The organism is Bacillus sp. lyk4-R2A-2 (assembly GCF_030209735.1).
GTDB lineage: Bacteria > Bacillota > Bacilli > Bacillales > Bacillaceae > Bacillus > Bacillus pumilus.
In genome coordinates this window covers 1-115,343 of the sequence record NZ_JARVRK010000004.1, presented here as the reverse complement: position 1 = coordinate 115,343, position 115,343 = coordinate 1, and the positions used below count along the sequence as shown (strand labels likewise).

The window sequence follows — 115,343 nt, the reverse complement described above, 5'->3', positions numbered from 1 at the left end:
AGGAGGTTTTCAAATCAATGACAATATCCACTTTACAAAAAAGCATCAATGAACGTCTTGATGAACATTATGAGGAAATGGTTGAAATTAGACGCCATCTCCACATGAATCCTGAACTTTCTTTCCAGGAAGAAGAAACAGCCGCTTTCATCGCCAGCTACTATGACAGATTACATATACCAACACGTACACAGGTGGGCGGTCATGGTGTACTCGCCTTTATCGAAGGAGCTTCTTCGGGCCCGACGATTGCCCTCAGGGCTGATTTCGATGCGCTTCCTATCCATGATGAAAAGGAAGTGTCTTACAAATCGACAAAGCCCGGTGTGATGCATGCCTGCGGGCACGATGGACACACAGCGACACTACTTGTCTTAGCGAAAATTTTGAATGAGCACCGTGATCAATTAAAAGGGAAAATCGTCCTCATTCATCAGCATGCAGAAGAATATGCGCCAGGCGGTGCAAAACCAATGATCGAAGACGGCTGCTTAGACGGTGTCGATGTCATATTCGGGACGCATCTTTGGTCTCCAGAGCCTTGTGGCACGGTTCTTTATAAAAGCGGAAACTTTATGGCAGCTGCCGACCGCTTCTCTATCCGAGTTCAGGGGAAAGGCGGACACGGCGCCCAGCCTCACTTAACGAAAGATGCTGTACTTATCGGTTCACAAATCGTCACAAACTTGCAGCAAGTCGTTGCCCGTAAAGTCAATCCAGTTGATTCTGCTGTTGTATCTGTTGGAGGTTTTGTAGCAGAGAATGCTTTTAACGTCATTGCAGATTCTGCAGTTTTGACTGGTACTGCACGGTCCTTTGAAGAAAGTGCACGACACACCATCGAACGAGAAATTGAACAGGTCGTAAAAGGGGTGTGCGACATGCATGATGCCGGCTACACATATGAATATGTGAGAGGATATCCTGCTGTTAAAAATCATCCAAAGCCAACTGAATATATTGCTGACATCGCAAAACAAACAGATGGTGTCACAGAAGTAAAAGAAGCGGAAACCCAAATGGGCGGAGAAGATTTTGCTTACTACCTTCAGCATGTCCCTGGTACCTTCTTTTACACAGGCGCCATGCCGGAAAACAGCGAAGACGCGTATCCCCATCACCACCCGAAGTTTGATATCAACGAAAAAGCAATGCCTATCGCAGCAAAGGTACTCGCCCGTGCTGTCCTTTCCTACGATGAATAAAAAAAGCCGCTGGCAAACAGCGGCTCTAGATTAAAGACAAAGGGTTTTAGCCCTTTGTCTTCTTTTCAGTGTGATAGAAAACCTTTGCAGTCTAGGAAGGGCGAGCACTGGCGCGGAGCGAATTTAAAATTCGTGAGCACCAAGCGTGCAGACCTGACAACGAATGCGAGGGTTTGTCTACACGCTGAAGCCGCTGGCAAACAGCGGCTTTTCTATTTCATTTCTTTCAACACCCGTAAGTGAAACACATGACGAGCGACATCTCCGAGCTGTCCTGTCAGATGATGATTTGCCACACCGCCAACAGCGGCTCCGACAATCGGCATTAATTGAAACAGCTTCACTAGGTCAATGTAATCTCGATACTCCTGCTGAAAGCTGTACCAATCCATTTTCTCACGGCTCGTTTCCCAATCATCAATGATGCTCATCATTTTTTGACGATGTGTACTGCCAGAAAAGGCGAGTTGAAATATACAGAGCAAAAAGAGTCTTTCCTCTTTTTGAGACAAATCAAAGCCATAAATACATGCCAGTTCATAAAGACATTTCATCTTGATGCTAAGCAGCAGCGGAAAGTCTGCCATACCGAGCAAAATACCACCTGCACCTGTTCCAATTCCTTCGATCGCAGCTGCCTTTTGATAGTACTTCACTTTCTCCTTTGCCAGTTCATTTCGCTCAATGATGGATAATTGCTCGTCAATGACTGAAAATGAAGTGAAGTGAGATCCTGATACGGTGGATTCAACCATTGTTTTGACCGCACTTGTGATGACTTGATGAAACCTGGCAGGGATTCGGCGGTTCACCTGCTGCTGAACTCCTTTTGAAAACCGTTCGATCTTTGAAGGTTTTCTTAAAAAACGCGTTTGAAAAAGAATGGCTTCTTCATATAACTCCCGTTCAGCTGCATTCATCCGGTCCCCTCCTTGATGTCATCATACGCTCGCTGTCAGAAACATATCTCTGCTTATCGCATCTTTTTTAATCGACTGAGTACGTAAGGCTTGAAGAGGACAAGCACAAATGCCAGTGAAATCAGAAGGGCAAGTCCACTTCCCTGCCATCCTCCTGCCGGTAGTACTGAACAGCTCAGCAATATCGATTGGATGATGAGCACGTTACGGACGAGAACAAAAAAGCTCCGATCCTTTTCTTGCTGAGCAACAGGATAAAGTGCCTGTAATGAAAGATGGGCAAAGTGCTTCGTTAACGGCACAAGCTGGACACCTGTGATGAACACGGTGAACAAGACAAGTAGCGCGCCCACCCAGCCTGCTGCACCTGTATACAAAATAATCAGGACAAACACGGCCGTTAATCTAAAAACGAGACCAAAATAGTCATTTGAGCGTACAAACGCCCTCACATACATATAAGAAAAAGTTTTACGCTGGTCATACGGAACAAACTGTAAAAGCCAGTCCATATAAGCTCTTCTTTTCACCTGTTTCTTTAAATGAGGCACATCTGTAAATAAATTGGCCAAACGATAAAAACGCTGTTTTCGTTTTAATTCGTCAGAAATATGCAATTCCCATTGAAAAGGCTGCTTTTTGACTGCATTGGTTAAGTAAACGAGATAGACACCATAGATGAGATAAAAAACGATTGCGATTGCATAAGATGCCTGTAAAACGGTATAGATTAAAATCATATTCAATAGAAAACGAAGGAATGCATCAAGCCATCTCATCTGTTTTCCTTGAAAATACGTCATTCTCCATTGAATCGCTGTATTCAGACCCTTGATCAAAATCATTTGCGCCAATATAAGCACATACATCTTGATGCCGCCTGAAGACACCGCCGAATAAAGCGGGAGTGCGACAATGGATACGGCAATGAGAGGAAACAGCTGAGAAATGAAGCTAAAGTTAAAAGCTTGTTTTAAATAAGGCTCCATCTTCCCTTCCAAAGGAAGCAAAAACACGAGATCTGCTTCTTTGATCAACGTCCGCACGTAAGAGCTTGTCAGCACCAATGAGAAAACAACTGCCATGACCCAGTAGGAAGGAAAATGAGCTGGAATTTGTTTGAGCCAGTTACTATACCAGCTCGCTCCGCCTGCAAGGAAAAAAATGAGCACAATGACAAGATGATCATTGAACATGTATTTTAAATATTTTCTTGTATCTTGTATGTGTTCCGCTAACCGGGATTTCCAAATGCTTTGCGTCGTTTTACTCATAGCTTTCTTCCTTTGTTAATTCCAAATAAAGATCATCGAGTGTCGCATCTCTCATATTGAACTGTTCTCTCAGCTCTGTCAGTGTTCCTTTCGCTCTAATTTCCCCTTCGTGCAAAATAATAAAGGAATCACAATAGCGTTCAGCTGTCGCCAAGATATGCGTTGACATCAGGACACTAGCGCCGTTTTTCTTTGCAGCATTCATCCGTTCAAGCAGTGCATTAATCGCAAGAGGATCAAGCCCTAAGAACGGTTCATCGATGATATACAGTTCCGGTTCAACAAGAAACGCACACATAATCATGACCTTCTGCTTCATTCCTTTTGAAAAATGAGCAGGGAACCACTTCAAACGTTTCTCCATTCGAAATTCTTTCAGCAATGACGGCAGACGCTCATCTAATTGTTCCTTTGACAGTCCGTAAGCCATCGCTGTCAGCTCTAAATGCTCTTTTAAAGTTAATTCTTCATATAATACAGGTGTTTCTGGAATAAACGTAAATTGCGAACGATACGCCTCTTGATCATCTTGAAGGGTTCGTCCATTCAATTCAATAACACCTTTATGCGGTTTCATGAGTCCGATGATATGGCGAATGGTTGTGCTTTTCCCCGCCCCGTTTAAGCCGATGAGACCGACGATTTGATTTCTTTCTAATTCAAATGAGATATTTTTTAGAACGGGATTCTTCGTATATCCACCCGTTACATCTTTTACAGTGAGAAGGGACATGAATTCGTTCCTTTCTTTCGTTTTTCCTTTATAGTAACAAAAACGAAAGGTAATTTGAAATGTTTACCTATAGACAAGTCAAGAATAAAAAATAGGCATCTTGGTCATCATAATGTATGTAGAAGAAATGAACTTGATGACCAATAAGTAAATGAGGTGTTTGTTAAAGGCAAAGAACCGCATGACAAGTTGGTTTTTCATCTAAAAACCTTAGCTTCTGTTTTGCTTCACTGATTCTTGATTTTTGTGTCCTATACAATATGTATACGACAAACCAAAACGTCAAATGAGGTGTTTACGGCAGAAATAGCAGGCATATGAATTCTTTATTTCAGTAAATAGAGAATTCAAAAGGCATATCGAATGAAAGCATCAGCATTTCTTCTGCAGGAGCAGGATGAGCGACCAAAGGAGTTCGCTTGTCCTGTTTTCTTTTTTGCTCATTTTTGTGATACGATGAAGGAAAATGAATGAGGAGTGACATGACGTGAGCGATTGTATTTTTTGCAAGATCATTGATGGAGACATTCCATGTGCAAAAGTATATGAAGACGAGCATGTATTGGCTTTTCTAGATATTAGCCAAGTAACAAAAGGGCATACCCTTGTAATCCCAAAAATACATAAAGAAAACATCTACGAAATGACACCAGAAGTGTCTAATCACTACTTCCAAGCGATTCCGAAAATTGCAAGAGCCATCAAACAGGAATTTGAACCCATTGGATTAAACCTTTTAAACAACAACGGCGAAAAAGCCGGACAATCTGTGTTCCATTACCATATGCATATCATTCCGCGCTACGGCAAAGGCGATGGCTTTGGTGCCGTATGGAAATCACATCAAGATCAATACACGTCAGAGGATTTAAAAGAGATTTCTTCTGCCATCCACACGCGCCTTACCTCATCTTAATAGATGAGGTAAGATTGTTGACAAAGGGCTAAAATGATCTTTATTTTAGCCCTTTGTCTTCTTTTCAGCGTGATTGAAAACCTTTGAAGTCTAGGAAGGACGAGCACCGAAGCAGAGCGAATTTGACATTCGTGAGCACCAGCGCGCAGAACTGACAACGAATGCGAGGGTTTGTCTACACGCTGACCTCATCTTAATAGATGAGGTTTTTCTTATTTCTGCCCCCCTTTTATCCCCTCCATCTCTTAATAGTAAGATATTTAAAACGATTCAAATTTTTTGTCCAATTGCTTCAAATTTGTGATAGGATGGTTTTATCTTTTGATCCATTAACGCGAGAAATAGGGAGAGATTGTGATGAAGCGAACGACGAATTTTAATGCTGGTCCGGCGGCACTGCCGCTAGAAGTGCTTGAAAAAGCACAGGAAGAACTTGTTGATTTTAAACAAACTGGGATGTCTGTGATGGAGCTGTCTCATCGCAGCGGTGAATATGAAGAAGTCCACAATAAGGCAAAAGCACTGTTGGTGGAACTGATGGACATTCCTGAAGATTACGAAGTCCTCTTTTTACAGGGCGGAGCTAGCCTTCAATTTGCGATGATTCCGATGAACTTCTTACATGAAGGCGAAACGGCTCATTTCATTCAAACTGGCGCTTGGTCAGAAAAAGCATTATCAGAAGCAAAAGGGTTTGGTGAAACATCTGTGTTTGCTTCAAGTGAAGACGACAACTACTCGTATATTCCAGAAGTAGATGCCTCCGGTTTAACAGATGGCGCTTACTTACACATCACATCAAACAATACGATCTTCGGCACTCAGTGGAAAACGTTCCCTGGTACATCATTACCGCTCATTGCGGATATGTCCAGTGATATTCTCAGCAAAAAAATCGATGTTTCTCAATTTGATCTCATTTATGCTGGGGCACAAAAAAACCTAGGGCCTTCTGGTATCACGATTGTGATCGCGCGCAAACGTTTATTAGAAAAAGAGAAAAGCAGCACACCGAAAATATTAAAATATTCAACACACGCAAAAGCTGGCTCTCTTTATCACACACCACCGACTTTTGCGATTTATATGCTGTCTCTTGTCCTTGAGCATGTCAAACAGGCTGGCGGCGTAGAAGCAGCGGAAAAACGCAATGAACAAAAAGCAGGCATTCTCTATGACACAATTGATCAAAGCGGCGGTTTTTACAAAGGACACGCACGCACTGACAGCCGTTCGCATATGAATGTCACATTTACCCTTCGTGATGATGCGCTCACTGCTTCCTTTGTAGAGAAAGCAAAGCAGGAACAAATGGTTGGACTTGCCGGCCACCGTTCTGTCGGTGGATGCAGAGCATCTATTTACAATGCGGTATCGATTGAAGACTGCCAAAAGCTTGCGGACTTTATGAAAAAGTTCCAGCAAGAAAATGAGTAAAAAAGCTTTTCTATAGAGAAATAAATTTGTTATAATAACGAGAAATATAAAGTGATGACTCTTGCAATAAATGATGAGCCATATTATTGGAGAGTTCTAAGAGCTTAGCAGAGGAGAGCATAGAAATGAAAACAAAAGAATTAGTCATTATGTCATTGCTTGCAGCAATGGGAGCTGTTTTGCATACGATTTTCCCGCCCATCTTTTTCGGAATGAAACCTGATATGATGCTGGTTATGATGTTTTTAAGCATCATCCTTTTCCCAAAGGTACAGCATGTAGTGGTTATTGCCCTCGTAACAGGCGCCATTTCTGCATTAACAACAGGTTTCCCAGGCGGACAAATTCCGAATATGATTGATAAACCAGTAACAGCCTTTATCTTCTTAGCCCTTTTCTTATCTTGCATGAAGATAAAGAACAAAGTAGTGCTAACCGCTGTGTTAACTGCGATTGGAACCATCGTATCCGGCGTGATTTTCCTATCTGCCGCATTACTGATCACTGGACTGCCAGCTGCATTACCGGCACTTCTTGTAGGCGTCGTCCTGCCAGCAGCCGTGATTAATACCATTGCCATGGTATTTGTCTTCCCAATTGCTCAGTCCATTCTCAGACGTGCAAGAATGATAGAAGTTGCTTAACGAATAATCGAACCTCTTCATAATAGATGAAGAGGTTTTTTTCATACTTTTATAAAAGAAAAAGGGTCAGCAGCAAAATGAGGAGCGAAATTCCTGCACCTGCCGCACACACAAGTGCTTTTTGCTTTAATACATGTTTTGGCGGATAAGACCCTGCATACCCCAGCTGTCTTGCATAATGAATAGAACCACCTGTAAAAACGACACCGATACACGTAAAAACGAACAGAAAGACAGACAACCTTCTCCCCTCCCTTTTCTTCAAAAGTATGCTAAAATAAAGCAAGCTATGTATGGAAGTTCAATGAAGCTGATCGTCAGCTCAGAGAGAACATGCGAATGTGTAAAATTTGACTAGAGGTGATTTGAATGGCTAGTGGACGTTCTTTATTAACAGGATTATTTGTAGGCGGTCTCCTCGGAGGTGCGGCAGTGCTCCTGACGACTCCCTCTTCTGGCAGAGATGTGCGCGGAAAGATGAAAGATGGCTATGACAAATTCGAAGATACGCTGACAAGATTAAAAAGAGATGGACAGGCTTTAAAAGAGCAAATTGTTGAAACAGCAAAAGAAAGCGCAGAGGTCATTAAAGAAGTCGGAACTGAATTACAAACATCGATTCAGCAATGGCGTGAAGAAATCAAGCCTCACCAGCAGGACTTGCAAAAGGAAATTCAGGAAATTGAGGAAAAGCTCAAGCAACTGGAGAAAACCTTACAAAACTAATATACTCAAGAAAAAATATTCGTTTACAAAAGTGTGCGGGGTGCGTATCCCGCACTTTTTTTGTTGAAAAAAGGTTATTTTGTCAATGTTTTTCATGAGTTTTAAAAATTCTTGAATTTTCAGCTTTATTAATCTTTATTTTATTGGCATAATAGAATTACAAGAAAAAGAGAAGTAGGTGAAATGGATGAATCATTCGGAAAAGCCTTTCGATGTAAAAGAAGCACTTTTATTCAGTCAAAGAATGGCCCAATTGAGCAAAGCTCTTTGGAAATCCATTGAAAAGGACTGGCAGCAGTGGATCAAACCGTATAACCTAAATATCAATGAACATCATATTTTGTGGATTGCGTATCAATTAAAAGGAGCTTCAATATCAGAAATTGCAAAGTTTGGCGTCATGCATGTATCAACGGCGTTTAACTTCTCCAAGAAACTCGAGGAACGAGGATTTTTAAAATTTTCTAAAAAGTTAAACGATAAACGCAATACGTATATTGAGCTAACGCCAAAAGGCGAAGAGACATTCCATAAACTACTCGAAGATTATGACCCTGCACGAACTGGTATTGTCAAAGGTGCACAGCCGCTTCATGACATTTACGGAAAGTTCCCTGAGATTTTAGAAATGATGTGTATTATCCGAAACATCTATGGTGAGGACTTCATGGAGATTTTTGAGAAATCGTTTTCAAACATTGAGAAGGACTTTTTGGATGAGCGAGGAAAAGTCACGAAAAAACCTGAGGAACTTGAAGACTCAGCTGATGCAGCAGAAAAAGCGGCTAATAAAGCAAATCAAATTGTTTAATGATCTTTATAAATTCATTCATTAACGGCTGAAACAGCCCTTGATCACGCAATGCAAATATCGTCTCATGCACATCCAGCTTTTCAATTAACTGTCCTGCAAAAAGCGCAAGCATATCGTCAAACATGACGTAGCCTTGTGCTTTTTGCTTGTCCATTTCCTCTGAAAGCTCAGCACAAATACGCTCAATTTCCTGCGCCTCTTCTTTCGATACCCGCTGCCTGATCAATAATGCATAATATGGATAACGGCTCATATCGGTCGCCGTCAGCAAAAGTTCCATATAATATTCGAGCTGGCTCATTCGTTCCTCAATACTCATGTACGTTCCCTCTTTCTCTTAGTCTTTCTATTCTAGCCGAAATTACTCATTGACGAAAGAGACGAACCTCCCTCTTCTGTCTTTTTTTCTTGAAAAATCCAAAGTTTCCTCTCTTTATTCCATGTGAACACAACATTTTATTTTTTTTCATGAAAACCATTGATTTTTATCCTCAGGAAGAGTAAATTATCTTGAGATATTCAATTAGTTTTTTAAGATTGGAAGGATGAAAAATGAATTGTTGGAAAACCATTAATCTTGAAAAGGATTATGGTTATACAAGACTGCTGATTTCAGCCATAAGTCTTGCTATACTTTTTTTCATTACGGCTTTTTTATGTTTTCAACTGACTCATCCTGAAACGAGACTAAGCAGTCACAACGCACCGCTTTTTGCGATGCTTTTACTTGTGACATTGCTTGTCCACCGCGTGGTTCACTTGATCCCAGTGATGAAAAACAAGAAAAAAATGACGCTATTTAAACGCAATTGCTGGCAGCGTGTACCAAAGAACATCATGCTTTATTCACTTCTCAGTCCATTTTGTGTGATTTCACCGGTTTACTTTGTGTTAGGTGTGGCTTTTCCTATGTATGCACACTATTTTATCATCATCGCAAGTATTCATGCAGGCTATTGTTTGCCTGACTTTTTATTTGCATGGAAACTGCTCAAAGCACCTAAATCCTGCATCATCGATCAAGCCCAAGACGAGTTTGATATTTTAGTTGACCAAACATCCTCATCATGAGGTTTTTAAAGCCAACTTCTATCTTTTTCATAAAAAATTTGGTAATGTAGTATGGGAATAGCATAGAGAGGGGGGATCTCCGATAGTTTTATTTTACTTCATCGTCTTTGCCGCGTTTATTGTGTATTCAATAAACAGGCTTACTAATACATTATGCCTTGTCAGAGAGATTCCTGAAGAACGGCAAGATAAGGTGTTTCGCTTTATCAATGTATCGATACTGATCTTACTGATCTCATCATTTGTTGAAATTACCATATCTATTTAAGATCAAAGCAAAAGCTGCCAGTTTGAGGGCAGCTTTTTGTGTATATTCATTAATTAGCAAATCCAAGATGCACCGATAATGATCAATAAGATGAATAACACGACGACTAGTGCAAAACCGCCAGCGAAGACTTCTCCTCCCATGTAAAAAACACCTCCTGCCAGTTCTTCCTCTGTTCTAAGCTCAGTGTATGCTATAAAATTGAAAACGTTTAGGCACCTGTCATCGTTTGAAAAAAGAACCGCCCGCACGCATGGCAGGACGGCTCCTTTCTGTCACAGCAATTTAATTAATAAAGATATGCTGCACCAACGATGATCAGCAAAATGAATAGCACGACCAATAAAGCAAACCCATTAGAATATCCTGCTCCCATATAATTCAGCCTCCTTTTTGTGATCACTATATGTGTATGTAGCGCGCAAATTTTTGACTAGACGAATGCCCTCCCATTTGCATTTCTTTTTACAGCGTGTCACAATATGTTATGATACAAGCAATGATAAATAAATTGGAAAGATTAGGAGTGTTTTTTGAATGAAAAAAATGGCTTTAGCAGCTGTAACAGCAGTTAGTGTTTTAACTCTTGGCGCATGCAGTAGCGGTGATAAAGATGTCATCGCAACAACAAAATCAGGAGATGTCACAAAAGAAGAGCTTTATACGACTCTTAAGAAACAAGCAGGTGGAGATGCTTTAAATCTACTTGTTCAACAAAAGGTTCTTGCTGACAAATACAAAGTATCTGATAAAGAAATTGATAAGAAAATGGAAGAATATAAAAAGACACTTGGTGAAGATCGTTTAAAACAACTTCAAGATGAATTCGGAAAAGATTACATCAAAGATCAAGTGAAATATGAGCTGCTGACTCAAAAGGCTGCCAAAGCTAACATCAAAATCACTGATAAAGAAGTAAAAGCGTATTACGATGACCTAAAAGGGAAAATCCGCGCAAGCCACATTTTAGTAGCTGATAAGAAAACAGCTGACGAAGTGGAAAAGAAATTAGATAAAGGTGAAAAATGGGATGCTGTTGTGTCTGAATATTCAACTGATACCGCTTCAGCTGCACAAGGCGGCGATGTAGGCTGGTTCGCAAAAGAAGGTCAAATGGACGAGAACTTCAGTAAAGCTGCATTCAAACTAAAAGTGAATGAAATCAGCAAACCAGTGAAATCACAATTCGGCTACCATATCATTAAAAAGACCGAAGAACGCGGTAAATACGATGACATGAAAGCAGACTTGAAAAAAGAACTACTTAATCAAAAACAAGCAGACACAAATGAAATCCAAACGATCTTAAACAAATTGGTGAAAGATGCCGATGTGAAAGTAAAAGATAAAGAACTTGAAAACACATTCAAAGAAAAGTCTCAACAACCCGCACAAAATCAACAACCACAACAAAACCAATAATCACAAAAAATCCCTCTGCCGTGATCGGGCAGAGGGATTTTTATATCACCTGATTAAGCAATCGAGTGATCTTCTTGTGCCGCCGTATCTTGGGATCTTTTCATTTGCTGTCCCTGTCGTCTGCGCTCTCTTTCTTGCTCCATTCGCTCGATAAAAATTTCTCCTTCCTTTTCAATAAAGGATTGATCAATCTCTTGCTCCTCTTTGGCCGTTGTCATTAATTTATACGCACAGAAAATAATGCCAATGATACATGCATACACCCACCATGGAAAAAACAACATTTTTTCATCGCCTCCTTTTTTTCAGAACAGCTCTCTTCCTTTGTGTTACATGCTTATGCGAGAAGAAGACAAGTTATGAAAAAAACGCCCACATAAGCGGACGTTTTGACATGGTTATTCGTGAAAGGTTGGTTTATAAAATGAACGATTCTCTAGCGCAAAAATACGTTCTGTATATTCTCCTGGCTTCACATGCTCAAGCGCACGATCCATCATATTCATCTTCGCATCTAAATTATCAATATAGTGGAGAATTTCGGCTTCCTTCACCATTGGTGGTTTCGGGCTGCCCCACTCTCCTTTGCCGTGATGACTTAGTACTAAGTGCTGTAGAATCAGAATTTCTTCTGAATCAATGCCAAGCTCTTCAGCAGCTTTCGCAATTTCTGTCACCATAATCGAAATATGACCAATTAAATTGCCTTCCACAGTATAGGTGGTTGAGACTGGGCCTGAAAGCTCTTTGACTTTTCCTAAATCATGAAGAATGATGCCTGAATATAAAAGATCTCGATCTAGTGATGGATATAGATCCACAATTGATTTAGCCAAATGCAACATAGACACCACGTGATAAGCAAGACCAGAGACAAATTCGTGATGGTTTTTTGTCGCTGCTGGATAGTCAGCGAATTCCTGTCCATATTTTTTCAGCAAATGTCTTGTGACACGCTGTATATTAGGGTTTTTCATATCAAAGATATATTGCATAATCGTATCCATCATATCATGTTTTGGAATAGGAGCTGTTTCGAGAAAATCATCGATTCGAATTTGCTCATTTTCAGCAACAGGGCGTATATTCCTAAGTTTCAGCTGATTCCTCCCGCGATAATGATGAATATCGCCTACTACCTTCACAATGGTTTGTGCGGCATAGGTTTGTTCATCATTCTGCTTCGCATCCCATAGTTTCGCCTCAATATCTCCACTTTGATCTTGAAGAATTAACGTTAAAAATGGTTTGCCATTACTCGCAATCCCTTTAGTAGATGATTTAATTAATAAATGCAGGTCAACTTGTTCGCCGACATCATAGGTCATGATCCCTTTAGCCATTCAATAAAAGCTCCTTCCATGTTTCTGCTCATATAAGTATAACATAAGTCATTATTTGTCAATCATTCAACAACTAAACTCGTAACCTGTCCATCTTCTGCTGCTTGCTTCATATGCTCATGACAGGTGAAATAAAACAGCTGTGTTTCAAAACGTGTGAGCTCGTCCATCATCTCCAGCACTCTGCCTAGACGAACGTGATCGAAATGAACAAAGCTGTCATCCATCATAAACGGAAGCTGACAATCTTGCTGATGAGACAAAGCAAGCGCAAAACGAATCGCCAGATAGATCTGTTCACACGTTGCCTGTGAAAGCTCCTCAGGACGGAATATTCGTCCATCCATTCTTTTCACCATGAGCAAGTCATCTTCAGGTGAAAATAAAATCGCTTCATAACGATCATTTGTTAACGGTTGAATAAAACTAGAGGCTGTTTGAAGCAATGCAGGCAGCCTTGTTTCTTTATGCTCATTCAATTTTTCTCGTATGACAGAGCGGACAAGCTGAATGGCCGCCCATTTTTTTGCAAGGTGCTTCGCATGCTCCTGCTCTGCGACAAGCTGATGAGTCAAATCAGACACTGTTCCAGAAGCTTCTATTTGCCGGATTTCCACCGCTAGTTCTGCTAAACGCTTTTCCATATTCTCCGCATTCAATTGAACGTCATGAAGGTGCTGCTTTGCTTCTGCACACTCCTCCTCAAGGAGAGATAGTCCTTTATGAACAATCCATTCTTCCTCATCAAAACAACCGCTTCTATGAAGCTCTTGATTCAGCTGCTGCAGCTCAGAAAGCCGTTTCCGGTATTCTTTCGATAGATGAGAAAGCACTTGGTAATCTTCTTTGGACTCTGCTTCTACTTGACGAAAAAGCTCGTCAGTTTGTTTTTCGTAATATTGAATTTCACCTTCTAGTGTCGAGAACTGCTGCATCGCATGTTGAATGGATACATGTAATGACTGGCGTTCTTTTTCTCTTTTCGCCTCATCTTTCAATATCTCTTGAAAGGCTGAAATATTCTCCTGAATAGTTCCTTCCTTATTTTGAAGGAGACTGCTTAACGCTGAAACCTTGCGCTCATAAATCGATTGCTGATCGGAGAGCACATCTATTTCACGCTGAAGCTCCTCATATGCCGCTGTATTCATTTTTAATTGTTTTAGAATATGGAAGGCCTCTACTAGGAAAGAAAGCTCAGACGACAAGCCAAGCTGTCTCTTCTTTTCCTCTACTTGCTGCTGGACAGGCTCTAGCTCTAGCTCCCAGTCTTCATATTGCCGGATGATTCTTTCGTACAGAAGCTCCTTCTGCCTCATAAGTGTTTCAGCTGAAGCTGCCTGCACTTGAAAGGAATCTAAGGCGTCTTCGCCGCTTCTTTGTTTCATAGGGCGCATTTGACTGAATGAGTAAATGACAAAAAAGAGAAAAACAGAAAATCCCGCAAACAAGAGCGTGATCCACCACTCTGTTAAAAAGAATAGAACACACAGAAACACCACATCAAATGCGATCAAGCCTCGGAATAATGACGTCAGGGAATAAACCCGTTTCTTTTTCGTTCTTGTCCCCTTCGCATCATCTTCTGTTCCGTGCAGTCTCACTTGCTGTTCCTTTAATCCCTTTAAAGCGGCTTCTGCTTCGTCCAGCTCATGTCTTGCGTGATCAAATCGTTCATCTAACTGCGCCTTTCTGTCCATGAGACGGACGTATTGAGTGACAGTCTCCTTTAATTCCCACTCAAATTCAAGCGAATCGTCGATTTGTTCGAGCTTTATCGGGCGCTCCCACTTTAGCTTTGCTACCGCTTCGTCGATTTTTTGTTTCAATGAATCACAGTTTGCTCGACACCCTGCTATGCGCTTTTTCACAAGCTCAGCATTAGATGCTTCATCTACAACTCGTTTCATCTCCATTAAGGTATCTTTGTCATAGAGCGGTTGAACTTGTACGAGTGAGGTTTGCAAATGATCTAACTTCTGTTTCAGTGCAGTCAATTGAGCCTTTTTCGGGTGAAGATGTGATTCTAGTTTATCCAGCTCATGCTCTGTTTCTACTCTAAAACGCTTGACCCGGTCTGGATAGCGAGCTAATTCCTTTTTCAAGTCCACTTTTTTCTCAATCATGGGATACACTTGAATGGATTCAGTCAGTTTCTGAAGCTGTTCTTCTGCTTGCTTCATTTCATTTTGAAGCTTTTCGATCGTCTCCGTTAATTCAGATTGCTCCCGTTTCTTTTCGGTGTAGCTACCTTCTATCAATCTCGCTTGTTTCAGTTGACCTGTTAGCTCTTTTAAATGATCAAGCTGCTGGTTTAATTCAGGCTTGCGGCCATTTGGTTTAAACAGCTGCTCCTGCTGCTTTAGCAGCCTGCTATCCATCTTGGTGGCTGCATCTGAGCCAAATAAACTTGAGAAAAGTAGAAATTCGCCTATCTGATCCTGATTTAAGGCTTGGACATTTTGCAGTCCGAACACATCAAATGAATAGATTGATTGATATAATCTGCGATCCGTTCCCTTTAAAAGTGTCTGTAGAAAAGCTTCGTCTTTCACTTCACCATTCGGTAAAAACACCTGTGCTTGACCACCGCGGTCGGATGTTCTCTCAATGTGAATAACGCCTAACTCGTCATCTTGGCAAGTGAGGGAACCGCCATAAAAAGAACCCTGTTTCGTCTTGTACATCTTGTTTTTCGGAAAACCAAATAACATCGATTCAATAAACGTTTTCAATGTCGTTTTCCCCGATTCATTCAGGCCGTAAACTAGCTGAAAACCGTCATCAGAAAAGTGAAAGGTCTGATTTGAAAATTTCCCGAAATGGGCGATATGGAGTGAACGTATTTTCATTGTGCCTCTCCTTTTCTCATAATTGCTTTAGCTGTTCTGTCAGCAGCCTTTGTGCTTCTTCTTTTATATCCACTTCATCCTCTTTTGTGAGAGTTTTGCCTGACTTTCTATAGGTTGGGTGACGCTTGATCGGTGATAGAAGCTCTTCATATGCCTCAAACTGTGAAATTTCAGCAGTGAGTTCCTTTAAAAAAGAATCTTCTGGATGGGCGACATCCTCATTTGTTCGGCAATCAATCGAGATCACCCAAACGAATACATCTTCATCTTCTTCCTGTTCATGAAGAACGGTCATGAGCTCCTCAAGCAACTCAAGCTGCGTATGCTCAAAGTAAGGAGGAGCCTCACCCGTCAATTCAATTTTCACAAAATGAGGGACGCCATCCTTTTTCAGTTCACTGATTTTGTTATCCACAAGTATCACAAGATCCGTCATATGAACCGTCTCTGTGATGTCTATTGCAAGTGTCTCAAACATCACATCTGCACAGCTCATAAATTCCGCTGTCGCAGAATCCTTGGAGAGTTGAACAACGTAACAGCCTTTCTCTCCTGTTTCTTTTATATGTCTGCCCTGCATGTTACCAGGGTAAATAATCAACGGGTCTTCATGCAGAAGGGCTCTCTTATGTATATGTCCAAGCGCCCAATAATCGAAATCTCGGGAAACGAGCTGCTCAAGCTGAAAAGGTGCATACGCGTCATGACCTTCTTGTCCAGCTAATGTACCGTGAAGCATCGCAATGTGAAAGGCAGCATCTGTCGTTTTGACGTAATGTGAGGTCATATTTTCATAGACAGCACGCTCCTTGTAGCTAAATCCATAAATACTTGCTACAAGCTGATCTCCTCTATAGTAGGATTGCTCACTTGGGGTACTGGTTGAAAAAACGTGCACATTCTCAGGCCACTCAATCGGTGTCCATTCACCGCCTAAATGATCATGATTACCATAAATAATAAAGACTTCAATCCCTTGAGTTTGCAGTCTTAGAAACTGATTTCTTAAAAACAGCTGTGCTTTCAGGCTACGGTTGGATTCGTCAAATAAATCTCCACTCAGCAGCACAAAGTCTACTGCTCGAGCAATGGCGAGATCAAACATATTCTTCGCACTTTGAAATGTACTTTCTTTGAGCCGCTTAAAGGGTAAGCTAGGGATATTCGACATTCCTGCAAATGGACTGTCTAAATGTAAATCTGCGGCATGAATAAAGGTGAGCTTAGTCAAACGTCTATCTCCTTGTCCGATACTGTCATTGTCCATATTTTATCATGCCATTTTTGCGAATGCACGTTCTATCACTCTCATTCTAAAAAACACATTTTTAAGGGCTAAAAAAGAGGTTTTATCTTATTCCTTGTTTAATTACATAGACAAGTAGAGGAAAGGAAGATGAGGAATGGAGAAGACATACTTTTTAACTGTATTTGACCCATCGGGTGAGACTTTATTAAATGAAAAAATCACAACGGATAGTGATGAAAAGGCAAAGGAATTAGGTCGCCATCGCTTAATCGAACAGCAATACACGAAGCATTCTCATCGGCTCGTTGATGATGCAGGCAAGCTACTTTTATTTGAACGTTAAAAAAGCCGGCATTCGCCGGCATCACATCCGTTTATACATTCTGGAACACAGGTCGTCTTTTTTCTAAAAAGGCCTGAATGCCTTCCTTATGATCATGGCTTTGCCTCAGCCTTGCCTGTGCTGCCCTCTCCTTTTGAAGAACGGCTAATAGCTGTGATTCTGACTGCTGGAAATAGATTAGCTTTGTCTCGATAAATGCTTGAAGCGGCATGTTCATAAACGGCTTCACACATACCTTTTGATACGCATCGACTTCCTCTTGAAACACGCCGTCTGCAAGGCCCAGCTTTAGCGCTTCTTCAGCAGGAAGCTTTTGTCCGCTCCAAATCAATTGTTTCGCGGTTTGTTCACTGACTCTTTTTGTAAGGAAAAAGTGTCCTCCGCCATCTGGTATTAAGCCTACTCCATTAAAATTCATGGCGAGCTTTGCATCATGATGCATAAACAAGTAGTCACAGCTTAAAGCAAAGCTAAAAGCAAGGCCTGCCGCTGACCCGTGGACAAGAGCAATCGTCACTTTTTTCATACCGGCAAGAGAAAGCGTAATCCCCTCGATCAGATCCATCACACGATGGAAATCTTCTTCACTTTCCTGCTTAAGCATCATGCCAATATCTCCGCCTGCTGAAAATCCTTTTCCCACACCCTTGATCACAACGACTTTTGCACTACTTTCCTCCGCCGCATCACATGCCTCTTTGAATTCAGCAAACATGTCCACATGAAATGAATTGTAAGCATCTGGTCTGTTGAAAACGATTTCAAAAATATCCCCGTCTAGCTGACAATTGATATATGTCATCATGCATCCCCCTTTTCTTTTAAACACACAACTTACTTCCATTTCAACCCGAATAATCCCTTTTCCTCTGCGTAAAAAATTTCAAGATCAGTTGATACCAAAATAAGCATAATTGTTGAAACAAAAAATATATTTTTATATAGTAAATGAGGAAAGAAGTTGGTGATGAAAGGGGGAGGATGGCTGATAAGGCTTTCCCTATTCATATTGGTTAGTTTCATCGTCATGTTTTCTCCTTTTTCAAATGTCGTTTTTGCTACACAAGCAGAAACGAGCACACCTAGTCTTATTTCTCCATCCATCTCCGATGAAGAAATACACGCTGTGAAAACACCTCTATTTTCAAAAAATATGCCTCTTCTATTCTATTAAAGGACAGATTATCACTGGCTGATTCAAAGGTTTTCCCTCTAAAGCCTGCTCCATCAGCTGCGTTATCGATTGATCTACGTTTTTTGAAAATAAAGTGTGCGATCCCCATTATGTGTCAATCAAATGATCCATACTGATTCATTTTATTTCATCCGTATTACGATATGAAAATCACAACCTATCATATTTGGAGGGATAAAATGAATATGAAAGAAAATGATCTTCCTGGGAGTATTGCGGGCGGACTTGCCGCTACCTTAAAGCCATTTGCTGCATTGTACGTCTTAATCCTTGCGATATTAGGTCCACTAGTGACGAAGGAATCTAAGCGAATTTATCAAATTCTGAACAAAGTGTTCAAATGGCAAACAGAAAAGTCAAAAGTGAAAAAAGAAACGAATCTAATGAAAAAGGGCCTTATGCTTGAGGTCCTTTTTATCTCTTATTCAAATTGCTGAAAGGCTGTTTCTTGCTTAACTGGCGCTTCTTTGACCCCGCGAATGGTTTGAATCACTTTCTGGTTGCGGTAGATGGATAGTTTTAAATTGGTCGCCGCTGTTCCATGAGAGTGATCTAGGTGCGTGAATGTAAAGAAATGATGCGGACGCTTGTCTTTGAACACAAGCCTGAAGTCTTCTGTCACTTTAAAATGCTCTTCACTTTCCCATTCAATTAAAGGTTCATACGCACTAAACCATGCCGGGATATTCGGTGTATACCCTGTAGCCAATACGGCACGATCTACTGTTATATTCTTTTTTTTCTTTAACTGCCACTGCTTTAGGTGTAGCTTCAGGGACTGATTCTCCTCCACCTGTATGGCTTCAAGCTCGGTCATTGGCTGAATAATCACAGATGGCTCTTCGCCTGAAACAGACCGATGATACAATTCCTGATAAATGCGTGAGAGTGTCGATGCATCTATCCCATTTCTTAATCCAGTCAGCCTAGGTAATGTGTTCATTCGTTCTTCATAAGGAAGCGAATGGAAATATTCAACGTACTTTGGTGTAAACAGCTCCTGACCAAGCTCAGCCGTCTCCAGCTCTCTAAATTCACTAGATCGCGTAAACCAAGATAGCTGCTGCCCTTTCTTCTGATGCTGAAGCAGGTCTAAGAAGATTTCGGCTGCACTCTGCCCAGAGCCAATGACCGTCACCGCCTCAGCTTCATGAAGTTCTTTCTGTTGTTCTAAATACCGGCTGCTATGGGTCACATATGGCAGTGCAGCAGCAGGCACATCGACAGGAATCATCGGTTTGCTCCCTGTTCCGAGCACGACATGCTTTGCCTGATACTCAGAAAGCGATCCATCCTTCAATCGCCGGATTTTCACAAGATAACCACCTTGGCAGTCCGTCACTTCCTCTACCTTCATGCCAAATTGACAGCTATCTAATTCACCTGCGACCCATGACAAATACTCATTGAATTCTCTTCGCGGAATGTCAAACTGTTCAAATGTATAGAACCGGTGAAGTCTATTTGATTCATGTAAATAATTTAAAAATGTATATCTGCTCCTTGGATTCGCCATCGTCACAAGATCAGCTAAAAAGGAGACTTGTAAATCCGTTCCTTTGATCAGCATACCAGGATGCCAGGCAAATTCAGTCTCCTGTTCAAAAAAACAGCATGAAACATCTTCATACTCCGCTAACAAAGCCGCCAAACCTAAATTGGCAGGCCCAATCCCAATTCCGATCACATCAATCATATGTACACCTGCTTTAACTTTTTATCACTTATATACCCTTTTACAAATGAAAAAAACACTGCGTCACCGCAGTGTTTAAACATGAGGAACAAATAATGACTCAAGAAACTGAATTTTCTCTTCAGTATAGTGTTCATAACGGTCATTATATGATTTTGGATCTTTTGGATTGGCATATTGCGTAATTTTTCCTGAACGTGGATCAATAAACTTACTAGCAGCACCGCATCCAATCCCAATGATTGTCTGCACTTCTTCCATAATAATGATATTATACAAACTTTCCTGTCCATCTAATGAATACCCGACATTTTCAAGGTTTCCTAAGATGTTTTTTTGTCTATATAAATAATAAGGATGATAGTCATGTGCTTTCGTCCAAGCGACCGCTTCATCCATCATACGTGTGATCTCTTCTCGGTCAGCTACTTGATATTTGTCCTTATTGCGCGTCATCTCAGACGCTCTTTTAAAGGAGAGTGTATGCACAGTTAACGATTCAGGCTTAAGTTCTTCAGTCTGTTGCAAGGAATGCTGGAATTCCTTTAGCCCTTCTCCCGGCAAACCAATAATTAAGTCCATATTAATATTATTCATGCCATACTGTCTTGATAAGTGATACTTTTCAATCGTTTCTTCTACACTATGGTGCCGGCCAATGGCTTTCAGTGTTTCATTCTCATACGATTGTGGATTGATACTAATCCGGTCAATATGATATCGGTTTAGCACCTCTAGCTTATCAGGCGAAATCGTATCAGGACGTCCTGCTTCGACAGTCACTTCCCGTATATGTTTCACATCAGGGAACGAGCGATACATTTCTTCATACAGCAAATCCATTTCTTCTGCAGTGATACTCGTCGGCGTACCTCCGCCAAAATAAACAGTCGTCACTTTGATCCCATGTTCTTTTAGCCAAGTACCAATTTTTTGCATCTCATAATGCAGACCAAACAAAAACGTTCCCACTCTTCCAGCTTGTCCTTTAATCGCATAAGCAGGAAACGTGCAATAAGCGCATTTTGTTGGGCAGAAAGGAATACCAATATAAATACTTACTTCCTGCTGAAGGTCATACAGGTCAGGAATCGCTTGAAGCTGACGGTCAACAATCTCCTGCATCAAATTGATTTTTTCATCATGAATCAAATAATCACGCTTTAACGCGGCATGCGCATCTTCCTTTGTCATACCTTCTCTCAGCATCTTATGAAGTAATTTTGTAGGACGTATCCCTGTGAGAATACCCCACTTTTGCGTCATTCCTGTGTGCTCCTGAAGCAGATGTAAATAAACAGACAGCACTGTGTTTTTGATTTGCTTCCAGCGCTCCTTGTCATTCAAGCCCTCTGGGACGTCTCGCGAAAAACGACTAGTGATGTCTAATCCAGCGATGTGACCAGATGCCTCCACCGTTCCATTTTCTTCTTTCCAGCTAAACTCCATGACTAGTCCATCATGCAATTCATCTGGATCAAACAGCACTTCACTATCTTCTTCAAATAAATTGGCTATATTGACAAGCGGGCGATGAAATCGTTCATCTGACAGCCCTTTAATTAAAATTCGCATCATATCACCTTTATCTTCAAACTTGTTTCATTTTACAAAATCTATGTAGGAAAAGCAATGACTGGAACAGTTGAAGACCCTGCCATTTCTTGATTGACAGGGTCTTCGTCTATATTATCGTTTAATATCGAATTGATGTAAGAATCCTTCTCTTTGCTGCATTCTAAAGTATTCTTTGATCATATAAGCGACTCCCTGTTCATCGTGCGAACGTGTCACCCAATCGGCTTTACGCTTAACAGAATGAGGTGCATTTCCCATCGCAACGCCTAAACCAGCCAATTCAAGCATTGCGATGTCATCTGTTCCCTGCCCAATGACCACCGTATCTTCTAAAGTCAAATCTAATGCTGAGGTCAAAAGAGAAAGCCCCGCTTCTTTCGATACGCCTTTGCATACAATATTCATTTTCTCATCACTGATCCGAATAAGATCGACAGATGGAAAAGCTTGTTGAATGGTTCGGTGAATTTCAGGCTGCAGCTCTGCCGTTGAATATACTTCAATCACTGGCGTACTGACCGGTTCATCCATCAGCATATCACTTAGCGATTCAACAAATTGCACGGGATAGAAAATTGGATCAGATGGATGAATCAACGTCTTTCCCATCAGCTGTGACTGCGTTTTTTTCCGGTTGCCAATCGAGAATTTTTCATGCAGCAAGCGAACATTACAATCAAAGCTTTCAAGAATTTGTACAAGATTAAATGTTTTTTCTTCCGTTAGTTTCTTCACATGAAGCGGCTCATCGAGTTTATTCGCGATAAATGCACCACTATGCGTTACAAGGGTTGACGTTGGAATCTTCAACGCCTTGGCAATTTTTTGTGCGGAACGAAAATGCCGGTTGGTGACAAGCGTCACGTAAACCCCTTTTTTCTTCACGTATTCCACAGCTTCTTTTGTAGCGGAATGGATTTTTCCATTGGAACGAAGTAACGTTCCATCTATATTGAGTGCAAGTAATTTTTTTGACACTGAGGCATCCCCCTTCTTGATGACTGTACTTACGATGAGGATATGCCCTAGCTTGGTGCTTTAGAACATGCAGTTGAAAGAGCCCTATGTGTTATGAATCTTTTGCAAATAAAAAAAGCCTACCCCTAGGCTTTTTTTTATGTATGGTTTGGATGCGTCACAATGAGGTGATGAAGCTCCCCATGATCCCCTTATCTTTCACACACCAAAGCATTGCTTATATCAGATCCCCTTATGCTTTGTGTTTCTCCCAGAAGCGCTTCTCTCTCGTTTGGCTAATCGCCATAAATCCCAAGTGAAACGCACCCAATTGTCCCATGAGAGCGCTCATTTGAAAGCACTTTCAATATAAGTATTATCGCAAAATTTATGAGCTTCGACAACCTTTTTTTGAAAAGTTGGACAGGGAACATGTGAAATAAAAAAAGGGCGAATATCATCGCCCTTTTCATTAATTTTCTTCTGGATTCCCATAAAGCTCTTCAAGAGGCTTCATGATCACTTTATTTAATTCTCCGATGAGAACACTCACACGTTGTTCTGCTTCCATCAACTGCGAGATTTTATCGTGCTGTTGAACAAGTGCCACTGTTTTCTGAGCTTGCTCCACTTCTTCTTGTGTGATCTCTTGACCAGTCATTTGTTTTTGTTGAAGGTTTACTTGAATGTCACGGAAGTTATCGAACATTCTTTTAGAGGATTCATCCGCGTTTACCTCATCATAAAGATTTTTTAAAGTTGAATATTCTTCGCTATGACGCAGTGCTTTTTCAAGGTCATATGCAACATCATAAACATTTACAGACATGTTATGTCTCCTTTCTATCCGTTATCACCGATATGATCGGCGGACACCACTCCACTATAACAAACTATGGCTTTCGTTTCACATATATACAATGAATTCATCAAAATTTCTCTAGTCTGTCTTAAAATAGCGTGACAAAGATTGCTTGGATTGCGCCGATCAATCCGCCTAAAAGACCGCCTAAGAATGTAATCATCTTGAGCTCCTTATTGGAAATACTGACGACAAGCTCTTCCATTTTTTCTAGCGGGAAAAGTTCAATTTGTTCACGAATGATGTCTTCAAATTGCAGCTTTGCAAGCAGATCCTCTAAAACATTTGATGCCGCACTGATCCCCTTTTGAATCAGTACTGGTGCAACGTGTGTTTTAAGATCATCCGCTACAGCACTGACATATGCACCAACTGGTTTGTCTAATATCAGCTTTGTTGAGAAATGAGAAAGCAATTGGTTTTTCACGCTAAACATAAGTTCCTTCACATTCCATCTTTCATCAAGCTCATGTAGAGAGAACTGCTTCACCTTGTCCCATTCTTGAACAAGCAAATCTGATAAAAACCTTTTTGTCTCTGCGTTTCTTAAAAATTTGATGATTTCAGGATGTACCCGATCAATTAAGCTTGAATTTCCTAGAAACATTTGGACCATACTGCCGAGCATTCCTCTTTCTTTTAAGAAATCATCAATCATATTACCGAGTCTTGATTTTCCTTCCTCACTTTCAAAATAATGAATCCCTCTCTTTAAAATATAATCTGCTGCATCTGGAATTTTTGAAGATATTTTGTTTTCCACATCTAGCGGAAGCAATTCAGATAAAGTTTGCTCATTATAATTTTCAAGTAGTGAATTGAGCTTATGATCAGACCACTCATGGATCCATTCATCTGCTTTGACGTCAGCCTGTGATACGCCGAAGCTTTCAAGCAAAGATAGCACTGTTATCTCCATTTCAGCGCCTTTGTCAATATATCGATGGACTGTATGTAAGATTTCTTGCTTTGCCTCCGATGATTCAAATCGCTTTTGAATACCTTCTGGCGTGAGCAAATGCTCCATCACCATGACACCAACCTGCTTGGCTACTTCGTCTCTTCTTTTCGGAATGAGCCCTGGTGTAAAAGGAAGCTGTTTCCCGAATAAGTAATACGGCTTATAAGGGCGAAAAAGCATTTTAATCGCAAGATGGTTTGTTGCTGCTCCAATGACTGCGCCTATCACAATCATAAAGATAAACGTTGTGAATATATTCAAAGTCGTCATCAACCTTTCAAATAACACCCGATGTTTATTGTTTTAACCTATACGTATTATAGTTGTTGTCAAGTTCCCAAGCAAATGAAGCATGCTGCTAGACATATGATCAATCGATCTGTCGTAATGATAAAGGAGCGCAATCTTTATGTAAAATCATGAAAAAGTGTTTTTCTGCTGGTAAAAAAAGAAGTTGAAAAGAAGGTGTTTTTTAATGACATCAACATTAGGTATTGTGACCCTTTCACCGAAGTATGAAGAGGCATTCACACGTGGGCTAGCCAAAGCTGCCCCTGCTTATGGTTTAAAGGTTGTCCGTTTTACACCACTTGATTTAAAGCCGGCTTCAAATTTGATACAAGGTCAAACATATACGAATGGTCATGGATTCGTCGCAGCAGAATTTGAGATTCCTGACTTGATTTACGATCGATGCCTTTACAAGCATGACGCACAATCTAAAAAAGCAAAACCAATCATGGATTGGCTGAAAAAGTATCCGAAAACAGATTTTTTGAATACAGGTATTTCAAATAAAATGATGCTATTCGAGCAGCTCCGCCTTCTCCCTGCTTTACAGCCATATTTACCTGTCTGCTCATTATTAAAAAAGACATCAGACCTTCTCAGCATGTTAAGGAAAGACGGTTATTGTAAAATGCAGCCGCTCTCTCAACACCATGCAGCATCTACTTACTTCATTTTCTTAAAAGACAACACTTTCACTGTTCAGCTAAGTCCCGAGCAAGTCATCACATTTTCGCGTCCATCAGATATAGAGCGCTGGTGTAAAAAATATGTAGGCCGATATTTCCTTCAATTTTTTCAGACGAGTGATGAAAAAGACTTTTTATTCAATGAAATAAGGATTTTCCTGATGAAAGATTCACAAAATCAGTGGAATCGCATAGGAATTCACACAAAATCACCTACAGAAAATAGTCATTTAAGCATTACACAAAAATCAGCAGCCATGATAGGCTTTGATCACTATCTAAACACCTTGCAGCCGCACATCAAAGAACTTCTTTTAGATGATATTGCATCCATTCAAGCATCTCTGCCAGCATATATAGATAAAACCCTTTCCCCTTGCTTTGAATTCGCTGTAGACTTACTCCATACAAGTGAAGGCAGGCTTTTCATATCAAATATAAGATCAAAACCAGGGCGATCCGCTTTTTTAAAAGCTTATCCTGACAAGGAAAATCATTTGATTCGTACCATTCTTGCACATGCCCAATCGATGAAGTCACAACCGAAGGAGGTATCTTATGAACAAAAATCGCTGCATCATCGCTCCTCATCCCACAAGTGAAAAAACAATTCATCTTCCCGTCCGTTTTAAACAACAGGAGGCGATCTATTCTCTTGCTTTAGGTTCCCGTTTAATAGATGACTTCACCGTTTCCTATCATCAACATCCGAAGAAAATTTTGTTATCAGAAGATCTATATAGAGATTTACTAATTCCTTATCAATCAAAAGCTGATGTGATCGCCATTGATCATACCCTGTTTTTAGGGCCACTGCTTGGTATTTTCACCGCAGGTTTTGAGCAAAGCACGCAGCCACTCGGAACGAGATCAGACTTTTTTATCAAACTGCTGCGCTCTTTCAAACAACATGCCGGTTTTGCCTATCTTTTTGGTACTCATTCTATTGATTGGGATAAAGGAATGGTAGAAGGATTGTTGTACCAACAGCAAACATGGGTTAAAAAACAGATGCCCCTGCCTTCAGTCATTTACGACCGTCTTCCAAGTAGAAAGGCTGCTCAGTCAGCATTCATTCAAGAAACAAAACGCAAACTCACTCAAGACTATGATATTCCTTGGTTCAACCCTCATTTTTTTAACAAATGGGATATTCATGAACAACTGTTAACAGATGAAAAAACATGTCCTTTTCTTCCACATTCCATACAATTGGACCCGGTGGACGCTCTAAATAAAATAGAAACACTCCTCCATCTACATCAGGTCATTTACTTAAAACCGTCAAACGGCAGTCACGGCGACGATATTTATCAATTAAACAAGAAGGCTCATGGAATCATTGTATGCTCAAATCAAGGAAGAGCTGTTCCATATGACTCATTAGAGGATTTCGTGACCAATCTCCGGAAAGATCACGCAGTTCAAGACTTTATGGCTCAACAAGGCATTGCGCTTCTTCAAATAGACAATCAACCAATGGATTTCAGAGTCCATACCAATAAAAATAAGTACGGTCATTGGACAGTCACAGCAGCAGCAGCAAAAATTTCTGGCAATCACACCGTCACGACTCACCATTCACATGGTGGCTCGGTGAGAACACTTTATGATGTTTTTCCAGAAAAGAAGAAGCGTTTCAAAATCTTAGAGCAGCTTTCTTATACGGCCATCACGCTTAGTCAGGTAATTGATGAAAAAATGTCCGGTCATATTGGTGAAATCGGTTTTGATTTAGGTATTGATCAGACAGGAGCTATCTGGATGTTTGAAGCCAATTCTCGTCCTGGCCGCGAGGTTTTCCAGCACGTCTCATTGCGAAACTCAGAAAGGCTGATCGGCAAAAGAATCATGGATTACGCATCTTACCTTTCACAAACGACCTCAACAACTACAGACCATACAAACGTCTACTGAATGTTTTTCGTTTTAAAGTGAGGGTGCTATGAAATCTATGCTTTTCCTATGCTCTTTTCATCAGATGAGATACAATAAAATCAAGTTCAAGGTTGTTTCCGTATTGTCGTGTTTATTTATTGTTTCATCAATAAAAGCAAGGAGGCAATAATGATATGATTTCTCATTTTCAATGGAAACCTCTCTTTAAAAAAGCACAATTGCCAGGCTGGAAAATATCCTTTTTTCACAATGGTGCGCACTACGAAGGCATCTACCACAAAACAGGTGATATTGAATGGGGCTCTCAGCTTCCGCCCCATGAAGTCGAACCAACATTAAAAGAAGAAATCCACGAATTAATGCTATTCCATGTCTATGATTAAACTGTTTAAGGAGCTTCGCCATGTTAGAAAAATTAAAGCTTGTTTACGGAGAGCATATCATCAGCTCCCCTACAGATGATCATCAAATTCTTTGGTACCAAACAGACGAAGGCGAATTATTTGGAGTAGACAAATCAAAGCTTACAGCTAGAGAAACACTTCTTCTCAATACTTTCCTTACACCAATTGATCTTTCTCACACAAAGCAGACTGAGGATGAACAAAAATGGTACAGCTATCTTTTTGATAACAAACCACTAACTGTTCAGCACCCCGTCCGTGTATATTATTTTAAAATGTCACATCAAGCAGAACAAAGGCAGCAAATAAAAGAGGCTGTGGTCCACAGCCTCGAAAAAACCTATTTCATTTGGACAGGCGCTCATACAGCGATGCTGATTCAAACAAACGCTACATCAGAAAATAGTCAATTAGAGCTGCTATATGATTTGTCTCTAGCCATTACAAGTGACTTTTTAACAGACTCAGTCTTTTTACAAGGACAGCTCCATTTGCCAAATGAACATTTACAGAAGAAATTGTTAAAAGAACAGCAGCTTGTCTTGGGCCATATGCAGCGAGCTAAGCCTAGGTCAGGGATTTGCACAATTTATCAATGCCTACCCTCACTCTTACGTTATGATGAATCCGCCCTCTCTCATGCTATTTCAGATGCTTTTAAAGAGGCGGTCCTTGATCGGGACGTTTACCGTACCCTCATGACTTATATGCAATGTAACTTAAATGCATCTAAGGCAGCAAAAGCTTTATATGTTCACAGAAACAGCCTTCAATATCGAATTGATAAATTTATTGAGCGAACAGGAATTGATATACGACATTTTCCAGAAGCATCTGCCGTCTATTTTATGATGAATCTTCTCGACCTTTCATAACATTCAGTGACATGAGCACCCTGCCCAAAAATGAAAATGAGATGTTGTGCACGTTGTCCATTTACAGACGCTTCCCCATTTTATACACTTTATTTACAAGTAAAGCGCTTTCAATAAGTAAATGGGGAGGTTATCATCTATGGCTGAAATGATGCTCAATCAAATTTATAAAGTGTATGATAACAAGGTAACAGCAGTAGACAACTTTAATCTACATATAGAAGATAAAGAATTTGTTGTGTTTGTTGGTCCATCTGGGTGCGGAAAATCAACAACCCTTCGCATGATTGCAGGACTTGAAGAGATTTCACAAGGGGATTTTCTTTTAGACGGAAAACGGATGAATGATGTAGCACCAAAAGACCGGGATATCGCAATGGTTTTCCAAAACTATGCATTATACCCTCACATGAATGTATACGATAATATGGCTTTTGGATTAAAGCTACGGAAGTTCCCGAAAGCAGAAATTGATGAGCGGGTTCGAAATGCCGCTAAAATATTAGGCCTTGAGCAATATTTAGACAGGAAACCAAAAGCACTGTCTGGAGGTCAAAGACAGCGTGTTGCACTTGGGAGAGCAATTGTGCGTGATGCAAAGGTCTTTCTTTTGGATGAGCCGCTTTCTAATTTAGATGCAAAACTCCGCGTTCAAATGCGTGCTGAAATATCTAAGCTTCATCAGCGTCTGCAAACGACATTTATCTATGTCACACATGACCAGACTGAAGCTATGACAATGGCTACTCGTCTTGTTGTAATGAAAGATGGCTTTATTCAGCAGGTTGGAGCGCCGAAGGATGTATATGAAAATCCAGAGAATGTATTTGTAGGTGGATTCATTGGCTCTCCTGCAATGAATTTTTTTACAGGAAAGCTCTCTGACGGTGCCATTGCAGTTGGAAAAACGCATATACGTGTACCAGAAGGAAAGATGAAGGTATTACGCAGCCAAGGTTATATCGGAAAAGATATCATCCTCGGGATCAGACCAGAAGATTTTCATGATGAACCCGTGTTTATTGAAGCATCTGAGGGCACCAAGATCGATGCCAACGTAGAAGTTGCTGAATTAATGGGAGCAGAAACGATGCTTTACTCTTCTCTCAATGGTCAGTCTTTTATTGCACGTGTTGATTCTCGTACCGATGTTCAGGCTGGACAATCTATACCTCTTGCCATCGATATGAACAAAGCCCACTTCTTTGATTCGGATACGGAGCTCCGCATTCGTTCCGCTGAATAAAGAGATATATGCAGTGCCATCACTCATGATTGAGTGATGGCTTTTTTGCATGTTGAACAACATTTACCATGTACTTTTCTCGTATGTTTTTTTCGAAAATCACCATAATACTTAGTACAAAGAAGTTACTGCATTGGGTTTCGCCAAGTGGCAAATGACTTGATCATTTCGCTGGTGCGATTCCAGCAAACCCAACCATAAAAAATCATATACAAAAAGGAGATTCACATCATGGCTAATTCTAATAGTTCAAATCAATTACTAGTTCCTGGAGCAGAGCAAGCAATCGATCAAATGAAATACGAAATCGCTTCTGAATTTGGCGTTAACCTTGGAGCAGAAACTACAGCTCGTGCTAACGGTTCAGTTGGTGGAGAAATCACAAAACGTCTTGTGTCTTACGCTCAACAACACATGGGTGGAACAAAAGCTTAATTTCATATCTGGATCATAGAAGGCACCTCTTAAGGTGTCTTCTTTTTTTGTTATTCCCCCTCACCAATCTCCTTTCCAGCTCATATCATGGAGTAGAAAGGAGCGGATCTTCATGGACATTATTTCCGGTATGAACTTTGAACTTCTACAATTCGTAGGTATCTCTCTATTATGTGAATATGCTCATAGTATTCGGTCCTTTCATCTTTATAAAAAAAGCATCACATAAAAGTTGTACCATTTTGGGTTCTTTTCACTTATAGTATGTAGTGGAGGGATCGAACAGATGAAAATAGCTCTTTTCGGTGCTCATGGACGTGTAGGACAAGCATTTCTTCGTTTCGTTCAAGTAGATGATCGTTACATCGTTCGTTCATTGATTCGGACAAACCGAGAAGAAATGCTTGCGGGTATGTTTCAAGTCACCGGCAATTCAAGAAATCGAGAAGATGTGCTTGAGACGATCAAAGGAGCAGATATTGTTGTGAGCTGTCTATCGACAGATGGTGATGATACATTATCTGTTTCAATGGAACATATCGTACAAGCCATGAAGCAATCAAATACATCAAGAATTATTACAATAGGTACAGCAGGTATTTTAAAGGCAAGGCAGCAGCCGGAACTTTACCGTTTTGAAACAAATGAATCAAGGCGGACCACTTCCCGAGCAGCTAAGGAACATGCCAAAGCGTTTGAACTCCTTCAATCGACTGATTTAGATTGGACCATTATTTGTCCAACCTATTTACCAGACGGAGAAGTGACACGGTCATATCGCTATGAGAAAGATTTTCTCCCTATAGATGGAAAGAAAATTTCAGTTGAAGATACCGCACACTTTTTATATCAGCAGTTAAATTCGAAGGAATTTGTACATCAACGCGTCGGCATTGCTTACTAATGTCGCATAACGAGTAAAGATCGAGGTCTAAAACGATTTCTCGACTTTTTTATGCAAATAAAAAGAGCCTCATTCATAATGAATAGGCTCTTTTTGTGATTCATCAGCTGTTTGCCACAGCACCTTTTTGCAGTTCGTACATTTGCGCATATAGCCCTTCTTGCTGCATGAGTTGATCATGACTGCCCCGCTCGACAATTTCCCCTTTTTCTAAAACCAAAATCATATCGGCTTTCTTAATGGTGGATAATCGGTGAGCAATGACAAAAGTTGTTCGTCCTTCTTTGACGACATCAAGCGCTCGCTGAATGATCGCTTCTGTTTCTGTATCAATGTTTGCGGTGGCTTCATCTAAAATTAAGATCGCTGGATTGTATGCTAGTGCACGAGCAAATGAAATGAGCTGACGTTCTCCTGAGGAAAGAGTACTTCCCTTTTCAACGACCGGTTCATCAAATCCTTCTGGCAGATGCTTCAATAACTCTACTGCACCTACTTGTTTTAATGATGCTTCAATCGTTTCTCTTTTAATGTCTTCATTTCCTAAGCTGACATTGGATGCAATCGTTCCGGAAAATAAATACGGGTCTTGAAGGACAATGCCCATTTGTTTCCGCAACGTTTGCCGGGACTGGCGATAAATGCTTTCTCCATCAATGAGAATGTCTCCTTGCTGAATGTCATAAAAACGCAGCAGTAAGTTCATGATCGAGCTTTTCCCAGAACCAGTATGCCCCACAAGTGCAACCGTCTGGCCTTTTTTGGCCTCGAACGTAATGTTCTTTAATACATTTTTCCCTTCATTATAAGCAAAGGTGACATCTTGGAACTGAACGTGTCCTTCCATTTCCTTCTGAACGGGTTCTTCCACTGTTGTTCCTGGCTCATCCAATAATCGGAAAACCCTTTCCGAGGAAACCCGTGCTAATTCCAATCTCGAGAATTGGTTCACAATGCCTGTAATCGGCTGAAATAATCGATTTAAATAATCGACAAACGCATAGAGCACACCAATCGACACAATCCCCGTCGCACTTAAGGACGCACCGCCAAAATACCAAATGAGTGACACATAGGCTAAATTCCGAAGCAGGTTAACTAAGTTATGCGAAAGAAGTGAATTTAAATGAAGCATCTTTCGCTGATATTGAAAGTGATTGTTGTTCAGCTCATCGAATTCCTCTTTCGTCGTTTTTTCATGACGAAACGCTTGAATAATGGTCATCCCTTGAATGGCTTCATTTAGCTTGGCATTGATGTCACTAATGATCGAACGAATGCGGTGGTTGTACACCGATGCAAACTTTCTGTAGGTCATTGACCATAGGATAATAATCGGCACCGCCACTAAACAAATGAGTGCCAGCTTCACATTTAATAAAAACATGGCAATATAAATCCCAATCATGTAAATCGCACTCGTCACGAAATTGGCGAGGACTGTCACATATAAATCACGAATGGTTTCTGTGTCATTGGTGATCCTCGCTACGACCTTTCCAGCAGGTAAATTATCAAAATACCTGATAGGCAGTGTTTGAATATGCTCAAATACATCAACCCTCATTTTTTGAATAATTCGGTTGGCTATTCGCTGTAACAGATAATGCTGCGCATATTGAAAGAAAATCGCAATAACGAGAAGCCCTAGATAAAATAGAACAAGCTGCACCAAACCACTGATTTCCGGCTCATAAAAAGAGAAAATTTCCTCTTTCGATAAACGCTGTACTTGATAGGTCTCGCGCTCGTTTCCATTTTCAATGGTAAGCTGATCTCCCGATATTTTTCGGTTTCCGTCAAAGCGAATCGGCTCATTCACAAAATAGTAACCGAATCCGACTTGCACCACATTGATTTGTTTTCCGGATTCCATCTCACTGTCTAATCGATCGCTTCGTATATAGTTATTTCCCTGGTAATAAACGGTTTTGTCTGTTTTTTCATTGACCTCGACATATGGCTTTTCTACACCTAAAATATGATCATCAATCATTTTCTTCCCAATAAATGGTCCTGTCAGTTCAGCACCTACTGCAATGATGAGAAAGATCAAGGCAACAGACAGTACTTTCTTATAAAGGAGTGCGTAGGCGAGGAGTCTTCTTCCCGTTGTCATGCCTCATCCCCTCCTTCCAGCTGGTTTGTCAGCTGTTGACGCAGAAATTGTTCTTTGTACCACCCATCTTGCTGAATGAGCTCTTCGTGAGTTCCCTTTTGGACGATGCGTCCTTCTTCCATGACAAGTATAAGATCTGCATGCTCAACAGCTGATAGACGATGAGTCGTAATAAACGTCGTTTTCCCATGACGATTTTGCCTTAAATTTTCTAAAATAGCGGTTTCTGTTTTTGCATCTACCGCAGAAAGCGAGTCATCCAGTATTAAAATGTCGGGATCTATTAATAAAGCGCGTGCAATGGAAATTCGCTGCTTTTGTCCACCTGACAGCGCCACACCTTTTTCTCCGACCATGGTTTCGAGACCCTCAGGCAAAAGACGTAAATCTTTTTCAAAATAAGCATCTTTGATCGCTTGTGCTAATTCATTTTGTTTTGCGTCTCGATGACCAAAACGCATATTCTCTTCTACACTTTTAGAAAAAAGAATATGATCCTGCGGTACGTATCCGATCCATTGAAATAGCTGATCCAATTCGATCTCTTGGATTGGGACTCCTGATAGCAGGATTTGACCATCACCTGTTGGGTACTGGCGCAGAAGCTGTTTTACGATAGTCGTTTTACCGCTTCCTGTTTTGCCTGTAATTCCGATCGTTTGCCCCTTTCGAATCGTAAAGGACACATCAATTAAATTATCTTTAGGGGAAGTTGGATACCTAAATGTCACGCGGTCAAACTGAATATCGCCAGGCTCTTGTAACGTTTTTGGCTGAGAAGCGTCTGTGACATCCGGCTTGTAGCTGAGTGTATGATTCAACCGGTCTAACGACGCATTTCCTCTTTGCATAATATTAATCAACTCGCCGATCGCAAACATTGGCCAGATCATCATCCCAAGATAGACGTTAAAAGCGACAAGCTCACCAATGGTTAAATCACTTTGGAATACAAGATAGGCTCCGTAGCCAATTCCTATTAAGTAGCTGACACCGACAAGTAATTTCACTGTCGGCTCAAACAATGAATCAATGACCGCCACTCTCATATTTTTTTGAAATACATCATCAGTCATTTGACGAAAGCGTTCGACGTCTTGTTTCTCCTGTACAAAAGACCGGATGACCCGGACGCCTGCGACTGATTCAAGCACGCGGTCGTTCATATCACCAAATGCATCTTGAGCAACTGTAAAGCGATCATGAATCTTGCTACCATAATACGCAATCAAAAGCGCCATCAGCGGCATAGGGATAATCGCCATTAAAGTTAATTTCCAGCTAATCGTCAGACCCATCGTAAAAAAGATCATCAGCATATAAGCAGTGGAATCCACCAATGTCAGAACGCCAAAGCCTGTCGTTAAAGCTACAGCATTCAAATCGTTTGTACCTAATGCCATTAAGTTACCTGTTTTTTTCTTTTCATAAAAGGTGGGTGTCATCTTGAGTAAGTGGCGCATGAGTTTCCCGCGCATTACACGCTCCATGACATTTGCGCCGCCAAATAACTGATACATCCAAAAATATGTCAGTGTATAGACGACGACACCTAGCAAGCAAAAAATGGCTACATAAAACATCATACTAGATGTTGTAAATTGACCAGAACGAATGTCATCCACTGCCTGCCCAAGGTATCTTGGCGGCAGCATTTCAAGCACATTCACAATGAGCAGGAGCGTAATGGCGATCGTATAACGCCTCCACTCTTGTTTGAAGAACCAGCCTAATTTTGTAAATACTGAAAACATGTTTGTCTCTCCTTTTAAAGCTAGCCGCTTTCTAGATTTTCTTGGCTGTCACCTTGAATTATTTTTTTGGTTTTTGTCATTTGTCTTGTTTTTGGCATGTTCACATGCTTTCACTCCTCTTCATTTACTTGTTGATCTCCATCCCTTTATTTCGAAATGCGAAATGAATACAACAAAAAAAGAGGCAACCAGCAATCTGGTACGCCTCTTTTCGTCATGTAAAAAGGCGCATGTTGACAAATACGCAACATACGCCTTGATTCATCCGATCAATTGGAACATACGAGTCCCTTTTCAATGACCAATGAAGGTGTAATTGTCACGTGAATCAACCCATTCATGCAGTTTGATTTCATTCTTCCAATGATATTGCACATGACATTTCCTCCTTTTGGCTCTTGAATCTTTTTTTATCTTATAGTGGCTGTCACCATTTTGTCAATAAATATTTTTCAATAAATGAAATTTTCTAACAAAAAGTTCACCACCTTCATGTGTATCTTTTTCAGATAACGGGTATACCATGAGTGTAAAGACTCCTTTTGAAAGGAATGAGGACATTGTTTCAAGCTGATCGGATGGTCGTTGCGTTTGATGGACATGAAGACAGTAAGAAAGCATTAAAAAAGGCAATCGCTTTAGCCAAAACCTTGAATGCCAAGCTGACCGTTGCCTATGCACATGATGGCAAATCAAGCAGACAGGTGTTTGATGCACCGCGCCCAATGACTGGCGGAGCTTATATCGGCGGCGGCATGGCAGACCTTCAAACACCCCCTGTGTATGTACCTCATGATGAACAGCAAAGTCCCTTGATTTTTGAAGATCATACAGAAGAGGTCGTTGCAGAAGCAAGAATGCTTTTAAATGAGGAGCAGTTTGAAGCTGCGATTGAAATTGTTGAGGGGGAACCAGCGGAAGCGATTATCGAATATGCTGAAGACATATCAGCAGACCTCATCGTCATGGGAGCACGTGACCAAAGCAGATTGAAAAAAATGCTCTTTGGCAGTGTAAGTGAAAAGTTATCATCAAAATCAGATATACCTGTGCTTATTGTAAAATAAAAGAATTACAAAAGGCTGTAAACGAATGTTTACAGCCTCTTTTTATTTATGAAGAAATCGATGCTTCACTTTCCTGTTTAATTTTTTGCTGGAAGCCTTCCTGTACACGCTTTGTTAACTCTCCTGGAACGCCTTCCCCTACTGGCTGACCATCAATTTCAACAATCGGAATGACTTCAGCCGTCGTCGAGCTGATGAAGATTTCCTGCGCGCGCAGCAGCTCTTCTTTACTTATACGCGTTTCTCCAACGCTGCATCCCTCTTCTTCACATACTTCAAGAAGCTTTCTACGGGTAATGCCGTTTAGAATAAAATTGTTTGCGGGATGTGTGCGAATCACGCCATCAATGACGGCATATACATTCGAGGAAGTACCCTCTGTCACAAAACCGTCTCTAATCAGAATGGCTTCAAACGCACCAGCTTCAGATGCTTTCTGTTTTTCCATGACGTTATATAAAAGATTTAAGCTTTTAATATCACATCTTAACCAGCGAAGGTCCTCAGATAATATAGCCTTTGCACCAGCTGTCTGCTCATGAACAGGCTTTTTCACCTGGAACGTATATGCTGTGATTTGAGGAGTGAGAGAATTGCCATATTGATGTTTACGAGGTGCGACGCCCCGTGTGACTTGAATATACACACCGCCATCTGTTAATTGGTTATGGGCGACGAGCTGTTTTAACTTTTCTTCCATATCTGATACTGCACCTTGAAGATGAATGCCGATTTCTTTTGCACTCTTGAACAAACGCTCTGTATGCTCTTTTAATGTAAACAAATTCCCATTGTATACACGGATGACCTCATAGACACCGTCACCAAATTGATAGCCTCTGTCTTCAATATCCACATGAGCATCCTTTTTTTCAATGAAATCGTCATTATACAATACTTTCATACGGAATCTCCCCTTCGCTTCGCATTAATGGTTGAATCTGATGCTATCTTAGCGGATAAATGGGTATGTTTCAATGATTATTCAGAATTATTTCACATCATGATAAATGGTCAACTTTCTATTGTAACAAAGATAGACTCATAACCAAAAAGATTCCAATTTTTTAGCATCTTCTATATTCATAGGCTCTTTTTTCCTGTATACTTACTCCATATAAACACGACAAAAAACAGTGAAAAAAGACAGAATCTACTACATGATTCGACAAAAATTTTTGATTTATTGGAGCGATTGTAATGCAACGGGTTACGAAAAAACAGACACCTTCAAACACGATGCTGCTCTCAAAGGCGATTGGTTTAGTGATTCTGTCACTGATCCTCTTTTTTATTTGGGATATATCTAAAACCAATATGCAGGCAGCAGACCAGCCGGCTAAAATGTCTGCGAGCAGTCAATTCCGAGACACAAGCACAAGTCTGAAAGCAAAAGATGATTCTACGAAAACATTAGATGCACATTTTAAGATCAACCCAAACAAACACGTAACGGATCAAACGATCTTTTTAACCTTTGATGATGGTCCGTCAGCGACATCAAACCAGCTTTTAGATGTGCTCAAGGCGCATCAAGTAAAGGCTACATTCTTCATGCTTGGGCCGCAGATTAAGGAACATCCGGCCGCTGTGAAAAGACTTCATCAAGAAGGTCATCAGTTAGGGCTTCATGGGATCACACACGATGTGAAACGCTTTTATCAAAAAAGTGATTCTCCCGTCAATGAGATGAAGGAAGATCAGCGCATTTTGGCTTCTGTCACAGGAGAGTATACACACCTTGTGAGAACACCTTATGGCAGCGCCCCAAATTTAACCGATCAGCAAAAAGCACGTTTAAAACAAAAAGGCTTTATCTACTGGGATTGGACAATTGACAGTCTTGACTGGAAATATAAAAGCTCAAAATATGTACCAGAAGTATTGAATCAACTGCAAGTGCTAGAGACAAAACATCCAAAGGAACCAAAGATCATCTTAATGCACGATCAGCCAGCGACAGCAAAATACTTAAACAGTTTGCTCACACAGCTAAAAGCAAAGGGCTATACATTTGAAGTACTTGATGAAACGATGAAGCCGCTGCAACAATAAAGAAAGACCCTGCACCTTTTTTGGATGCGGGGTCTTTTATGAATTATAAAGCTTTCACGAGATCGCCAATTCGCTCATGAAAGACAAGATCAAACAATGGATCGTATTCTGTTTCACTCAAATTCATCATCACCTTGAAGATGGAAGGATTTTGAGCGGCATCTTCTGGAATATATCTTGCTGGCACTACTTCTAGGGAGGTTCCCATGACGAGCAGAAGGTCCGCTTGCTGAAGTGATTTCTCTACTTGATCAAAATGTTTAACCCTGTCTCCAAAAAGGACAACATCTGTTTTCAGCACTTGCCCACATGTCCGTCCGTCTGAGGAAACCTTTAGACATACAGGCACTTCTTCTTGTAATAAATAAGGCAATTCATATGTCGCTTGGCATGATGGACAAGTAGCTGTTTGAATGGAGCCGTGAAGTTCATATACATGCTGGCTTCCTGCTTTTTTATGCAGGCCATCAATATTTTGGGTAAAAATCTCTACAAGTTTTCCTTGTTTCTCAAGGCTTGCTAAGAAGGTATGCCCGCTATTCGGCTCGTACTCCCCGCTCATTTTCATCTGAAACAATTCCTTGAATTTCGGCCAGAATTGATAAGGGTTTGATAAAAAGTAGGAGCGGCTCATCGCTTCCATGCGAGCGGTGTCTTCAGTCCATAAGCCGCCCGTTGATCTAAAATCGGGAATACCTGATTCCGTGCTCATCCCCGCACCTGAAAGCACCATTATATGTGAAGCCTGCGTTAATTTCTCTCTTAGCACTGCCACCTTTGTTTGATCCACGCATCCTTCCTCCTTTATTCACTCAGCTGTTTTTCACCTTTTTGTTTCATGTAAATGGTCTGTCCAGGGAAGGCAAATTCTACACCTTCTTCATGGAAGATATCCATAATACGGTAGTTAATGTCCTGTTTGATATTCAGGTTTTCAGCCCAGGCCGTCGTGTTTGTGTAAAAGTTAAAAAATAAATTCAAATAACTGTCTGCCAGTACATCGAGATTCACCATGATTGTCTCCTTGTGCACCCCATCATGCTCATAAAGCGTTTGTTTGAGACGTTTGATACAATGGTCCAGATTTTCCTTTGGTGTATTGTAGGATACACGTACGGAAAACGTAATTTGGCGTTTATTCATTCTCGTCCAGTTCGTGATTGGTTCCTTTGAAAGCGTAGAATTCGGAACTGTCACGACAGCTTCAGCAGGTGTTCTAAATTTTGTACTTCGAAATGTAATGTCCTCGACAGTCCCAAGAACACTTGGCGTCTCCACAAAGTCGCCCATTGTAAAAGGCTTCTCTGTAATGATGACGACCCCTCCAAAAAAGTTCGCCACCGTATCCTGTGCAGCAAGCGCAAAGGCTAGACCCCCTAGACCAAGACCTGCCACAAGTCCATTTACATCATAATTAAATTCCTGTGCAATGACACTAATACTTAGTGCAATAATAATGAAACGAAGCACCTTTGATAAAAACGGCGCTAAAATATCATCCATTTCTAATTCAAATTTCGAATTTACTTTTTGAAATAAGAAAGAAGAAGCTGCTGTTAGATTACAAAGCCCCCATGTCAGCATCAATATAATGGAGGATCTATATAATTTGACGATGACATCCATATGATGCTCAAAGTATGGTGCCTGTCTTAACGCAAAATATAACCCAAGTGCGACAAAAAACAGTCTGGCTGGCTTTTCGAATGCCACAACAATTTGGTTAATGACCTCCGTTTTAGACCGATTGGTCAGCCTAAAGAGAAGATGAAATAAGTACTTCGTAAATACTTTCCGAAGCAATAAAAAAAGCAATAAAATACAAAGGCTAATACCGATTTGGATCGCAACATCTACTGTAAAATATGTATCCATCCATTTTTGTGTAATCATGTTTGTCTCTCTCCTTTAAAACAATCCTCTCTAGTTTATAATATAACCTTCGTTTATGTCCTCTCATAAATGTCTGACCTCTAAATAAAAAGCCTCGGGATCAGTCCCGAGGCATGATGTTCAATTATGAAATTTTGGCTAGAGACATATCGACGGGCAGCAAACTACTTTTTCTTCTGAGCCTGATCAAGGAGAGTCGCTTTAAACATTTCAGCATCCGTTTCGACCTTAATACGTTCTTCCACTCTAATTCTCCCTTTACCCAATCATCTCGCCTCCTTTTCATCATTATAAAACATCAGAATTTTCAGTCAACATGACGAAAGCACTAATATTTTGGCGAACGCTGACGATTTGGACAAAATTGATCGAAGAAAAAATTGATGTACTTCAGATTTACTCAATCATGGCTTGGGATATTCCTGCAACTTTTTACATTTGTATTCTCATACTTTCTTAGCAATCCAATTCACCATTACATACAGCTCTTCTTTCGTCCATATAGTAAAGAAGGAAAAACGGTAAAGCATTTGATATGATAAGACCAGAACTTAAGTCAGGGAGCTGGAGCATGTGTATATTATTGCGCATAGAGGGTCATCAAGCGCTGCCCCAGAAAATACAATTGCTGCATTTGATTTAGCTGTTCAGCAGGGTGCAGATTATATTGAATTAGATGTACAGCTCACATTGGACCAGCACGTCGTCGTGATCCATGATGATACAGTTGACCGAACGACGAACGGGAACGGCTTAGTCAAAAGCTATACACTCGATCAGTTGAAAAAACTGGACGCAGGAAGCTGGTTTGACCAACAGTACACAAATGAACGAATTCCAACATTACACGAAATTCTTGAAAGATACAGCCAGCGGATCGGGATATTGATCGAGATCAAACACCCAAAACGGCAGATAGGAATTGAAAAGGCAGTTGCCCGCATCGTCAATCGGTTTGCCTATTCTCGTCATATCATGATTCAATCTTTTGACGATCATGCACTGCAAAGAATCAAAGCTTTCGCCCCTTCTCTTCGAACAGCTTTGATTATAAAGCCTAATGCATTTAAACTGACGAAAAGAAAGTTAACGGCATACAGCTCGTTTGCAAATTGTCTTAATATGAAAAAAACGATGATCAATAGATGGTGGATAGACCGCATCCACACATTCGGGATGGATGTGTTTATATGGACTGTGAAAGATCAAAAAACAGCCGATCGGATTAAAAAATATCCCGTTGATGGTGTCGTGACGGATCATCCGCTATTTTTTCTAAAGGAGAAATGATGTAAATGAAAGCGTATCTTGCCGTATTTATTGGTGGACTGATTGGGACACTTTGCAGATATGAACTAAGCCAATCGATTGTCAGCCAAACATTCCCCTATGCAACGCTAATCGAAAACGTGACAGGCAGTCTGCTTCTTGGTTTTTCAACAGGATATTTTATGTTCCAAAAGAGAAAAAAATATCTTGCCGCTTTGATCGGAACAGGATTTTGCGGAGGTTTTACGACAATGTCCACTTTTTCTAAAGAAACGATTCTTTTATTACAGACCGGGCAAATCACTTCAAGTGTGATCTACATCCTGCTCTCAGTCATTGCAGGAGTAGCGGCTGCCTTATGTGGACTAATGCTAGCTCAACGACTCTTTCATCAAAATAAGCAGCAGAGAGAAGGCAGATAAATGATCGTTTTATATACAGCTATTGCCGGCGGGATTGGCAGCGTCCTTCGTTTTTTCATTAGCCAAACGATACAGAAATCTAAGTCTCATGCTCGTTTCCCGTACAGTATTATTCTCATCAACTTATTAGGTGCTGCCGGTTTAGGTATACTGACAGGTGCCGTGACTGCTAATCATCCGCTGCTTGTGATCATTGGAACAGGTTTTTTCGGTGGCTTTACAACATTCTCTACGTTTAGTGTAGAGTCTGCGACCATGCTACAGCAGCGGCAAATCGGAAAACTTGCTGTCTACTTATTGACGACAATCATCGGGTCTTTCTGTTTCTTTACTGCGTTCTATCAAATAGGACAACACCTTTTTTAAATATTGGTGATCGCAGCTAAGCTAATGAGCAATTGATCCATAAGCTGGCGCTTCATTAAAAAGAGGGTTTTTTCACTGTAGCCGATTTCCATCGCACACTTGGCCATCCGCCAATCTCGAAAGTATTTGTAATCAATGAGCTGCTTCTCTATCTCATCCAACTCTTTTAGTGCTGTTTCAATACAAGCAACGATGAGTTCATACTGATTTTTTTGCTCTTCTAACTTCTTCCGTGTCATGTGATCCAAATGATGCGGATTTCTTTTTTCAAGCTGTCTTTCGATATTTAAAATCGCTGCCTGGTAATTTTTAAAATTCTTCAAATGAAACTCAATTCGTTTCATTGAGGTTTTTTTCTCCGTGATACTGGCTGTTTCATACCAAAGCATATCCATCCCCCTTTATCGAACGTTTGTTCTCATTATAACCCGAACAAGCATTCGCAAAAAGAGACTAAATACCTAAAAAAAACCTTGAGCTTATTTTTCGCTCAAGGTCATTTCATTTACTAACAGCGGCTCTTTTATATCAAGCCCTGTGCGTGTATTTCCTTTTTCTGATGATGTGACGCCTTTCTTTAGGTCGATCTTTTTCACATAGCGTCCATCCATCTCCAAGACCTTCATCCGAATATCATCAAGATAAATGGATTGTCCTTCTCGGATATCAATGTTCTCATTTAAGATTAACCCGCCTATTGTATCAATTTCTTCATCATGATATGACATTTCGATCAAATCTTGAACTTCATCTAATCTGACTTTGCCATCTAAAACATAATGATGATCGGCTCTTTTTTGAATAACCGGCTGCTCATCTTCATCGAATTCATCTCGAATATCTCCAACAATCTCTTCTAAAATATCTTCTGTTGTGACAAGTCCAGACGTTCCGCCATATTCGTCGGTTAAAATCGCCATATGCATTCGATCGCGCTGCATCTTGACAAGAAGCTCTTGAATAGGAATCGTGTCAATGACTTCAATCACTGGATATATATAATCTTGAATCTTCAGTTGATCTTTTTCTCCTTGATACACAAGATCTGCAAAGAGCTGCTTTTTGTTCAGCATGCCGATGACATGGTCTTTATCTCCTGAAAACACAGGAAAGCGTGTATACTTCTCCTGCGTCATGATGGAGAGGATTTCATCCAGCGGCATATCTTCTGGAATGGCACAAATTTCTCTCCGCGGTACCATGATTTCTCTGGCAATTCGATTATCAAAGTCGAAAATTTTGTTCATATAATTATATTCTGATGGGTTGATTTCCCCATTTTTTAAGCTCTCAGATAATAAAATCTTTAATTCCTCTTCAGAATGGGATTGTTCTTTTTCAGACCCCATATCGATGCCCATCATTTTGGTTAGAACACGGGCTGACCCGTTTAACACATAAATGAAAGGGAACATTAGGATATAAAATGCATGCAGCGGGCCTGACAGCCAGAGCGTCATTTTTTCCGCCTTTTGAATCGCCAGTGTTTTTGGTGCAAGCTCACCGACGACTACATGCAAAAAGGTAATAATAGAGAACGCAAGTGTTGCTGAGATCAGGCTGATTGCTGAATCAGGAATGTTTGTCAAACCGAAACCTCGAACCAAAAGTTCTTTTACAGCTGGCTTACCAATCCACCCTAAACCAAGGGATGTCACTGTAATACCGAGCTGACAGGCTGACAAATATTCATCCAGCCTTGATGTCACCTTTTTCGCCACGATGGCCTTTTTAGACCCTTCGGCAACAAGCTGATCAATTCTTGAGCTTCTTGCCTTTACTATGGCAAATTCAGATGCAACAAAGAAAGCTGTTAAAGCAATCAAAACACCGACTATACTCAGATTAACAATATCGTCCATTTAACCTTGCTCTTTCTTAGAAGAACAAGGAGTCACCTCCTGATTGATGATGTTATGTTTTGCAAAACGGTTAACTGATTAAATAAGACTATATTGAGGGCCCCACTTAACCACCTCCGGTTCACGTATAAATCCGCTTCTCTACATATATATGAAACGGTCTTCATTTTATCTTACCATAAATAATCTGAAAATTCCTGTATCACTATGTTAAATTTGACAGGACAATTTAGACTGAGAAATCCCTTTCTCCTCTTCATATCGGCAGGAAATATGAACAATTAACTTGTATTTCAGGCTAGAATTATATTAAACTATTTTCATAAACTATAACGTGACGGTTAGGAGGAGATGTTCAGATGGGGCTGAGAAAAAGTATCGTATTGGTGAACTAGCACAGATTGCACAGGTGACGAAACGTACTGTAGATTATTATACAAATCTAGGGTTGCTTGCGCCTGTTAGATCTTGCTCAAATTATCGTTATTACGATGAACATGCTTTAAAACGATTACAATTAATCGTTCTTTGCAAACAGCAGAGATTGGCTCTTTCTGACATCAAATCCAGATTAGATGAACAATTCCCTTCTCAAAAGGAAGATCCTGATGAACTTGTCCATTTAACATCTGATATCGATCGGATGAACGAGCACATGGACCGCATTTTGGTACGTTGTAAGCAGCTTCAACCAGAACAACGTGAAAAATTAAAAGAGCAGCTTACACCTGAGAAGATGACGGCTGTCCAATCATTTTTACTGCTGTTAAGTTAAAATTTTTACTAAACAGGAGGTGTTACCTTCGTTCTCAAAGTCAGAACGAAGGCCTTAATTGGACATAGTTAATTTACTTATAGTTGCTTTGCTTATAGCTTTAACCGCATTTTTCGTTGCATCAGAGTTTGCGATCATTCGCTTAAGAAGCTCAAGAATTGATCAGTTAATCGCAGAAGGTAATAAAACAGCAGTTGCTGTCAAGCATGTCACGACTCACCTTGATGAGTATCTGTCGGCCTGTCAGCTCGGTATTACCATTACCGCCCTTGGTATTGGTTGGTTAGGGGAAGAAACAATTGCGCACATGCTTGCTCCACTATTTGTAGAGCTGTCCATTCCTCAATCAGCTAGTTCTATTGTCACTTTTATTATTGCGTTTAGTATTATGACGTTTTTACACGTTGTGGTTGGAGAACTTGCACCAAAAACACTCGCCATTCAAAAGGCGGAGCAAGTATCTCTTCTTTTTGCTAGACCGCTCATGATTTTTTACAAAGTGATGTTCCCGTTTATCTGGGTATTAAATGGATCTGCTCGTTTGTTAACAAAAGCGTTCGGTCTTCAGCAAGTTTCTGAGCATGACATGGCGCACTCTGAAGAAGAATTGCGGATTATTTTATCAGAGAGCTATAAAAGCGGCGAAATTAACCAGTCTGAATTCAAATATGTAAATAAAATTTTTGAATTTGATGACCGTCTGGCGAAAGAAATTATGATTCCTCGTACCGAAGTTGTCAGCTTCCCTCATGATATTACCATTGAGGAAATGCTGAAGGTGACCAAGGTAGAGAAATATACACGTTATCCAATTGAAGATGGCGATAAAGATAATATGATTGGTGTTCTGAACATTAAAGAGGTTCTTACTGCATGCATTAGCGGTGAGTGTTCTACAAGTGATACGATCGAAAAGTTTGTCAATCCAATTATTCATGTGATTGAAACCGTTCCTGTACATGATTTATTGCTCAAAATGCAGCGTGAACGTGTACACATGGCGATTTTATCAGATGAATACGGCGGTACAGCTGGTCTTGTGACTGTAGAAGACATCCTTGAAGAAATCGTCGGTGAAATTCGTGATGAATTCGATATGGATGAAATCAACGAAGTGCGTAAACTTGGAGAAGACCATTACATCTTTGATGGAAAGGTTCTAGTGGACCAAGTCAACCTGCTCTTAGGTACGCAGCTTGATAACGAAGAAGTCGATACGATCGGCGGCTGGTTCCTTACTCAGAAATATGAAGTTGAGAAAAATGACACCATTCGTGAGCAAGGCTATGAATTTATCATTAATGAAGTCGATGGACACCATGTGGTATATATCGAGGTCAAAAAGTTAAATGAACAATTAGCAGAAGCCGCTGAAGAAGGCGCTTCTTAAGAAAAAAACGACCCTTGCCAAAGCAAGCGGTCGTTTTTCTTATGCCTTTTCCATTAATTGAGCTTCAAGTTCTTTAATTCTCGTGTTTAATACTTCCGTCATGGCACCTAATCGTTCTTTTGGCGGCAGATGCTCAAATTCTGACTGCTCAATCGGTTCACCAATAATTAAGCGCATTTTCCCCTTTTTGAAAAGACTTTTCGCATTGGACGGTCCTTTGTACGCTGCTGGAACGATTGGCGCTTTACCGAGCTGTGCAATAGTAACCGCACCTCTTTTTAAAGGTACATCCTCTGTTGTACGTGTTCCGCTTGGAAAAATCCCGACGATCTTTCCCTCTTTTAATAATTTAATGGGCGTTTTAATACTGCTTGGCCCAGGATTCTCTCGATCAACTGGAAAGGCATGAATCTTCTTTAAAAATCCACCGATCCATTTGTTTGCAAACAATTCTTTTTTCGCCATGTAGTGGATCTCAAACGGAAGAATTCCTGCGCCTAATGCAAGAACATCCACAAAACCCTCATGTGTACATGCAATGACAAATCCCCGATCCGTTGGCAGATTCTCTTTTTGATATACTTTGATTCCGCCTCGGAGAGTAAATACTACTTTAATGGTATAGCCTGAAAATTTATACATAGTGCACTTCCTTTGTTTGAAGAATGAAGGATTTGTTTCTATTATAACAAATTTTTTATTACCTGGTACTAAAATTTTCATGAAACAGCCAAACCATCACATCATTTTTCTTTCTAAATCATCGTTCTTTCTGTATTCAGGTCTATGGTTTTAGGAGAGAATAGAAGAGGAATTGTGTCCAATTTTGTCGTTTTTTAAGGTTTTTTCCTGATTTGTTCTATTGAAAATGCTTTATAAATGACGCAAATTTCGCTATGATAAGGAGAAATGATTTTGATTCGGCGAAAGAAATGAGTATTGTACGGTATTGAGAAGTTTCGTGCAACTTTATGCCTTTCTTATGCGTGTATAACATAGAGGGGAGAAAAATCAGTGACGATCGATGAAATTTATCAAATGTATATGAACGATGTTTACAGGTTTCTGCTCTCCATGACAAAAGACAAACATTTGGCAGAAGACTTATTGCAGGAAACCTTTATGCGTGCTTATATACATATTCATTCCTACGACCATAGCAAAGTGAAACCTTGGTTATTTCAGGTGGCACGAAATGCTTTTATTGATTATGTCAGGAAACATAAAAAAGAAGTGACCATATCGGATGATCTTATTGGCGGCCTTTTACAAACGTCTGTACAAAGCCCTGCTGAACAGGTTGAAATAAAAGAAGTCCTCAACATGTATTTGGAACAGCTTCCAGATAACTACAAGGAAGCGTTGACATTGTATTATTTAAAAGAACTGAATTACAAGGAAGCATCCAAGGTCATGAATATTACTGAAGCAAATTTTAAAAGTGTTTTATTTCGTGCAAGGCAGCGCCTAAAAGCACTTTACAACAGAGGTGTTAATGATGAATGAAGAGTTTAACAAGCGATGGGAACAATATAATAATGGTGAGATGAACGAGGAAGAAATGATAGCGTTTGAAGAAGAGCTTGAAGAAAACGAAAAACGCTTAAGTCAGGAACTGAACGACTCGGATTGGACCGATTTTTCCATCAGTCCTGAAAAGCAAAAAGCCATCTTGCAATACGGAAAAAGAAAGTCTTATTTACGTATTTCTGTACTTGCTGTCATCTCTACACTTATTATTTTACCGCTTTGTACATTAGGAAGTTATCTATACTACGGCGTTGGCGGAGCAGAGAGCAAAGGGAATCACTTCATGGAAACAGCCGCTGTAACAGTCGCTTTGACGAAACCAAACGTGGCGATTGATATGAAGGATTTAAAAGGCCAAGTCAAGCTTTTTGGAATGAACACCGAATTGAAGCTGCAAAAACAAATTGGCAATAAAACAGAAGCCATTGGCAGTGAGCAAATCGAGATGTTTTTCGATAAATTAAAGCAGCCTACCATCTCATATTATGGTGACAGCGCACGCGATACGGAGGATTTCTTTACCCATCCTTCTACTCAGGCAGATGCATCAAAAAAACAAACACTCACTACTTTAGACAAGCTTCCTGAAGGAACAGTCAGTGAAGTGTATGTCTCCTATGACAAAGCGTATACACCAAAGGACGTTTATTCCTTTGCTAAAAAATATGATATGAAAGTGCTCTGGAATGCGATTAAAACAGAGGATTCATTAAGCGAGAATCAGCGGCCAATTGGCTTTCCTGGGAGAGACTCTGAATTCTTAAAAGAGCTTCAGCACACATCAAAAACAGAGGTAGATCAATTTAAAGATGCCCTTACTTATGTCAATCAGCACCCAACCTGGGCAAAAACGATCTCTGGCAGATCTGAACTGGATCTGTCAAACCGCATACGCTATATCAATCAAAATGGTGTCACGATTTATGGCTCTGTGATCACAGGTCCTTCGAAAGAAATCGAGAAATTCGTGAAGACAAAACGCATTAAAACGGCAAAAGTGAGCGAGGTGGAATTATGGAATTGGTAAGAATTTTTAAAGAGCATAATGTATTTGGCTGGATTTCTGTCGGTACAGCGATATTATCTCTGCTCATGCTGAACCTCGCCATTATCAGTAATGTGACATTTTATTCTTTTCAGATGCTTCCTTTTGCAATGGCGGCAGTTCCATTTGGCATTATTGAACTGTTCATTAAAAAAGGACGTACGGGTCCTGGGTTCCTTGGTGTCGTACTGAATATCTTTGTCATTCTTTGTGTCTATGCCATCGTATCGATCGATGTCGATCTTCAATTAGGCTTTTAAGCCGTTCTCAAAATGAAAAGCCCGTGTTACTTGACTAATGCCAAGTCGCACGGGCTTTTTTGAATATCGATTTATGTTCTTAAGTCTACAGCGCAAATCAAAAAGACTGCTTCATCAGCAGTCTCTTAAAATAAATTAGTTTACAAATGTTTTCGCTCCAAGGTAAATCGGCTTCCAATAGCTTGAATTCATATCACTGATCGTCACACCATCTGAAGCAGCATGAATAAACTTGTTGTTCCCAATGTAGACACCCATGTGAGACGGACCCGATTTATATGTTGTAAAGAACACAAAATCGCCAACCTTTGGAGAAGATACGCTTTTCATTGATCCCCAAAAACCTTCAGTTGTTTGTCTCGAAATCTTTTTTTGTTTGTTAATGATATACCACATAAACCCGCTGCAATCAAAGCCCTTTGGTGTCGTTCCACCCCATCTATATGGTGTGCCATTGTGCGCTTTAGCATCCGATACAAGCTTAGACGTGTTTAAAGAAGAAGCAGAAACTGTTTTTTCTTTAACAGGTGTTGTCTTCACTTTTTTAGACGATTTTTTGACCTTTAGCTTTTGCCCAATTTTGATCAGGTTTGTTTTGAGTTTATTTAACGATTTCAGCTCTTTTACAGTCATGCCGTACTTTTTGCCGATTTTAGATAATGTATCACCTTTCACAACTTTATGAGTGGCTGTGGCTGACGCCGCTTTTACTTTTGTTGTTGTTTTGGATGTTTTCGTTGTTTTTTTTGCGGCAGTACCATTTACTTTTAACGTTTGTCCAACATAAATCGTGTTAGATTTCAGCTTATTGTCTGATTTAATCTTGCTCACGCTTGTCTTATATTTTTTCGCTAGAACAGAAAGAGAGTCACCTTTTTGAACTTTTACTGATTGTGCTGAGGCAGCTCCGGCAAATAATGTCGTCCCAAGTAAAACTGCACTTGCAGCTGTGATCAATTGTTTTTTCATTTGTTCCTCCTGTATGTATCTATCGAGATCCGAATTTTTATCTACTTACTATTATAAGGATCAAATACCAGAAGAAATAGTCTTGACTTCCTACGACATTATGCTTATTAATTCGGCAAAATTTATTTTTTTTTAGGGTTCTTTATATTTCATTTTCATTACACAATCATGACAAAATAAACGCATCTTGTCATGGATAAATGATACATTCATTTCTCTTTTTGGCTCATTCTATGTAAAGTGGGCCTTTACAATTTTAAAGGGAACTTTACGATCCTGTAAATGGGAATCCACAATTCTGCTCTACCATTGTAAACGTAAGAGCGATACATAAACATTGAGGAGGCAAAATGAATGAGTGTGTTGAAAAGCTCGAAAACGAAAATCGCTGCAATGGCGGCAGCATCTGTGCTATCGATTGGCATTTTTTCAGGAATTGAATTTGGACAGGCTGACAAGGCAGAGGCTAAAAAGAAGCCAAAAAATGACGTACAAAATGTGATCGTGCTGATCGGGGATGGCATGGGAACACCGTATCTTTCAACTTACCGTTCATTTAAGCACAACGGAGACCTTTCAAAGCAAACAGCGTTTGACCCTTACCTTACTGGCATGCATAAAACATACCCTAACGACTCGAAAAGCAATATCACTGATTCTGCCGCAGCTGGTACAGCTATGGCAACTGGTAAAAAGACATACAACAATGCCATTGGTGTAAACAAAAACGGCAAAAAATTAAAAACCGTTTTAGAAGAAGCCAAACGCAAAGGAAAATCGACGGGTCTTGTCGTGACCTCTGAATTAACAAATGCCACCCCTGCTGCGTATGCGGCTCACGATGTATCGAGAAAAAACACAGCAGCCATCGCTGATGATTTCTTCGATGAAAAAATCGGTAAACAGCATACAGTCGATGTCATGCTTGGCGGAGGTCTCGTCGATTTTGTCCGAAAGGATCGTGATTTAACGAAGGAATTTAAGCAAGCCGGATATGATTATGTCACCAATAAAGATGCCTTACAAAAAAACAAAAACCAAAAGGTGTTAGGCATTTTTGCTGATGGCGGTCTTGATAAAGCGATTGATCGTGATAAAAAGACCCCTTCCCTGCAAGACATGACATCCTCAGCCATTAAACAGCTGTCTAAAAACAAAAATGGATTTTTCCTTATGGTCGAAGGCAGTCAAATTGACTGGGCAGGACATGATCATGATATTGTGAGTGCCATGAGTGAAATGAAGGATTTTGAAAAAGCATTTGAAGAAGCGATTCGTTTTGCAAAAAAGGATAAAAATACGTTAGTCATCACCACTGCCGATCATTCAACTGGCGGACTTTCCTTTGGGGCAGACGGCTCAGGTAGCTGGGATTACAAACCGGTAAAAGCAGCGAAAAAGACCCCAGATTTTATCGCAAACAAAATCGTCAGTGGCATGCCTGTTGAATCAGCGCTGAAACAATATATCGATCTTGATTTCACAACAGAAGAAATGGCCTCTATTCAAAAGGCCGCTGAAACAAAGGATACTGTTAAAATTGATGATGCGATTGAAGAAGTGATCAACGTGAGATCACATACAGGCTGGACCACATCAGGTCATACGGGCGATGAAGTGCCATTCTTTGCGTATGGCCCAACAAGCCAAAAGCTAAAAGGTCTGATGGAAAACACCGATCAAGCAAAACACATTTTCAAGCTGCTGAAAAACCAATAAAACTGACAAAAAAGATGTCTGCTAAGAGACATCTTTTTTTGTTTTTTTATGCGAGATATTTTCTATGAACTCCTTTTCCATCATACGAAAACATGACTTCTTTTCCTTCAAGAATGGATTCGATATGCACACTTCTTCCCCATAGCTGATGCAAATATGGGAGTACTTTTTCTAAGTATTTCAGATCTAGTTCAATGCCCTCATACCAATGTTTAATATAGAGTTCATTGTTTTTTAAATAGTCGCCATCCATCACGGTCAAATAAGGAAAGCCGCCATTGACCCTCATGCTGACTAGCTGATCACGAACAGCCTTCCATTCTTTATCGATGACTTTATAATCTCTCCCTTGTTTTTGAAACAAGTACAAATCTTCTCTCATCACAAGGTCTTTTGTTAAGTAATTTCGAATGAAGGAAATATCTGATTCAATCTCCCTTACTTCAAACATTTTGCTGCGGCCCGATCCTTCTGTCACCCCTGCTTTTTTTAATTCTTCACATGGGTTGTCATAGCGCTCTTCGATATCTTCAAAAATCTTCAAACCTAAATAGTAAGGATTGATGCCTGTTTTTGACGGCTGCACCACGCCAGCATTTAATTTGGCAAACTCAATCGATTCATTTGAATCCAAATCAAGCTCTCGCATTATCCGCTGATGCCAATACGATGCCCAGCCTTCATTCATAATCTTTGTTTCTAGCTGAGGCCAAAAATAGAGCATTTCCTCCCTCAGCATCGTGAGGACGTCGCGCTGCCACGGCTCTAACTCCCGGGAGTGCGCCTCAATAAAGAGTAAAATATCTTTTTCCGGCTTTGGCGGAAATGGCTTGGCGATTTTCTTTTTCTCACGTATTTTCGGCTCATCCATTCCCCACAAATCATCATACGGCGTCTGACGCTTTGGTTGGTCATCTTCATATTCTTCTTCATCGCCGATATTCCAGCTTAGTTTTGAACGAACAAGAGACGGATCAATATGCTCCTGAAGAGCCAATACGGCGTCTAAAAAGGATTCAACTTCTTTTGTTCCATGAAGATGCTCATATTCTTTGATCCGCTCTGCCGCAGCTGACATGCTTTCTACCATGTCTCGTTTTGTGTTTTGGAAACGGCAATTATTTTTGAAGAAATCACAGTGTGCCAGTACATGAGCCACAATTAATTTATTCTGAACAAGCGTGTTGTTATCAAGTAGAAAGGCGTAGCAAGGATTTGAATTGATGACCAGCTCATAAATTTTGCTTAATCCTAAATCATAATGAAGCTTCATTTTATGAAATTGTTTCCCGAAGCTCCAGTGGCTGAATCGTGTTGGCATTCCGTATGCACCGAACGTATAAATTATTTCCGCGGGACAGATTTCATACCTCATCGGATAAAAATCTAGACCAAATCCTTCTGCAATTTCTGTAATTTCATCAATGGCTCTTTGTAAAAGACGTTTTTCTGATACGCTCAAGGAAACCATCCCTCCTCATCGGACTTATCCCTACTATATGAGCGTATCTAAAAAAACATGATGTTCCGCCATTCGTTTAGACGACTTCCATTTCTTTTGTGGATTGCCCGCCGAATGACTCGAAATGTATATTCTGTTCTGGAATTCCCAGCTCTTTTAGTATATAAATCATCTCCTGTGTAAACACCGGGGATCCGCATAGATAAAATTGGCCTTTCCCTTCTCCAACCACTGATTGAAGAAATAGACGGTCAATGCGGGAAGCTGCCTTTTCAACAAGCTCACCCTTACCAGACTTCGCAAATTGTTCATTACATAACATGATGCGGCCATGCGGAGCTGATGCTAGAACGCTTTCAAATTCATTTTCAAAAGCGGTGACATCCTCTAATCGATCTGCATGAATCATTGTAAATGGATGGCTGTTTTGCGCTGCTGTTTTCAATAAACCGATCATTGGCGTGACTCCAGAACCAGCACTAATGAAATAAACAGGCTCTTTTGTGGCTTCTTGCAAGCAGAACATTCCCTGCGGCATACTCACTTGAAGAACGTCTCCTTCTTCCATTTCATCATGCAAAAATGTAGACACATGACCATCGCGCTTCACTGTGATGCGGTAATAAGATGGATGATGGTGATCTGATAAGCTGTATTGTCTGCTACACATATAAGCCTCACCTGGCATATCTGCCTGAACCGTAATATATTGACCTGCTTCAAACATTGGCAGCTCTGATTCATCTTCTGGTACTAAGTAAAAGGAGATCAGCGCTGGAGATTCCTGTACCTTTTTCTTTATCACAAACGGCTTCACATCTGCCCATCCACCTGGTTGCTTTACATTCACCTCCATCATTTCTGCTTCAATCGTGATAAAAATATTTGCAATGATGTCATATGCGGCCTTCCAAGCTAAAAGCGTGTCATCTTTTTCCGTTAAACCAAACACTTCTTTCATCGCTTCAATTAGGTAATATCCGACGATTGGATATTGCTCTTTTTTGACCATCACACTGACATGCTTATGGGCAATCTGTTTGACCGCAGGAAGTAATTCTTCTAATCGATCGATGTGCAGTGCAGCTTGGTATAGTGTCGCAGCAAGCGCCTCTGGCTGACTTCCGTTCATGAGGTTTGTTTGATTAAATTGATTGAGTAGCTCTGGATGCTGACGAATCATATTTTGATAAAAAACAGTCACAAGGTTGGTTCCCTCGCCTTTTAATAGAGGGGCTGATTGTTTAATAGCATTCATTTGATCTATAGATAACATCGTCATTCCTTCTTTCAAAAGATGTATTTTAAATACATCTTTATCGTAACGGATGACAGCTTATAAAAGCAATATTTATAATACATGTTTTAAACATTGACACATTTAACACTTTCTCGAACAGTTTTTGTCTAAAATGTGTTACGATAATACAAAACTCTATCAGGTTTAGAGGTCGTCAAAATGAAACTAACGAATTATACAGATTTCTCATTAAGAGTACTCATTTATTTAGCATCAAGAGAGAACAATGAACTGTCAAATATTCAGCAGATCGCCGATGTTTATGGCATCTCTAAAAATCATCTGACAAAGGTGATTTATCATCTTGGAAAACGCGGCTATGTTGAAACGATCCGTGGAAGAAATGGCGGAATTAGGCTTGGGAAAAGCCCAGAAAGCATTAACATTGGAGAGGTTGTCCGTTATACAGAGGATGATTTAGTCATGGTTGAATGCTTTGATCCAAGGAAAAACAGCTGTATCATTTCCCCGATTTGTTCATTAAAGCATGTACTTCATGAAGCACTTACTGCTTACTTGCGCGTTCTTGACCAATACACATTAAAAGACTTAACTCAAAACAAAGATGCTCTTAGAGAGCTCCTCCTTTAGGCGAAAGAATTCTATTCTTTCGTCTTTTTCTTTACCTTCTTGTAATAATAATTAATTTAAAATTATTATAAATAGATATTGACTATCATGTTTGATTCAATATAATTAGGGTATATAGATTGCTAGAAACCATTTTTTTGTTTACAGGAGGAGAAAAGAATGACAAATTCAAATCATAAAAATTTGACAACGAACCAAGGCGTACCTGTTGGCGATAACCAAAACTCAAGAACAGCTGGTCACCGCGGACCTACATTTCTTGATGATTACCATTTGATTGAAAAACTTGCACACTTCGATCGTGAACGCATTCCAGAGCGTGTTGTTCATGCGAGAGGCGCCGGCGCTTATGGTGTGTTTGAAGTTGAAAATAGTATGGAGAAACATACAAAAGCAGCCTTCTTAAGTGAAGAAGGAAAACAGACAGATGTTTTTGTTCGCTTCTCAACAGTTATTCATCCTAAAGGTTCACCTGAAACATTGCGTGATCCGCGCGGCTTTGCTGTCAAATTTTACACAGAAGAAGGCAACTATGATCTAGTTGGTAACAACTTGCCGATCTTCTTTATACGTGATGCATTGAAATTCCCTGATATGGTTCACTCTCTCAAGCCAGATCCTGTAACCAATATCCAAGATCCTGACCGTTATTGGGATTTTATGACCTTAACACCTGAATCCACTCATATGCTCACATGGCTCTTCTCTGATGAAGGAATCCCTGCGAGCTACGCTGAAATGCGCGGTTCTGGTGTGCATACATTTAGATGGGTCAACAAATATGGTGAAACAAAATATGTGAAATATCACTGGAGACCTTCAGAAGGTATTCGTAATTTATCTATGGAAGAAGCAGCAGAAACCCAAGCGAATGATTTCCAGCATGCGACAAGAGACTTATATGACCGCATTGAAAATGGCAACTACCCAGCATGGGACTTATATGTCCAGTTGATGCCGCTTAGCGATTATGATGATCTTGATTATGATCCATGTGATCCAACAAAGACATGGAGCGAAGAAGATTACCCGCTTCAAAAAGTAGGACGCATGACACTGAACCGCAATCCTGAGAACTTCTTTGCTGAAACAGAGCAAGCTGCTTTCACACCAAGTGCACTTGTTCCAGGAATTGAAGCATCTGAAGATAAATTGCTTCAAGGTCGTCTGTTCTCTTATCCAGATACGCAGCGTCATCGTCTTGGTGCCAACTATATGCGCATTCCGGTGAACTGTCCTTATGCACCTGTACACAATAATCAGCAGGATGGCTTTATGACAACGACTCGTCCAAGCGGTCATATTAACTATGAACCAAACCGTTACGATGATCAGCCAAAAGAAAATCCTCACTACAAAGAAAGTGAACAAGTTCTTCACGGTGATCGTATGGTGAGACAAAAAATTGAAAAACCAAACGATTTCAAACAAGCTGGGGAAAAATATCGAAGCTACTCAGAAGAAGAGAAACAAGCATTGATCAAAAACCTAACAACTGACCTGAAAGACGTAAATGACAAAACAAAATTACTTGCGATCTGCAACTTCTATCGTGCAGATGAAGATTACGGACAACGATTAGCCGATTCACTTGGCGTGGATATCCGCTCATACCTTCAAGGAAGCATGAAATAATTGATCCGGAAAGGGCACCTCTAATAAAGAGGTGCTCAGATTGTAGACAAAGGGCTAAAATGATTTTTATTTTAGCCCTTTGTCTTCTTTTCAGCGTGATAGAAAACCTTTGCAGTCTAGGCAGGGCGAGCACCGGAGCGGAGCGAATTTGACATTCGTGAGTACCGAAGCGCAGACCTGACAAAGAATGCGAGGGTTTGTCTACACGCTGGGCACCTCTAATAAAGAGGTGCTTTTTTTATAACCGGAATACGTTAATACTAATCAAATGACCGGTCACCGGGTGAAAATAGATTTCTGCATGCGCAGCAAAAAGCGTTGAGCCTTCCTTCACGGTGACGCGAAAAACATCCTTTGTCTGATCTTCATTTACTTGTGTACGCCCGATATATTGATAATCGTTTAAAACGGCGCCTTCATATTCCTCTTGCAACGCTGTGTACGCAAGTCTTTCCCAATTTTCAACAGGCTGCGTCGCTGCATTTGTTGCAGGATGGATCATGAAACTGCCAAACAAAACCATTCCCGCTGCAAAAGGCACCCACCATTTCGGCTGCATGATATCATTGATCTCACTTTCATGTATATTTTGTTTATGTTGTGCTGATCGATCCATTTTCATACATGAAGCATTTATTCAGCCTATAATTCCCGGTACACGATTGATGCGGACACCAACTTTTCCCCTGAAAATGTCGATATGTTCCGAGCAAACTAATGAGGACTTCTCAAGGGAAAGGAGAAGGTTTGATGAATGTGGCGGATTATGATAAAGCACTTTATTATACGCATCGCTCGCAATGGGATAATTTACTTATTCTTATGGTACGTACGCAAGATGACTTGCTCTCGAAACGTATTGAGCATTTCTTACACGCGTATCAATTTAACCGGAACGATGCTGATGTTGAAAAATGTTTATATGGGCTCCTGCAGTACATTGACCATGCTTCAGAGGCCGCTGCTTCTGAAGTTTATTCACAACCGATGTACACATAAAGAAAAAGGCTGATTATCAGCCTTTTTACATACATTTAGCAGTGCGCAGTGATTGGAAGCATAAAGTGGCCTTTTACCCAATCTCGTTTTGTATAAACAAACAGCGCATCCTCGTCATTTGGTGCCTTCACCGAGTGTAAGCCGTCAATTGACGTATCAGGTGTAAAATAGAACATCACTTTTTCCGTCGTTTCATTCACAATATGTGCAACAACTTCCTCTATATTTTGTGGATCGAGAGAAATGATATCAAAGACATGTATGGTTTCATTTTCTTCATTCATCAGAACAATCGTATCCAACGCTTCAATATAGAAAAGGGCATCCGGCCAAACCAATGTAAAATAAAACATCAATAAGCTGCCATGATACTTAGCGTCTAATTTCTTTGAGCCCGTTTGGCGTTTTTCTGCGAACTGTTCAAGTAATGGCAGGTCATGTTCCAATGTCAGCTGCTTGAGACGCATGTCCTTTTTTATATGAATGGCGCTTTTGCTGATATCTAGACTAAACTCACTTTCGTGGTACCGTGTAAAGCCGAATTTTGGATAAAAATCCAGTACAGTTTCATTGGCAAAAAGAAAAATCAAATCACAATCATGTTCGTACGTATCCATAATATGCTCCATTAACTTTGTCGCTAATCCTTTATGGCGATAGGCTTGATCCGTCATCACCGTGCCAATTTGAACAGCTCGATACGTTTTTCCATCAATGATCAGTGACATGAGGTAAACGGAAGCGTTTGAGATCACTTTCCCGTGATGGACAAAGGAATAAGGAATATATTTTTTATCCCAATACCCTCTTTTGTACCAGTCACTAAAATCCAAATCAAATGTATTGATCGCTAGCTTATTAAAGCTTTCTTTCAATTTTTCATTATGACGATAATCACTCACTAATTCATATGTCTCCATGCTCATTTCCTCCTTTTATCATTTCACCTTTAGTCAGCCGGTTTATCACCTCCTTCAAAATAAAAAAAAGACTTGATGAGCATATACTCATCAAGTCTTTTATCGTTCTACTTTTAGAAATTAGACTGGACATGCTTCTCTTTTCACGCAAAAGGGCACGTCAAATAAACCAACAACCGTGCTCTTTTTATTCAATTCATTGAACTGAATGTGCGCTTAAAAGTTTTAGCATAACGACTAAATTCCCTTCTATTATAGCAGCTCTTTAGGCTGACTTTTTTGATAATCCACTGCATACAGAGCCGCTTGGGTACGATCTGCCAGCTCTAGTTTTGATAATACATGAGATACGTGCGTTTTGACAGTTTTTTCAGAAATAAACAAGGATGAGGCAATTTCTTTATTGCTTTTCCCCTTTGCAATTTCGAATAAGACATCTCGCTCTCTATTGGTCAGCTCTTTCATTAACTCCCATTTTTGCTCTTTTGGCTCAGTCAAATGCTGCACAAGAAAATTGGTGATATGACCATCTAATTGATAGGTGCCCTTTTGTACGTCAATCATTGTCGTAAGAAGTTTTTCTGGCGCTACATCCTTGAGCTGATAGGCTTTTGCCCCTGCTTGAATGGCGGGAATAACATAATCTTTATCCGCATAACTTGTCAGGATCACAATGCGGGTATCAGGCATTTCCAGCGTCATTTGTTTCGTTGCCTCAATGCCATTCATTACAGGCATCGATAAATCCATGAGAACGATGTCAGGCCGCGTTTGTCTGACAATTTCTAATGCTTCTTCTCCATTAGAAGCCTCACCAACAATTTCGACGTCAGGCTGTGTCTGCAGGAAAAACACAAGCCCTTTTCTCACAATATGATGATCATCTGCAATGACAACTCTCATGACGACCCCTTCCTTTCTTGAGAAAATGGCACCTTCACTTGAATAGTGGTCCCTTTACCGAGCTCAGACTCTATACAAAATGTTCCACCAGCTCTTTTGATACGGTCAGACATCCCTTTCAGACCAAGAGAAGGGAGGCTCATTTGCTCGTCATACTGAAACCCTTTACCGTGGTCGATGATTTTCATCTCAAACGTGTCTTTTGATTGTTCCAGCTGGACTTTAACTTCCTCTACTTCCGCATGTTTTTGACAATTATTCAGCGCTTCCTGGCATACCCGAAACAACGTTTCATGCTGAGTATGATCCATCTCCATACAACCTGATAACGATAATGTACAGCGTAATCCTAAAAGCTTTGCATACTCTTGAATCCCTGTTGTGAATCCTTTTTCAAGTCCTCTTGGCCTTAGCTGCCAAATGAGTGAACGCATTTCAACCAGTGCATCTTGTGACAAATGCTGAATAAAATCAATCATTTCCCCTAGATTCTGATCGTTTGTCATTTGACGGGCGGCTTTAGCAGTCAGGCTGACTGAAAATAGCATTTGGTTAACGGAATCATGTAAGTCCTGTGCAAGCCGGTTTCTTTCTTCCAAAAGAGCATGCTGATGTTCGTTTTGCACAAGCTTCATCCGTTGAATGGCGGTACCAATTTGAAGCGCAATGCTTTCAAGCAAGTTCAATTCTTCTTGCGTAAATGTGACTTTTCCTTTTGCCGCCACATTCAATAACCCGAACGTACGCTTACATGCTTTGAGGGGAACCGTCGCATGATGTGTAATTCCTTCAGTATCCCCAAGCTGCTTTTTAACCGCCGTTTCGATGCGTTTACAATTCATAATGTTTGTGGCTGATTGGAGTGAGCCCTTTGTGTATCGATTGATGCAATAGCAATCGTTTTGGCACATGAGCTGCTTTTGATGCTTTGCCAGCGCTTCTGGTAAGGAGACCTCTGCCATCAGTTCGTACGAGCCGTCTTTTTCTATAAAATAAATCCATGCGGAATGAAAGCCTGTGACATCCATCAGCATATGGAGCACTTCATGAAGCGTATCTTTTATTTCCAAGCCTTCATTTAGCTTTTCAGCAATTTCTTTTAGTGTTTTTAATGTTTCAACCTTCTCTTGATATTCTCCCATACTGTTTACCCCCGGCATTTGCTGCCTTCTCTTTTCATTACGCTCATTATATCATGAGCATTCTGCCGGTTCTTTCGCTAAAAGGATGATTTTTTCTCATCCTTTTGATGGAGAAAAAGCCATCATGTATTCACACAATGGCCTTGTTTGTTTATTTAGCTGTTTCTTCCACAATTTCATAAACGACTTTCATCACTTCTTCTGACAAATGCTTCAGCTTTTCTTCGCTATCTGTTAACGATGTACCTTTGACGGCAATATAAAATTTCACTTTAGGCTCAGTTCCGGAAGGTCTTAAGCAGAACCACGAACCATCCTCAAGGAAATATTTCAGCACGTTTGATGCTGGAAGGTGAATGGTTTCTTCTTTCTTTTCGGCAATCAGATATCTTTGACTTGATTGGTAATCCTCGATGACAGTGATGCGCTGACCCGCGATAGCAGCTGGCGGATTTGTTCTAAAGGTATGAAGGATCGCTGAAATTTGCTCTGCTCCTTCTTTTCCTTTTAAGGTTAACGACTTTAACCCTTCTCGGTAAAATCCAAACTCCTTGAAAATATCAACTAGCGCATCGTACAAGGACTTGCCTTGTTTTTTATAGAAAGCAGCGACTTCGACAGCTAACAGCGCTGCTTGCACCGCATCTTTATCTCGAGCAAAGTCACCGATCAAATAGCCATAGCTTTCTTCGTACCCGAATTGAAACGTGTATTCTCCGCTCTCTTCGAATTGCTTGATTTTTTCACCGATAAATTTAAAACCAGTAAGCGTGTCAATCGTATGGGCACCAAATGCTGAAGCAACAGCACGCCCAAGCTCACTTGTGACAATCGTTTTCATCACAACGGGACGAGGCGGCAGCTGACCAAGCTTTTGTTTTTCAGACAATAAATAATGGAGCAATAGGGCTCCTGTTTGGTTGCCTGTTAGGACGGTAAACTCTCCATCTTGATCTCTGACCGCAATACCTAGCCTATCCGCATCTGGGTCTGTTGCAATGAGGATATCGGCATTCTGCTTTTCGCCAAGCTCGATCGCATACTCAAATGCTGCATGCTCCTCTGGATTTGGCGATGTCACTGTTGAAAATTGTGGATCTGGTCTTTCCTGTTCAGGTACAACGGTTACATGCTGATAGCCTAAAGCTTGAAGCCCTTTTCGGACAGGCTCGTTGGCCGTACCATGAAGCGGTGTGAAAACGACTTTGACATCGACCTCATCTGCCAGCTCAGGGTGCACACTGATGGTTTTTAATTTTTCAATATAAGCATGATCGATTTCTGCTCCGATCATGTTGATCAGCCCTTGTTGCTTTAACGTTTCTTCTGAATCAACTGAAATCGACAGTTCATTTTCTATTGCATCTACTTCTTGAATGACTTGATCTGCTTGAAGTGGCGGCAGCTGTCCGCCGTCTTCTCCATATACTTTATAGCCATTATATTCTGGTGGATTATGACTTGCTGTTACGACAATCCCAGCAAATGCATTCAGCTCTCGAACAGCAAAGGAAAGCTCCGGTGTTGGACGCAGTTCGTCAAACACGTATGTTTGGATGCCCTGCGAGGCAAGTGTTTTGGCTGCTTCCATCGCAAATTCAGGCGATTTATGGCGTGAATCATATGCAATGGCGACGCCTCTTCTTTTTGCATCCTCTCCATGTTTCGCAATATACGCAGCAAGACCTGCAGATGCTTTACGAACCGTGTACACATTCATTCGGTTCGTACCAGCACCAATCTCCCCGCGCATTCCTCCAGTACCGAACTCAAGGTTTTTGTAGAAACAGTCTTCAAGTGCTTGTTGATTATCTTGATGTGCCTCCAGCCATTCCCTTAGCTCAGTATCCAGGTGCTTCTCATTGATCCATCGCTCATAATTCGTCTTCCAACTCATGGTCGTCCTCCCAGCTCTTATCATCAATAAAATAACCTCTACTGCTATTTTATATGGAATCATCCTTTATGTCATGCTATATCATTGGGAGATGAAGAAAATGCGAACAAATAAAAAAGCCGATGCATGATCGGCTTTTCTTTTATTCAGCATCAAGCGGTACAACTGCTTCATGGAATAGTTGATCTAGTTCTGTTTGATGCTTCTGTTTTACTGCTTCATCCCAGCCAAAACGCTCTGCCATATAATCAGCGACAGGCTGTGCATATTTTTTTGCCCAGTTGATATTAAATAGTAGGCTTCCTGTTCTTCTTAAGAAGAAATCGACAGGAGTAACAGCTAATTCTTCTTCGATTGCATAGACAAGCTCTGCGAGTACATACGCTGGAATGTTTCGTTTGTCTGCTTCACCTTGAAGCTGCTCTACACGCTTAAAGAGACTGCTGACGTTTGAGCCATATTTTTCGGCAAGTTTTTGAGCAATCGGTTCTGTTAAACCAACAGATGCACCTTCTGCTGTTTTCGCTTGGACAAAGGAAGCCATATTTTTAGATCCGCCTACATGACCGCCTGAAATTGGCATGTGCTTTGTTTTACATGGTCCAAAGTCTTTGCCTGTTTCTTCTTTTAGTCCATCACGTACAAGATTCACAATATGCTCAGCCATTTTGCGGTAGCCTGTTAATTTACCGCCAGCAATGGTGATTAAGCCTGAAGATGATGTCCATACTTCATCCTTACGAGAAATTTCTGAAGGGTCTTTGCCCTCTTCATGAATGAGTGGACGAAGACCAGCCCAGTTAGATTCAACATCTTTTTCTGTAATATTGAGATCAGGGAACATGTATTGAATCGCATTGATGACATAATCACGATCTGCTTTGGTCATACGCGGATGTTCCAGCTGCTTTTTGTACACTGTATCTGTTGTACCAACGTACGTTTTGCCTTCTCTTGGAATCGCAAAGACCATCCGTTTATCAGGTGTGTCAAAGTAGATCGCTTGTTTTAATGGGAAGACTGATTGGTCGAATACTAAGTGAATACCTTTTGTATGCTGTAAGTGCTTCCCTTCTTTTGAGTGATCCTTGTCTCTTAGTTGATCGACCCACGGACCTGTCGCATTGACGATTTTCTTCGCATATACATCGTATGTTTTCTGCGTCATGACATCTTCAATGACAACACCGACAACTTTGCCTTTATCATAAATAAATTCTTTTACTTTCGCATAGTTGACCGCTTCTGCTCCGAATTTCACAGCCTCTTTCATAACTTCGATTGTGAGGCGTGCATCGTCCGTACGGTATTCAACATAGTAGCCGCCGCCTTTTAAGCCGTCCTTTTTCACAAGCGGTTCTTTTGCAAGTGTTTCCTTCGCGCTCAGCATGCTTCTGCGTTCGCTATGCTTGACGCCAGCTAAAAAGTCATACACTCTAAGCCCAATGGATGTTGAAAACTTACCGAATGTCCCGCCTTTATGCATCGGAAGAAGCATCCATTCTGGTGTTGTTACATGAGGACCGTTTTCGTATACAATGGCACGCTCTTTACCGACCTCTGCGACCATTTTTACTTCAAATTGTTTTAAATAACGAAGTCCACCGTGCACTAGTTTCGTTGAGCGGCTAGATGTACCTGCTGCGAAATCCTGCATTTCTGCAAGACCGACACGCATTCCGCGTGAAGCCGCATCAAGTGCTGTACCCGCGCCTGTAATACCCCCACCAATGATAAACACATCATATGGTTTTTTTGTCATTTCCTGCAGCATTTGTTCTCTTTCTAAGCTAGAAAAAGTCATCTCTTGTTCCTCCCATGTTGTACGGTAAAGAAAAAGAGACCGCAAACACCCAAAGCGTATTTCTACACTTCGGTGCCTGCGGTCTCTCCAGTTCTCCAACCGTTCTATTAACTTAATTGAAGTATATCATACTTTTGGTTTATTTGAAAGCTTGAGCTGCTTTTACAGCCTTTTTCCACCCGCTATATAACGAGTCACGGCTGCCTTCCTCCATCTTAGGTTCAAAGCGCTTGTCAAGGTTCCACTGTTTTGCAATGTCTGAACGGTCGTTCCAGAAGCCAACTGCTATTCCCGCAAGATAGGCCGCACCGAGTGCCGTCGTTTCATTAATTTCTGGACGCTCTACAGGCACATCCAGTAAATCACTTTGGAAGCCCATTAAGAAATCATTCTTTACAGCTCCGCCATCCACACGCAATGTTTTTAATGAAATATTTGAATCCTTTTCCATCGCATCTAACACATCTTTCGTTTGATAAGCAAGTGATTCTAACGTTGCACGGACAAAGTGCTCTTTAGAAGTACCGCGTGTTAACCCGAATACAGCGCCTCTGACATCACTATCCCAGTATGGTGTGCCTAGACCAACGAATGCCGGAACGACGTATACGCCATCTGTTGACTCAACGCGCTCTGCATAAGCTTCGCTGTCTTTCGAGTCTTTAAACATTCTGAGTCCATCACGCAGCCATTGAATCGCTGAGCCAGCAACGAAAATACTTCCTTCTAAAGCATATTCAACTTTGCCGTCAATGCCCCATGCAATCGTCGTTAATAAACCATGATCCGACTTAATGGCTTTTTCCCCTGTATTCATCAACATGAAACATCCTGTACCATATGTGTTCTTCGCCATTCCTTCTTCAAAGCAAGCCTGACCGAATAAAGCAGCCTGCTGATCTCCCGCCGCTCCTGCAATCGGAATATTTCTGCCGAAGAAGTGATAGTCAGTTGTTTCACCATAAATGTGTGAAGATGGTTTCACCTCTGGAAGCATAGAAGCCGGTACGCCAAGGATATCAAGTAATTCTTCATCCCATTTCAGATCGTAAATGTTGAACATTAATGTTCTTGACGCATTGGAGTAATCTGTGACGTGTGATTTACCGCCTGTCATCTTCCAAATAAGCCAAGTATCGATTGTGCCAAACAGTAAGTCGCCATTTTCTGCTTTCTCACGGGCACCTTCAACATTGTCTAAGATCCATTTTACCTTTGTACCTGAGAAATAAGCATCAATAAGAAGACCTGTTTTATTTCTAAACGTTTCATTGTGTCCTTGTTCTTTTAACTCTTCACAAATGCCAGATGTTTGTCTTGACTGCCAAACAATTGCATTGTAAATAGGTGCGCCTGTATGTTTATCCCAAACAACCGCTGTCTCACGTTGGTTCGTAATTCCGATACCAGCGATTTGGTCTGCTTCAATTCCTGATTCAATTAAAGCAGTTGAAATGACCGATAGAACAGAGCTCCAAATTTCATTTGCATTGTGTTCTACCCAGCCTGGGTTCGGAAAATATTGATTAAATTCCTTCTGAGTTGTATGTGCAATTTTGCCTTCTTGATCAAATAAGATCGCTCTTGTGCTTGTTGTCCCTTGATCTAGTGCAAGAATATATTTTTCTTTTGTCATGATGTTTTCCTCCCCTTACATACTTTCATTTACAGCATTTGTTTGGTTTTTCGTAGTGATATAGAGTCCTAACAATACCACAACTAAAATAACGCTTACAATCCAAAAGGCTGGAGTGACGTTCGCTTTAAAGGCTGCATTATAGAAAACACCGCCAAATGCGCCGCCTAAAATTGGACCAACGACTGGCACCCAAGCATACTTCCAGTTCGATGGGCCTTTCCCTGGAATCGGCAAGATCGCATGTGCGATTCTCGGACCTAAATCACGTGCAGGGTTAATTGCATAACCAGTTGTTCCACCTAAAGAAAGACCAATTGCAACAATTAAGAAACCAACAATCAGCGGATTGACTCCGTCTGCAAATTTATTTGCACCAATCGCTAAAATTCCTAGAACCAATACAAATGTACCGATGACTTCACTAAGTACGTTTGCAAAAGTATGCGGAATCGCAGGACCAGTTGAGAATACGCCTAGCTTTGCACCTGGATCATCTGTTGCTTTCCAGTGCGGTAAGTAATGTAAAAAGACAATAGTAGCCCCTATTAATGCGCCAAGCATTTGACCAACAATATACATTGGAACATCAGCCCAAGGAAAACTTCCTTCTAGCGCAAGCCCAATTGTGAGTGCAGGGTTTAAATGAGCTCCACTAATTCCACCAGTTGCATATGCTGCAATGGCTACTGCAAATCCCCACCCGAAAGCGATTACAATCCAGCCGGATTGATATGCGAGTGATTTCTTTAAATTAACTGCCGCACACACACCGCCTCCAAAAATAATGAGCAGCATTGTACCTACGACTTCTCCCCAAAATGGTGTCATGAAAAATTCCTCCTCTGGTTCAGTTGCCATCCCCTATGAATGTGTAGAAAAGATAAAGAAAAAGATCCACAACAAACATACTTTACATCAGGGTCATTTGTCACCTAGTAAAGCGTTGTTGTGGATCTCCGTTTCTCCATCACATGATATTAACTTAGTGCTATAGTATCAGAGGATGAAAACGTTGTCAATAAATATTCACATTTTATCTTTTCACTTTTGGAACGCTTTCCAAAGGGTGGTATTTGAGGTCGTCACTGCTGTAGCCCCTGCTTCAAGCGCTCTTTCTACATCTTCTTTTGTACGGATAAATCCGCCTGCAAAAATCGGGATCCCAGTTCGCTCGCGCACTTCTGTAATTAAATCTGGCACGACGCCCGGCAATACTTCAATAAAATCTGGACGATGTTTCCCAACGAACTCCATGCTTTTTTCCATGGCACTCGTATCAAGTAAAAACATTCGCTGAATGGCATATACCTTTTTTTGCTTGGCTTTTACTATGACAGAAGACCTAGTAGAAATAATTCCTGCTGGCTTCATTTCCTGACAAATAAATTCCGTTCCATACTCATCATGTTTAATCCCGTGAATGAGATCGACATGGACAAACATTTTTTTGTGATGAGCATTTGCCTCATTCATGATGCCCTTAAGCCGGCCTAAGTGAACATCAAGTAAAACACCATATGTAAATGGACTTTTTAAAAATTCCTCAAATTGCTTCATATTGCGTACAGCAGGTAAAATGGGTTGATCATGAAAACTCATAAGCCGTCTCCTTCAAAAGTGTATTGAATCAGTCTTCTCCTAACAGTAATTGAAACTCTTCTATTTTTCAATACACCTAGTGTGCCCAATACCGATTTCATCTCACATCATCTTCAGAGAACTAGCTCAAAATGATGAAAAGCAAACTTTTATTCCATAAAAAAAGCAGAGAAGTCTCTCTGCTATAGCTGTGCCATGCTTTCTTTTAAGGTATTGATGATAAATGAGGCGTCATCATCTGTTATATTAAGCGGCGGTGCAAGCTGGGCAACGTTATTATAGCCGGCCACTGTATCCCCATTTTTCCCGATGATTAGTCCGCGTTTTTTACATTCAGCAATCAATTGACCGACGACATGTGGCTCAGCTGGTTTTTTGGATTGTTGATCCTGAACAAGCTCAATGCCAAACAGCAAGCCTTTTCCTCTGACATCTCCGACAAATGGGTGTTCTTTTAACTCTTGCAAACGTTCAAGCATATCCCGGCCGAGCGCATCGGACCGTTCCACCAGTTGCTCGTTTTCCATAATCTCTAGGTTGGCAAGTGCCACCGCACAGGAAGCAGGGTGCCCGCCAAATGTATTCACATGACGCAGCCTGTCATACGTATCTTCTCCTGCATAGGCTTCATAGATTTCTCGTTTCACGCACGTTGCAGAAAGCGGTAAATAACCGCTTGTGATCCCTTTTGCCATGGTGATAATATCCGGCTTTACTTCCTCATGCATAAAACCAAACCGCTTCCCTGTCCGGCCAAATCCGCAGATGACCTCATCTACAATGAGAAGCGCTCCATGGGCTTCACAGATGTCTTTGACCTTCTTCAAATACCCTTTTGGCGGCATTAGGATACCTCCGCCCGTAATGATCGGCTCCATAATGACCCCAGCTATCGTCTCACTTAGTTCCCACGTCATGGCCTGATCTATTGCCATAGCACTTGCCAGATTCTCTTGATCCTCAGGATGACGATACACATCAGGCGGTGCGACATGAATAAAGCCCTGACCTAATGGTTCATATTTATATTTACGCTGCGCTTGACCGGTTGCGGCAAGAGCCGCTGCTGTATTGCCGTGATACGACCGGTACCGGGAGATAAACTTTGTCCTAGTACTTTCTCCTTTTTGCGTATGATATTGTTTGGCCATTTTAAATGCAGCTTCATTGGCTTCAGAGCCACTGTTAGAAAAGAAGATGACATAGTCCCCGCCAAGCCACTCATTTAGCTTTTCAGCCAGCTGAATCGCCGGCACGTGGCTTTGTGTAAGCGGATAGTAAGGCATTGTCTTTAATTGCTTATACGCCGCTTCTGCAAGCTCTTTCCGGCCATATCCGGCATTTACACACCAAAGGCCTGACATCCCGTCTAAATAACGATTTCCATGAATATCTGTCACCCATGCGCCTTCTGCCTCGTGAATGACCATACTTTCATTTTCCTTGTTTGTTCCTTTCATTTGATGCCAGATCAACTGATCATCTTTTGCCTGAAGATTTTGAGCCTGCTCATGTATTTTCATCTTCCCGCCCCCATGTATCCGTTTTCATCATTAAAGAAGCTTAGACCAATTCAGCAGCACATTGCCTCTCCATTCATTATATGGATGAAACGTGAGGCATATGAAACTGGAACCAGGCCGCCCGTAAGAGAGAACCAATCGTTACTTTCATTATAAAAAAGGGGTCAGGCCGATTACATTAGACAGATCGTCAACTGATTGAACACCAGCATAAGACACTTTTCTTGATGCCTTGGCAAAATGGAGCACACTCTGCTAACGTCGATTTCCTTGCAGGAATTCATAGGCAAGAATCGCAAATTCAAGCGCCTGTCGTTTCGGCGCCTGCATCATATCCTCACCGAGCAAGGCATGCAGTTTATCCAGTCTATGATAGAGGGTTTGCCTAACAATATAGAGCTGGCTTGCGGTTTCTTTTTTAGAACCGTTTGTCTGTAAAAAGATATTTAGCGTTTGATAGAGTCTCCCGCTATTTTGATTATCGTATACAATCACGGGCTCTAAATACTCTTTCACCATACATTCAAGCAGACCGCTTTCCTTCATCATAGGCATGAGACGGAGCATATGTAGATCTTGGTAAAATGGACTTTCCACCCGCTGAGGCATCACTTTTTTTAAATGCAGCACTTCTTTGGCTGCTTGAAAGCTTTTTCTCATGTGCTGAAACTTTTCACAATATTGTCCGATACCGAAATTGATCTCGGCCCCTCGGGGCTGCTCCCGGTCATACAATTGTTTGATGTCGTTTGCAGCCTTTTCTGCACGCTCTTTCCAGTCCTCTTTCTTTCTCGTGTTTAATAAAATAAACAAGGTTTGTTCTTGATGCTCATATGCAATCAGATGGAAACCAGCACGCTGAAAAATGGAGCGGCAAGAGACAAGAAAGTAAAGATTCCCTGTGATTTGTTCAATTTGATGATGCTTTTGAAACAGCAAGACTACGCAGCCAGTTGGCTTTTTCACCCCTTCTGTTTCTTCTAGGTGCTCTATGATCTCTTGTTCTGTATGCTCTTCTTGAAACCATTTTTGCAGCCATTCATTTTCTTTTGTCTTCTTCAGCTCTTCTGTATAAAGCTCTCTTAATGTTTGCTGGGCTAGAGCATTCGCTCCTTTATCCATTACAAGCAGTTCGAATTCAGAGAGCGTGTCCGCTTGATGAATGAGCACAAGATCTGCAAATGTTTGTTTGAGCGCAAGCACTTGTTTTTGTGTCACTTCGTATCCTTTTGGCACGGAAGCAAACTGCAAATAATTCATGACCAGTTCTTCGGTTTGTTTGGAAGAATCACATAAAATAATCGGCTCGCCCTGAATAGGGAGGAGTAAAAGTATCCCCCTTACGTGCTGATACACTTGATCCAATATATCCATTTGCGGATGCGGGGTCAGCAAAAGCTCATTTAGCTTTGATGACAGTGCTTCTAAATCAGCCATCATTTGATACTGACGCTCGATCATCATCGTATGAAGATGCTGCGTGATGTTGACGAACTTCACTTCTTTTGTAAACAGAATAAGCGGAAAATCTCTTTCTTCTGCATAGGTCAGTAATTCTTCCGGCACTTCGAATCTTAGCGGAACAAATTCAATACACAAGCCGGCCGCCCCTGAATCAATCAGCTGTCGTAAAAACGCTTGAAACACATCCAGTTGGTCATGGAAGCCTGCGGCTGTTGTTAATATAAGCTCGCCTCCATTTAATAAATCCTCTACATCAGGCACTTCTAACACATGTATCCATTTGACCTGCCGAAACAATCCTTTTTCCCCTGCTAACACTTTTGCATGCGCAAAATGCTTCGTTTTCAACACGTCACTCACTTGGAAATGAACATCTACATTCATTCATATGTCCCCCTTTGTTTGCCGCCTATCCCCTATCCCAGAGGGTGCATGGATAAAATCCATAATAAAACTGGTAATGTCACGATACTTAAGATTGTACTGAGAAATGTCGTGCTTGAGACAAACTCAGGCTTCGTTCGAAATTGTACAGCCATCAGCGTGGTATTTGCTGCTGTCGGCATGGCTGCCACTAAGATCATAATTTGTTTCACCATATCATCTACCGGTAAAATAAGCGTAAAGCCAAATGCAATGAGTGGGGAGATAAACAGCTTCAGCAATACAGCATAAGAAATATTGCGATAATCCACTTGCTTAAAAGAAATCACAGCAAGCTGCATACCTAAAATAAGCATAATCGTCGGAATGGCAGCATTCCCCACAAGCTGAATACCCGTCATCAGCTCTTTAGGTAATGAAAGGTCAATCAGCTGAAATAATAGACCGATGAGTGCCCCATAAGCAACTGGCATACGCAGTACTTTTTTCAAGACGACCTTTCCATCTCCCGCATCCTCCCCGCCCTTTGCTGCATAATACATGCCGATTGTACTCATGACAAGCTGCTGCAGCACCATCAACACGATCGCAATATCCAAGCCTGCTGCTCCGAAGACAAGAAGCACAACAGGCGTTCCATAGTTTCCATTGTTCATAAAGGCTGACGACAAAATCATGGCGCAATACGTTTCATTCGAATACCCATAAATACGAGATAAAATAAAGACACATAAAATAAGTGCAAGACAAAGTCCGACAACAAAAATGGATAAATACACATAGTCCATCGACACTTTGTTTTGATAAAAGGTTTCAAACGCAAGAAATGGTGACATTAAATATAAAGACATTGATGAGAGCGTATGTATGTCAAAACCAATCGCCTTCTGCCCGATATACCCGATCAGGAATATGCCGAACACTGGCAGTAAGACAAGTAAAAACTCCATGCTGCACCTACTTTTCTTTAGTTGAATTCCAGATTCCTTCTGCTCCTCATTATCATACCATTGATAAACAATAAAAAAGAAGCACCCTTATGAAAGGCCGCTTCTCTCCTCATCCATATAAAACACTTCCCACAAATGACCATCAAGATCCTGAAAGCTCCATCCATACATGAACTCATGATCCTGCTTTTCCTTAAACGGTGAACCGCCTGCTGCCATTGCCTGTTCGACAAGCTCATCGACCTCTTCTCGTGAATGAACACGCATAGAGATAATCACCTCTGATGCTTTTTTTGCATCCACTAATTGTTTCTCTGAAATGGACTGAAAATGCCTGAGTGACAACAGCATGACGGTGATCGTGTCATCAATGACCAAACAGGCCGCCTGATCATTCGTGAACTGCTGCTCAAATTCAAAGCCCAGCTGCTCAAAAAAAGCGATAGATTCCTTCACATGATTTACCGGCAAATTGATATACAGATGTTTAGATTGTCGCCCCATGTTCCTCTCCTTTTTGAACACATAATCTCCTTTCAGTATATTCAGCTTTTTCTTCAGCATCCCTTTGGCAATTGAAAAAAATATGTTATCAAAAAGAAGCGCCTCAACGATAGGCGCTTCCATCATTATTTCTTATATTCAATATGGTACACATCTCTTCTTCGGTCTTTCAGCTGACGTACGGTCCCATCTTGCCTTTGTCTTCTTAAAATTTCTAAATCGACATCCCCAACGACAACCATCTCAATGTTTGGATTACACTCTCCTACAATCCCATCTCTTGCAAATTCAAAGTCTGATGGGGCAAATATAGCCGATTGTGCATATTGAACATCCATATTTTCGGTTTGCGGAAGGTTGCCAACTGTTCCAGAGATGACGGTATAAATCTGGTTTTCAACCGCTCTCGCCTGTGCACAGTAACGTACTCTTAAATAGCCTTGGCGGTCTTCTGTACAGAACGGAGTGAAAATAATTTTCGCTCCTTTGTCAGCTGCAATCCGTGCAAGCTCAGGAAATTCAATATCGTAGCAAATTTGGATCGCAATTTTGCCGCAATCCGTATCAAATACCCGGACCTGGTCACCAGCTGAAATCCCCCACCATTTTCTTTCATTCGGCGTGATGTGAAGCTTATATTGCTTTTCAATCGTTCCATCACGTCTAAATAAATAGGCAATATTGTAGATTTTCCCTTCTTCTTCTACAAAGTGGGACCCGCCGATGATATTAATGTTATATTTCACAGAAAGGTCTGTGAACAAATTAATGTAGTCCTCGGTATATTCCGTGATCCGCTGCACGGCAAGACTAGGTGACCGCTCTTCTAAATAAGACATGAGCTGCGTCGTGAAAATTTCTGGGAATACCGCAAAGTCAGCTGATGCATCTGATGCAACATCCACATAATACTCGACCTGATTCATAAATTCTTCAAAGGAGTGAATTTGTTTCATCGCATATTGAATCACACAAATTCGAACAGGAAACGCCGATTTAAAATATCTTTTCGATTGCGGGCGATAATCGACATTGTTCCATTCCATTAACGTCGCATATGTGCTGGATGCTTTATCATCAGGCAAGTAATTCGGATTGATCCGCATGAGACTAAATTCATTTAACAGCTGAAAAGATAAAACGGGATCATAGATTTGGTGAAGCATGACCTGCTCAACATACTGGCGAGGCGTCATTTCCTCTTGGTATTTATGATAGTTCGGAATGCGCCCGCCAATGATGATGCTTTTTAAATTTAATCTTCTTGCCAAGTCTTTTCTTGCTTCATACAAGCGATGTCCAATTTTCATTCGTCGGTATTCAGGACTCACCATGACTTCGATTCCGTACATATTCATCCCATCCGGATTATGGTTTGTGATGTACCCATCATCTGTAATGTCCTGCCATGTGTGGCGATCATCGTATTCATCAAAGTTAATTAATAAACTTGAACAAGAGCCAATGATTTCTCCCTCGAATTCAGCACAAAACTGCCCTTCTGGGAAATGCTCAAGGTGGCTTTCAAGATGCTCTCGTTTCCAAGGATCCATGCCTGGAAAGCATACCTCTTGCAAGGCAATGATTCGGTCAATATCCTCTTCCCGGATATTACGGATCTCCATTCTTTTTTCAAACCGCGTTAAGTCTAGTTTTTCTGCCATGATGTATTTGCCCCCTTACTGATCCTCTTTTTCAAGCTGATGGAATAGCTGGAGCAATTCGATTTCAGCCATGGATTCTAATCTGACATCATATTCTTCAAATTGCAGCGTGCTCGTCACTTTGTTTGGGACGATGACACATTTCATACCTGCCCGTTTGGCAGCTACTGATCCATTTACAGAATCCTCAAATGCCACACAATCTTTTGGCTCTACCCCTAAGCAGCGTGCGGTTTGCAAATAGAGCTCTGGATTTGGTTTCACTTCTTCCACATCATCTGACGTGCGGATACATTCAAAATAGTCGAAAAGACCAATCTGCTTCAGGTGATCAGACACCCATTTATAGTCTGAGCTGGAAGCAAGTCCAATCTTGATCCCCAGCTCCTTTGCCGCTTCTAAATAAGCTTCTACACCAGGTCTTGCTGATTCGTCCTTCATTCTTTTTTGAAAACGAGAACGCCGATCTGCTGTGAGTGTCTCATGATCCAGTGTCTTTCCTAGCTGCTTTTCCAAATATTCAAATGGCTTAAAGCCTGCCTGCGTCCCAATGACCTTGCCCCATACGGAAAGAGGCAGATCTGACTCATGCTCCGCAAACATTTCTTGTAAAACCTCATATTCATGTGTTTCTGTATCTAAAATTAATCCGTCAAAATCAAATATAATCGCCTTTACCAACGAGGCCACTCCTTTTTTTTACAAAAGTCTTAAAGATATACTCAATGCTATCATATCGTGAATAAAATTGACTTTCAAAGATGAATGTCTGCTAAAATGATTATGTATAAAAGGAGCCTGCACCGTTTTGTGAGGCTCCTACCCATGTTCGGTTCATTCTGCAAGAGATCCAAGCGCTCCGATTCGTGGAGAAATAGGCGATGTTGAAAAAGAGCGGGTTTGGTATTACAGATCTTAAAGGTTTCTCCGTTCCCTTAAAAATAGTATGTGCGAGGGCCTTGTAAGTTAACAAGGAAGTTCACACCATCTTTTACGCATTTTGAAGGTGACGGCTGGCAAAATCGTCGAGATCAAACGGAAAAGAAAAGCCGCAGGCGTTGACCTGCTCACGGTTTCGCTCGAATAGCTCACGATCTCGTTTGGTGAGATGACGTTTCGGTTTTACAATAATGGTATGTAATAGCTGAAGTCCCGATAAAATACGAAAAGCATCATCCATCGTCCCGTTATATACACCATCAATAAAGGTAAGGGAGCGATCTTTTTGACGCATATCCCGCTGCTGTCCATTGACAGCATGAGAAAGAAGATCTTCAACATCCTTTGATATTTCTTCAATTGCCTGCTCTTGCAGGTCTGTAGCAGCTTTCATTAATCTCACGTGACATCTACCTCTCTGTCGTTATTCTTTATTCAGAATAGCACAGAAAAAAAGGCGTTCGCCAAGGTAAGTGTTTCCTATATATACCCATAGAAAGGAACGGATATCATGATCATAAAAGGACACACGCTCTCACTCAAAGTAGACGAGCAGTATCATCACACTTCACTCAGTCATTTTTTAAAGACAGCCGTCTCTGCATCAAAACCGATTATTCACTTTTGGATGGAGCATCAAAAAGTTCGTTTAAATCAAAAGCCTGCCCATCACGCAGCTAAAGTCAGTCAAGGCGATCAGATCATCATTGATTTATTTGAAACAGAAGAAAGTGATGTGACACCGGAATATGGTGAATTAGAGGTACTCTTTGAAGACGAGCATTTATTAATTGTGCAAAAACCTGCCGGCCGGCCAACTCATCCGAATGAACAAGGACAAACAGGCACACTGGCAAATCTTGTGGCATTCCATTTTCAAGCAAATGGTGAAGAAAAGCGGGTAAGACATATCCACAGGCTTGATCAAGACACGAGCGGCACCGTCATTTTTGCAAAGCATAGATTAGCCCATGCGGCTCTTGATCAAATGCTTTCTAAAAAAACAATCAAACGCACATACATCGCCATCGCAGAGGGACTTTTCAAAAAAAAGAAAGGCACCATCGATGCAGCGATCGGCCGTGACAAACACCATGCAGTCAGACGAAGAATCTCCCCTAATGGGCTAAAAGCTGTGACTCATTTTCAGGTCATGGACATGAATAAACGTCTGCAACTGACAGCCGTTAAACTTCAATTAGAAACGGGTAGAACGCATCAAATTCGTGTCCACCTGAGCAGTCTCGGGCATCCACTAGCTGGGGATACATTATATGACGGAGTTCGTGATTACATCAATAGGTGTGCTCTTCACGCCAAGCAAGTAGACATGAAACATCCTTTTACAGGTGAGCATCTGATCATCGAAGCACCTCTACCACCTGATATGGACCAGTTCATGAGTCAAATCATCCATTAACAAAAGAGCCTGCGTATGAAAAGCAGGCTCTTTTTCTTTATTCAGACACTCTTTTTGCATAAATAATATACCGCTCTGGCGCATTGCCGACGAAATGAAAAGGATAGCATGTGGTTAACACCAGCTCTTCCTTTTCATTCTGCAACGTAATGATGGATGTATCATGCTGATCAACAATTTTCGTATGTGTGATTTCATATATAAATTCACCATACGGCACAGTGATTTTCAGTTGATCTCCAATATCCAGTTCGCCTGTCCGGCGAAACACCGTGTCACGATGGCCAGAAAGGACGATTTGTCCATTTTGATCCGGATAATAACTGCCTTTGTAGTGTCCTACTCCCTTTGCAAGGTCATCCGCATCCGTCCCTTCGACAATGGGAAGGTCTGCTTTTAATTTTGGAATCGTCAGGATGCCAGAGGCTCTCCCCATTTCAGGAGCAAACTGCTTCTTGGACATCCCTTGATCGTCCGCCACGACCTTCTTCGCTTCGTCTAATGATTGGGCTGTTTGAAGATGAGTCGATGCGATTTGCCATATCCCCCAGCCGAGCAGCACAATCCCGGCTGTCATCACAGTCAGTGCAAGCCACTTTTTCATGCTTAAACTCCTTTGCCTGTTACATTTCTCTTAGATGATACGCTCTCTTTAGCTTGCTGCTTTTTCCTCTTGTTTTGCTTTTTGAATTCGTCCCTCTTTTTGATACACAATGGAAGCTCCTTCAAAGCTTTTCACAAAATCGACAGTGGCTTCTAAGTCTTCTGGGCCTGTTTCAGGGTTTTGCCCAAGCCTGCCTATTGGTGCATATTTACTGCCAGTTGCTGTTGCCATGAAGTTATTCACAGTGAGTGTATACGCTTGATCGAGAGCTATTGCTGAACCGTCTGGCAGCATCAAGTCGACTACTTTATATGTTACAGGATCATAGGAATATGAAAAGCCTGAAATGCTATAATCTGGTCCAAATTGTGGAGAAATTTGTGCTTCTATGATCTCTACTAAGTCTTTTCCCTTGATCTCTAGTTTGACTAAAACGTTGCCAAATGGCTGAATATTAAAGAGATCTCCCCACGTTATCGGCCCTTTTTCAAGGTTTTGTCTAATGCCGCCTCCATTCATCATGGCAAAGTCACTTTTCATTGAATATCTCATACCATCCGCAATCAAATTACCGAGCGGCGTGTCTCCATCATTTGAATAGCCGCCTTCCATTTTGACCCCGGCTTCTCCAACAACCTCACTAATAATCGGCTCCACTTCTTTCCCGTAATGAGCCAAAATGTCTGCTGCTTCCTTGTCCTTTTCTATACCAGCTTGATCTACATACTGGATATTCGCACTCTTTTTGACGATATCCTTCGTTTTACGGTCAAGTGTCACATTGACTTCGCCAATCGCCTTTCCATATTCAAAGGCTTGCACAATTAATTTTCCATTGACCTCTCCATTGACCACTTCATGATTATGCCCTGCAAAGATGACGTCAATTTCATCATCACCTTCTTTTGCAAGCTTTGCACTCTCTCCGGTGATCGTATCCCCATTTTGAGAGGCTGTCATATGAGCTAAAACCGCTATGGCTTTAACTCCTTTTTGTTTTAGTTCCTTCGTGGCTTCATTCACAGCTTTGACTTCATCTGTAAACTGAATGTCTTTAATCCCTTCTGGCATGACCATTCCTGCGGCTGACTTGGTCACAACGCCGATAAATGCGACTGGGATTCCTTCGACATCGATGATTTCATAAGCCGGTAAAAGCGGTTTGCCAGTATCCTTGTATTCACAGTTCGCACAAACGAGCGGAAAGTTCTGTCCGTCATACCCCTTTGTGCCTTTAGGATGATCTCCGCCATTTAAGATACGCAATAGCTCGTCTACCCCTTCATCGAATTCATGGTTGCCGACCGTGCCGACATCAAAGCCAATGTTCTCCATGAGTTCAACTGTTGGTTCATCTTGCAGAAGAGAAGATATTGGAGAGCTCCCGCCAATCATATCTCCAGCATGGACCGTGATCGTATTTTTGTGCGCTGCTTGTTTTTGCTTCATATAGGCCGCGACATAATCCATCCGCCCGTACATGCCTTTATTGCCATCATCTTTTACATCCAGTTCGTATTCTTGATCAATTTTACCATGTAAATCATTCAAACTTAAAATCGTTAATGGTACGTCGTCCGCATCCTTTGCCGGCTGATAACCAGCCTGTTCTGCTTCTTCTTTGGAAGCAAAAAAGACCCGTTTATCCACATCGATTTCTTTCCATTTGTCAGGGGACACGTAGGTTTTGACAGATGAATCACCAACATAGCGTGTCAGTCCTTTTTTCTGTTCACGTGCTCTAAATTCAAATGGCTGTTCCAGCAGAGGGTCTGCTTCGTTCCATATGCCCAGTCCTTTTTCCTTTGCTTCTTTTACTGCTTTTTGAAACGTATGATAGTCCTTTTCATCTCCAACTGGCCAGATGAAATAAGTAGGGGCATATCCTTTTTTCACAAGCTCTAGATTTGTATTTAACCCTTTTTTGGTTTTTACTTGAGCTAAAAGACGTCCATAGTTATCTTTCGCTTCAGGACCAATCTTTAATGTGACTTGGTCACCGCTCGAAAGTAGTGTTTTTAAATAGTCAGTCGCTTGCTGTCCAAAACGCAATTGGTTTTTGTCTAATTCGCTTTTTGGCTGATGATACGTTTCCGGCGTGTCCATATTCACAAAACGCACCTTTGTTGTACCTAAAACGGGCTTCTTTAGATGTATCGTATCTCCATCCACCACACGGTCAACCGTTGCTTTGTATTCTTTCTTCAACTTTGGCGGCTTTGGCTGGCGTTTCAGCAGGTTCATATCATCCTTATGTCTTGGAAGCACCTGCAACGTATCATATCTGCTTAACACCCCTGTAAACTCGTACCATTTTCCTGTCTTTACTTTATCAATCGCATTCGTATCGACCATCACTCTCAGAGTGGTGCTGTGATATTTTTTATCGATGATCACCACATTGTATCCACCGCCAGCCGGCTGCGCTGGTTTTGCCTCTACATAGCCTTTGACCTTTACTAGTCTTCCTTCATGTTTACCTGCTTGTTCCGTTTCTAGCTGCTTCACAGACACTCGCTTCGCCTTTGGCAAGGTTTGGTTCACAGCATCTATCTTCAGACTGCCTTGATCTGGCACAATTTCAATCAGTCCTTTATAAGACGTGATTTTACCAGTCACTGTCACCTTCATCCCTGCTTTTAGTTCCGGGAAGTGATTGGGCTGAGCTGAATAAACATTGATTCCAGCTGATTTGTCTTGAATGTATGTGGACAGTTTCCCATTGCCTACAGCTGATTGATCTGCTGTCACAATTCCGCTCACTGTCACGGTCTCTCCTATGAGCTGACGGGCTTTTTTGATCTGCACAATCTTTTTTTGTTTCCACACCATTTCTTTCTTTTCAGATGCATTGACCTCGCTCCCTGCGGACATACCAGGCAATAAGGATTGCAAACTAAAGATCACCAAAACCAAACAACAAATCATTCGGATAGACAGCATTCGTTTCATTAGACCTCTCCCCTTTGTGCTTCATCTCTCATAGTGTACAAAGTAAATATTGATGTTGAATGGATTTCATGTAAAACTTGTCTTTTTTAACTCATCGGAAAGGTAATAATCACTCGTGTCCCCTCAAAGTTTTTGCTTTCAAAACGAATGGTGCCGCCATGGCTTTCAATGATTTTAATGGTCATCATTAAACCAAGGCCTGTCCCCTTTTCTTTTGTTGTATAAAATGGTTCACCGAGTTTCCCTATTTCGTCCTCTGGTATTCCCTTTCCTTGGTCTTCAAAGATCAACATCATTTGCTGATCTTTCATGAGAGAGGTCACCTTGATGACGCCTGTCACACCATCCATCGCTTCTATTCCGTTTTTAAGGATGTTTAGGAAGACTTGTTTCAGTTCATTCGGAATGCCTTGAATGTTAGGGAGCGACGGAGACAGCTTTTTCTGAATGGACACGCCTTTTAAGACCGCCTGGGATTCAACGACCATGATCACTTCTTCGAGCAGAAGATTGACATGTACCGGTTCAAATTTCACCGATTTGCTTCTCGAAAGAACGAGGAATTCATTAATAATCGACTCGAGCCGATTAAACTCTGACATCATCACATCTGCATAATCTTTCTGATACTTCTTACTTTGAATCATCAGCTGTAAAAACCCTTTTAATGAGGTCAGCGGGTTCCGTATCTCATGAGCGATGCCTGCTGCAAGCTGCCCTACTGCTGACAGCATCTCAGATTTCATCAGCATCTTCTCTGACTGCTTTTGATTGGTGATATCCTCTGAAATCCGCATGACGGTTGACTGCATTTTGTCAGGGTCATCAATTCGGTGTAAAGAGACTCTCTCCCATCGTTCACGTCCAGATAAATCTTGAAAGTATAGTTCACCTGTCCAGCTGCCCTCTCTTAAACAAACCTTCCATTGTTTCTCTAAATCATCACATTGACATAGCGAATGATAGACAGAAAAAATATCTTTGCCGATCAGGTCATATTCATGCTGCTGGACAAACTGACAGAAACGCTGATTCACGCATTGGATGACACCTTCCTCAGTTGCCACAACAATATGAATATGGCTGTTATCAAGTGCCGTCACCGCTAGATGAAGCGACTGCTTGATTTTCGTTACTTCAGTCATTTTAATCCAGGTCATCACTGCTCCTTCACGTTCTTCATCGTAGATGGGTGTGATGTGAACGGTGAATTGCTCGCCTTCGTTCGTTTCAATTTCACGTTCGATCGCGCGCCTATCCGATATGACGGATTGGATATCATGATAGAGCGTTTCCTGCGTAAGCTTTTTAGCCATCGACTGAAAGGATTGCTGATGTCTGATTTTCGCAGAAGTAAATAAAGAGGCAGCTGTAGGAGTGTAATAGCGTATATTCATGTCCCTGTCCACAAACAGCGTTGCAAGCTCCGGCTTGACAGAGGGTTTGTACAGTTCTTCTCTTGTCACCCTCAAGTTGTTTATGATATTTATATAATGTTCGTGTTTTTTCTCAAGCTCCTCTAATTGCGTGTGTTTTGCTTTTAATTGAGCCCTTGCCTCCTGCTCCTTTTGTTTGACTTCATTGAGTTCATTTTCCAAATCGACAATACGCTGTTGATAGACTGAATTCTGATCTGACATCCCTATGTCCCTGCCGTTCTTTTGATTTTTTCCTCTCTCATTCATTCGAATGAGAATGACGTAAACTCCCTTAAAACGGCGGTCAAAACTTTTCACGGTAAAATCTGCATATTGCTTGCTGCCTTTTTCCGAAATGAGAACATGTTGAAACACAACCTCTGTCTCGTCTGTCCAAACCTTTTGAAAGGTTTGACTGAGCATCTCTTTCATATAATCTGGTGTCACATATTCACATGATTGATCTGACACTTCTGTATGATCTAAAAAAGAATACGCACCCTTTGATACTGCCAGGATTTTGTCACTATCGTTGATGACCATACATGCATCATAATCCTTGCTTACTTCTTGCATATATTGTTCGGCTCGCGCTTTCAACTCGATATCACGAGCGTCTGGTGTCCAAGGGACATGTGGTTTTGAAACGTTTGAATGGGTGTAAATGTTCCATTTTTCATTGAACAAATGAAACAAACGAGGGATATTGGGTACAGTTTCATTTGGCCCTAATATCAACATCCCTTGATCTTTTAAAGCATATTGGAATCGGGACAATACTCGTTTTTGCACTTCAGGCTGGAAGTACATCAGAACATTTCGGCAACTGATAAAATCGAGGTGGATAAAAGGTGAATCGATCAATAAATTGTGAGGTGCAAAGACAATATGTTTTCTAAGCGACTGCTTCACAATAAAAGCGTCACCTTTCCTTTCGAAATATCGTGCCCGCCATTTTTCCGGCATCCTTGCCATAGACTCTACTGAGTAAAGACCTTTACTAGCTGTTTGAATGGCTTTCCGGTTGATATCTGTTGCAAATACTTGAAGTTCAATGGTCACTTGTCTTCGCTTCATTTCTTCTAAAAATAAGATCGTAAAAGAATACGCTTCCTCTCCTGTCGAACATCCTGCAATCCAAATACGGCATCGAGATTTCCCGTTTTTCACCGCATTTTCAATGATCGACGGAATGATCTGATGTTCACATACATGAAAAGCCTCCATATCTCTAAAAAAAGATGTCATGCCGCTTAGAAGCTGAGCGTGCAGAAGGTCAAGCTCATCTGGTTCTCTTTCTAATAAGTAGTCGTACTCTGCTAACAATGAAATCCGTTTTTTTGCAACATTCATTCGTTTTTGAATGACAGATAGCAGCCTTTTCTTTTGATAGGTTGAAAAAGCAATGCCTTTATACATTTCAAGACGTTCAATAATTCTCAGTAAAACAGGATCTGCCTCATCGAGATGCGGGACGTTGATGATATTTGCGATATATGCCGCAAGGGTTGAAGGGTCTTTGAATGTTTGTTGATACAAAGTGTCAAAACCACTTTCTTCCTCACTGCACGATAAAACTGTACCGCCCTGCTCAACCAACTGAAGCAAGCCACTTCCCACGCAATGACCTTTTTGAAAGAAAATCGCATATGCCTCCTCCTTTTGAACGCTGGCAAGAGACTGAAAAAGCAAGTCCACAGAGCAAGCCATGCACGCCGGCAGCTGCTCTGATAGGTGCAACCGCTGATCTTCTGTTAACGTCACTACCGCATGCTGTGGACAAAAATAAATCGTCTTCTTCATGACTTTCTCACCATGTTTAATCGTTTTTGCCCGGTAGCCAATCGGTAAAACAAGTGCTTCCAAATCAGTTATACAATCGCCTGTCACATGATTTTGTACAACAATAAAAGAGGCATTTAGTTCATGTGGAAATGATTGAAAAAAAGCCTCAAGATGATGCTGTTCAAACGGCGAAACACCGATGCCAATCACTGGTGCCTGCACATGTTCGTCTTCTATCAAACGATTAATGATTTTGTCCTGCATCTGGTACCCCCATGTTCATTCGTCTGATACTTTTTTTCGACAAAAAGGAAGAAAACCCTCTAATTGTAAATAATGTTTTTTGCATGAAAGAAGGAAAACTTCCTCACATTAAAACAGAATGTATAAACAATAGGAGGAATCTCTATGCAAAACGATCAGCAGACAAACGTTCAAGGAAATGTCCAGCAGCCCCAATTCAATCATGGCGGGCATGAGTTATTTGATTTACATGAAGTATTAGCAGGGACCATTAATATTTTGGATCAATACATGATCTTTCGCCAATTCATCCAAGATCCCGTATTATCCGACATTTTAGATCGACAATATCAATTTGTATTGTCACAGTATAATGTCACGGTAGATTGTTTTTCTACTGGTCAAAAGCCTAGTGAAGAAACATCTACGTATATGATGAAAGAACAAACAGAGGTGACATACGGAATAAAACCATCTCAGCCTAAGAAGCCAAATCAATCGTTACAGGATGTAAAGGACTCGGGAATTACAGGGCATATGCTAGGTCTCGTGAAATCACATGCTGGATTACTTTCAATGACTGCACTAGAGGTAACAAACCCTGTGGTGCGACGTGTGCTTGCAGCGCAAATTCCGAACTTTATTGAAATGGCGTATGAAATTTTCTTATATCAAAATAAACATAGCTATTATCAAGTTCCGCAGCTTACAGCTCAAGATATGCAGGCGATGACGTCTACATTTGCCCCAATGAAGGGCCAAGTTCAAATGCCGCCAAACAAAGCCAATCAGCAAAAACCGCTTCATTAAACAAAAAACGGCCGACCTATATCCTCAGGTCAGCCGTTTTTTCTTTGATAACTCAGTTTAAATTGCTCTTCAAAATCTGCCAAACGTTGTCCTGTCGCTTGTTCAAAACCTCTATCAAAACGGCCAGTCTTCGCCGTTTCCTCCATAATCTCATGTATGACGTCTCGTCCATAAAGCTGCACGAGCTCATAAATCATATAGTAGCTTTGCACATAAACATCTGTCTCATACGTCATTCGGGAGTCCTGCCAATCTTGATCGGAATGAAGAAATTGAAAGGGAATGACGTCGAACCGTTCAGACGTGGCATTTAACACGTCATAGGCCGTCCATTCTGCTGTTCCCTCATGGAACCAAAGGGGAAAGATCACCGAAGACACTTCGTAAGAATGAACTTTTTCATAGAAAACAAAGTGAGCATATTCATGAATCAATAACGTGTTGAAAAAGTATAAAGGGAGTGTCTCTTTCTTCAATAATGCTTCCCGCTTATCTGGATATAACCCTATCATTTGATCATGATCGGAGTAAAAACCCGTAATATGCTTAATTCCTGCAAATTGCTCGATTGTCTCTTTATCATCAAAATAAATAATGTCTAAAGGTTTGTCAGTTTCAAATTGAAATACTGACGCTGTCCTCTTCTTTGCCTGATCCATGGCCTCAATTGTTAAATCAACAAAAGCGTCCTCTTCCTCTGCATAGTATATTCTAATATGTTCATAGACTTGCTTATTGAGTCCCTCCGTTAAAATCGTTTTAGGAGAAGACTGCTGCTCTAAATATTGTCCTGTCAGCTGAAACGCAACATAAATCAAGTATGCGGTGAAAGCATAAAAAATGAGACCTGCTGCTATCATTCCGCCTACAAGCTTTTTATGAATCAATGACGGCTTGGCTTTCATTTGCTCCCCACCTGAATTCATCCTGCAGCCTCTTTCTCTTTCTATGAAGAAACAAAGATCAACAAGAGGTGATATATTTTTTACTTTATGCAGTCAGGTGCGCAAGGTGCGGTTCCAAACAAAAAAGCCGCATATGACATACGGCTTTTGTCGTAGTTATTTTGATTCAGGGAAGACACGTCTGACCGTTTCAGTAAATTCATCGAAAAATCCTGAGATGGGCTCTCCGCTTCTAATACGTTTTCCGTACCCTTCCATACGATCGACAAAGTCTGGATTCGCAGATACATACACATTGTCGATTTGTTGATCCGTTGATTTGACTTTATCAGAAATTTTCTTTTTCAAATCTTCTGTTACATTACCGCTTTTATCGCCTTCAAGCATAACGGCAACAAATGCATTCTTTCCTGTAACAAGTACGTTCGCTGTTTTTACTTCAGACATGTTGGCTACTAGCTCTGACGCTTTATCTGCCACTTTGACCTTCTGAGGTGTTTGAACATCTGGCTGATCCTGCCTCATGTTGTCATTCTTATATGTGACATTTTCATACTGTCGTTTCATTGTTCCTCTTCGCTCATCGCCCTGGTTGTTCATACCACATCCAGTGGTAATCAATGCTGGAACGAGTAGTAAAGATAGCATCCATTTCTTATTCATCATTTATTCCCTCCTTTTGCTCTTAGGTTTTTCATCCAGTCGGCTTTTTATGCATACATCCTCTCTTTAAGCGAATTGAATTCATAATTCAGCTTTGTTTGGTCATCCTAAACATGATGAAGAAGAATCATCACGATCAAATGGAGGGATTCGTTTGTTTAAAAAAAGAAAAGGCATGAGCACTGGCGCAATGATCGCAGCATCTACAGCCATCATTGCATTATTTTCCCCAGTTTTACGAAGAAGACTGAAAAGCATGACGCAAATGAATATGTCTTCAATGATGAAGGGAAAAGATCAACAGCACCATGAATCGTCTCGACAAGAGTCACACGCACAGAAAGAATCAAAGGGCACTGCGGAAATCGGACAAATGATGAAGCAGGCATTCACTGCTGTACAGCCAAATCATACGAATCAGCACCAATCGACATCAAGAAACCATCAGCCAAGAGAGTCTTATGCACAGTCTCTTCATATTGATGAAAGTGTCATGAATGTGATGGATGATGAATCAATCCAGCAAGTGATCAATGACATCGAGCACAAATAAGAAAACAGGAGCCTTTATGAATAGAGGCTCCTGTTTATTCTCCTGAAAAATGTTCTTTCATCATCACAGAGAAGAAAGGTAAAAAGGTGATTTCAACTGTTGTGATAAAATCGCCATAAGCTTCCACTATGATTAAAAGCTCTTTTTCGTATTGCTTGTCTTTTTTTATCTCTACATGTTGCACGGTTTTAAAATCATAGATGCCTAAAACAGATCCATCTTTTTTTCGAACAGCTTTTAACGTAAATTCTTGACTTCCAAGGTACATCGTGACAACGAAACGCTCGTCTTGATTCTCAAATCGAAATGTCAGGCTTTGATATTCAATAGGCATCCCTTTCTCGAACCTTTCATCTGGCTCCGTTTCAAAAAAAAGAAAGCCAGTCCGTTTTATCTGGGAAGCGTTTTCCTCGCATATGTTTCGATCCCCTTATAAGTGAAATTTTTATTAATTATCCTTTTTCCCCTTTTCTTTTGCAACAAATTTTAGTAATTTTAAAAAGGTGATTTAATTTTGCTAAGAGACCTCTTTATTAATTTAACAATTCTTGTCACTTTTCATTATCTATTTCTGCTTGTGTTTAAAGAGAATTTTCTTAAGAAAGAAGATACCCTGCTCAGACAACTATTCAAAGGCATTCTTTCTGGGTTACTCGGTGTCCTCTTAATGTTCTTCTCTATCAAAGCAGGACCAGCCATCATCGATTTAAGACATATCCCCCTTATTTTAACGGCCTTTTATGGAGGCATCGCCCAAACCATCATTGCAGCCTGTGTTGTAATCATTGGTCGATTATTAATCGAAGCCAACGTCGCTTCTTTCATCAATATTTTTTCCATGATGATCATCGCAACAGCTTCTTTTTTAATTGCTGAGCGCCATATGAATCAAGTTATGAAAATGCTTTTGTCCATTACGTTAGGTAATGTCATTGCCACAAGCCTGTTTATCATGATCGTGCATGAGACATCATTTGAACTGCATTTTGCTTATTGGATGTTCTCATATGTTGCAGGACTGTTTAACTTTTACGTCATTGAGCATCAAACAAAAGCATATCAGCTGTTAAATTTGTATAAATTCCAAGCTCATTATGACTTTTTAACAGGTGTTTTAAATAAGCGGAAGTTCGATGAGGTCTTAAATGATGCTTTTTCGATGAAATTTAAGCAGCCTATCCATCAAATATCCCTTATTTACTTAGACATCGATTACTTCAAATCCATCAATGACCAATATGGACATCATGAGGGAGATATGGTTTTAAAAGAAATCGGAAAAAGGCTGATGAAAAACACAAGAAGCTCAGATTATATTGGCCGAATTGGCGGTGAGGAATTTGCCGTCCTTCTACCCAATTGTACAGTTGAAAAAACATGGCAGATTGCAGAACGCTTACGAAGAAAAATAGCAGATCAGCCGATTTATTTACAAAATGGCATGTCCATTCATATTACAGTATCACTTGGGTGTGCGTATTTCCCCGGGACAAGTCCAAATATCAAGCAATTACCGATTATAGCTGACCAAGAGCTCTATAAAGCGAAGCAGTCTGGCCGAAATCAAGTGAGCTTCTCAGGGAGAAAAAGAGGCCAATGAACATAGGCTTTTTCCTCAATTTGTTAGCGCTAATTATTTTTAAAAAAGTTTTTGGATAACAGTTGTTTTTTCCCGCAAACACTGGTAAAGTAAAGGTAATTATTTTTGTTCGTATCATCTTTAAGAAGAAAGTTTTGAAAGAGTTTTCGTCTTTGAAGTTTGTGTAAGAGCAAGAATAGTGAATTTAAGCGTTAAGATCGCTTTAGGAGGAAATTTCATGTTAGAAGGTAAAGTAAAATGGTTCAACTCTGAAAAAGGTTTCGGATTCATCGAAGTAGAAGGTCAAGACGATGTATTCGTTCACTTCTCTGCTATCCAAGGCGAAGGCTTCAAAACTTTAGAAGAAGGTCAAGCAGTTTCTTTCGAAATCGTTGAAGGTAACCGTGGACCACAAGCTGCTAACGTTAACAAAGCGTAATTTAAGAGCATCTGCTCTTTAGCACTTTATAGAGTGAAGGAAAACCGCCCGGCTTCTGCCGGCGGTTTTTTTGTGCTATAAAAAAAGAGAACCTGACGAGAGGTTCTCTTTTTTATTTGTCGTTCTGCTTTAGCTTCTGCAAAGCAGAACGATACATATCATCATTCATTTTAGTTTCTGGCTCTTCTTCTTTGACAGGTGGTTCTGGCTGCTTAAACTTTTGAAGCGCCTGTCTATAGAAATCATCACCAGACACTCGTTCATCCGTTTGAGAAGGTGTTGACGCTTCCTCTTCTACTTCAGGCTCTACAGGTCTCGCCGCAACTTCTGACTCGCTACGGGGCACGTCAGGCTGTTTGGGCACATCTTCATTGATCTCTTTCTTCTCGACCGAAGCGTGTCTGACATTGAATGCTACTAATCCGATAATGACTAGAACAGCAGCTACTAACGCTACAATAATCGTCGCCAAAAGAACCCTCTCCTTATCGCTTAAATGACGCAGTGACTGATGCTACACGTCTTCCTAATGCTTTCCCGAGTTCAATGCCTTCTGTCGAAATCACTTCATCAGAATCAATCGGACATGTCACACCTGCTCCATAGTAAGAGCCGTATAAAGCATTTTCTGGCACATTTCCAGGAAGACCAACGACAAGCATCCCTTGGTGGAACATTGGTGTAATCAAATTATGCATCGTCATTTCTAAACCGCCGTGCGTTGTAGCAGTTGTACAGAAAACGGCACCGACTTTATCGATTAGTTTTCCCTCTGCCCATAGGTAGCCAAGACGGTCAATCCATGTCTTTAATCCAGCACTAATGGTCCCAAAGTGACCAGGGCAGCCCCAAATGATCGCATCCATTTGATCCAGCTTGCGAATATCCGCATCTTTCACGTGATCAACGAATACTTCAGCCTGCTCTGTTTCACCTGCGCCTGCTGCAATTGCTTCTGCCAGTGCTTTTGTATGGTTACCTTCACTATCGTATACGACATAAATTTTCATGTACGGTCCCTCCACACTTATCTTGCATCTTGGTTTGCTTCCTTAGGTGCTGGAAGCAGTGTTATTTCTTGTTTTTTATGCTGCTGATCTTTTCGCTTTTTATCCTTACGTACATCACGCAGGAACAAGCTAAGAATGACACCAGCGGCACAGAATAACGTTACCCACATGTAAGCATCATTGATACCCATTACGTTTGAATCAACCTGTGCTTTCGTAAAGAGCTGGGTGGATACATATTTTTGAGCAGCTTCAGCTGTCATGCCCATATGATGCATCACATTCGACACAGCCGCCTGGAATGAATTCATAAAGAATGGGTCCGCTGTATTTGTTTGATCCGCCATATTGGAATAATGGAATGTTGTCCGATTCGTATAAATCGTTGTGATCAAACTCGTACCGATCGAACCGCTTATTTGTCTTAATGTATTAGACATCGCTGTACCATGGCTGTTTAAGTGCTGTGGTAATTGGTTCATCCCAGCTGTCATCACCGGCATCATAAGGAGTGACATACCGAATGCACGCACTGCATACATGAGTACAATGTGACTATATGATGTATCAATGGTCAGCCTTGTAAACTCGAATGTGGTGACAACGGTAATGAGCATCCCCACAATCGCAAGCGGACGAGGTCCAAATTTATCAAACAAAATCCCTGAAATCGGGGACATAATCAGCATCGCAAGTGCCCCCGGAAGCATTAATAGCCCGGATTGCAATGCCGTAAATCCAACGAGGTTCTGCAGATAAATCGGAAGTAAGAACATCCCAGTGTATAAGGCAACTGTAATAATAATATTAATAACACTTGATAATGAGAAAATGCTGTATTTAAACACACGGAAATCAAGCATCGGATTATCAACTTTCAGCTGTTGGAAAATAAAGAGAATGATCGCAATCGCACCAACAATAATCGTCGATAAGACGATCGGATCTGTCCAGCCATCACTTCCGGCTTCACTCACTCCGTATAGAAGCGAAGCAAAACCAACGATGGAAAGAATCGCACCAAGGCCGTCCAGCTTGATCTTTTTAGGCTCTACAATATTTCTAAACATAAAGAAAGCCGCGATAATGACAATTGCTCCGATTGGAACAAGTCCATAAAACATAATACGCCAAGAATAATGTTCAATAATGTAACCAGATAATGTTGGTCCTACCGCTGGAGCAAACATCATTGCAAGACCGAAAATCCCCATTCCTTTCCCTCTGTTTTCAGGAGGGAAAATAAAAAGGATTGTTGTCATCACAAGCGGCTGCAGAATACCGCCGCCGATTGCCTGAATCAAACGACCGATAAGCATCGTTGAAAAGTTCGGCGCAATCCCGCAAATAAAGGTCCCTAGTGTAAACGAGATCATGGCAACTAAGAATAAGCTGCGCTGTCCAAAGCGTGTGATTAAAAACGCAGATAACGGAATCAGCACACCGTTGACAAGCATATAACCTGTTGTAAGCCACTGAATCGTCGTTGCACTCACATTAAATTCAGTCATTAAATGGGGCATGGCTACGTTCAGAAGTGTTTGGTTCAAAATCGCTACGAACAAGCCGGCCATTAAAATGATCAGTAAAGACAAGGAGCCTGCTCCCTGTTTTGTTGCTGCAGGTTGATTTGCCATCTCAGACAACCTCCTTTCATTTTTTGATATCAATCATCATTAAGATGAAATTTTGACAGAAGCATTCATACCAGGAAGTACTTTGTCTGATGGATTTTTAATTGAAATTTTCACTGCTACTTTTTGTGTGACTTTTGTATAGTTACCACTTGAATTTGTTGCTGGCAGCATGCTGAATGTTGAGTTTGTCGCATAACCAATTTGTTCAACTGTTCCTTCAAATGTTGTATCAGGATCACCATCTACGACGATGTCAACTTTGTCGCCTTTTTCAATGTTTTTAATATCTGTTTCTTTGATATTCGCTGTGATGTAAAGCTTGCTTAAATCAATCGTTTCACCAAGAACTGTACCAGGCTGCACTTGTTGATTGTTTTGTACTTCTTTTTTGACTAATGTGCCATCAGCCACTGATTTAATGTTTGTTTTTGTTTCTCCTTCAACTTTTGCAACTGTGCTGTCTTTTTGCACTTCGTCACCTTCATTGATATCCCAGCCTTTGATTTGTCCAGCTGCTGGTGCTGTGATTTGATACATGTCACCTGTCACTTTCGCCTCGTCAGTTTTGACAAAATTTGTGCTTTCGTAGTAGTAATAAGCACCTCCGGCAATAATGGCAAGAATTACAATAAGGCCAATAATGTTCGTTAGCAATAAACGCCCTCTGTTCATGTTTTGTTTCTCCTTTCATGTATAAAAATATAGTGTCATCTGCTTTAGCAAACTTAGAATGCCCATCATCTGACAGAATATGAAGCAAGCTCATAAAACTGTTATATCTCCTTCATCTTCCCCGCATGAATAATGGTGTGCAGCCCATTTATACTTATTGTTCACTCATGAGCAAAGAGTAGAAAAAGAAGAAAAGACGATCGGCATCTTTTTTGAAAAACTTATATTTAACAAGATTAAATATTAATAAATGAAAATTGAAATGTCAAAGAGAAAGTTTTACTTTTTTTCTGGTGATCCCTTCCTTCTCCATACAAAAAACCCTTCAGCCCTTATGCTGAAAGGTTTTTTCAAATGTGCTATTTACGAAAGAACTTCTTCCTGCTGAAAAAATTTTTTTAGGGCGAGAAAAACATCTGATTTTTGCTTCAAAATATAATGCTTAAATTTCTCATCCTGTATATGCTTATATGCTGACATTAATGTAGAATGCCGGTTGTATTGATTCACTTCACCATAACAGAATAAATTGGCTTTTTTCATAATTTCAGAAACTAGCTTTACGCACCGTGCATTGTCTGAGGTCAGATTGTCTCCATCAGAAAAATGAAAAGGATAAATATTATATCGTGATGGCGGATAACGTTCGTCTATGAGCTCTAGTGCTTTTCGATAGACAGAGGAGCAAATCGTCCCCCCGCTCTCGCCGCGCGAGAAGAAATGCTCTTCATCTACAACCTTCGCCTCTGTATGATGGGCAATAAATTCAATATCGACCGTCTCATACTTTGTCCGTAAGAAACGTGTCATCCAAAAGAAAAAACTTCTCGCCATATATTTTTCCCAAAGTCCCATACTTCCGCTCGTATCCATCATTGCCAAAACGACGGCTTTCGACTCTGGTTTGGTCACTTCATTCCACGTCTTATATTTGATATCCTCTGGGTAGATTGGATAAAAGGAAGGACTGCCTGTCATTGCATTTCGTTTAAATGCTGAGAGCATCGTTCGTTTTTTATGAATATTCCCTGTTAACCCGGTTTTGCGAATATCGTTAAACTCAATTTGCTCGACAATAATGTCGTCAAGCTCCTTTTGTTTAAGGTTTGGTAGCTCTAATTCCCGAAACAGCGCTTCCTCAAGATCCATTAATGAGACCTCTGCTTCGTAATAATCCTCTCCAGCCTGATCTCCTGCGCTCTGCCCCTTTCCTTGCCCTTGCTTACTGTCTGATCCATCACGTGCGACAATATCGCCTACCTCGCTATCTCCATCACCTTGACCCACATGCTTATTTTTATCGTAGTTGTACCGAATTTTATATTCATCTAACGAACGAATTGGAATTTTCACAACATCTTTTCCGTTAGACATGATAATGCTTTCTTCTGTGACAAGATCCGGCAAATTGTTTTTAATCGCTTCTTTGACCTTTTTCTGATGACGCTGCTGGTCGTCATAGCCTTTTCGATGGAGGGACCAGTCTTCCTGAGATACAATAAACTGACTTTTTTCTTGCCGGGACATCCATCCCCCTCCTCACCTGTTTGCACAATTCTTCTAACCACCGATTCCTTTATCTTATGCTGCTCGTCACCCAAGTTGACGGTCATTTCTAAAAAAGACATTACCGGTGCAGGTGCGCCAATAATGCCTCCTTCATTTATTAACGATTAAGAAGACTGCCTACATATTTTAAAAGTTCATTTGCACTTGTTGAATTATAGCCATGTTCATCAATTAATCTAGCCACTACTTCATTCACTTTCTTCAGCTGCTGTTCATCCGGTGTCTTCGTTGATGTCGTGATTTTCACCACATCTTTTAAATCAGCAAACAGCTTCTTCTGAATCGCCTCACGCAATCTCTCATGGGAATTATAATCAAAGCGTTTGCCCTTTCTCGCATAAGCCGAAATACGAATCAGAATTTCTTCTCTAAATGCCTTTTTCGCATTTTCAGAAATTCCGATCTGCTCTTCAATTGAACGCATAAGCTTTTCATCAGGATTCATTTCTTCACCGGTTAACGGATCACGCAGCTTGTTTTTGTTGCAATAGGCCTCGACATTATCTAAGTAATTATCCATCAGTGTTTTCGCAGACTCCTCATAGGAATACACAAATGCCTTTTGTACTTCCTTCTTGGCAATATCGTCGTACTCTTTTCGCGCAACAGAAATAAAATTCAAATAGCGCTCCCGGTCCTCGCTTGAGATAGACGGATGCTGATCGAGTCCTTCTTTTAACGAACGAAGAACATCCAGCGCATTGATCGACTCCATATTCTTCCGGATAATAGTGGAGGAAATGCGGTTAATCACATATCGCGGATCAATTCCGCTCATCCCTTCATCATGAAATTCCTTTTTCATCTCATCAATATCAGCAGATTGGAAGCCTTCGACACTTTCTCCGTCATACAGACGCATTTTTTTCACCAAATCAATATCAGAACGCTTCGGCTCTTTGAGTCTTGTCAAAATGGAGAACATCGCTGCTACTTTCAGCGTATGCGGGGCAATATGCACATCAGAAACATCACTTTCTGAAATCATTTTATGATAAATGCGTTCCTCCTCTGTCACCTTCAAGTTATAAGGAATCGGCATCACAATAATTCTTGAATGCAAGGCCTCGTTCTTTTTATTTGAAATAAACGACCGGTACTCGGTTCCATTCGTATGAGCAACGATCAATTCATCTGCACTAATCAAGGCAAAACGGCCTGCTTTAAAATTTCCTTCCTGCGTTAATGACAGAAGATGCCATAGAAACTTCTCATCACACTTTAACATCTCCTGAAACTCCATCATCCCTCGGTTGGCTTTATTGAGTTCTCCATCAAAGCGGTAGGCCCTTGGATCTGACTCTGAGCCAAATTCAGCAATGGTTGAAAAATCGATGCTTCCTGTTAAATCAGCAATGTCCTGAGATTTCGGATCAGACGGACTAAAGGTACCAATACCGGTCCGTTTATCCTCTGAGAAGAAGATCCGTTCAACCCTTACATCCTCAATTCGTCCGCCATATTCCTCTTCCAGCCTCATCATATTCAGAGGGGACAAATTCCCCTGCACACGAATGCCATATTCTCTATAGAAATCCTCCCGCAGATTTTGCGGAATAAGATGAAGCGGATCTTCATGCATCGGGCAGCCTTTGATCGCATAGACTGCGCCATGATCTGTCAGTGAATATTCCTCTAGTCCTCTTTTCAGCCTAGTAACAAGCGTAGATTTCCCCCCGCTCACTGGTCCCATCAATAACAAAATACGCTTCCTCACATCGAGGCGCTTGGCGGCAGGGTGAAAGTATTCCTCCACTAATCTTTCCAATGATTCCTCTAATCCAAAAAGCTCCTGATCAAAAAATTTGTACGTTCTGACCCCATTCTCCTCTTCAATCCCGCTGTCTTTAATCATATGATAAACGCGAGAATGAGCAGATTGAGCGACAAGTGGATTTTCCTTTATAATGTCTAAATACTCGCCAAATGTGCCTTCCCATTTAAGACGCTGCTCTTCTTCTCTGTGCTGTTCGATTTTCTTTAAAATATCCATATGAACCTCCTCTTTCAAGATTGAAGCAAGTAATCAGATACTGTTTTACAATCTATGCGGAGGCGTCCTATTACATGCTTTCGTTCTTCAAAATGACGAATTGGCAAACTGAATTGACAACCATCCGCAAGACCCTTCATAATAAAGGAAAAACAGGAGAAAAATGATCTTCTTCTCCTGCTTTTCAAGGCGAACTTCACATCATATGAAACAGGCAGCGATAGAAACAAAGGGATAAGGGGGAGCTTATATGAGAACGGTCATTATGATGGGCGTCATCATTACGTTTTTAGTATCCATTTTCACAGCTGGCTACGAAGGCAAGCCTGGTAAATGAAAAAAAGGATGTTCCATGAGCGGAACATCCTTTTTTCATTTAGTTCGTTGTTTTTAGCACTTGCATATTCACTGTGCTTCGATTTTTTCAATATGTCAAAAAATAGACTGAACAAATCATATTTTGTTCCTTATCTCATATAAAAAAAGCCGAGATTGGTATCCCAGCTTTCTTCTTGACCTTATATCAGATCTCGATATTGCTGCTGTCGAAGTGCCTCATACACAAGAATCGCTGCCGTATTCGATAGATTCAGAGAACGAACATGTTCTGTCATCGGTAAACGAAGACAGCGGTCCATATTCCGCTCGATCAAATCTTTCGGCAATCCACTTGTCTCTCTGCCAAAAACGAAGAAGTAATCTTCATCTAACTGAGAGTAATCAAATGTCGTATGCGGCTTTTGGCCAAATTTTGTGATATAGAAGAATTGTCCCTTCGGATGAGCCTCAAACAATTCATCAAGCGAGTCATGATAGACGACATTGGCATATTTCCAATAATCGAGTCCTGCACGCTTCAGCATTTTATCATCTGTCGAAAAACCAAGCGGACGAATCAGATGAAGGGTTGTATTTGTTGCTGCACATGTACGCGCAATATTTCCAGTATTAGCTGGAATCTCTGGTTGATATAAAACGACATGAAGTCCCAAAAAAGTTCACCTCTAATTTTCTTTTCCGCTCAACATTATACCATTAACTATCCTTCGCGGCATCGTCCAAAATGTGAAAAAACGTATAACGAATAGCTGGTGTATAGGCGGTCGAATCCTCATACGACCAATAACGCATTCGGCTGTCATATGTCTGAGCATTCACAAGAGGCATTCCGCCTTTATCGTGATCGACGACAATGGTTGTATGATTATACCTGCCATCTCCCTCAAAATCGTAGCAAATGACATCACCAATTTGAAGCTCCTGCGCTTCCTTGAGTTTCTTTGCTCTTAAACCCGCTTTCGAATTCGCTAAATAATTTTTCATCGAATGAGCCACCGTCCAGCTATAGCTCCACGTGTGCGGCCGCACCCACCAGCCAGATCCGCGGTTCGGATACCCTCTCGTTGGCGCATTCCCTGCCTTCAAGCATTGTGAAATAAAATTTGTGCAGTTATCTTCGAAGTTTTTATAGGCGGGATTTCGTTTATTCCAGTACGTCTCCGCATATTGTACGGCTGCCCGCCGGTCATAGTGAAAGGCTCTCCCAAACTGTTCTTCGGTCTGAAAGCGCTCATCCACCTGCTCTTCCATTTGCCGCTTTTCTAACATTATCCGATCTTTCACAAGCATGTCGTTGTAAAGGAACGCTTCTCTTTTTTCTACTTGTTCCTCTAAATAAAAAGAATCGTCTACATCCTTGCATACATAAGTGAGATGAGCAAGATACTGCACATGCTGAGCCCCATCATCCTGAATCGTTGAATCTAGGAGTGTTGCTTTCGCCTTCGCCTTGACAATCTCCACCTGTCTTCTAGCAAAAAGCTCTTTTTTCCGTTCGACTGCTTCCACATCAGACATGAGCTGCGGCTGTTTGATTGCACTTCCATTTAATAAATAACCAAGCCTGTCTTCTAATGTTTGCTCTAATAATTGTTTCACACAGACACCACCAAACTTTTTTTAAAATCTCTGTTTGGTTCATTCTATGTTCACAGAGATGTTATTTAGTATTTAAAGGTGTCTGTAAAAACTCAATCCCTTTGACAATTTCTTGTTTCGCTTCCTCATCACTTTCCCGCTCAAGGGCTTTTTCCAGCTCTGGGAGTAGCTGCTCGTCGCCAATTTTCCCAATTGCCCAAGCAGCCGTGCCTCGAATAACAGGCCTTGGATCCTTGTGCATCAAATCAATCAACACGGGTAAGGCAGATGTATCTTTAAAGTGAGCAAGTGCCAAAATCGCATTTCGCTGAATTGGCTTTTTCCCCCGCCATGAACCTGAAACATGACCGTATTTTTCCTTAAACTCACGATTACTGATCGTAAGAAGCGGCTTTAAGAGCGGCTTCGCAATTTCAGGGTCCGGCTCCATTTCAGGATGCAGGTGAAAGTCCTTCCCTTTATTGATCGGGCAGACAATTTGGCACGTATCACACCCATATAAACGATTTCCTATTTTCGAACGAAACTCGTCAGGCAAAAATCCTTTCGTTTGCGTTAAAAAGGAAATACATCGCTGGGAATTCAGCTGTCCTGGATTTACAAGTGCACCAGTTGGACACGAATCAACACATTTATTACACGTTCCGCACTGGTCTTCAATTTTTTCATCCGGTTCAAATGGGACATTTGTGATCATTTCAGCCAAATACACGTAAGACCCAAACTCTGGCGTGATAATCATACAGTTCTTCGCACTAAAACCTATGCCAGCACGTTCCGCTACTGCACGATCGGACAGCTCCCCTGTATCCACCATTGATTTTGTTCGTATATCGACATGTTTGCTTCGCAAGAATTCCTCGAGCATATCGAGCTTTTTTTTCAGCACAACATGATAGTCTGTTCCCCAAGAAGCACGGCAAAAGATCCCTCTTCTTGCATCCTTTGTACTTCGAGGAGCATCTTTCATTTTGGAAGGATACGCGAGCGCTATCGCAACAATTGATTTGGCCTTCGGAAGCAGCAAAGAAGGGTTTGTTCGTTTTTCGATATCAGGCTCTTCAAAGCCTGACAAATACCCTAACGATTCATGTAAGATGAGGCGATCTTTTAATGAATCAAATGTATCAGCACTTGCAAATCGGATTTTATCGACACCAATTTCTTTCGCATATTGAATCAATTCTTCTTTTAATTCTCCAACATGAATCACCTTGCAAACCTCCTTTCTTTGTTTCTTCTATTGTTTTCAGTATAATACGAGTGTATCATGACCGATTGGAGTGAGTCACTGTGAAGATACATATGGAAATTTCTCATCCTGACAACCCGTCTATCCATGTTGGACAGATTGAATATTCGCATATTGAAGTTGGCACATCCCCTCAAATGTTAAAAGGCCGGCTCCGCCTGTTTCAAGAATCTTTATTCTTTGAATACGAAGATAAAGTCTTAGAAGAAGTACCAGCAATCAAAGAATGGACGGACCTTTTAAAAGACGTTCCTTTCCTGCCAATTCTTGCTGATATCCAAAAGGAACAATTTATTGACTCGACCAATTCCGTACAGGATTTGTCGATCTTTTTCTCTTTAAAATATTTCTTGCCTATCCTGACATTCGATGCTGATCGCATAGAAGAGCCGCTTTCACTAGCAAAACATGAGAGTGGTTACATTAAATGGCAGGACAACGCAGGACTTAAGGGATTATTTTCTCAACCAAGTAAAGCACACATTTCTCAAGACACAAAAAACATTGTGCAAATCATTCTGTTTCCGCCATCTATTTCCCGGGAAAAGAGTGAAGCTCTCATCCAATCCTTGACGAAGATGTTTGTACAAATACATGGTGGAGAAAGTAAATATGAATTTATTGAAAAAGCACTGTAGCTTGACAGTGCTTTTTCACATTATACTGACATAATAAAAAACGCAACACTTCGTTTATCTAAGAAACGAAATACTGCGTTATTAACAAAAATTATGTATTGGAGCGGGTGATGAGAATCGAACTCACGACATCAGCTTGGAAGGCTGAGGTTTTACCACTAAACTACACCCGCATCAATTTATAAAAAGCAACGTCATCGCGTTGACCTTTATTATGTTACAACTTTCTTAACAATTCGTCAAGAGAATATGAAGATTTTTCGTCAAAAAATTTCATATTCTCCGTATATATTACGATAGTTATTTATCGAGCTGCAAATACACCAAATAAGCCTGCTTCACACCTTTTAATTCTTCTTTTAGATTCTTTTCAGAATCTGTTAAACCAGAAAACTCATAGTTCATTCCAGTTGTGATGGTAGTAGAAATTAATTTTTTCTCTCCAGGAGACATATGAAAAAGATTTGCCTCTGTTATCGTTGTGTTTCCTCCCACGTCCTGTTTAAAATCCACGCTAGTTGCGAGCTTCGTTTGTTCGCTCTGCTTTTTATCTTTCCACAAGCTATACGTTACATTTAGCAGATCATCTTTTTTCTCTTCTAGCTGATAGATAAATTTCACACTGTTATCGACACCATTTTGATGAAGTTTCATGGTGATTTTTTTTGTATCTTCTTTCAATAATTGTCCATCCTTGTAATGCATACCCATTAAGGAAACACTTTTAACACTTTCTTTTAGTCCCTTCACTGTCATCGCTTCAAATGATTCATCTGATAATGATTTCAGAAGATTTTTTTCATTTTTTGTTAGTTTCATAGGTTCGACAGTTATTTCATCTTGAGTTGCTGTTTCCTTATTTTTGTCTGTTGCAGGTTTTTCTGATACCGTCTTCTCTGTCGTCAATGTTTCTGCAGCCTTCTCGCCGCATCCTGCTAATAGAAAAACAGTGGATATAAGAACACTCCATTTTTTTAACATTGAGATCCCCTTTGATGTTTTTTATTTTCTATTATACTAAAATTTGGTTAGACATACAAAAAAAGATTAGGAGAATTCTCCTAACCTTTCGCTTTTTTCTGCTTCATGGCTGATAAGATAGCCACAATGAGAAAACTCACGGCAAAAATCACAATCATATAAATAAAAAAGTTTGGCTTGATTTGAAAAGTAAATGCGGATGAACCTTCCATCTCAAAAGCGAGACTGTTAAATAATAAAGCATCATTCGTTTTTGATTGAAATAAATGATAGAATAATATGCCGATTGTCAGCATCGGAAAGCCTAAAAACCCCAGAAAACCACCAACAATAGCACCTTGTTTCATCGCCTGTACGTTCATGATCGTTGTCCTCCCATTCCCCCAAGCAATAGCTGCTTCATAATGGATTTACCATCCCCCATAAATGGAAGAAGATAGAGTAATTGAATAAAATACGTGATTGAAAAAATAAAGAAACCTGTTGAAATTGGATTTTCTTTTAGACATAATACGGTCACAATGATCCCTGCTGCTCCGATCACACCTGGGACAAGCGGCCCAAGCAGGGTAATCCATACCTGCTTTTTCTGAAACGGATCTAATACCGGTCTCACAAATTTCACAGACATCATATCACTTGCAAAAAAACCTTGTGGACCATCCCGTCCCGCAAATTTCCGATGCGTATAGCCGTGTGCTGCCTCATGTAAGGCCGTTCCCGTAATTAATCCAAAATAAATAATTGTAAAATAAATCGCAATGGCTGCAATCGACCGGTCAGGAATGAATAAAAAAGCGATTCCTGCCATGACCATAAATAGCATCCAGAAAAAGATGATTTTACGCGTCACCATGAGTAATGCTGTCCCAAAAATATGAAGGAACGAGTGACCAGTGCAATCAAATCGTTCCTTCATTTTCACTTGATACTGCTTGAAAAATTGACAGCAGGCTGTCACAATCCGATATGGTGATTGATAATGAATAGACAGTAAGTGGTGCTGATTCAACCCCATTATCAGTTGATAAAAGTCACGAGAAATCACAGACTCATCGACCTGAAACAAATCGGCGAGCTCTGCGGTAATACTCGCTTCTGTCCTTTTACCATCTACTTTCGTTAACATATGATAGGCACTTTCATTAATCGGGAGTGTGCTTCCATACTGCGTATCCGTGAGATGCCTCTTTTGTAAGGTCACATACGGCGCAAGTGCCGGTACCCGCTCAATCTTTAGCTTATTGTTAAGAAGTTGAATCATGTGAATACCTCCATGAAAAACCTTTGTATATGGCAAAGATGAGCAGACCTTCAAATGCAGCTACAAGCAGCCACTGAAGCGTTTGACTCGACTCCCCTATGACATAGTTTCCAATAAAAACAATCGGAATCATGAGTAAAATAAGTGCTCCAAATGAAAAAATGCCTGTGTAAGGATTGTTCCGATCAAGCGGAAGTAAAATACCTACCACATAAAAGAGCGCAGTGGCATTGCATAAGACAGCGGCCCCAATCAATACGTTCCAAACATGATCAGGAAGCGTCAGCGTTGTCAGCATGAAGATTGCAATTTGCAGTACACCAACAAGCAAAAGCCCGATAAACTTATACAGAGCCACTTCCCACGATCTTAGACCAAATGTTTTGTACATCCCCAGCATTCGTTTATCATTGCCAAATGAATTGAAGGCGGTTAATCCAGCAAGAGCACAGAGAACAAAAAATGCTTCTTCTTCAAAACGGAATCCAAATTGATAACGGACGAATAAGATCACAATGAGGAGAATGAGAAAGTTTAAAATGTTTTCTTCATTTCGCACCTGTGATTTCATTTCCTTTACAATAAGTGACCATTTTTTTGAAGAAGAGAACGGCAGTTTGTTTAAGAAGGTTAACGCTTTTTTCTCTGCCATAATCGGCATCATCGCAAGGGAAAGAAATGCACCGCTCGCCGATAAAAGGATAAACAGAATCAAAATTGCATAGTTTACCCCTTCAGGAGACATTCCTTGAGCCGCTAAGAAAAACGGTGCTGTAAAATACATCAAATGATAATCAAACTGTATATATGATTGCTGAATTTGACTGATATCAAAATGCGTCATTCCATACGCTACAACCAGTGCTAATAAAACAAAGATCGCTGCAAATTTTTGCAACGGTAATTTTAATTTCAGAATGACCAAATACGTCATATTATAAATGAGTTGCAAAAGCATTAAGACAAAAAGCGATTGCAAAATCACCATCAAAAAGAACGTAAAGATAAAGAAAATACCTATTCCCTGGGCAATAAAATTAGGTAAAAGCAGAATACCGATAAAAAATAAAACAAGTCCTGCCACCACTGTCACCATCGGAATAAAGTAACCAAGGCTTTTCTGAAAGGTAGAAAGCGGGAACCAGCTGAGCTGCATAGAAAAACGGTCTTGCTCTGGCGTTCTGACCTTGATCAAAATGAATAACAGGCTAGTAAAGATGGATGCATTGATCGCCATTGACACAACGAGTAATCCTAGTGAGCTCTCATCGCCATTTAAGAAAGCCTTCATAAAGACACCCGTAAAACTGTATCCGATGATGGCGCCCATTGTGACGGCAAATAAAAAGAATAAGATCACAATGATCCGCTTCGTCTGAGTATCAAAGAGCTTATACATCTCCTGCTGCCACATTTTAAGCATCATTCTAGAAATGATTAATGATTTCATCAAAATGTGCACCCCTATCACTTAACATTGAAGCTTTCAGAAACACCTGTTCCAATGTGCTTGATTGATACTTCTCTTTTAAGGCTGAGACCGTTCCTTCATCCATTTTATTTCCCTTAGAAATAATGGCGATTTTGTGGCACAGCTCTTCCGCTGAAAGCATATCATGCGTTGAAAGCAAGATCGCACCATGGTGCTCGGCATAACGCTTCATCAGTTTCTTTGTGTTTATAACCGCTTCAATATCAAGTCCTCTAAAGGGCTCATCCATGATCACCAATTGACTATCAAGCATAAAGGCGGCAATCAGCTGTGTCTTTTTTTTCATACCATGTGAATAGGTTTCAATCGGTCTTGATAAAGCCGAGTCCATATCAAACAGTTCAATCAGTTGATTTCTTCTATGAATTGTTTTACATTCATACATAGAAGAAACAAAATCTAAATATTCAGCCCCAGTCAATGCTTCAGGGAGCAGCAGATCATCTGGAACATAGGCTACTTGTTTTTTAAAGGATGGTTCGTCATTTGTGACATCCTGCAACAGAATCGTTCCTTCTGTATGCTTAATGATGCCGAGTATACAGTTAATCATCGTTGTTTTACCAGAACCATTCGGTCCAGCAACAGCAACGATTTGATGAGGGTCGATTTTTAAATGAAAATCATTGACAGCAGTCACGTTATTTTTATACGTCTTGGTTAATTTCTCGATCGTAAACATATAACCTCCAAGTGTCTGCATATTCTTTAAAAACAGATCAGGCTAAACCGCCCGCCACAGACGGTTTAGCCTTGGTGTCATTTCATAGAAGTAAAAAGATGAATCCTAAGTATAGCTACTTACATTCAATTTGGACTTTTAAGCCACTTTCCCACTGAACGGCTCCTGTAAAGCTACCCTTGCCGTTTGCTAAACACCAAACTGCTGCTCCTAGAACAACTGTTGCTCCCAATCCAAGAAGGACAGCAACAAATACTAAGAACCAAGCTTGGTCCATAATAGCAGGTTCCATAGTGGAATAGTCAACTTGCGGCGCTGCATAAGTCATACTTTTCACCTCCCAGCTTATGATGATCGTATCATAGGCTCTACTCTCCAAACATCAACAGAAGATCCCATTTTTGACCGAACATACTTTCGGATAAAATGTGACTTTTTATTCAATTCTTCACTTTTAAGTGCAAGACCCCTATCTTATTAGCTAGATTTTTTCACTCCTTAAGAACCACAAAACCCATATAATGGCAATTAAACCATCTTTTTTCTTCTTTTTTTGAAATAGTCCATTTTTATCAATCCCTTTATATATTCTTTCTTTTTTGTGAAATAGCAAGAATTCCCCCGATATATCAGATAAAAAGGTCCTAATTATATGTCGTTAACACACCATTTATGAAATATTTACTGATAATTCCGATAAAAGAGTGAGTCTATTTCCCTTCTTCTCTTGTCACTTAAAATATGTATATACAAGAAAGCCCATTGGGAAAAAAGCCCTTTCTTTTCTTGAGTAACATCCAACATATGATTCGCTTCTTTTTATGAAAAAACAAATTACAGCATAGACATTCCCATGATTTCACTAGTTGGCAATGATTGATTGCTTTCAAAAAAACTGATCCGTACTCTCTAATGAAACAATCCCTCTTTTCATCCAGCGTATCCACACCCTTCCTCATTGAAATTAAAAAAGCCCATCAAATTTATTTATTATTTTTTCAGATTTATCTAAAAAATGATTGACCAAGCTCGAAACAAGATTTATAGTCTTATTAAATATTTCTTATCAAAGTAGTTGGTTTTATCTAACAAAAGGAGGATACACACATGTCAGAAGAACGTCCATTCCGTTTAGAAACAAAAGCCATTCACGCAGGTCAGGAGCTTGATTCAGCAACCTATTCAAGAGCCGTGCCTATTTACCAAACAAGCTCTTTCGGTTTTAGAGATAGTGAGCATGCGGCGAATTTATTCGGACTGCAGGAACCCGGAAATATTTATTCTCGCATTATGAACCCCACAAATGACGTCTTTGAAAAACGGATCGCCGAGCTTGAGGGTGGCATTGGTGCACTTGCTGTCTCTTCTGGACAAGCAGCGACCACTTATTCTATTTTAAATATTGCAGGAGCTGGTGACGAAATTGTATCCTCAAGCAGCCTTTATGGAGGCACCTACAATCTGTTTGCTCATACGCTTAAAAAGCTCGGCATTACAGTGAAATTTGTCGATTCATCCAACCTTGAAGAACTCGAAGCAGCGATTACAGACAAAACGAAGGCAGTGTATGCAGAGAGTATTGGGAATCCTAAAGGCGACATTCTACATATTGAAGCCATCTCAGCCATTGCACACAAGCACCACATTCCGCTTATTGTGGACAATACGCTCGCAAGCCCCTATTTATTAAGACCGATTGAGTTTGGCGCAGACATTGTCGTCCATTCCGCTACAAAATTCATTGGCGGTCATGGTACATCAATTGGCGGTGTCATTGTCGATAGCGGCAAGTTTCCTTGGGCTGACAGTGATAAGTTCAAAGGGCTGACTGAACCAGATCCAAGTTATCACGGCCTGACGTATACCGAAGCAATTGGAGAAGCGGCTTATATCACAAAAGCACGTGTGCAGCTCTTACGGGATTTAGGAGCAGCCTTGTCACCTTTCAACTCATTTTTACTTCTGCAAGGCCTAGAAACTTTGCATCTGCGTCTCGAGCGACATAGTGAAAATGCGTTAAAAACAGCGCAATTCTTACAAGATCACCCTCTTGTAGATTGGGTAAGCTACCCAGGTCTTGAAAGCCATGAATCTTATGAGCTTGCTCAAACCTATTTACCAAAAGGACAAGGCGCCATTCTCACATTCGGTATTAAAGGTGGACGAGAAGCAGGTAAAAAGCTTATTGATTCAGTTAAACTTTTCTCACATCTCGCAAATGTGGGCGATTCTAAATCATTGATCATTCATCCTGCCAGCACAACGCATCAGCAATTAAGTGAAGCAGAACAAAAAGCGACAGGCGTCACACCTGAGCTCATTCGTTTATCTGTTGGAACAGAAGCGATTGAAGACATTATTGCAGATCTTGAACAGGCGATCAAAAAAAGCCAGGCTGAATGAAATAGAAAAAGCACACCTCTGTGTGCTTTTTTATGTTTCATTCATTATTGAGTAGTCGAACGTCTTGGAAAGGATAGAACACAAATGATGTCGTTCCTTGAATATCACTCTTTGTAAAAAGACCTAAGCCATTACGACTGTCCATTGAGTTTTGACGGTTGTCACCCATGACAAAATACTTGCCTTTTGGAACGGTAAGTGGACCAAAATCAGGTGTCAGCAAGATGCCATCTGCGGCTGCTTTCTTTTTGTTTGACGCTAAGTAAGGCTCTGCCACCTTTTGACCATTGACATACAGCTGGTCATTTTTCATTTCAATTTTATCACCAGGTAAACCAATCAACCGTTTAACATAATGAGTACTGCGGTCTTCCCCATCAAGAACAATGATCTGTCCCCGCTTATAATCACCGAAATAATCAACCGTCTTATTCACAAAAACCCGCTCTGTATTATGCAATGTTGGATCCATAGAGGTCCCTTTTACAATATACGGTGCGAATAAAAAGTTGCGAATGATAAAAACGGCAATGAATGCGATTAAGATCGCTTTGAGCCAGCCCCATACTTCTGATTTCTTTTTTTGTGTTTTTGTATTTGTTGTCATAAGCTCCTCCTGAAATCCCCTAGGACGAAATGAGTTCCGCTAGCTGCACGCCAGCATCACGCTTGTATCACCCTAAATATAAACATAATTTGCCAACAAATCAAGCGATGAGAGAGAAAAAGGCAAGCACCCTTCTGTGCTTGCCCAAAACTCAGTTACTTAGTAGAAGAATCCTCTTCTTTTTCTTTTGATTTACCATAGAAATAATCAGATGGATTCACTGGTTTAAAATCAGACAGCTTATGGAATCGAAGAAGATCCCTATAAAGCACTTTATCTGAAAGGCTTAACTGATTATCGACACGGGCTTTAATCGCCTCTGTCTTTTTATTTTGTTTCACAACTTTACCTGTTTTTGTATCATAGACAGTGTTATCTACAAGTGTATATTTTGGTGTCACATAGTTTCCGTTACGGAATGCAACAGTTTGATCATGTTTCTTAGAGAATAGATCTGTTCCAAAATTCACATACTCATTTGAATCAATACCTTGTAAGTGAAGAAGCGTAGGCATCACGTCTACTTCACCACCATACGTATGGTTCACGCCGCCCTGTTTGCCAGGAATACGAATCATGAGTGGTACACGCTGGTTTTGAGCATTTTGATAAGGTGTAATTTCTTTCCCTTGAATTTCGCTCATTGCACGGTTATGGTTTTCAGAAATACCGTTGTGATCACCATATAATAAAATGACAGAGTCTTTATACATACCTGATTTTTTCAAGTCTTTAAAGAATTGCTCTAATGACTCATCTAGATACCTTGCTGTTTGGAAGTAGTTATCTACTGTTTTGTCACCAGTTGTTGCCTTAGCAATCGTCGCATCTTTTTCATCTAAATTAAATGGATAGTGATTAGTCAATGTCATTAAATGTGCATAAAATGGCTTTTTCATTGATTCTAGCATCGGGATTGATTCTTTGAAGAATGGTTTATCCTTCAGACCCATATTCACAAGATTTTCTTCATCCATGTTGTAATGTGAAGCATCGAAGAATTGATCATAACCCATATGTTTATAAATCGTGTCACGGTTCCAGAAAGATTTATAGTCGCCATGAAGCACTGCGCTCGTATAGCCTGCTTTTTGATCTAGGATAGCAGGGAGTGATTGGTAAGTATTTTCACCTTTTGTCACAAACGCTGCTCCCTCTGGCAAGCCGAACATACTATTATCCATCATCAGTTCAGCATCAGCTGTCTTTCCTTGACCTGTCTGATGGAAGAAGTTATCAAAATACGTAAAGTCCTCTTTCCCATGAGCCAGCTTGTTTAAAAACGGTGTCACTTCTTCTCCATTTAGTTTGTAGTCAATTAAGAAAGACTGGAAGCTTTCTAAATGGATTTTAATGATGTTTTTCCCTTTTGCTTTACCGAAATACTCTGCGTTTGGCTTCGCATAGTGAGAAGCTGTATAGTTTACAACATCCGTTAAATCTTCACTGCTCGCGTTTGCTACCTGTGTTGCATTTTGTGCTGATTGTACTCCGTCATAAATCGTATAATTATAAACACCTAAATATTTGACAACATACTTATGATCAAATGTTCTTGTTAATAATTCTGGACGGTCCTTTTCAGCTAAATGAAGGTTTACAAAGAACAGTCCTACACCTGCAGCCACAATCAACAGTGCAAATGTCTTTTTCATTTGGAATTTCTTCACTTCTGGTCTCCAGATCACAATCGAAATCAAGATAATGATATCAAGGAAATATAAAAGGTCATGCGGCTTAATACTAGATAACACACCGCCAGTCATGCCTCCTCCAAGATTGCCTGCTTGCTTCATTGTGGAGAAAGTCAAAAAGTCATCAAAGAAACGGTAGTACGCTACATTCGCATATAAAAGTGCGGTCATAATAAAGTCAATCACAATTAATACTATGGCAGATTTACGACCCTTCAAAAAGAGAGCCAGTCCCAAAAACACAATGGCTGAACTAAATGGATTTAATAAGAGAAGACCCTCTTGAAAAGAACCTTTCACTCCTAAATTAAAGTCCATTTTGTAGGCTGCATACGATTTCGCCCAAAATAAAAGGACAGCCAATACAAAAAAGCTATATTTGTTCGCAAATATTTTTTTCATAAAACCTCTTCTTTCTTATTATCGTTCTGATATAAATGAAATCATAAAAAATTTACATTGATTTTGCAAATGTAAATCTTCTTCACCAAGCATTCCCGATGCTCTGTTTCCGCCGGATATGTGTGCTCCGTTAATATAACGTATGAGAAGCATCATAGGTTTCAAAAAAATACGAGTAAATAAAAGGAAAAATATCCATTTACATTTCATTTACACACACTTTGCAATTCAATAGATGAAGAAGGGTTTGTAAATCACTCAGTACTACTTTACTTTTTTCATCTATTCGTGTCAAAGTAATTATAAAGAAAAGGAAGAATCACCTAGGCTTTTCGACTCATTTACCCAAATATATACAAAATTCGATACATAACATATTCGTATTTATTGTGACTCAACCTCCAATCATCCATGTATTTTCTCTCCTTCTGACAATCTAAAAAAGTTTTAAGCAAAAAAAGCTTGATTTCTCCTCCTGATGTGCGGTGTGATAAAGATATAGTTTTTCAACAAATCAGGCTGGAGGACATCACATGAAACATAACAAACAAATTAACGCATTTAAAAAACGATTTTCAGAAGAAATAGATCACATCATTGCTGTCACAGGACCTTCAGGAGTAGGTGCAGGAAAAGCCGGACAGGAAGCTCTTTGGACCGCTTCTATTCCACTGATTGCATGGAAAGATAAAGACCTCATCACAACAGAAAACATAAGACTCTGCTGGTTAACAGATGAAGAGGGATTAAGGGAAAAGCAGGCACAATTACATAAAGAATCAATCGTGACACTTCAGGTCCGAAAAGGTGAAGGTGAGTTCATGCTTGTATCACTCATCGATACAGATACACAGGATGAAGAGCTGCAAGAGATACTAGAAGAAGCCCAAAAACCTGTCTTTTATCATGATGACCTGCTGGGCACCTTTGAATTAGTGAAAGGACTAGACTTATTTGAAACAACGATCCAGTGGAGTAATCAAGAATGCCTGCTCTACTTCAACCTCGAAGAAGATGAAAAAGTAAACGACTCTCTTCGAACCGCTAGACAACTCATGAAAGAGGAGACCACATGGGATGCTTCTATTAAATCATTTGCAGCAAATCAGCTGCTTGAATTAGCTAAAGACTGGCAGGAGCAAGATGACTCCGCTGAAACACAAGAAGAGCTTACGCTGGATCACTTTATAAGCCGCATCTCACTTGAAAGTCTGCATGCTTACCCAGATGGAGAGTTTGAAGTCTACTGTCATGACGGTGATTTATTTTGGGGACATGTCATCATTGTCTCAGGCAATATCAATGGCACGTTTCAAGATGCCCACATTGCAGGCTAAAGATTGGCGGGATAAATAATGGAGATCAAGGCTTTTCATGAATTAAAGCAAATTGGAAAAACACCCGTCGTGGCTAAGATTGGCGGCTTTCGTCCTGATCCAGCAGCACACAGCTGGTTTGCCGGTCATTTCTTCATCCACCCCGATCAAGGCTGGCCCATAGATCAAGATGGCGTCATGATTCCGATCTTACAAATTTATTTACCTGAAGTGCCAGGAGGATTGAACGAATTCAATGAATGTAAAATGATTCAAATCTTTCTCAACCAGAAAGCACTTCCGATGGATATTACCAAAAACGGCGAGGGCTGGAAGCTCATTGAATATGCAGATATGGAAGGATTAGAAGTAGTTGAAACTCCTGAAGAAGTGAGAGGACTCAAACCCTTTCAAATCCAATGGAAGGAAAGTGAGCAAGAAGACTACCCTTGCTGGGAAGAAGCGTGGTCATACGTCGATTTATCAGAAGTAAATGAAAGTGATGAAGCGACAGAACACTTCTTTGATCAATACACCAATTATTCGTTCACAAAAATCGGTGGATATGGGGCGTATATTCAATCCACACCCCATCAACAACAAGGCGAATTCATGCTGCAAATCGCCTCAGAAGAAAAAACTCGGTTCATGATTGGTGATAATGGCACGATGTATTTCTATTACGACAAAGACACAAAAGAATGGTTTATGCATTGGGATTGTTTTTAAAGTTTTATTGAATGAAACCTTTCCTCCTTCTAAGCGTAGGAAATAATATGGAAGGAGGAACCAACATGGGATTCATTTTCGATATCTTTTCACTTGCTGTATATATCCCTTTTCTACAGGTAGATGAAGAGGATATCTCTAGAAACGCAGCCCATCTCAAAAAACATAGCTGGTTTCATGAGTTATTAAATGATCCAGCTTACAGGCATCTTATCATTTATCATCCAGATGTCCGCCAAGTCATTGGCAGATGTAACACAGATAAACTTCATCAGAAGCGATACAACTTAAAATGCGAACGTAAAGTGCTGAAAGCATTACGTCGTGCCAAGTAAATGGACAAAAGGGCCTTGCTTTCCTATGGCTCTTTTCATCGTTCTCTAAGAAAACATTTGACGCCTGGACAACTCTCCCCGTATATTATGTATAAATCCATCTTTTTCATAGAAAAGGGGGCTTTACATGCGCTTGTTTAAGTACTGGAGAAAAAAGCAGCCTAAACAACAGATCATCTCAGAAATGAAAGAAGACAGCATCCCAATCAACTTCTCCACACTTCCCTTTGGTACAGACACAGTAGATGATTTTTTGTTCAACTTAGACCTCACCTCGAAGCTCACAGATCCCTATAAAGAAACAGATCCGAACAAATGAACCTATCCTCATCCAATCCTGGATGATTTTTTTATACTCGATGAAAGGTGTGTCACATGAAAACATATTATATCGTCAGACACTGCCAAGCAACTGAACAATCCGAGGATGCGTATTTAACGCCACAAGGCATCGCACAATCTCATGCACTAGCACAGTTCTTTTCCGGCATTCACCTCAATAAGATCATCTCAAGTCCCTATAAGCGAGCGATCCAAACCATTGAGCCTCTTGCTCATGCAAAACAACTCGAGGTACAAATTGATCAGCGTCTCTCTGAACGTGTGTTAAGCAGCAAACCAATGGACGATTGGTATGAGAAACTAAAGCTCAGTTTTACGGACTTGCATATGACCTGTGAAGGCGGAGAATCGAGCCAAGAAGCGATGAATCGTATTGTAGAGGCACTCTATGAACAAATAAAATTAGGAAAAAATCATACTCTATTCGTCACACATGGCAATCTTATGAGCCTGCTTCTTAAACATGCCGATCCCACGATTGGATTCAAAGAGTGGGAGAAGCTAAGTAATCCAGATGTCTATGTCCTGAAATATTTCAAACCAGATCATATAGAAATAGAGCGTATATGGCATAAATAAACGGCAGAATGAATTCTGCCGTTTCCTCATCTATTGTTAATAATAAAAAGCCTCTACCCACTCATACGGCTTCTTACGCTCCGCACACCATTTCATGAATCCTCTTGTCTCCGTTTGCTGAAATTTCTTCCAGTCCGATAAAAGCTGATCATAATAGGCTGCTTGTTTTTCAACATTGGTACGAATCCTTTTATCTTCGATCAGCATCATGACATCTTCAATGCCTTGAATTCGCTCTTGATCTTTCTCATAGGTGCTTAAATAAAGATCTTCATGTATATGATGAAACGAATACCACAAAGCCGATAAATAGGTTTCGCAAATTTGTACAATGACACGCTGCTCCTTGCTACCTCCAAGCTCTAGTGCCTTCAATAAATAGGGCAGCCCTTCTCCCTGATGCACAAACAAGCCCTGCCAGCGATACTGTCTCACATCCATAGGATCAACCTTCTCCCACTCTTGCATAACAGGCTGAATCACCCCAATGATCAATGGATACACAAGCAAATGATGACCATCCTCAAACCGTTCAATCTTTTCAAACAGCCAAGCAACAAATGAACGCCGTGCTGCAAATTCGCTCTCCTTCATTTCTTCAACAAAAAACCGAAGAACCTTTAACGCATCTTTACGCAGACCCTGTTCTTTCTTCACACAGTACTGTCTAAAAAGCGGAAAATCATGGGATCCCTCGTCTTCAATGATGGTCTGTAATATCGTCTTCATTTGCAAGTTAACAACTCCACCTTTTTACATTCTTTCTATTTCTCATTTATCTTTGAATCGTAAATCTGATTCCTTAACACTGATTCACCCATTCTAAATAACGCCTTTGAATCACTTTTTTGATTTTATCGTAGTTCTCCCAACTATCTTTAACATAATATACGCCTTCAGCTTCTGGAAATGTCTCCTCCTTATTTAAGCGTGATAAGAGTGGTATAAACACCTAATTGGTCTTTGACTTTTAGAAGGCCCTTGGTATCCTCAAATCCATTCTTTTCGGTGTTCATGAATGAATTGAATGTCTTTTTGATAATGTTCAAGGTGCCCCTCATGAATCATTTTTTGAAAAGCTATATCACCTTCACTCGCTTTTCGTTTCATGTACTGACATAACCCTTTTAAACGCAACAGCACCATATCCACATAATCTTCTGCTATTTCCTCACCATAAGCTTCAAAAAACAGTTTCACTCTATGCTTTATCTGGTCTGCATGCTCTGATGAATGGTAGTTCACGATCTCTCCTGTTTCTGTGCGAAAAAACCTACTGAGAGGTACACAAGTATACAGAGTATATGCGATATCCCACAGCCTTGGACCAGGAGCAGCTACATCAAAATCAATGATTCCTACTGGTTTTTCATTATTGAAAATGATATTGTACATAGCAAAATCATTATGGCACACAACCTCTATGTTGTTAGGCGTATTGTCCATTCGTTCCCAATCGTCTGAAATGGGAAAATCACGAACAGCATCATGATACAGTCTAAGCATTCTCGCTATTTCTTTTAAGGCATGGTGAGAGCACATGTATTCTTTTAAGGGATCATGACCGGCTACGCCTTCAATGAAGGACAATATCTCTCTACCTTTTTCATCAACCCCTAAAAACTTTGGAGCATGGGAGAAATTCTTTTTTTCTAAATGCTTTAGCAGCTTTTGGATATTGATATTGTCTGACTTTACTTCTCGACGAACCGTATCTCCAGAACGATATACGTTCGAGACATTGCCACCTGTCAATAACTCTTCATGATCATTTTGTTTTTTCATAAATTCTCCCCTCAAATTGGGTCACAATGATGATGTTAGCTAAAGATGTGTATGTACCCACAAATATTCATTTAGTTACACAAAAGTATTTCACTGTTTTATGTGAATGCGCTACCCCATTTTGTTTCCTTACATGGTTAAATGTATCTTATCAAATGTTGCAAATCATCTAAAGATTATTCTGCTAAAAGAAGTACATGCTCATTATTTTCTAATAGGTTTCTATTTTTATCTAAATAACTCATTTAAACCACAAAAAAACGTTTCACCACAAGGATGAAACGTTAGGTTGACGGTAAAAACCGATCATGAAATTATTAATAGATACCGGTGGCCGGGGTCGAACCGGCACTCCGTGAGGAACACGATTTTGAGTCGTGCGCGTCTGCCAATTCCGCCACACCGGCATGATTATTAAAGAGCGCAACTTATAATAAAAACATGGTGCCGAGGGCCGGACTTGAACCGGCACGGTAGTCACCTACCGCAGGATTTTAAGTCCTGTGTGTCTGCCAATTCCACCACCCCGGCAGTCTTTTCAAAAAGGCGACACCCGGATTTGAACCGGGGATAAAGGTTTTGCAGACCTCTGCCTTACCACTTGGCTATGCCGCCATTATTGGAGCGGAAGACGGGATTCGAACCCGCGACCCCCACCTTGGCAAGGTGGTGTTCTACCACTGAACTACTTCCGCACATTAACTGGGCTAGCTGGATTCGAACCAACGCATGACGGAGTCAAAGTCCGTTGCCTTACCGCTTGGCTATAGCCCAATAATAAAATGGGGCGATTGATGGGAATCGAACCCACGAGTGCCAGAGCCACAATCTGGTGCGTTAACCACTTCGCCACAACCGCCATAGATGTTATGAATCATATTAAGAAAATTGGCAGGGGCAGTAGGAATCGAACCCACACCGGAGGTTTTGGAGACCTCTGTTCTACCTTTAAACTATGCCCCTATGAAAATAAAAATGGTGGAGGGGGGCGGATTCGAACCGCCGAACCCGGAGGGAGCGGATTTACAGTCCGCCGCGTTTAGCCACTTCGCTACCCCTCCACATTTGAAAAACAGTGCCGGCAAGAGGACTTGAACCCCCAACCTACTGATTACAAGTCAGTTGCTCTACCAATTGAGCTACACCGGCAAATAGTGGTGGCTCGGGACGGAATCGAACCGCCGACACACGGATTTTCAGTCCGTTGCTCTACCAACTGAGCTACCGAGCCAAGTATTCATTTTAAAAATGGCGGTCCGGACGGGACTCGAACCCGCGACCTCCTGCGTGACAGGCAGGCATTCTAACCAACTGAACTACCGGACCATTTTGGTTGCACTCAATGAGCACTCCCCATTGGTGTATAAAATAATTTGGTTGCGGGGGCAGGATTTGAACCTGCGACCTTCGGGTTATGAGCCCGACGAGCTACCGAACTGCTCCACCCCGCGATGATATAAAAGATATGGTGGAGGATGACGGGCTCGAACCGCCGACCCTCTGCTTGTAAGGCAGATGCTCTCCCAGCTGAGCTAATCCTCCGAATAAAAAACACTGGTGTATATTCTATAAAATGGTGACCCGTACGGGATTCGAACCCGTGTTACCGCCGTGAAAGGGCGGTGTCTTAAC

General features: G+C 40.7%; 113 protein-coding genes, 14 tRNA genes and 1 pseudogene. 44 read left to right on the top strand and 84 right to left on the bottom strand.

What is annotated here, in order from left to right; all coding sequences use genetic code 11:
• Positions 1 to 17: 17 nt before the first annotated feature.
• Positions 18 to 1,205 (top strand): M20 family metallopeptidase, encoded by a 1,188-nt coding sequence (locus QRN39_RS03330; protein WP_284906198.1) that lies wholly within the window; start codon positions 18 to 20, stop codon positions 1,203 to 1,205.
• A 212-nt stretch (positions 1,206 to 1,417) separates the two neighbouring features.
• Here the strand turns inward: QRN39_RS03330 and QRN39_RS03325 are convergent, their stop codons facing one another.
• From QRN39_RS03325 to QRN39_RS03315, 3 genes are read right to left on the bottom strand one after another with little or no spacing between them, the layout of a single operon-like run.
• The gene (locus QRN39_RS03325; protein ID WP_251191024.1) at positions 1,418 to 2,125 is read right to left on the bottom strand and encodes an EcsC family protein; all 708 of its coding nucleotides are present in this window, start codon (positions 2,123 to 2,125) and stop codon (positions 1,418 to 1,420) included.
• A gap of 53 nt (positions 2,126 to 2,178) precedes the next feature.
• The gene (locus QRN39_RS03320) at positions 2,179 to 3,399 is read right to left on the bottom strand and encodes an ABC transporter permease (RefSeq protein WP_137054833.1); all 1,221 of its coding nucleotides are present in this window, start codon (positions 3,397 to 3,399) and stop codon (positions 2,179 to 2,181) included.
• Entirely contained in the window at positions 3,392 to 4,132 is a 741-nt protein-coding gene (locus tag QRN39_RS03315; RefSeq protein ID WP_003212171.1) for an ABC transporter ATP-binding protein, read from the bottom strand. The genes QRN39_RS03320 and QRN39_RS03315 overlap by 8 nt, the downstream gene beginning before the upstream one ends.
• A 487-nt stretch (positions 4,133 to 4,619) precedes the next feature.
• Between QRN39_RS03315 and QRN39_RS03310 the strand changes: the two genes are divergently transcribed.
• The 3 genes from QRN39_RS03310 (at position 4,620) to QRN39_RS03300 (ending at position 7,129) form a co-directional block, all read left to right on the top strand.
• Positions 4,620 to 5,048 carry an HIT family protein gene (locus tag QRN39_RS03310; RefSeq protein ID WP_003212458.1) on the top strand — a complete coding sequence of 143 codons (429 nt, stop codon included), beginning with the start codon at positions 4,620 to 4,622 and terminating at the stop codon, positions 5,046 to 5,048.
• 357 nt (positions 5,049 to 5,405) lie between these two features.
• Positions 5,406 to 6,485: a 3-phosphoserine/phosphohydroxythreonine transaminase gene (gene serC, locus QRN39_RS03305; protein ID WP_003210828.1), complete on the top strand. Its 1,080-nt coding sequence runs from the start codon at positions 5,406 to 5,408 to the stop codon at positions 6,483 to 6,485.
• Positions 6,486 to 6,610: 125 nt separating this feature from the next.
• Positions 6,611 to 7,129, top strand: a complete 519-nt coding sequence (locus QRN39_RS03300; protein WP_003212065.1) for a tryptophan transporter — start codon at positions 6,611 to 6,613, stop codon at positions 7,127 to 7,129.
• A gap of 49 nt (positions 7,130 to 7,178) precedes the next feature.
• Here the strand turns inward: QRN39_RS03300 and yhzF are convergent, their stop codons facing one another.
• Positions 7,179 to 7,370 (bottom strand): membrane protein YhzF, encoded by a 192-nt coding sequence (gene yhzF / locus QRN39_RS03295; protein ID WP_003211362.1) that lies wholly within the window; start codon positions 7,368 to 7,370, stop codon positions 7,179 to 7,181.
• A gap of 128 nt (positions 7,371 to 7,498) precedes the next feature.
• Between yhzF and QRN39_RS03290 the strand changes: the two genes are divergently transcribed.
• Both QRN39_RS03290 and QRN39_RS03285 read left to right on the top strand, forming a co-directional pair.
• Positions 7,499 to 7,855 (top strand): YtxH domain-containing protein, encoded by a 357-nt coding sequence (locus QRN39_RS03290; RefSeq protein ID WP_007497160.1) that lies wholly within the window; start codon positions 7,499 to 7,501, stop codon positions 7,853 to 7,855.
• 187 nt (positions 7,856 to 8,042) lie between these two features.
• Positions 8,043 to 8,666: an HTH-type transcriptional regulator Hpr gene (locus tag QRN39_RS03285; protein WP_050945393.1), complete on the top strand. Its 624-nt coding sequence runs from the start codon at positions 8,043 to 8,045 to the stop codon at positions 8,664 to 8,666.
• Here QRN39_RS03285 and QRN39_RS03280 read toward each other — a convergent pair.
• Complete coding sequence (locus tag QRN39_RS03280; RefSeq protein WP_050945394.1) at positions 8,641 to 8,988, bottom strand: YhaI family protein; 348 nt, start codon at positions 8,986 to 8,988, stop codon at positions 8,641 to 8,643. The two genes, QRN39_RS03285 and QRN39_RS03280, sit on opposite strands and share 26 nt — an antisense overlap.
• Before the next feature lie 233 nt (positions 8,989 to 9,221).
• On the opposite strand from QRN39_RS03280, the gene QRN39_RS03275 reads away from it, so the two are divergent.
• Together QRN39_RS03275 and QRN39_RS03270 are read left to right on the top strand one after the other, a co-directional pair.
• Positions 9,222 to 9,740, top strand: coding sequence for a DUF3267 domain-containing protein (locus tag QRN39_RS03275; RefSeq protein WP_003210901.1), 519 nt, complete (start codon positions 9,222 to 9,224; stop codon positions 9,738 to 9,740).
• A gap of 82 nt (positions 9,741 to 9,822) precedes the next feature.
• Complete coding sequence (locus QRN39_RS03270) at positions 9,823 to 10,008, top strand: hypothetical protein (RefSeq protein WP_072368131.1); 186 nt, start codon at positions 9,823 to 9,825, stop codon at positions 10,006 to 10,008.
• Between the two features lie 53 nt (positions 10,009 to 10,061).
• On the opposite strand, the gene QRN39_RS03265 is transcribed toward QRN39_RS03270, so the two are convergent.
• On the bottom strand, positions 10,062 to 10,151 hold the full coding sequence (locus QRN39_RS03265; protein ID WP_017360317.1) for a YjcZ family sporulation protein: 90 nt from the start codon (positions 10,149 to 10,151) through the stop codon (positions 10,062 to 10,064).
• Between the two features lie 146 nt (positions 10,152 to 10,297).
• Positions 10,298 to 10,384, bottom strand: a complete 87-nt coding sequence (locus QRN39_RS03260; protein ID WP_008361129.1) for a YjcZ family sporulation protein — start codon at positions 10,382 to 10,384, stop codon at positions 10,298 to 10,300.
• A gap of 161 nt (positions 10,385 to 10,545) precedes the next feature.
• Here QRN39_RS03260 and QRN39_RS03255 point away from each other — a divergent pair, with 161 nt between their 5' ends.
• On the top strand, positions 10,546 to 11,430 hold the full coding sequence (locus QRN39_RS03255; RefSeq protein WP_003211354.1) for a peptidylprolyl isomerase: 885 nt from the start codon (positions 10,546 to 10,548) through the stop codon (positions 11,428 to 11,430).
• A 53-nt stretch (positions 11,431 to 11,483) separates the two neighbouring features.
• Here the strand turns inward: QRN39_RS03255 and QRN39_RS03250 are convergent, their stop codons facing one another.
• The 4 genes from QRN39_RS03250 to QRN39_RS03235 form a co-directional block, all read right to left on the bottom strand.
• Positions 11,484 to 11,714 (bottom strand): sporulation YhaL family protein, encoded by a 231-nt coding sequence (locus QRN39_RS03250; RefSeq protein ID WP_003211592.1) that lies wholly within the window; start codon positions 11,712 to 11,714, stop codon positions 11,484 to 11,486.
• Between the two features lie 114 nt (positions 11,715 to 11,828).
• Positions 11,829 to 12,773, bottom strand: coding sequence for a 3'-5' exoribonuclease YhaM (gene yhaM, locus QRN39_RS03245; protein WP_003211952.1), 945 nt, complete (start codon positions 12,771 to 12,773; stop codon positions 11,829 to 11,831).
• 62 nt (positions 12,774 to 12,835) lie between these two features.
• On the bottom strand, positions 12,836 to 15,625 hold the full coding sequence (locus QRN39_RS03240; RefSeq protein WP_284906197.1) for an ATP-binding protein: 2,790 nt from the start codon (positions 15,623 to 15,625) through the stop codon (positions 12,836 to 12,838).
• A gap of 16 nt (positions 15,626 to 15,641) precedes the next feature.
• Entirely contained in the window at positions 15,642 to 16,856 is a 1,215-nt protein-coding gene (locus tag QRN39_RS03235) for a metallophosphoesterase family protein (RefSeq protein WP_284906196.1), read from the bottom strand.
• A 172-nt stretch (positions 16,857 to 17,028) separates the two neighbouring features.
• Here QRN39_RS03235 and QRN39_RS03230 point away from each other — a divergent pair, with 172 nt between their 5' ends.
• Positions 17,029 to 17,217, top strand: a complete 189-nt coding sequence (locus QRN39_RS03230) for a YhzD family protein (protein ID WP_003210963.1) — start codon at positions 17,029 to 17,031, stop codon at positions 17,215 to 17,217.
• Between the two features lie 31 nt (positions 17,218 to 17,248).
• Here the strand turns inward: QRN39_RS03230 and QRN39_RS03225 are convergent, their stop codons facing one another.
• Positions 17,249 to 18,022, bottom strand: a complete 774-nt coding sequence (locus tag QRN39_RS03225) for an enoyl-CoA hydratase (RefSeq protein WP_137054839.1) — start codon at positions 18,020 to 18,022, stop codon at positions 17,249 to 17,251.
• 602 nt (positions 18,023 to 18,624) lie between these two features.
• Here QRN39_RS03225 and QRN39_RS03220 point away from each other — a divergent pair.
• Positions 18,625 to 18,849: pseudogene (locus QRN39_RS03220) on the top strand (hypothetical protein); the annotation flags it as partial.
• Here the strand turns inward: QRN39_RS03220 and QRN39_RS03215 are convergent.
• The 5 genes from QRN39_RS03215 to QRN39_RS03195 all read right to left on the bottom strand — a co-directional run bounded on the left by QRN39_RS03215 (position 18,834) and on the right by QRN39_RS03195 (position 24,727).
• Entirely contained in the window at positions 18,834 to 20,108 is a 1,275-nt protein-coding gene (locus tag QRN39_RS03215; protein WP_106029913.1) for a lysine N(6)-hydroxylase/L-ornithine N(5)-oxygenase family protein, read from the bottom strand. The pseudogene QRN39_RS03220 and the gene QRN39_RS03215 overlap by 16 nt on opposite strands.
• A gap of 75 nt (positions 20,109 to 20,183) precedes the next feature.
• The gene (locus QRN39_RS03210; protein ID WP_226804870.1) at positions 20,184 to 21,683 is read right to left on the bottom strand and encodes a coproporphyrinogen III oxidase; all 1,500 of its coding nucleotides are present in this window, start codon (positions 21,681 to 21,683) and stop codon (positions 20,184 to 20,186) included.
• Between the two features lie 114 nt (positions 21,684 to 21,797).
• Positions 21,798 to 22,664 carry a Cof-type HAD-IIB family hydrolase gene (locus tag QRN39_RS03205; RefSeq protein WP_050945401.1) on the bottom strand — a complete coding sequence of 289 codons (867 nt, stop codon included), beginning with the start codon at positions 22,662 to 22,664 and terminating at the stop codon, positions 21,798 to 21,800.
• A gap of 451 nt (positions 22,665 to 23,115) precedes the next feature.
• A complete protein-coding gene (locus tag QRN39_RS03200) occupies positions 23,116 to 23,472 on the bottom strand; it encodes a YlbF/YmcA family competence regulator (RefSeq protein WP_003211109.1) in 357 nt (118 codons plus the stop codon).
• Between the two features lie 121 nt (positions 23,473 to 23,593).
• Complete coding sequence (locus tag QRN39_RS03195; RefSeq protein WP_050945402.1) at positions 23,594 to 24,727, bottom strand: DUF445 domain-containing protein; 1,134 nt, start codon at positions 24,725 to 24,727, stop codon at positions 23,594 to 23,596.
• Between the two features lie 214 nt (positions 24,728 to 24,941).
• On the opposite strand from QRN39_RS03195, the gene QRN39_RS03190 reads away from it, so the two are divergent.
• From QRN39_RS03190 to QRN39_RS03160, 7 genes are all read left to right on the top strand, one after another.
• Entirely contained in the window at positions 24,942 to 26,045 is a 1,104-nt protein-coding gene (locus QRN39_RS03190) for a YheC/YheD family protein (protein ID WP_050945403.1), read from the top strand.
• On the top strand, positions 26,002 to 27,360 hold the full coding sequence (locus tag QRN39_RS03185; protein WP_106035900.1) for a YheC/YheD family endospore coat-associated protein: 1,359 nt from the start codon (positions 26,002 to 26,004) through the stop codon (positions 27,358 to 27,360). The genes QRN39_RS03190 and QRN39_RS03185 overlap by 44 nt, the downstream gene beginning before the upstream one ends.
• Positions 27,361 to 27,515: 155 nt before the next feature.
• Entirely contained in the window at positions 27,516 to 27,725 is a 210-nt protein-coding gene (locus QRN39_RS03180) for a YheE family protein (RefSeq protein WP_003211787.1), read from the top strand.
• Positions 27,726 to 27,745: 20 nt separating this feature from the next.
• Positions 27,746 to 28,621, top strand: a complete 876-nt coding sequence (locus tag QRN39_RS03175) for a helix-turn-helix domain-containing protein (RefSeq protein ID WP_284906195.1) — start codon at positions 27,746 to 27,748, stop codon at positions 28,619 to 28,621.
• A 139-nt stretch (positions 28,622 to 28,760) separates the two neighbouring features.
• On the top strand, positions 28,761 to 29,867 hold the full coding sequence (locus QRN39_RS03170) for an ABC transporter ATP-binding protein (protein WP_137054843.1): 1,107 nt from the start codon (positions 28,761 to 28,763) through the stop codon (positions 29,865 to 29,867).
• Between the two features lie 231 nt (positions 29,868 to 30,098).
• A complete protein-coding gene (locus QRN39_RS03165; protein WP_003210761.1) occupies positions 30,099 to 30,302 on the top strand; it encodes an alpha/beta-type small acid-soluble spore protein in 204 nt (67 codons plus the stop codon).
• A 286-nt stretch (positions 30,303 to 30,588) separates the two neighbouring features.
• Complete coding sequence (locus tag QRN39_RS03160; RefSeq protein ID WP_003212493.1) at positions 30,589 to 31,206, top strand: NAD(P)-dependent oxidoreductase; 618 nt, start codon at positions 30,589 to 30,591, stop codon at positions 31,204 to 31,206.
• Between the two features lie 103 nt (positions 31,207 to 31,309).
• Here QRN39_RS03160 and QRN39_RS03155 read toward each other — a convergent pair whose 3' ends face one another.
• Positions 31,310 to 33,325, bottom strand: a complete 2,016-nt coding sequence (locus QRN39_RS03155) for an ABC transporter ATP-binding protein (RefSeq protein WP_284906194.1) — start codon at positions 33,323 to 33,325, stop codon at positions 31,310 to 31,312.
• On the bottom strand, positions 33,322 to 35,079 hold the full coding sequence (bmrC, locus tag QRN39_RS03150) for a multidrug ABC transporter ATP-binding protein BmrC (RefSeq protein WP_050945409.1): 1,758 nt from the start codon (positions 35,077 to 35,079) through the stop codon (positions 33,322 to 33,324). The genes QRN39_RS03155 and bmrC overlap by 4 nt, the downstream gene beginning before the upstream one ends.
• A gap of 560 nt (positions 35,080 to 35,639) precedes the next feature.
• On the opposite strand from bmrC, the gene QRN39_RS03145 reads away from it, so the two are divergent.
• A complete protein-coding gene (locus QRN39_RS03145) occupies positions 35,640 to 36,146 on the top strand; it encodes a universal stress protein (protein WP_003210990.1) in 507 nt (168 codons plus the stop codon).
• Positions 36,147 to 36,192: 46 nt separating this feature from the next.
• Here QRN39_RS03145 and dat read toward each other — a convergent pair whose 3' ends face one another.
• Entirely contained in the window at positions 36,193 to 37,050 is an 858-nt protein-coding gene (dat, locus tag QRN39_RS03140; RefSeq protein WP_050945410.1) for a D-amino-acid transaminase, read from the bottom strand.
• Between the two features lie 296 nt (positions 37,051 to 37,346).
• Here dat and QRN39_RS03135 point away from each other — a divergent pair, with 296 nt between their 5' ends.
• Positions 37,347 to 38,201: a polysaccharide deacetylase family protein gene (locus QRN39_RS03135; RefSeq protein WP_106032304.1), complete on the top strand. Its 855-nt coding sequence runs from the start codon at positions 37,347 to 37,349 to the stop codon at positions 38,199 to 38,201.
• 43 nt (positions 38,202 to 38,244) lie between these two features.
• Here the strand turns inward: QRN39_RS03135 and QRN39_RS03130 are convergent, their stop codons facing one another.
• The 3 genes from QRN39_RS03130 to QRN39_RS03120 form a co-directional block, all read right to left on the bottom strand.
• Positions 38,245 to 38,976: an NAD-dependent protein deacylase gene (locus QRN39_RS03130; protein ID WP_373466192.1), complete on the bottom strand. Its 732-nt coding sequence runs from the start codon at positions 38,974 to 38,976 to the stop codon at positions 38,245 to 38,247.
• Between the two features lie 29 nt (positions 38,977 to 39,005).
• A complete protein-coding gene (locus QRN39_RS03125) occupies positions 39,006 to 40,094 on the bottom strand; it encodes a mechanosensitive ion channel family protein (RefSeq protein WP_284906193.1) in 1,089 nt (362 codons plus the stop codon).
• Positions 40,095 to 40,258: 164 nt separating this feature from the next.
• Positions 40,259 to 40,360, bottom strand: coding sequence for a YhdX family protein (locus QRN39_RS03120; protein ID WP_008359843.1), 102 nt, complete (start codon positions 40,358 to 40,360; stop codon positions 40,259 to 40,261).
• Positions 40,361 to 40,667: 307 nt separating this feature from the next.
• On the opposite strand from QRN39_RS03120, the gene QRN39_RS03115 reads away from it, so the two are divergent.
• Genes QRN39_RS03115 through crcB (QRN39_RS03105) form a run of 3 tightly spaced genes read left to right on the top strand, consistent with a single transcriptional unit; the run spans position 40,668 to position 42,151 of the window.
• Positions 40,668 to 41,384: a glycerophosphodiester phosphodiesterase gene (locus QRN39_RS03115; RefSeq protein ID WP_050945413.1), complete on the top strand. Its 717-nt coding sequence runs from the start codon at positions 40,668 to 40,670 to the stop codon at positions 41,382 to 41,384.
• Between the two features lie 5 nt (positions 41,385 to 41,389).
• Entirely contained in the window at positions 41,390 to 41,785 is a 396-nt protein-coding gene (gene crcB, locus QRN39_RS03110) for a fluoride efflux transporter CrcB (RefSeq protein WP_212046118.1), read from the top strand.
• Entirely contained in the window at positions 41,786 to 42,151 is a 366-nt protein-coding gene (gene crcB / locus QRN39_RS03105; RefSeq protein ID WP_284906192.1) for a fluoride efflux transporter CrcB, read from the top strand.
• Here crcB (QRN39_RS03105) and QRN39_RS03100 read toward each other — a convergent pair.
• On the bottom strand, positions 42,148 to 42,540 hold the full coding sequence (locus tag QRN39_RS03100) for a hypothetical protein (protein WP_003211103.1): 393 nt from the start codon (positions 42,538 to 42,540) through the stop codon (positions 42,148 to 42,150). The genes crcB (QRN39_RS03105) and QRN39_RS03100 overlap by 4 nt on opposite strands.
• 90 nt (positions 42,541 to 42,630) lie before the next feature.
• Positions 42,631 to 44,013, bottom strand: coding sequence for a hemolysin family protein (locus tag QRN39_RS03095; protein ID WP_003210868.1), 1,383 nt, complete (start codon positions 44,011 to 44,013; stop codon positions 42,631 to 42,633).
• Positions 44,014 to 44,347: 334 nt separating this feature from the next.
• On the opposite strand from QRN39_RS03095, the gene QRN39_RS03090 reads away from it, so the two are divergent.
• Together QRN39_RS03090 and QRN39_RS03085 are read left to right on the top strand one after the other, a co-directional pair.
• Positions 44,348 to 44,788: a MerR family transcriptional regulator gene (locus QRN39_RS03090; RefSeq protein ID WP_034620022.1), complete on the top strand. Its 441-nt coding sequence runs from the start codon at positions 44,348 to 44,350 to the stop codon at positions 44,786 to 44,788.
• 58 nt (positions 44,789 to 44,846) lie between these two features.
• Positions 44,847 to 46,178, top strand: a complete 1,332-nt coding sequence (locus QRN39_RS03085) for a hemolysin family protein (RefSeq protein ID WP_034620023.1) — start codon at positions 44,847 to 44,849, stop codon at positions 46,176 to 46,178.
• Between the two features lie 39 nt (positions 46,179 to 46,217).
• Here the strand turns inward: QRN39_RS03085 and QRN39_RS03080 are convergent, their stop codons facing one another.
• A complete protein-coding gene (locus QRN39_RS03080) occupies positions 46,218 to 46,820 on the bottom strand; it encodes a lysophospholipid acyltransferase family protein (RefSeq protein WP_003212102.1) in 603 nt (200 codons plus the stop codon).
• A gap of 372 nt (positions 46,821 to 47,192) precedes the next feature.
• Between QRN39_RS03080 and QRN39_RS03075 the strand changes: the two genes are divergently transcribed.
• From QRN39_RS03075 to QRN39_RS03065, 3 genes are read left to right on the top strand one after another with little or no spacing between them, the layout of a single operon-like run.
• The gene (locus tag QRN39_RS03075) at positions 47,193 to 47,684 is read left to right on the top strand and encodes a sigma-70 family RNA polymerase sigma factor (RefSeq protein WP_003211938.1); all 492 of its coding nucleotides are present in this window, start codon (positions 47,193 to 47,195) and stop codon (positions 47,682 to 47,684) included.
• Positions 47,677 to 48,735, top strand: coding sequence for an anti-sigma factor (locus QRN39_RS03070; RefSeq protein WP_003212471.1), 1,059 nt, complete (start codon positions 47,677 to 47,679; stop codon positions 48,733 to 48,735). Before QRN39_RS03075 ends, QRN39_RS03070 begins: the two co-directional genes overlap by 8 nt.
• Complete coding sequence (locus tag QRN39_RS03065) at positions 48,723 to 49,013, top strand: hypothetical protein (protein WP_003212420.1); 291 nt, start codon at positions 48,723 to 48,725, stop codon at positions 49,011 to 49,013. The genes QRN39_RS03070 and QRN39_RS03065 overlap by 13 nt, the downstream gene beginning before the upstream one ends.
• Positions 49,014 to 49,148: 135 nt before the next feature.
• Here the strand turns inward: QRN39_RS03065 and QRN39_RS03060 are convergent, their stop codons facing one another.
• A complete protein-coding gene (locus tag QRN39_RS03060) occupies positions 49,149 to 49,982 on the bottom strand; it encodes a C40 family peptidase (RefSeq protein WP_050945418.1) in 834 nt (277 codons plus the stop codon).
• Positions 49,983 to 50,336: 354 nt separating this feature from the next.
• Here QRN39_RS03060 and QRN39_RS03055 point away from each other — a divergent pair, with 354 nt between their 5' ends.
• A complete protein-coding gene (locus tag QRN39_RS03055; protein WP_284906191.1) occupies positions 50,337 to 51,701 on the top strand; it encodes an alkaline phosphatase in 1,365 nt (454 codons plus the stop codon).
• Between the two features lie 46 nt (positions 51,702 to 51,747).
• On the opposite strand, the gene QRN39_RS03050 is transcribed toward QRN39_RS03055, so the two are convergent.
• Both QRN39_RS03050 and QRN39_RS03045 read right to left on the bottom strand, forming a co-directional pair.
• Positions 51,748 to 53,172: a SpoVR family protein gene (locus QRN39_RS03050; RefSeq protein WP_373466169.1), complete on the bottom strand. Its 1,425-nt coding sequence runs from the start codon at positions 53,170 to 53,172 to the stop codon at positions 51,748 to 51,750.
• A 67-nt stretch (positions 53,173 to 53,239) separates the two neighbouring features.
• Positions 53,240 to 54,439, bottom strand: coding sequence for a globin domain-containing protein (locus QRN39_RS03045; protein ID WP_284906190.1), 1,200 nt, complete (start codon positions 54,437 to 54,439; stop codon positions 53,240 to 53,242).
• A 183-nt stretch (positions 54,440 to 54,622) separates the two neighbouring features.
• Here QRN39_RS03045 and QRN39_RS03040 point away from each other — a divergent pair, with 183 nt between their 5' ends.
• Together QRN39_RS03040 and QRN39_RS03035 are read left to right on the top strand one after the other, a co-directional pair.
• The gene (locus QRN39_RS03040) at positions 54,623 to 55,054 is read left to right on the top strand and encodes an Rrf2 family transcriptional regulator (protein ID WP_050945422.1); all 432 of its coding nucleotides are present in this window, start codon (positions 54,623 to 54,625) and stop codon (positions 55,052 to 55,054) included.
• A 159-nt stretch (positions 55,055 to 55,213) separates the two neighbouring features.
• On the top strand, positions 55,214 to 56,689 hold the full coding sequence (locus QRN39_RS03035) for a catalase (RefSeq protein ID WP_284906189.1): 1,476 nt from the start codon (positions 55,214 to 55,216) through the stop codon (positions 56,687 to 56,689).
• 238 nt (positions 56,690 to 56,927) lie between these two features.
• On the opposite strand, the gene QRN39_RS03030 is transcribed toward QRN39_RS03035, so the two are convergent.
• Positions 56,928 to 57,311, bottom strand: coding sequence for a YqzG/YhdC family protein (locus tag QRN39_RS03030; RefSeq protein ID WP_137054851.1), 384 nt, complete (start codon positions 57,309 to 57,311; stop codon positions 56,928 to 56,930).
• A gap of 128 nt (positions 57,312 to 57,439) precedes the next feature.
• Here QRN39_RS03030 and QRN39_RS03025 point away from each other — a divergent pair, with 128 nt between their 5' ends.
• Positions 57,440 to 57,688 (top strand): YhdB family protein, encoded by a 249-nt coding sequence (locus tag QRN39_RS03025; RefSeq protein WP_024426598.1) that lies wholly within the window; start codon positions 57,440 to 57,442, stop codon positions 57,686 to 57,688.
• A gap of 35 nt (positions 57,689 to 57,723) precedes the next feature.
• Here the strand turns inward: QRN39_RS03025 and QRN39_RS03020 are convergent, their stop codons facing one another.
• The 15 genes from QRN39_RS03020 to QRN39_RS02950 all read right to left on the bottom strand — a co-directional run bounded on the left by QRN39_RS03020 (position 57,724) and on the right by QRN39_RS02950 (position 75,423).
• The gene (locus QRN39_RS03020; protein ID WP_284906188.1) at positions 57,724 to 58,608 is read right to left on the bottom strand and encodes a GNAT family N-acetyltransferase; all 885 of its coding nucleotides are present in this window, start codon (positions 58,606 to 58,608) and stop codon (positions 57,724 to 57,726) included.
• 252 nt (positions 58,609 to 58,860) lie between these two features.
• Positions 58,861 to 59,511, bottom strand: coding sequence for a response regulator (locus QRN39_RS03015; RefSeq protein WP_003212112.1), 651 nt, complete (start codon positions 59,509 to 59,511; stop codon positions 58,861 to 58,863).
• On the bottom strand, positions 59,508 to 60,653 hold the full coding sequence (locus QRN39_RS03010; RefSeq protein ID WP_106035894.1) for a GAF domain-containing sensor histidine kinase: 1,146 nt from the start codon (positions 60,651 to 60,653) through the stop codon (positions 59,508 to 59,510). Before QRN39_RS03010 ends, QRN39_RS03015 begins: the two co-directional genes overlap by 4 nt.
• Before the next feature lie 151 nt (positions 60,654 to 60,804).
• Positions 60,805 to 62,550, bottom strand: a complete 1,746-nt coding sequence (locus QRN39_RS03005; protein ID WP_284906187.1) for a phospho-sugar mutase — start codon at positions 62,548 to 62,550, stop codon at positions 60,805 to 60,807.
• Between the two features lie 142 nt (positions 62,551 to 62,692).
• A complete protein-coding gene (gene glpD, locus QRN39_RS03000; protein WP_113386892.1) occupies positions 62,693 to 64,354 on the bottom strand; it encodes a glycerol-3-phosphate dehydrogenase in 1,662 nt (553 codons plus the stop codon).
• Positions 64,355 to 64,493: 139 nt separating this feature from the next.
• Positions 64,494 to 65,990 carry a glycerol kinase GlpK gene (gene glpK, locus QRN39_RS02995; protein ID WP_003212099.1) on the bottom strand — a complete coding sequence of 499 codons (1,497 nt, stop codon included), beginning with the start codon at positions 65,988 to 65,990 and terminating at the stop codon, positions 64,494 to 64,496.
• Between the two features lie 15 nt (positions 65,991 to 66,005).
• A complete protein-coding gene (locus tag QRN39_RS02990; RefSeq protein ID WP_003211784.1) occupies positions 66,006 to 66,821 on the bottom strand; it encodes an MIP/aquaporin family protein in 816 nt (271 codons plus the stop codon).
• Positions 66,822 to 67,034: 213 nt separating this feature from the next.
• Positions 67,035 to 67,592, bottom strand: a complete 558-nt coding sequence (locus QRN39_RS02985; protein WP_003212480.1) for a glycerol-3-phosphate responsive antiterminator — start codon at positions 67,590 to 67,592, stop codon at positions 67,035 to 67,037.
• A 182-nt stretch (positions 67,593 to 67,774) separates the two neighbouring features.
• Complete coding sequence (locus tag QRN39_RS02980) at positions 67,775 to 69,115, bottom strand: aspartate aminotransferase family protein (protein WP_137054855.1); 1,341 nt, start codon at positions 69,113 to 69,115, stop codon at positions 67,775 to 67,777.
• A gap of 255 nt (positions 69,116 to 69,370) precedes the next feature.
• On the bottom strand, positions 69,371 to 70,963 hold the full coding sequence (locus QRN39_RS02975; protein WP_253622784.1) for a PucR family transcriptional regulator: 1,593 nt from the start codon (positions 70,961 to 70,963) through the stop codon (positions 69,371 to 69,373).
• 32 nt (positions 70,964 to 70,995) lie between these two features.
• Positions 70,996 to 71,913, bottom strand: coding sequence for an AEC family transporter (locus QRN39_RS02970; RefSeq protein ID WP_003212117.1), 918 nt, complete (start codon positions 71,911 to 71,913; stop codon positions 70,996 to 70,998).
• Between the two features lie 87 nt (positions 71,914 to 72,000).
• The gene (locus QRN39_RS02965; protein ID WP_050945474.1) at positions 72,001 to 72,417 is read right to left on the bottom strand and encodes a VOC family protein; all 417 of its coding nucleotides are present in this window, start codon (positions 72,415 to 72,417) and stop codon (positions 72,001 to 72,003) included.
• A 125-nt stretch (positions 72,418 to 72,542) separates the two neighbouring features.
• The gene (locus QRN39_RS02960; RefSeq protein ID WP_106032291.1) at positions 72,543 to 74,081 is read right to left on the bottom strand and encodes a bifunctional GNAT family N-acetyltransferase/carbon-nitrogen hydrolase family protein; all 1,539 of its coding nucleotides are present in this window, start codon (positions 74,079 to 74,081) and stop codon (positions 72,543 to 72,545) included.
• Between the two features lie 15 nt (positions 74,082 to 74,096).
• Positions 74,097 to 74,762, bottom strand: a complete 666-nt coding sequence (locus QRN39_RS02955; protein ID WP_003211898.1) for an HAD family hydrolase — start codon at positions 74,760 to 74,762, stop codon at positions 74,097 to 74,099.
• A gap of 310 nt (positions 74,763 to 75,072) precedes the next feature.
• On the bottom strand, positions 75,073 to 75,423 hold the full coding sequence (locus QRN39_RS02950) for a DUF5365 family protein (RefSeq protein WP_003212251.1): 351 nt from the start codon (positions 75,421 to 75,423) through the stop codon (positions 75,073 to 75,075).
• Positions 75,424 to 75,531: 108 nt separating this feature from the next.
• Between QRN39_RS02950 and QRN39_RS02945 the strand changes: the two genes are divergently transcribed.
• Positions 75,532 to 76,440 (top strand): RluA family pseudouridine synthase, encoded by a 909-nt coding sequence (locus QRN39_RS02945; protein WP_284906186.1) that lies wholly within the window; start codon positions 75,532 to 75,534, stop codon positions 76,438 to 76,440.
• Between the two features lie 37 nt (positions 76,441 to 76,477).
• Here the strand turns inward: QRN39_RS02945 and QRN39_RS02940 are convergent, their stop codons facing one another.
• The 3 genes from QRN39_RS02940 to QRN39_RS02930 form a co-directional block, all read right to left on the bottom strand.
• Positions 76,478 to 77,044 (bottom strand): class D sortase, encoded by a 567-nt coding sequence (locus QRN39_RS02940; RefSeq protein ID WP_137054860.1) that lies wholly within the window; start codon positions 77,042 to 77,044, stop codon positions 76,478 to 76,480.
• 48 nt (positions 77,045 to 77,092) lie between these two features.
• Positions 77,093 to 79,996 (bottom strand): 5'-nucleotidase C-terminal domain-containing protein, encoded by a 2,904-nt coding sequence (locus tag QRN39_RS02935; RefSeq protein ID WP_284906185.1) that lies wholly within the window; start codon positions 79,994 to 79,996, stop codon positions 77,093 to 77,095.
• An 86-nt stretch (positions 79,997 to 80,082) separates the two neighbouring features.
• Positions 80,083 to 83,463: a CheR family methyltransferase gene (locus QRN39_RS02930; RefSeq protein ID WP_268494156.1), complete on the bottom strand. Its 3,381-nt coding sequence runs from the start codon at positions 83,461 to 83,463 to the stop codon at positions 80,083 to 80,085.
• A gap of 144 nt (positions 83,464 to 83,607) precedes the next feature.
• On the opposite strand from QRN39_RS02930, the gene QRN39_RS02925 reads away from it, so the two are divergent.
• A complete protein-coding gene (locus QRN39_RS02925; protein WP_284906184.1) occupies positions 83,608 to 84,252 on the top strand; it encodes a spore coat protein in 645 nt (214 codons plus the stop codon).
• Positions 84,253 to 84,281: 29 nt separating this feature from the next.
• Here the strand turns inward: QRN39_RS02925 and QRN39_RS02920 are convergent, their stop codons facing one another.
• Together QRN39_RS02920 and QRN39_RS02915 are read right to left on the bottom strand one after the other, a co-directional pair.
• Positions 84,282 to 85,157 carry a hypothetical protein gene (locus tag QRN39_RS02920; protein WP_310427296.1) on the bottom strand — a complete coding sequence of 292 codons (876 nt, stop codon included), beginning with the start codon at positions 85,155 to 85,157 and terminating at the stop codon, positions 84,282 to 84,284.
• Between the two features lie 156 nt (positions 85,158 to 85,313).
• Positions 85,314 to 85,823, bottom strand: a complete 510-nt coding sequence (locus QRN39_RS02915; protein WP_003211812.1) for a YhcN/YlaJ family sporulation lipoprotein — start codon at positions 85,821 to 85,823, stop codon at positions 85,314 to 85,316.
• 151 nt (positions 85,824 to 85,974) lie between these two features.
• Between QRN39_RS02915 and QRN39_RS02910 the strand changes: the two genes are divergently transcribed.
• On the top strand, positions 85,975 to 86,373 hold the full coding sequence (locus QRN39_RS02910) for a hypothetical protein (RefSeq protein WP_050945440.1): 399 nt from the start codon (positions 85,975 to 85,977) through the stop codon (positions 86,371 to 86,373).
• Between the two features lie 34 nt (positions 86,374 to 86,407).
• Here the strand turns inward: QRN39_RS02910 and QRN39_RS02905 are convergent, their stop codons facing one another.
• Positions 86,408 to 86,707, bottom strand: a complete 300-nt coding sequence (locus tag QRN39_RS02905; protein ID WP_284906182.1) for a hypothetical protein — start codon at positions 86,705 to 86,707, stop codon at positions 86,408 to 86,410.
• A 180-nt stretch (positions 86,708 to 86,887) separates the two neighbouring features.
• On the opposite strand from QRN39_RS02905, the gene QRN39_RS02900 reads away from it, so the two are divergent.
• Together QRN39_RS02900 and cspB are read left to right on the top strand one after the other, a co-directional pair.
• Positions 86,888 to 87,973, top strand: a complete 1,086-nt coding sequence (locus QRN39_RS02900; protein WP_003211754.1) for a GGDEF domain-containing protein — start codon at positions 86,888 to 86,890, stop codon at positions 87,971 to 87,973.
• A gap of 217 nt (positions 87,974 to 88,190) precedes the next feature.
• The gene (gene cspB, locus QRN39_RS02895) at positions 88,191 to 88,391 is read left to right on the top strand and encodes a cold shock-like protein CspB (RefSeq protein ID WP_003212277.1); all 201 of its coding nucleotides are present in this window, start codon (positions 88,191 to 88,193) and stop codon (positions 88,389 to 88,391) included.
• Between the two features lie 112 nt (positions 88,392 to 88,503).
• On the opposite strand, the gene QRN39_RS02890 is transcribed toward cspB, so the two are convergent.
• The 9 genes from QRN39_RS02890 to queG all read right to left on the bottom strand — a co-directional run bounded on the left by QRN39_RS02890 (position 88,504) and on the right by queG (position 98,420).
• On the bottom strand, positions 88,504 to 88,863 hold the full coding sequence (locus QRN39_RS02890; protein ID WP_268459691.1) for a hypothetical protein: 360 nt from the start codon (positions 88,861 to 88,863) through the stop codon (positions 88,504 to 88,506).
• Positions 88,864 to 88,876: 13 nt separating this feature from the next.
• Entirely contained in the window at positions 88,877 to 89,401 is a 525-nt protein-coding gene (locus tag QRN39_RS02885; protein ID WP_003210946.1) for a flavodoxin family protein, read from the bottom strand.
• 17 nt (positions 89,402 to 89,418) lie between these two features.
• Complete coding sequence (locus QRN39_RS02880) at positions 89,419 to 91,038, bottom strand: DHA2 family efflux MFS transporter permease subunit (protein ID WP_050945441.1); 1,620 nt, start codon at positions 91,036 to 91,038, stop codon at positions 89,419 to 89,421.
• 39 nt (positions 91,039 to 91,077) lie between these two features.
• Positions 91,078 to 91,710 (bottom strand): biotin/lipoyl-containing protein, encoded by a 633-nt coding sequence (locus QRN39_RS02875; protein WP_003211200.1) that lies wholly within the window; start codon positions 91,708 to 91,710, stop codon positions 91,078 to 91,080.
• Between the two features lie 363 nt (positions 91,711 to 92,073).
• Complete coding sequence (gene yhbH, locus QRN39_RS02870; protein ID WP_003211440.1) at positions 92,074 to 93,237, bottom strand: sporulation protein YhbH; 1,164 nt, start codon at positions 93,235 to 93,237, stop codon at positions 92,074 to 92,076.
• Positions 93,238 to 93,376: 139 nt separating this feature from the next.
• Positions 93,377 to 95,272, bottom strand: coding sequence for a PrkA family serine protein kinase (locus tag QRN39_RS02865; protein WP_284906181.1), 1,896 nt, complete (start codon positions 95,270 to 95,272; stop codon positions 93,377 to 93,379).
• Between the two features lie 518 nt (positions 95,273 to 95,790).
• Complete coding sequence (gene trmL / locus QRN39_RS02860) at positions 95,791 to 96,264, bottom strand: tRNA (uridine(34)/cytosine(34)/5-carboxymethylaminomethyluridine(34)-2'-O)-methyltransferase TrmL (RefSeq protein WP_003211950.1); 474 nt, start codon at positions 96,262 to 96,264, stop codon at positions 95,791 to 95,793.
• Positions 96,265 to 96,307: 43 nt separating this feature from the next.
• Entirely contained in the window at positions 96,308 to 97,210 is a 903-nt protein-coding gene (locus QRN39_RS02855; RefSeq protein WP_137054864.1) for an amidase domain-containing protein, read from the bottom strand.
• A gap of 61 nt (positions 97,211 to 97,271) precedes the next feature.
• Positions 97,272 to 98,420: a tRNA epoxyqueuosine(34) reductase QueG gene (gene queG, locus QRN39_RS02850; RefSeq protein ID WP_106029965.1), complete on the bottom strand. Its 1,149-nt coding sequence runs from the start codon at positions 98,418 to 98,420 to the stop codon at positions 97,272 to 97,274.
• A gap of 83 nt (positions 98,421 to 98,503) precedes the next feature.
• On the opposite strand from queG, the gene QRN39_RS02845 reads away from it, so the two are divergent.
• Complete coding sequence (locus tag QRN39_RS02845; protein WP_284906180.1) at positions 98,504 to 99,100, top strand: hypothetical protein; 597 nt, start codon at positions 98,504 to 98,506, stop codon at positions 99,098 to 99,100.
• A gap of 99 nt (positions 99,101 to 99,199) precedes the next feature.
• On the opposite strand, the gene QRN39_RS02840 is transcribed toward QRN39_RS02845, so the two are convergent.
• From QRN39_RS02840 to QRN39_RS02810, 7 genes are all read right to left on the bottom strand, one after another.
• Positions 99,200 to 99,273: transfer RNA gene (locus QRN39_RS02840), tRNA-Gly, on the bottom strand.
• A gap of 127 nt (positions 99,274 to 99,400) precedes the next feature.
• Positions 99,401 to 100,081, bottom strand: coding sequence for a hypothetical protein (locus tag QRN39_RS02835; RefSeq protein WP_284906179.1), 681 nt, complete (start codon positions 100,079 to 100,081; stop codon positions 99,401 to 99,403).
• Positions 100,082 to 100,161: 80 nt separating this feature from the next.
• Positions 100,162 to 100,443 (bottom strand): hypothetical protein, encoded by a 282-nt coding sequence (locus QRN39_RS02830; RefSeq protein WP_284906178.1) that lies wholly within the window; start codon positions 100,441 to 100,443, stop codon positions 100,162 to 100,164.
• On the bottom strand, positions 100,440 to 101,345 hold the full coding sequence (locus tag QRN39_RS02825) for a PqqD family protein (RefSeq protein WP_137054865.1): 906 nt from the start codon (positions 101,343 to 101,345) through the stop codon (positions 100,440 to 100,442). The genes QRN39_RS02830 and QRN39_RS02825 overlap by 4 nt, the downstream gene beginning before the upstream one ends.
• Positions 101,329 to 102,795: a hypothetical protein gene (locus tag QRN39_RS02820; RefSeq protein ID WP_284906177.1), complete on the bottom strand. Its 1,467-nt coding sequence runs from the start codon at positions 102,793 to 102,795 to the stop codon at positions 101,329 to 101,331. The genes QRN39_RS02825 and QRN39_RS02820 overlap by 17 nt, the downstream gene beginning before the upstream one ends.
• Positions 102,773 to 103,519, bottom strand: a complete 747-nt coding sequence (locus QRN39_RS02815; protein WP_050945447.1) for an ABC transporter ATP-binding protein — start codon at positions 103,517 to 103,519, stop codon at positions 102,773 to 102,775. Before QRN39_RS02815 ends, QRN39_RS02820 begins: the two co-directional genes overlap by 23 nt.
• A 115-nt stretch (positions 103,520 to 103,634) precedes the next feature.
• Entirely contained in the window at positions 103,635 to 103,847 is a 213-nt protein-coding gene (locus QRN39_RS02810; protein WP_003211695.1) for a hypothetical protein, read from the bottom strand.
• A 779-nt stretch (positions 103,848 to 104,626) separates the two neighbouring features.
• On the opposite strand from QRN39_RS02810, the gene QRN39_RS02805 reads away from it, so the two are divergent.
• Entirely contained in the window at positions 104,627 to 105,922 is a 1,296-nt protein-coding gene (locus QRN39_RS02805; RefSeq protein ID WP_003211883.1) for a homocysteine synthase, read from the top strand.
• Between the two features lie 37 nt (positions 105,923 to 105,959).
• Here QRN39_RS02805 and lepB read toward each other — a convergent pair whose 3' ends face one another.
• The gene (gene lepB, locus QRN39_RS02800) at positions 105,960 to 106,529 is read right to left on the bottom strand and encodes a signal peptidase I (RefSeq protein WP_003211638.1); all 570 of its coding nucleotides are present in this window, start codon (positions 106,527 to 106,529) and stop codon (positions 105,960 to 105,962) included.
• 155 nt (positions 106,530 to 106,684) lie between these two features.
• Positions 106,685 to 108,625 (bottom strand): lipoteichoic acid synthase, encoded by a 1,941-nt coding sequence (gene ltaS / locus QRN39_RS02795; RefSeq protein WP_284906176.1) that lies wholly within the window; start codon positions 108,623 to 108,625, stop codon positions 106,685 to 106,687.
• Positions 108,626 to 109,158: 533 nt separating this feature from the next.
• On the opposite strand from ltaS, the gene QRN39_RS02790 reads away from it, so the two are divergent.
• From QRN39_RS02790 to QRN39_RS02770, 5 genes are all read left to right on the top strand, one after another.
• Positions 109,159 to 109,962 carry a DUF2262 domain-containing protein gene (locus tag QRN39_RS02790; protein ID WP_284906175.1) on the top strand — a complete coding sequence of 268 codons (804 nt, stop codon included), beginning with the start codon at positions 109,159 to 109,161 and terminating at the stop codon, positions 109,960 to 109,962.
• Between the two features lie 18 nt (positions 109,963 to 109,980).
• Complete coding sequence (locus QRN39_RS02785; protein ID WP_284906174.1) at positions 109,981 to 110,670, top strand: DUF1963 domain-containing protein; 690 nt, start codon at positions 109,981 to 109,983, stop codon at positions 110,668 to 110,670.
• A gap of 65 nt (positions 110,671 to 110,735) precedes the next feature.
• Entirely contained in the window at positions 110,736 to 111,005 is a 270-nt protein-coding gene (locus QRN39_RS02780; RefSeq protein WP_113386887.1) for a hypothetical protein, read from the top strand.
• 127 nt (positions 111,006 to 111,132) lie between these two features.
• Positions 111,133 to 111,324, top strand: a complete 192-nt coding sequence (locus tag QRN39_RS02775) for a hypothetical protein (RefSeq protein WP_003212265.1) — start codon at positions 111,133 to 111,135, stop codon at positions 111,322 to 111,324.
• A 56-nt stretch (positions 111,325 to 111,380) separates the two neighbouring features.
• Positions 111,381 to 111,926, top strand: a complete 546-nt coding sequence (locus QRN39_RS02770) for a histidine phosphatase family protein (protein WP_137054870.1) — start codon at positions 111,381 to 111,383, stop codon at positions 111,924 to 111,926.
• Between the two features lie 36 nt (positions 111,927 to 111,962).
• Here the strand turns inward: QRN39_RS02770 and QRN39_RS02765 are convergent, their stop codons facing one another.
• The 15 genes from QRN39_RS02765 to QRN39_RS02695 form a co-directional block, all read right to left on the bottom strand.
• Positions 111,963 to 112,661: a hypothetical protein gene (locus tag QRN39_RS02765; RefSeq protein WP_284906173.1), complete on the bottom strand. Its 699-nt coding sequence runs from the start codon at positions 112,659 to 112,661 to the stop codon at positions 111,963 to 111,965.
• A gap of 255 nt (positions 112,662 to 112,916) precedes the next feature.
• Complete coding sequence (locus tag QRN39_RS02760) at positions 112,917 to 113,711, bottom strand: phosphotransferase (protein WP_284906172.1); 795 nt, start codon at positions 113,709 to 113,711, stop codon at positions 112,917 to 112,919.
• 325 nt (positions 113,712 to 114,036) lie between these two features.
• A tRNA-Leu gene (locus tag QRN39_RS02755) sits at positions 114,037 to 114,118 on the bottom strand.
• Positions 114,119 to 114,153: 35 nt separating this feature from the next.
• Positions 114,154 to 114,242 (bottom strand) — tRNA-Leu (locus tag QRN39_RS02750).
• A 13-nt stretch (positions 114,243 to 114,255) separates the two neighbouring features.
• Positions 114,256 to 114,326 (bottom strand) — tRNA-Cys (locus tag QRN39_RS02745).
• Positions 114,327 to 114,331: 5 nt separating this feature from the next.
• A tRNA-Gly gene (locus QRN39_RS02740) sits at positions 114,332 to 114,406 on the bottom strand.
• Positions 114,407 to 114,413: 7 nt separating this feature from the next.
• A tRNA-Gln gene (locus tag QRN39_RS02735) sits at positions 114,414 to 114,485 on the bottom strand.
• A gap of 9 nt (positions 114,486 to 114,494) precedes the next feature.
• Positions 114,495 to 114,570: transfer RNA gene (locus tag QRN39_RS02730), tRNA-His, on the bottom strand.
• A 30-nt stretch (positions 114,571 to 114,600) separates the two neighbouring features.
• A tRNA-Trp gene (locus QRN39_RS02725) sits at positions 114,601 to 114,674 on the bottom strand.
• Positions 114,675 to 114,687: 13 nt separating this feature from the next.
• Positions 114,688 to 114,772 (bottom strand) — tRNA-Tyr (locus QRN39_RS02720).
• A gap of 15 nt (positions 114,773 to 114,787) precedes the next feature.
• Positions 114,788 to 114,860, bottom strand: a tRNA-Thr gene (locus QRN39_RS02715).
• 6 nt (positions 114,861 to 114,866) lie between these two features.
• A tRNA-Phe gene (locus QRN39_RS02710) sits at positions 114,867 to 114,942 on the bottom strand.
• An 18-nt stretch (positions 114,943 to 114,960) separates the two neighbouring features.
• Positions 114,961 to 115,037 (bottom strand) — tRNA-Asp (locus QRN39_RS02705).
• Between the two features lie 48 nt (positions 115,038 to 115,085).
• A tRNA-Met gene (locus tag QRN39_RS02700) sits at positions 115,086 to 115,162 on the bottom strand.
• A 15-nt stretch (positions 115,163 to 115,177) separates the two neighbouring features.
• Positions 115,178 to 115,253, bottom strand: a tRNA-Val gene (locus QRN39_RS02695).
• Positions 115,254 to 115,343 lie beyond the last annotated feature (90 nt).

Excerpts from the sequence above, each read along its gene's own strand:
- QRN39_RS03025 (WP_024426598.1), top strand. The coding sequence starts at position 57,440 with ATGAATGTGGCGGATTATGATAAAGCACTTTATTATACGCATCGCTCG.
- crcB (WP_284906192.1), top strand. The coding sequence starts at position 41,786 with ATGATCGTTTTATATACAGCTATTGCCGGCGGGATTGGCAGCGTCCTT.
- glpK (WP_003212099.1), bottom strand. The coding sequence starts at position 65,990 with ATGACAAAAGAAAAATATATTCTTGCACTAGATCAAGGGACAACAAGC.
- QRN39_RS03275 (WP_003210901.1), top strand. The coding sequence starts at position 9,222 with ATGAATTGTTGGAAAACCATTAATCTTGAAAAGGATTATGGTTATACA.
- QRN39_RS03035 (WP_284906189.1), top strand. The coding sequence starts at position 55,214 with ATGACAAATTCAAATCATAAAAATTTGACAACGAACCAAGGCGTACCT.
- QRN39_RS02975 (WP_253622784.1), bottom strand. The coding sequence starts at position 70,963 with ATGAATGTAGATGTTCATTTCCAAGTGAGTGACGTGTTGAAAACGAAG.
- QRN39_RS02825 (WP_137054865.1), bottom strand. The coding sequence starts at position 101,345 with ATGATTCAACTTCTTAACAATAAGCTAAAGATTGAGCGGGTACCGGCA.
- QRN39_RS03315 (WP_003212171.1), bottom strand. The coding sequence starts at position 4,132 with ATGTCCCTTCTCACTGTAAAAGATGTAACGGGTGGATATACGAAGAAT.
- QRN39_RS03055 (WP_284906191.1), top strand. The coding sequence starts at position 50,337 with ATGAGTGTGTTGAAAAGCTCGAAAACGAAAATCGCTGCAATGGCGGCA.
- QRN39_RS03095 (WP_003210868.1), bottom strand. The coding sequence starts at position 44,013 with ATGGACGATATTGTTAATCTGAGTATAGTCGGTGTTTTGATTGCTTTA.
- QRN39_RS02790 (WP_284906175.1), top strand. The coding sequence starts at position 109,159 with ATGAAACATAACAAACAAATTAACGCATTTAAAAAACGATTTTCAGAA.
- ltaS (WP_284906176.1), bottom strand. The coding sequence starts at position 108,625 with ATGAAAAAAATATTTGCGAACAAATATAGCTTTTTTGTATTGGCTGTC.
- QRN39_RS03325 (WP_251191024.1), bottom strand. The coding sequence starts at position 2,125 with ATGAATGCAGCTGAACGGGAGTTATATGAAGAAGCCATTCTTTTTCAA.
- QRN39_RS02780 (WP_113386887.1), top strand. The coding sequence starts at position 110,736 with ATGGGATTCATTTTCGATATCTTTTCACTTGCTGTATATATCCCTTTT.
- QRN39_RS03010 (WP_106035894.1), bottom strand. The coding sequence starts at position 60,653 with ATGGGAGAATATCAAGAGAAGGTTGAAACATTAAAAACACTAAAAGAA.
- QRN39_RS03280 (WP_050945394.1), bottom strand. The coding sequence starts at position 8,988 with ATGAGTATTGAGGAACGAATGAGCCAGCTCGAATATTATATGGAACTT.
- QRN39_RS02985 (WP_003212480.1), bottom strand. The coding sequence starts at position 67,592 with ATGAGTTTTCATGATCAACCCATTTTACCTGCTGTACGCAATATGAAG.
- QRN39_RS03170 (WP_137054843.1), top strand. The coding sequence starts at position 28,761 with ATGGCTGAAATGATGCTCAATCAAATTTATAAAGTGTATGATAACAAG.
- QRN39_RS02830 (WP_284906178.1), bottom strand. The coding sequence starts at position 100,443 with ATGAACGTACAGGCGATGAAACAAGGTGCTATTGTTGGTGGTTTTCTG.
- glpD (WP_113386892.1), bottom strand. The coding sequence starts at position 64,354 with ATGACTTTTTCTAGCTTAGAAAGAGAACAAATGCTGCAGGAAATGACA.
- QRN39_RS02775 (WP_003212265.1), top strand. The coding sequence starts at position 111,133 with ATGCGCTTGTTTAAGTACTGGAGAAAAAAGCAGCCTAAACAACAGATC.
- QRN39_RS03125 (WP_284906193.1), bottom strand. The coding sequence starts at position 40,094 with ATGATTACACAAAAATGGATGGATACATATTTTACAGTAGATGTTGCG.
- QRN39_RS03020 (WP_284906188.1), bottom strand. The coding sequence starts at position 58,608 with ATGGAGACATATGAATTAGTGAGTGATTATCGTCATAATGAAAAATTG.
- QRN39_RS02770 (WP_137054870.1), top strand. The coding sequence starts at position 111,381 with ATGAAAACATATTATATCGTCAGACACTGCCAAGCAACTGAACAATCC.
- dat (WP_050945410.1), bottom strand. The coding sequence starts at position 37,050 with ATGAAAGTATTGTATAATGACGATTTCATTGAAAAAAAGGATGCTCAT.
- QRN39_RS03215 (WP_106029913.1), bottom strand. The coding sequence starts at position 20,108 with ATGATTGATGTGATCGGAATTGGGATTGGGCCTGCCAATTTAGGTTTG.
- QRN39_RS03240 (WP_284906197.1), bottom strand. The coding sequence starts at position 15,625 with ATGAAAATACGTTCACTCCATATCGCCCATTTCGGGAAATTTTCAAAT.
- bmrC (WP_050945409.1), bottom strand. The coding sequence starts at position 35,079 with ATGTTTTCAGTATTTACAAAATTAGGCTGGTTCTTCAAACAAGAGTGG.
- QRN39_RS03200 (WP_003211109.1), bottom strand. The coding sequence starts at position 23,472 with ATGTCTGTAAATGTTTATGATGTTGCATATGACCTTGAAAAAGCACTG.
- QRN39_RS02930 (WP_268494156.1), bottom strand. The coding sequence starts at position 83,463 with ATGCAGGACAAAATCATTAATCGTTTGATAGAAGACGAACATGTGCAG.
- QRN39_RS03250 (WP_003211592.1), bottom strand. The coding sequence starts at position 11,714 with ATGTTGTTTTTTCCATGGTGGGTGTATGCATGTATCATTGGCATTATT.
- QRN39_RS03030 (WP_137054851.1), bottom strand. The coding sequence starts at position 57,311 with ATGAAAATGGATCGATCAGCACAACATAAACAAAATATACATGAAAGT.
- QRN39_RS03225 (WP_137054839.1), bottom strand. The coding sequence starts at position 18,022 with ATGATGACATATATCAATTGTCAGCTAGACGGGGATATTTTTGAAATC.
- QRN39_RS03080 (WP_003212102.1), bottom strand. The coding sequence starts at position 46,820 with ATGTATAAATTTTCAGGCTATACCATTAAAGTAGTATTTACTCTCCGA.
- QRN39_RS02965 (WP_050945474.1), bottom strand. The coding sequence starts at position 72,417 with ATGGGGCGACAATCTAAACATCTGTATATCAATTTGCCGGTAAATCAT.
- yhaM (WP_003211952.1), bottom strand. The coding sequence starts at position 12,773 with ATGGCTAAAGGGATCATGACCTATGATGTCGGCGAACAAGTTGACCTG.
- QRN39_RS02960 (WP_106032291.1), bottom strand. The coding sequence starts at position 74,081 with ATGGCAGAAAAACTAGACTTAACGCGGTTTGAAAAAAGAATGGAGATC.
- QRN39_RS03185 (WP_106035900.1), top strand. The coding sequence starts at position 26,002 with ATGAACAAAAATCGCTGCATCATCGCTCCTCATCCCACAAGTGAAAAA.
- QRN39_RS02925 (WP_284906184.1), top strand. The coding sequence starts at position 83,608 with ATGCAAAACGATCAGCAGACAAACGTTCAAGGAAATGTCCAGCAGCCC.
- cspB (WP_003212277.1), top strand. The coding sequence starts at position 88,191 with ATGTTAGAAGGTAAAGTAAAATGGTTCAACTCTGAAAAAGGTTTCGGA.
- QRN39_RS02810 (WP_003211695.1), bottom strand. The coding sequence starts at position 103,847 with ATGACTTATGCAGCGCCGCAAGTTGACTATTCCACTATGGAACCTGCT.
- QRN39_RS03135 (WP_106032304.1), top strand. The coding sequence starts at position 37,347 with ATGCAACGGGTTACGAAAAAACAGACACCTTCAAACACGATGCTGCTC.
- QRN39_RS03065 (WP_003212420.1), top strand. The coding sequence starts at position 48,723 with ATGGAATTGGTAAGAATTTTTAAAGAGCATAATGTATTTGGCTGGATT.
- QRN39_RS02785 (WP_284906174.1), top strand. The coding sequence starts at position 109,981 with ATGGAGATCAAGGCTTTTCATGAATTAAAGCAAATTGGAAAAACACCC.
- QRN39_RS02915 (WP_003211812.1), bottom strand. The coding sequence starts at position 85,823 with ATGATGAATAAGAAATGGATGCTATCTTTACTACTCGTTCCAGCATTG.
- QRN39_RS02875 (WP_003211200.1), bottom strand. The coding sequence starts at position 91,710 with ATGAACAGAGGGCGTTTATTGCTAACGAACATTATTGGCCTTATTGTA.
- QRN39_RS03320 (WP_137054833.1), bottom strand. The coding sequence starts at position 3,399 with ATGAGTAAAACGACGCAAAGCATTTGGAAATCCCGGTTAGCGGAACAC.
- QRN39_RS03155 (WP_284906194.1), bottom strand. The coding sequence starts at position 33,325 with ATGACAACGGGAAGAAGACTCCTCGCCTACGCACTCCTTTATAAGAAA.
- QRN39_RS03060 (WP_050945418.1), bottom strand. The coding sequence starts at position 49,982 with ATGAAAAAACAATTGATCACAGCTGCAAGTGCAGTTTTACTTGGGACG.
- QRN39_RS02905 (WP_284906182.1), bottom strand. The coding sequence starts at position 86,707 with ATGCCTATTGAATATCAAAGCCTGACATTTCGATTTGAGAATCAAGAC.
- QRN39_RS02945 (WP_284906186.1), top strand. The coding sequence starts at position 75,532 with ATGATCATAAAAGGACACACGCTCTCACTCAAAGTAGACGAGCAGTAT.
- QRN39_RS03180 (WP_003211787.1), top strand. The coding sequence starts at position 27,516 with ATGATTTCTCATTTTCAATGGAAACCTCTCTTTAAAAAAGCACAATTG.
- QRN39_RS03230 (WP_003210963.1), top strand. The coding sequence starts at position 17,029 with ATGGAGAAGACATACTTTTTAACTGTATTTGACCCATCGGGTGAGACT.
- crcB (WP_212046118.1), top strand. The coding sequence starts at position 41,390 with ATGAAAGCGTATCTTGCCGTATTTATTGGTGGACTGATTGGGACACTT.
- yhbH (WP_003211440.1), bottom strand. The coding sequence starts at position 93,237 with ATGTCCCGGCAAGAAAAAAGTCAGTTTATTGTATCTCAGGAAGACTGG.
- QRN39_RS02835 (WP_284906179.1), bottom strand. The coding sequence starts at position 100,081 with ATGTTAAAAAAATGGAGTGTTCTTATATCCACTGTTTTTCTATTAGCA.
- QRN39_RS03300 (WP_003212065.1), top strand. The coding sequence starts at position 6,611 with ATGAAAACAAAAGAATTAGTCATTATGTCATTGCTTGCAGCAATGGGA.
- QRN39_RS03040 (WP_050945422.1), top strand. The coding sequence starts at position 54,623 with ATGAAACTAACGAATTATACAGATTTCTCATTAAGAGTACTCATTTAT.
- QRN39_RS03330 (WP_284906198.1), top strand. The coding sequence starts at position 18 with ATGACAATATCCACTTTACAAAAAAGCATCAATGAACGTCTTGATGAA.
- QRN39_RS03070 (WP_003212471.1), top strand. The coding sequence starts at position 47,677 with ATGAATGAAGAGTTTAACAAGCGATGGGAACAATATAATAATGGTGAG.
- QRN39_RS03255 (WP_003211354.1), top strand. The coding sequence starts at position 10,546 with ATGAAAAAAATGGCTTTAGCAGCTGTAACAGCAGTTAGTGTTTTAACT.
- QRN39_RS03050 (WP_373466169.1), bottom strand. The coding sequence starts at position 53,172 with ATGGTTTCCTTGAGCGTATCAGAAAAACGTCTTTTACAAAGAGCCATT.
- QRN39_RS02805 (WP_003211883.1), top strand. The coding sequence starts at position 104,627 with ATGTCAGAAGAACGTCCATTCCGTTTAGAAACAAAAGCCATTCACGCA.
- QRN39_RS02885 (WP_003210946.1), bottom strand. The coding sequence starts at position 89,401 with ATGAAAATTTATGTCGTATACGATAGTGAAGGTAACCATACAAAAGCA.
- QRN39_RS03285 (WP_050945393.1), top strand. The coding sequence starts at position 8,043 with ATGAATCATTCGGAAAAGCCTTTCGATGTAAAAGAAGCACTTTTATTC.
- QRN39_RS02990 (WP_003211784.1), bottom strand. The coding sequence starts at position 66,821 with ATGACACCATTTTGGGGAGAAGTCGTAGGTACAATGCTGCTCATTATT.
- QRN39_RS02815 (WP_050945447.1), bottom strand. The coding sequence starts at position 103,519 with ATGTTTACGATCGAGAAATTAACCAAGACGTATAAAAATAACGTGACT.
- QRN39_RS03190 (WP_050945403.1), top strand. The coding sequence starts at position 24,942 with ATGACATCAACATTAGGTATTGTGACCCTTTCACCGAAGTATGAAGAG.
- QRN39_RS03290 (WP_007497160.1), top strand. The coding sequence starts at position 7,499 with ATGGCTAGTGGACGTTCTTTATTAACAGGATTATTTGTAGGCGGTCTC.
- QRN39_RS02940 (WP_137054860.1), bottom strand. The coding sequence starts at position 77,044 with ATGAAAAAGTGGCTTGCACTGACTGTGATGACAGCCGGGATTGTGCTG.
- QRN39_RS03160 (WP_003212493.1), top strand. The coding sequence starts at position 30,589 with ATGAAAATAGCTCTTTTCGGTGCTCATGGACGTGTAGGACAAGCATTT.
- QRN39_RS03210 (WP_226804870.1), bottom strand. The coding sequence starts at position 21,683 with ATGCGAATTTTAATTAAAGGGCTGTCAGATGAACGATTTCATCGCCCG.
- QRN39_RS02935 (WP_284906185.1), bottom strand. The coding sequence starts at position 79,996 with ATGAAACGAATGCTGTCTATCCGAATGATTTGTTGTTTGGTTTTGGTG.
- QRN39_RS03175 (WP_284906195.1), top strand. The coding sequence starts at position 27,746 with ATGTTAGAAAAATTAAAGCTTGTTTACGGAGAGCATATCATCAGCTCC.
- QRN39_RS02820 (WP_284906177.1), bottom strand. The coding sequence starts at position 102,795 with ATGAAATCATTAATCATTTCTAGAATGATGCTTAAAATGTGGCAGCAG.
- QRN39_RS03015 (WP_003212112.1), bottom strand. The coding sequence starts at position 59,511 with ATGAGAGTTGTCATTGCAGATGATCATCATATTGTGAGAAAAGGGCTT.
- QRN39_RS03165 (WP_003210761.1), top strand. The coding sequence starts at position 30,099 with ATGGCTAATTCTAATAGTTCAAATCAATTACTAGTTCCTGGAGCAGAG.
- QRN39_RS03045 (WP_284906190.1), bottom strand. The coding sequence starts at position 54,439 with ATGTTATCTATAGATCAAATGAATGCTATTAAACAATCAGCCCCTCTA.
- serC (WP_003210828.1), top strand. The coding sequence starts at position 5,406 with ATGAAGCGAACGACGAATTTTAATGCTGGTCCGGCGGCACTGCCGCTA.
- QRN39_RS02760 (WP_284906172.1), bottom strand. The coding sequence starts at position 113,711 with ATGAAAAAACAAAATGATCATGAAGAGTTATTGACAGGTGGCAATGTC.
- QRN39_RS02980 (WP_137054855.1), bottom strand. The coding sequence starts at position 69,115 with ATGAAAATACATGAGCAGGCTCAAAATCTTCAGGCAAAAGATGATCAG.
- QRN39_RS03005 (WP_284906187.1), bottom strand. The coding sequence starts at position 62,550 with ATGAGTTGGAAGACGAATTATGAGCGATGGATCAATGAGAAGCACCTG.
- QRN39_RS02970 (WP_003212117.1), bottom strand. The coding sequence starts at position 71,913 with ATGGAGTTTTTACTTGTCTTACTGCCAGTGTTCGGCATATTCCTGATC.
- lepB (WP_003211638.1), bottom strand. The coding sequence starts at position 106,529 with ATGACAACAAATACAAAAACACAAAAAAAGAAATCAGAAGTATGGGGC.
- QRN39_RS03100 (WP_003211103.1), bottom strand. The coding sequence starts at position 42,540 with ATGCTTTGGTATGAAACAGCCAGTATCACGGAGAAAAAAACCTCAATG.
- QRN39_RS02865 (WP_284906181.1), bottom strand. The coding sequence starts at position 95,272 with ATGGATATTTTAAAGAAAATCGAACAGCACAGAGAAGAAGAGCAGCGT.
- QRN39_RS03260 (WP_008361129.1), bottom strand. The coding sequence starts at position 10,384 with ATGGGAGCAGGATATTCTAATGGGTTTGCTTTATTGGTCGTGCTATTC.
- QRN39_RS02880 (WP_050945441.1), bottom strand. The coding sequence starts at position 91,038 with ATGGCAAATCAACCTGCAGCAACAAAACAGGGAGCAGGCTCCTTGTCT.
- QRN39_RS02920 (WP_310427296.1), bottom strand. The coding sequence starts at position 85,157 with ATGAAAGCCAAGCCGTCATTGATTCATAAAAAGCTTGTAGGCGGAATG.
- QRN39_RS03265 (WP_017360317.1), bottom strand. The coding sequence starts at position 10,151 with ATGGGAGGAGAAGTCTTCGCTGGCGGTTTTGCACTAGTCGTCGTGTTA.